The sequence below is a fragment of the Gilliamella apicola genome, from assembly GCF_003202655.1.
In the GTDB taxonomy this organism is placed as follows: Bacteria; Pseudomonadota; Gammaproteobacteria; order Enterobacterales; family Orbaceae; genus Gilliamella; species Gilliamella apicola_R.
Window position 1 is genome coordinate 1 of the sequence record NZ_QGLR01000015.1, and the last position, 115,343, is coordinate 115,343.

108 protein-coding genes and 1 riboswitch (1 of these 109 running past the window's edge) are annotated in these 115,343 nt (G+C 36.4%); of the genes, 45 read left to right on the top strand and 63 right to left on the bottom strand.

From position 1 onward, the window contains the following. Nucleotides 1-308: 308 nt before the first annotated feature. Nucleotides 309-1,136 carry a glutamate racemase gene (gene murI / locus DKK70_RS13710; protein WP_110434521.1) on the bottom strand — a complete coding sequence of 276 codons (828 nt, stop codon included), beginning with the start codon at nt 1,134-1,136 and terminating at the stop codon, nt 309-311. A gap of 209 nt (nt 1,137-1,345) precedes the next feature. Between murI and metK the strand changes: the two genes are divergently transcribed. The 4 genes from metK (at nt 1,346) to DKK70_RS13730 (ending at nt 4,452) form a co-directional block, all read left to right on the top strand. Beyond that, a complete protein-coding gene (gene metK, locus DKK70_RS13715; protein WP_110434522.1) occupies nt 1,346-2,497 on the top strand; it encodes a methionine adenosyltransferase in 1,152 nt (383 codons plus the stop codon). Beyond that, nucleotides 2,481-2,984 (top strand): SprT family zinc-dependent metalloprotease, encoded by a 504-nt coding sequence (locus DKK70_RS13720; protein ID WP_110434523.1) that lies wholly within the window; start codon nt 2,481-2,483, stop codon nt 2,982-2,984. The genes metK and DKK70_RS13720 overlap by 17 nt, the downstream gene beginning before the upstream one ends. A gap of 257 nt (nt 2,985-3,241) precedes the next feature. Next, nucleotides 3,242-3,616 carry a hypothetical protein gene (locus DKK70_RS13725; protein WP_110434524.1) on the top strand — a complete coding sequence of 125 codons (375 nt, stop codon included), beginning with the start codon at nt 3,242-3,244 and terminating at the stop codon, nt 3,614-3,616. Then, entirely contained in the window at nt 3,610-4,452 is an 843-nt protein-coding gene (locus DKK70_RS13730; protein WP_110434525.1) for a 23S rRNA (adenine(2030)-N(6))-methyltransferase RlmJ, read from the top strand. The genes DKK70_RS13725 and DKK70_RS13730 overlap by 7 nt, the downstream gene beginning before the upstream one ends. A gap of 80 nt (nt 4,453-4,532) precedes the next feature. Here the strand turns inward: DKK70_RS13730 and DKK70_RS13735 are convergent, their stop codons facing one another. The 32 genes from DKK70_RS13735 to pgk all read right to left on the bottom strand — a co-directional run bounded on the left by DKK70_RS13735 (nt 4,533) and on the right by pgk (nt 41,136). Further along, nucleotides 4,533-4,901: a diacylglycerol kinase gene (locus DKK70_RS13735; protein ID WP_110434526.1), complete on the bottom strand. Its 369-nt coding sequence runs from the start codon at nt 4,899-4,901 to the stop codon at nt 4,533-4,535. A gap of 14 nt (nt 4,902-4,915) precedes the next feature. Continuing rightward, nucleotides 4,916-5,875 (bottom strand): acetyl-CoA carboxylase carboxyl transferase subunit alpha, encoded by a 960-nt coding sequence (accA, locus tag DKK70_RS13740; RefSeq protein ID WP_219999818.1) that lies wholly within the window; start codon nt 5,873-5,875, stop codon nt 4,916-4,918. Between the two features lie 214 nt (nt 5,876-6,089). Next, nucleotides 6,090-9,569 carry a DNA polymerase III subunit alpha gene (gene dnaE, locus DKK70_RS13745; protein ID WP_110434528.1) on the bottom strand — a complete coding sequence of 1,160 codons (3,480 nt, stop codon included), beginning with the start codon at nt 9,567-9,569 and terminating at the stop codon, nt 6,090-6,092. Between the two features lie 167 nt (nt 9,570-9,736). Next, a complete protein-coding gene (locus DKK70_RS13750) occupies nt 9,737-10,828 on the bottom strand; it encodes a glycerol dehydrogenase (RefSeq protein ID WP_110434529.1) in 1,092 nt (363 codons plus the stop codon). Nucleotides 10,829-11,060: 232 nt separating this feature from the next. Beyond that, nucleotides 11,061-12,305 carry a beta-ketoacyl-ACP synthase II gene (gene fabF / locus DKK70_RS13755; RefSeq protein ID WP_110424286.1) on the bottom strand — a complete coding sequence of 415 codons (1,245 nt, stop codon included), beginning with the start codon at nt 12,303-12,305 and terminating at the stop codon, nt 11,061-11,063. A 158-nt stretch (nt 12,306-12,463) separates the two neighbouring features. Next, on the bottom strand, nt 12,464-12,697 hold the full coding sequence (gene acpP, locus DKK70_RS13760) for an acyl carrier protein (RefSeq protein WP_025316503.1): 234 nt from the start codon (nt 12,695-12,697) through the stop codon (nt 12,464-12,466). A 149-nt stretch (nt 12,698-12,846) separates the two neighbouring features. Further along, nucleotides 12,847-13,581 carry a 3-oxoacyl-ACP reductase FabG gene (fabG, locus tag DKK70_RS13765; RefSeq protein WP_110424287.1) on the bottom strand — a complete coding sequence of 245 codons (735 nt, stop codon included), beginning with the start codon at nt 13,579-13,581 and terminating at the stop codon, nt 12,847-12,849. An 18-nt stretch (nt 13,582-13,599) separates the two neighbouring features. Next, on the bottom strand, nt 13,600-14,535 hold the full coding sequence (gene fabD / locus DKK70_RS13770; protein WP_110434530.1) for an ACP S-malonyltransferase: 936 nt from the start codon (nt 14,533-14,535) through the stop codon (nt 13,600-13,602). 36 nt (nt 14,536-14,571) lie between these two features. After that, entirely contained in the window at nt 14,572-15,525 is a 954-nt protein-coding gene (locus tag DKK70_RS13775) for a beta-ketoacyl-ACP synthase III (protein ID WP_086358850.1), read from the bottom strand. Between the two features lie 4 nt (nt 15,526-15,529). Then, the gene (gene plsX, locus DKK70_RS13780; RefSeq protein WP_110434531.1) at nt 15,530-16,576 is read right to left on the bottom strand and encodes a phosphate acyltransferase PlsX; all 1,047 of its coding nucleotides are present in this window, start codon (nt 16,574-16,576) and stop codon (nt 15,530-15,532) included. Nucleotides 16,577-16,609: 33 nt separating this feature from the next. Further along, nucleotides 16,610-16,777, bottom strand: coding sequence for a 50S ribosomal protein L32 (gene rpmF, locus DKK70_RS13785; RefSeq protein WP_025316508.1), 168 nt, complete (start codon nt 16,775-16,777; stop codon nt 16,610-16,612). A gap of 4 nt (nt 16,778-16,781) precedes the next feature. Next, entirely contained in the window at nt 16,782-17,291 is a 510-nt protein-coding gene (gene yceD, locus DKK70_RS13790; RefSeq protein ID WP_110424291.1) for a 23S rRNA accumulation protein YceD, read from the bottom strand. 297 nt (nt 17,292-17,588) lie between these two features. Then, the gene (locus DKK70_RS13795) at nt 17,589-19,508 is read right to left on the bottom strand and encodes a BglG family transcription antiterminator (protein WP_110434532.1); all 1,920 of its coding nucleotides are present in this window, start codon (nt 19,506-19,508) and stop codon (nt 17,589-17,591) included. 3 nt (nt 19,509-19,511) lie between these two features. Continuing rightward, nucleotides 19,512-20,252 (bottom strand): 2-dehydro-3-deoxy-phosphogluconate aldolase, encoded by a 741-nt coding sequence (dagF, locus tag DKK70_RS13800; RefSeq protein WP_110434533.1) that lies wholly within the window; start codon nt 20,250-20,252, stop codon nt 19,512-19,514. Continuing rightward, the gene (locus DKK70_RS13805; protein ID WP_110434534.1) at nt 20,252-21,391 is read right to left on the bottom strand and encodes a DgaE family pyridoxal phosphate-dependent ammonia lyase; all 1,140 of its coding nucleotides are present in this window, start codon (nt 21,389-21,391) and stop codon (nt 20,252-20,254) included. Before DKK70_RS13805 ends, dagF begins: the two co-directional genes overlap by 1 nt. Next, complete coding sequence (locus tag DKK70_RS13810) at nt 21,369-22,523, bottom strand: amidohydrolase/deacetylase family metallohydrolase (protein ID WP_110434535.1); 1,155 nt, start codon at nt 22,521-22,523, stop codon at nt 21,369-21,371. The genes DKK70_RS13805 and DKK70_RS13810 overlap by 23 nt, the downstream gene beginning before the upstream one ends. A gap of 48 nt (nt 22,524-22,571) precedes the next feature. Beyond that, entirely contained in the window at nt 22,572-23,225 is a 654-nt protein-coding gene (locus tag DKK70_RS13815; protein WP_065578353.1) for a DUF4310 family protein, read from the bottom strand. Nucleotides 23,226-23,243: 18 nt separating this feature from the next. Next, nucleotides 23,244-23,996, bottom strand: a complete 753-nt coding sequence (locus tag DKK70_RS13820; protein WP_110434536.1) for a DUF4311 domain-containing protein — start codon at nt 23,994-23,996, stop codon at nt 23,244-23,246. 15 nt (nt 23,997-24,011) lie between these two features. After that, nucleotides 24,012-24,308 carry a DUF4312 family protein gene (locus DKK70_RS13825; protein ID WP_110424298.1) on the bottom strand — a complete coding sequence of 99 codons (297 nt, stop codon included), beginning with the start codon at nt 24,306-24,308 and terminating at the stop codon, nt 24,012-24,014. A gap of 13 nt (nt 24,309-24,321) precedes the next feature. Then, nucleotides 24,322-24,690, bottom strand: coding sequence for an SFCGS family glycine-rich protein (locus tag DKK70_RS13830; RefSeq protein WP_034884881.1), 369 nt, complete (start codon nt 24,688-24,690; stop codon nt 24,322-24,324). Between the two features lie 45 nt (nt 24,691-24,735). Next, on the bottom strand, nt 24,736-25,065 hold the full coding sequence (locus DKK70_RS13835) for a hypothetical protein (protein WP_219999819.1): 330 nt from the start codon (nt 25,063-25,065) through the stop codon (nt 24,736-24,738). A 419-nt stretch (nt 25,066-25,484) separates the two neighbouring features. Beyond that, nucleotides 25,485-26,405 carry a TPM domain-containing protein gene (locus tag DKK70_RS13840; protein ID WP_110434538.1) on the bottom strand — a complete coding sequence of 307 codons (921 nt, stop codon included), beginning with the start codon at nt 26,403-26,405 and terminating at the stop codon, nt 25,485-25,487. A 5-nt stretch (nt 26,406-26,410) separates the two neighbouring features. After that, nucleotides 26,411-27,010: a LemA family protein gene (locus tag DKK70_RS13845; RefSeq protein ID WP_110434539.1), complete on the bottom strand. Its 600-nt coding sequence runs from the start codon at nt 27,008-27,010 to the stop codon at nt 26,411-26,413. A gap of 358 nt (nt 27,011-27,368) precedes the next feature. Continuing rightward, nucleotides 27,369-27,680, bottom strand: coding sequence for an antibiotic biosynthesis monooxygenase family protein (locus DKK70_RS13850; RefSeq protein ID WP_110434540.1), 312 nt, complete (start codon nt 27,678-27,680; stop codon nt 27,369-27,371). Nucleotides 27,681-27,763: 83 nt separating this feature from the next. Further along, nucleotides 27,764-31,984 carry a DNA-directed RNA polymerase subunit beta' gene (rpoC, locus tag DKK70_RS13855; RefSeq protein ID WP_110434541.1) on the bottom strand — a complete coding sequence of 1,407 codons (4,221 nt, stop codon included), beginning with the start codon at nt 31,982-31,984 and terminating at the stop codon, nt 27,764-27,766. A 90-nt stretch (nt 31,985-32,074) separates the two neighbouring features. Continuing rightward, nucleotides 32,075-36,103: a DNA-directed RNA polymerase subunit beta gene (gene rpoB, locus DKK70_RS13860; protein WP_110434542.1), complete on the bottom strand. Its 4,029-nt coding sequence runs from the start codon at nt 36,101-36,103 to the stop codon at nt 32,075-32,077. 245 nt (nt 36,104-36,348) lie between these two features. After that, nucleotides 36,349-36,717, bottom strand: coding sequence for a 50S ribosomal protein L7/L12 (gene rplL / locus DKK70_RS13865; RefSeq protein WP_110434543.1), 369 nt, complete (start codon nt 36,715-36,717; stop codon nt 36,349-36,351). A 58-nt stretch (nt 36,718-36,775) separates the two neighbouring features. Beyond that, nucleotides 36,776-37,273, bottom strand: coding sequence for a 50S ribosomal protein L10 (gene rplJ, locus DKK70_RS13870; RefSeq protein WP_034884318.1), 498 nt, complete (start codon nt 37,271-37,273; stop codon nt 36,776-36,778). A gap of 222 nt (nt 37,274-37,495) precedes the next feature. Beyond that, complete coding sequence (gene rplA / locus DKK70_RS13875) at nt 37,496-38,197, bottom strand: 50S ribosomal protein L1 (RefSeq protein ID WP_110434544.1); 702 nt, start codon at nt 38,195-38,197, stop codon at nt 37,496-37,498. A gap of 3 nt (nt 38,198-38,200) precedes the next feature. Then, nucleotides 38,201-38,629: a 50S ribosomal protein L11 gene (rplK, locus tag DKK70_RS13880; protein WP_034884321.1), complete on the bottom strand. Its 429-nt coding sequence runs from the start codon at nt 38,627-38,629 to the stop codon at nt 38,201-38,203. Nucleotides 38,630-38,819: 190 nt separating this feature from the next. Then, the gene (fbaA, locus tag DKK70_RS13885) at nt 38,820-39,899 is read right to left on the bottom strand and encodes a class II fructose-bisphosphate aldolase (protein WP_110424304.1); all 1,080 of its coding nucleotides are present in this window, start codon (nt 39,897-39,899) and stop codon (nt 38,820-38,822) included. 73 nt (nt 39,900-39,972) lie between these two features. After that, nucleotides 39,973-41,136, bottom strand: a complete 1,164-nt coding sequence (pgk, locus tag DKK70_RS13890) for a phosphoglycerate kinase (RefSeq protein WP_086358833.1) — start codon at nt 41,134-41,136, stop codon at nt 39,973-39,975. A 228-nt stretch (nt 41,137-41,364) separates the two neighbouring features. Between pgk and rpsT the strand changes: the two genes are divergently transcribed. The 4 genes from rpsT (at nt 41,365) to dtd (ending at nt 43,631) form a co-directional block, all read left to right on the top strand. Further along, a complete protein-coding gene (gene rpsT, locus DKK70_RS13895; RefSeq protein WP_086358832.1) occupies nt 41,365-41,628 on the top strand; it encodes a 30S ribosomal protein S20 in 264 nt (87 codons plus the stop codon). Between the two features lie 111 nt (nt 41,629-41,739). Further along, a complete protein-coding gene (locus DKK70_RS13900; RefSeq protein ID WP_110434545.1) occupies nt 41,740-42,333 on the top strand; it encodes an SPOR domain-containing protein in 594 nt (197 codons plus the stop codon). 12 nt (nt 42,334-42,345) lie between these two features. Continuing rightward, a complete protein-coding gene (locus tag DKK70_RS13905; RefSeq protein ID WP_034884780.1) occupies nt 42,346-43,188 on the top strand; it encodes a virulence factor BrkB family protein in 843 nt (280 codons plus the stop codon). 8 nt (nt 43,189-43,196) lie between these two features. Then, nucleotides 43,197-43,631, top strand: coding sequence for a D-aminoacyl-tRNA deacylase (gene dtd / locus DKK70_RS13910; protein ID WP_110434546.1), 435 nt, complete (start codon nt 43,197-43,199; stop codon nt 43,629-43,631). Between the two features lie 4 nt (nt 43,632-43,635). On the opposite strand, the gene DKK70_RS13915 is transcribed toward dtd, so the two are convergent. Further along, the gene (locus DKK70_RS13915; protein WP_110434547.1) at nt 43,636-45,003 is read right to left on the bottom strand and encodes a histidine-type phosphatase; all 1,368 of its coding nucleotides are present in this window, start codon (nt 45,001-45,003) and stop codon (nt 43,636-43,638) included. A gap of 187 nt (nt 45,004-45,190) precedes the next feature. On the opposite strand from DKK70_RS13915, the gene dauA reads away from it, so the two are divergent. After that, complete coding sequence (gene dauA / locus DKK70_RS13920; protein ID WP_110424308.1) at nt 45,191-46,864, top strand: C4-dicarboxylic acid transporter DauA; 1,674 nt, start codon at nt 45,191-45,193, stop codon at nt 46,862-46,864. Nucleotides 46,865-47,051: 187 nt separating this feature from the next. Then, a complete protein-coding gene (locus tag DKK70_RS13925; protein ID WP_110424309.1) occupies nt 47,052-47,603 on the top strand; it encodes an HdeD family acid-resistance protein in 552 nt (183 codons plus the stop codon). Between the two features lie 84 nt (nt 47,604-47,687). Here DKK70_RS13925 and rsgA read toward each other — a convergent pair whose 3' ends face one another. Further along, nucleotides 47,688-48,713: a small ribosomal subunit biogenesis GTPase RsgA gene (gene rsgA / locus DKK70_RS13930; protein WP_110434603.1), complete on the bottom strand. Its 1,026-nt coding sequence runs from the start codon at nt 48,711-48,713 to the stop codon at nt 47,688-47,690. Between the two features lie 80 nt (nt 48,714-48,793). On the opposite strand from rsgA, the gene orn reads away from it, so the two are divergent. The 5 genes from orn to DKK70_RS13955 all read left to right on the top strand — a co-directional run bounded on the left by orn (nt 48,794) and on the right by DKK70_RS13955 (nt 54,673). Continuing rightward, on the top strand, nt 48,794-49,360 hold the full coding sequence (gene orn / locus DKK70_RS13935; protein WP_065578370.1) for an oligoribonuclease: 567 nt from the start codon (nt 48,794-48,796) through the stop codon (nt 49,358-49,360). Nucleotides 49,361-49,362: 2 nt separating this feature from the next. Further along, nucleotides 49,363-50,634, top strand: coding sequence for a lipid IV(A) 3-deoxy-D-manno-octulosonic acid transferase (gene waaA / locus DKK70_RS13940; protein WP_110434548.1), 1,272 nt, complete (start codon nt 49,363-49,365; stop codon nt 50,632-50,634). Between the two features lie 9 nt (nt 50,635-50,643). Beyond that, nucleotides 50,644-51,621 (top strand): ferrochelatase, encoded by a 978-nt coding sequence (hemH, locus tag DKK70_RS13945; RefSeq protein WP_110434549.1) that lies wholly within the window; start codon nt 50,644-50,646, stop codon nt 51,619-51,621. Between the two features lie 164 nt (nt 51,622-51,785). Further along, entirely contained in the window at nt 51,786-53,117 is a 1,332-nt protein-coding gene (locus DKK70_RS13950) for a CoA-disulfide reductase (RefSeq protein WP_110434550.1), read from the top strand. 134 nt (nt 53,118-53,251) lie between these two features. Then, the gene (locus DKK70_RS13955) at nt 53,252-54,673 is read left to right on the top strand and encodes a cation:dicarboxylate symporter family transporter (RefSeq protein ID WP_110434551.1); all 1,422 of its coding nucleotides are present in this window, start codon (nt 53,252-53,254) and stop codon (nt 54,671-54,673) included. Nucleotides 54,674-54,756: 83 nt separating this feature from the next. On the opposite strand, the gene galU is transcribed toward DKK70_RS13955, so the two are convergent. The 6 genes from galU to DKK70_RS13985 all read right to left on the bottom strand — a co-directional run bounded on the left by galU (nt 54,757) and on the right by DKK70_RS13985 (nt 58,780). Continuing rightward, the gene (galU, locus tag DKK70_RS13960; RefSeq protein WP_110434552.1) at nt 54,757-55,671 is read right to left on the bottom strand and encodes a UTP--glucose-1-phosphate uridylyltransferase GalU; all 915 of its coding nucleotides are present in this window, start codon (nt 55,669-55,671) and stop codon (nt 54,757-54,759) included. Nucleotides 55,672-55,719: 48 nt separating this feature from the next. After that, a complete protein-coding gene (locus DKK70_RS17725; RefSeq protein WP_110434553.1) occupies nt 55,720-56,190 on the bottom strand; it encodes a DUF2569 domain-containing protein in 471 nt (156 codons plus the stop codon). Nucleotides 56,191-56,199: 9 nt separating this feature from the next. Then, nucleotides 56,200-56,649: a hypothetical protein gene (locus DKK70_RS13970; protein ID WP_146210884.1), complete on the bottom strand. Its 450-nt coding sequence runs from the start codon at nt 56,647-56,649 to the stop codon at nt 56,200-56,202. A 97-nt stretch (nt 56,650-56,746) separates the two neighbouring features. After that, a complete protein-coding gene (locus DKK70_RS13975; protein ID WP_375334998.1) occupies nt 56,747-56,878 on the bottom strand; it encodes an entericidin A/B family lipoprotein in 132 nt (43 codons plus the stop codon). A gap of 47 nt (nt 56,879-56,925) precedes the next feature. Beyond that, nucleotides 56,926-58,119, bottom strand: a complete 1,194-nt coding sequence (locus DKK70_RS13980; protein ID WP_110434556.1) for an amino acid aminotransferase — start codon at nt 58,117-58,119, stop codon at nt 56,926-56,928. Nucleotides 58,120-58,396: 277 nt separating this feature from the next. Next, complete coding sequence (locus DKK70_RS13985) at nt 58,397-58,780, bottom strand: RidA family protein (RefSeq protein WP_110424315.1); 384 nt, start codon at nt 58,778-58,780, stop codon at nt 58,397-58,399. Nucleotides 58,781-58,928: 148 nt separating this feature from the next. Here DKK70_RS13985 and ffh point away from each other — a divergent pair, with 148 nt between their 5' ends. Further along, a complete protein-coding gene (gene ffh, locus DKK70_RS13990) occupies nt 58,929-60,296 on the top strand; it encodes a signal recognition particle protein (RefSeq protein ID WP_110434557.1) in 1,368 nt (455 codons plus the stop codon). A gap of 121 nt (nt 60,297-60,417) precedes the next feature. Here ffh and DKK70_RS13995 read toward each other — a convergent pair whose 3' ends face one another. The 3 genes from DKK70_RS13995 to ispB form a co-directional block, all read right to left on the bottom strand. Next, the gene (locus DKK70_RS13995) at nt 60,418-60,768 is read right to left on the bottom strand and encodes an EamA family transporter (RefSeq protein WP_110434558.1); all 351 of its coding nucleotides are present in this window, start codon (nt 60,766-60,768) and stop codon (nt 60,418-60,420) included. A 46-nt stretch (nt 60,769-60,814) separates the two neighbouring features. Further along, entirely contained in the window at nt 60,815-61,687 is an 873-nt protein-coding gene (locus DKK70_RS14000; RefSeq protein WP_110434559.1) for an EamA family transporter, read from the bottom strand. Between the two features lie 155 nt (nt 61,688-61,842). Continuing rightward, nucleotides 61,843-62,826, bottom strand: a complete 984-nt coding sequence (gene ispB / locus DKK70_RS14005) for an octaprenyl diphosphate synthase (RefSeq protein WP_110434604.1) — start codon at nt 62,824-62,826, stop codon at nt 61,843-61,845. 154 nt (nt 62,827-62,980) lie between these two features. On the opposite strand from ispB, the gene DKK70_RS14010 reads away from it, so the two are divergent. After that, nucleotides 62,981-63,775, top strand: coding sequence for a TonB family protein (locus tag DKK70_RS14010; protein ID WP_110434560.1), 795 nt, complete (start codon nt 62,981-62,983; stop codon nt 63,773-63,775). 82 nt (nt 63,776-63,857) lie between these two features. Here DKK70_RS14010 and pepP read toward each other — a convergent pair whose 3' ends face one another. Continuing rightward, nucleotides 63,858-65,171, bottom strand: coding sequence for a Xaa-Pro aminopeptidase (gene pepP / locus DKK70_RS14015; RefSeq protein WP_110434561.1), 1,314 nt, complete (start codon nt 65,169-65,171; stop codon nt 63,858-63,860). A 33-nt stretch (nt 65,172-65,204) separates the two neighbouring features. Next, the gene (locus DKK70_RS14020; protein ID WP_110434562.1) at nt 65,205-65,747 is read right to left on the bottom strand and encodes a UPF0149 family protein; all 543 of its coding nucleotides are present in this window, start codon (nt 65,745-65,747) and stop codon (nt 65,205-65,207) included. 125 nt (nt 65,748-65,872) lie between these two features. On the opposite strand from DKK70_RS14020, the gene DKK70_RS14025 reads away from it, so the two are divergent. From DKK70_RS14025 to crr, 4 genes are all read left to right on the top strand, one after another. After that, nucleotides 65,873-66,205, top strand: coding sequence for a hypothetical protein (locus DKK70_RS14025; protein ID WP_110434563.1), 333 nt, complete (start codon nt 65,873-65,875; stop codon nt 66,203-66,205). A gap of 140 nt (nt 66,206-66,345) precedes the next feature. Beyond that, complete coding sequence (gene ptsH / locus DKK70_RS14030) at nt 66,346-66,603, top strand: phosphocarrier protein Hpr (RefSeq protein ID WP_034883950.1); 258 nt, start codon at nt 66,346-66,348, stop codon at nt 66,601-66,603. A gap of 52 nt (nt 66,604-66,655) precedes the next feature. Continuing rightward, the gene (gene ptsI, locus DKK70_RS14035; RefSeq protein ID WP_110434564.1) at nt 66,656-68,383 is read left to right on the top strand and encodes a phosphoenolpyruvate-protein phosphotransferase PtsI; all 1,728 of its coding nucleotides are present in this window, start codon (nt 66,656-66,658) and stop codon (nt 68,381-68,383) included. 9 nt (nt 68,384-68,392) lie between these two features. Continuing rightward, entirely contained in the window at nt 68,393-68,896 is a 504-nt protein-coding gene (gene crr / locus DKK70_RS14040) for a PTS glucose transporter subunit IIA (protein ID WP_110434565.1), read from the top strand. Between the two features lie 88 nt (nt 68,897-68,984). Here the strand turns inward: crr and pgi are convergent, their stop codons facing one another. Further along, nucleotides 68,985-70,634, bottom strand: a complete 1,650-nt coding sequence (gene pgi / locus DKK70_RS14045; protein WP_110424324.1) for a glucose-6-phosphate isomerase — start codon at nt 70,632-70,634, stop codon at nt 68,985-68,987. Between the two features lie 257 nt (nt 70,635-70,891). Here pgi and DKK70_RS14050 point away from each other — a divergent pair, with 257 nt between their 5' ends. Further along, nucleotides 70,892-71,644, top strand: a complete 753-nt coding sequence (locus tag DKK70_RS14050; RefSeq protein ID WP_034883954.1) for an IclR family transcriptional regulator — start codon at nt 70,892-70,894, stop codon at nt 71,642-71,644. Between the two features lie 52 nt (nt 71,645-71,696). On the opposite strand, the gene DKK70_RS14055 is transcribed toward DKK70_RS14050, so the two are convergent. Beyond that, entirely contained in the window at nt 71,697-72,839 is a 1,143-nt protein-coding gene (locus DKK70_RS14055; protein ID WP_110434566.1) for an iron-containing alcohol dehydrogenase, read from the bottom strand. Nucleotides 72,840-73,063: 224 nt separating this feature from the next. Between DKK70_RS14055 and DKK70_RS14060 the strand changes: the two genes are divergently transcribed. The 9 genes from DKK70_RS14060 (at nt 73,064) to fucO (ending at nt 84,040) form a co-directional block, all read left to right on the top strand. Then, a complete protein-coding gene (locus DKK70_RS14060; protein WP_110434567.1) occupies nt 73,064-73,981 on the top strand; it encodes a dihydrodipicolinate synthase family protein in 918 nt (305 codons plus the stop codon). Between the two features lie 14 nt (nt 73,982-73,995). Next, on the top strand, nt 73,996-75,264 hold the full coding sequence (locus DKK70_RS14065; RefSeq protein ID WP_110434568.1) for an MFS transporter: 1,269 nt from the start codon (nt 73,996-73,998) through the stop codon (nt 75,262-75,264). A 27-nt stretch (nt 75,265-75,291) separates the two neighbouring features. Then, on the top strand, nt 75,292-77,004 hold the full coding sequence (gene ilvD, locus DKK70_RS14070; protein WP_086365903.1) for a dihydroxy-acid dehydratase: 1,713 nt from the start codon (nt 75,292-75,294) through the stop codon (nt 77,002-77,004). 207 nt (nt 77,005-77,211) lie between these two features. After that, a complete protein-coding gene (locus DKK70_RS14075) occupies nt 77,212-77,988 on the top strand; it encodes a class I SAM-dependent methyltransferase (RefSeq protein WP_110434569.1) in 777 nt (258 codons plus the stop codon). A gap of 618 nt (nt 77,989-78,606) precedes the next feature. Continuing rightward, on the top strand, nt 78,607-79,365 hold the full coding sequence (locus DKK70_RS14080) for an IclR family transcriptional regulator (protein ID WP_110424329.1): 759 nt from the start codon (nt 78,607-78,609) through the stop codon (nt 79,363-79,365). A gap of 28 nt (nt 79,366-79,393) precedes the next feature. Further along, nucleotides 79,394-80,599: an L-rhamnonate dehydratase gene (rhmD, locus tag DKK70_RS14085; RefSeq protein ID WP_110434570.1), complete on the top strand. Its 1,206-nt coding sequence runs from the start codon at nt 79,394-79,396 to the stop codon at nt 80,597-80,599. A 143-nt stretch (nt 80,600-80,742) separates the two neighbouring features. Next, entirely contained in the window at nt 80,743-82,008 is a 1,266-nt protein-coding gene (locus DKK70_RS14090) for an MFS transporter (RefSeq protein WP_110434571.1), read from the top strand. A gap of 55 nt (nt 82,009-82,063) precedes the next feature. After that, a complete protein-coding gene (gene yfaU, locus DKK70_RS14095; protein ID WP_034883751.1) occupies nt 82,064-82,870 on the top strand; it encodes a 2-keto-3-deoxy-L-rhamnonate aldolase in 807 nt (268 codons plus the stop codon). Between the two features lie 18 nt (nt 82,871-82,888). Continuing rightward, entirely contained in the window at nt 82,889-84,040 is a 1,152-nt protein-coding gene (fucO, locus tag DKK70_RS14100) for a lactaldehyde reductase (protein WP_110434572.1), read from the top strand. A gap of 166 nt (nt 84,041-84,206) precedes the next feature. Here the strand turns inward: fucO and metA are convergent, their stop codons facing one another. From metA to rne, 6 genes are all read right to left on the bottom strand, one after another. Continuing rightward, nucleotides 84,207-85,139, bottom strand: a complete 933-nt coding sequence (gene metA / locus DKK70_RS14105) for a homoserine O-acetyltransferase MetA (protein ID WP_034883754.1) — start codon at nt 85,137-85,139, stop codon at nt 84,207-84,209. Nucleotides 85,140-85,380: 241 nt separating this feature from the next. After that, nucleotides 85,381-86,193, bottom strand: a complete 813-nt coding sequence (locus DKK70_RS14110; protein ID WP_034883755.1) for a peptide ABC transporter ATP-binding protein — start codon at nt 86,191-86,193, stop codon at nt 85,381-85,383. A 21-nt stretch (nt 86,194-86,214) separates the two neighbouring features. Further along, the gene (sapD, locus tag DKK70_RS14115; RefSeq protein ID WP_034883756.1) at nt 86,215-87,204 is read right to left on the bottom strand and encodes a putrescine export ABC transporter ATP-binding protein SapD; all 990 of its coding nucleotides are present in this window, start codon (nt 87,202-87,204) and stop codon (nt 86,215-86,217) included. Between the two features lie 2 nt (nt 87,205-87,206). Then, on the bottom strand, nt 87,207-88,067 hold the full coding sequence (locus DKK70_RS14120; protein WP_110424335.1) for an ABC transporter permease subunit: 861 nt from the start codon (nt 88,065-88,067) through the stop codon (nt 87,207-87,209). Beyond that, entirely contained in the window at nt 88,060-88,989 is a 930-nt protein-coding gene (locus DKK70_RS14125) for an ABC transporter permease subunit (RefSeq protein WP_110434573.1), read from the bottom strand. The genes DKK70_RS14120 and DKK70_RS14125 overlap by 8 nt, the downstream gene beginning before the upstream one ends. A gap of 63 nt (nt 88,990-89,052) precedes the next feature. Continuing rightward, complete coding sequence (gene rne / locus DKK70_RS14130) at nt 89,053-91,731, bottom strand: ribonuclease E (RefSeq protein WP_110434574.1); 2,679 nt, start codon at nt 91,729-91,731, stop codon at nt 89,053-89,055. A 732-nt stretch (nt 91,732-92,463) separates the two neighbouring features. Here rne and syd point away from each other — a divergent pair. The 7 genes from syd to DKK70_RS14165 all read left to right on the top strand — a co-directional run bounded on the left by syd (nt 92,464) and on the right by DKK70_RS14165 (nt 98,786). Next, nucleotides 92,464-92,997, top strand: coding sequence for a SecY-interacting protein (syd, locus tag DKK70_RS14135; RefSeq protein WP_110434575.1), 534 nt, complete (start codon nt 92,464-92,466; stop codon nt 92,995-92,997). 129 nt (nt 92,998-93,126) lie between these two features. After that, nucleotides 93,127-94,302: an amino acid aminotransferase gene (locus tag DKK70_RS14140; protein WP_110434576.1), complete on the top strand. Its 1,176-nt coding sequence runs from the start codon at nt 93,127-93,129 to the stop codon at nt 94,300-94,302. A gap of 391 nt (nt 94,303-94,693) precedes the next feature. Beyond that, nucleotides 94,694-96,052: an adenylosuccinate lyase gene (gene purB / locus DKK70_RS14145; RefSeq protein ID WP_110434577.1), complete on the top strand. Its 1,359-nt coding sequence runs from the start codon at nt 94,694-94,696 to the stop codon at nt 96,050-96,052. Continuing rightward, complete coding sequence (locus DKK70_RS14150; protein ID WP_219999821.1) at nt 96,049-96,573, top strand: GNAT family N-acetyltransferase; 525 nt, start codon at nt 96,049-96,051, stop codon at nt 96,571-96,573. The genes purB and DKK70_RS14150 overlap by 4 nt, the downstream gene beginning before the upstream one ends. Beyond that, entirely contained in the window at nt 96,573-97,355 is a 783-nt protein-coding gene (locus DKK70_RS14155) for an amino acid ABC transporter substrate-binding protein (protein WP_110434579.1), read from the top strand. The genes DKK70_RS14150 and DKK70_RS14155 overlap by 1 nt, the downstream gene beginning before the upstream one ends. Then, entirely contained in the window at nt 97,352-98,023 is a 672-nt protein-coding gene (locus DKK70_RS14160; RefSeq protein ID WP_110434580.1) for an amino acid ABC transporter permease, read from the top strand. The genes DKK70_RS14155 and DKK70_RS14160 overlap by 4 nt, the downstream gene beginning before the upstream one ends. Before the next feature lie 10 nt (nt 98,024-98,033). Further along, nucleotides 98,034-98,786 (top strand): amino acid ABC transporter ATP-binding protein, encoded by a 753-nt coding sequence (locus DKK70_RS14165; RefSeq protein ID WP_110434581.1) that lies wholly within the window; start codon nt 98,034-98,036, stop codon nt 98,784-98,786. A 54-nt stretch (nt 98,787-98,840) separates the two neighbouring features. Here DKK70_RS14165 and DKK70_RS14170 read toward each other — a convergent pair whose 3' ends face one another. Further along, entirely contained in the window at nt 98,841-100,199 is a 1,359-nt protein-coding gene (locus DKK70_RS14170; RefSeq protein ID WP_110434582.1) for an MmgE/PrpD family protein, read from the bottom strand. 187 nt (nt 100,200-100,386) lie between these two features. Between DKK70_RS14170 and folK the strand changes: the two genes are divergently transcribed. The 3 genes from folK to gluQRS all read left to right on the top strand — a co-directional run bounded on the left by folK (nt 100,387) and on the right by gluQRS (nt 102,389). Beyond that, entirely contained in the window at nt 100,387-100,872 is a 486-nt protein-coding gene (gene folK, locus DKK70_RS14175; RefSeq protein WP_110434583.1) for a 2-amino-4-hydroxy-6-hydroxymethyldihydropteridine diphosphokinase, read from the top strand. A 135-nt stretch (nt 100,873-101,007) separates the two neighbouring features. Beyond that, nucleotides 101,008-101,463: an RNA polymerase-binding protein DksA gene (gene dksA, locus DKK70_RS14180; protein WP_110434584.1), complete on the top strand. Its 456-nt coding sequence runs from the start codon at nt 101,008-101,010 to the stop codon at nt 101,461-101,463. Nucleotides 101,464-101,498: 35 nt separating this feature from the next. Further along, on the top strand, nt 101,499-102,389 hold the full coding sequence (gene gluQRS / locus DKK70_RS14185; RefSeq protein ID WP_110434585.1) for a tRNA glutamyl-Q(34) synthetase GluQRS: 891 nt from the start codon (nt 101,499-101,501) through the stop codon (nt 102,387-102,389). Here gluQRS and moaA read toward each other — a convergent pair. The 3 genes from moaA to DKK70_RS16870 form a co-directional block, all read right to left on the bottom strand. Further along, complete coding sequence (gene moaA / locus DKK70_RS14190) at nt 102,369-103,343, bottom strand: GTP 3',8-cyclase MoaA (protein WP_110434586.1); 975 nt, start codon at nt 103,341-103,343, stop codon at nt 102,369-102,371. The two genes, gluQRS and moaA, sit on opposite strands and share 21 nt — an antisense overlap. Then, a riboswitch (molybdenum cofactor riboswitch) is annotated at nt 103,340-103,465 on the bottom strand. Its footprint overlaps the gene before it by 4 nt. A 74-nt stretch (nt 103,466-103,539) precedes the next feature. Further along, entirely contained in the window at nt 103,540-104,529 is a 990-nt protein-coding gene (locus DKK70_RS14195) for a hypothetical protein (RefSeq protein WP_110434587.1), read from the bottom strand. A 269-nt stretch (nt 104,530-104,798) separates the two neighbouring features. Beyond that, nucleotides 104,799-105,104 (bottom strand): hypothetical protein, encoded by a 306-nt coding sequence (locus tag DKK70_RS16870; RefSeq protein ID WP_110434588.1) that lies wholly within the window; start codon nt 105,102-105,104, stop codon nt 104,799-104,801. 432 nt (nt 105,105-105,536) lie between these two features. Between DKK70_RS16870 and DKK70_RS14205 the strand changes: the two genes are divergently transcribed. From DKK70_RS14205 to ppnN, 3 genes are all read left to right on the top strand, one after another. After that, nucleotides 105,537-108,095 (top strand): tetratricopeptide repeat protein, encoded by a 2,559-nt coding sequence (locus tag DKK70_RS14205; protein WP_110434589.1) that lies wholly within the window; start codon nt 105,537-105,539, stop codon nt 108,093-108,095. A gap of 237 nt (nt 108,096-108,332) precedes the next feature. Then, the gene (locus DKK70_RS17290) at nt 108,333-108,467 is read left to right on the top strand and encodes a hypothetical protein (RefSeq protein WP_258363955.1); all 135 of its coding nucleotides are present in this window, start codon (nt 108,333-108,335) and stop codon (nt 108,465-108,467) included. A 165-nt stretch (nt 108,468-108,632) separates the two neighbouring features. Next, nucleotides 108,633-110,009, top strand: a complete 1,377-nt coding sequence (ppnN, locus tag DKK70_RS14215) for a nucleotide 5'-monophosphate nucleosidase PpnN (RefSeq protein WP_034883773.1) — start codon at nt 108,633-108,635, stop codon at nt 110,007-110,009. Between the two features lie 73 nt (nt 110,010-110,082). Here ppnN and radA read toward each other — a convergent pair whose 3' ends face one another. From radA to DKK70_RS14230, 3 genes are all read right to left on the bottom strand, one after another. Beyond that, the gene (gene radA / locus DKK70_RS14220) at nt 110,083-111,459 is read right to left on the bottom strand and encodes a DNA repair protein RadA (RefSeq protein ID WP_034883774.1); all 1,377 of its coding nucleotides are present in this window, start codon (nt 111,457-111,459) and stop codon (nt 110,083-110,085) included. Between the two features lie 9 nt (nt 111,460-111,468). After that, nucleotides 111,469-112,443: a phosphoserine phosphatase gene (gene serB / locus DKK70_RS14225; protein ID WP_110434591.1), complete on the bottom strand. Its 975-nt coding sequence runs from the start codon at nt 112,441-112,443 to the stop codon at nt 111,469-111,471. A gap of 191 nt (nt 112,444-112,634) precedes the next feature. Next, nucleotides 112,635-112,976, bottom strand: a complete 342-nt coding sequence (locus tag DKK70_RS14230) for a winged helix-turn-helix transcriptional regulator (protein WP_110434592.1) — start codon at nt 112,974-112,976, stop codon at nt 112,635-112,637. A gap of 111 nt (nt 112,977-113,087) precedes the next feature. On the opposite strand from DKK70_RS14230, the gene DKK70_RS14235 reads away from it, so the two are divergent. Continuing rightward, on the top strand, nt 113,088-113,624 hold the full coding sequence (locus DKK70_RS14235) for an NAD(P)H-dependent oxidoreductase (RefSeq protein WP_110434593.1): 537 nt from the start codon (nt 113,088-113,090) through the stop codon (nt 113,622-113,624). Nucleotides 113,625-113,676: 52 nt separating this feature from the next. Here DKK70_RS14235 and rsmB read toward each other — a convergent pair whose 3' ends face one another. Together rsmB and DKK70_RS14245 are read right to left on the bottom strand one after the other, a co-directional pair. Continuing rightward, the gene (rsmB, locus tag DKK70_RS14240; RefSeq protein WP_110434594.1) at nt 113,677-114,966 is read right to left on the bottom strand and encodes a 16S rRNA (cytosine(967)-C(5))-methyltransferase RsmB; all 1,290 of its coding nucleotides are present in this window, start codon (nt 114,964-114,966) and stop codon (nt 113,677-113,679) included. Between the two features lie 31 nt (nt 114,967-114,997). Then, nucleotides 114,998-115,343, bottom strand: the final stretch of a protein-coding gene (locus DKK70_RS14245) for a Na+/H+ antiporter family protein (protein ID WP_110434595.1). Its footprint extends 998 nt past the window's final position; only the last 346 of its 1,344 coding nucleotides appear in the window; its start codon lies beyond the right edge, outside the window; its stop codon occupies nt 114,998-115,000.

Consider the following 115,343-nt stretch of genomic DNA (forward strand, 5'->3'; position numbering starts at 1 on the left):
GAGTCCGTAGACTTTTAATTTTTCGTCTCGCAAGTGCCCACACAGATTGTCTGTTTCTTCTTTTTAAAGAGCTGACAGCTTATTAATTAACTTCACAATTTCTTGTTTTAGTTTGCTGTCTCAAGGGCTGCGTATACTACGCTACACTTTTTCATTCGTCAAGATCTTTTTTTAAAATTTTTGACCTTGCTCACTAACACTTGTTTTGTCTGCTTATCGCTGACGCCGTGTCAGTGGATGCGCATTATAGGCGCTTCATTTTTTTTGGCAAGTGAAAAACTACAATTAATTAATCGTTCGAGTAAGCTTTAACCAGCAAAAACGCTAATACATTGATATTTACCAAGATTATATTCAGATAATTTTTTCATCAGTTTTTCGACATGTTGGTTGCATTGTGTACTTAAGACAATATTATCTTTTGAAGATGACTGTTCTAAATTATTCAGATCAAATCGTTCATTAAGTAATGAAGTGACTCGAGCAGCTATTGCGTTTCCTGAATCTATAAAAGTTGTATGAGGAAAAAGCATTTTAAGCTCCTCCTCAATAAATGGATAATGAGTACAACCAAGTACAATTGTATCTGGAATGACAGATAACTTAAGCCATGGCTGCAATAGTGTCTCAAGTTGCTGCATATCAACAGCAATACCTTGTAATTTATTTTCTGCTATATGAGCTAATTCAGATAAACCAAGCAATTTAACATCACAATCTGGAGCAAACTCCTGAATTAAATTACTGGTATATGCTCTTTGTATTGTTGCTTTGGTTGCTAATAACCCTATACATTTATTTTTTGTAATTTTACTAGCAGGTTTAATTGCAGGCACTACTCCAACAATAGGAAAAGAAAACTTTGAACGTAAACTGGGTAAACAAATAGTACTTGCGGTATTACATGCAATCACGACTAAATCAATTGAATAGGTTTTGATGATTGTATCTATTATCTGGCTTACTCTTTTAATTAGAAATTCAGATGATTTATCGCCATAAGGAAACATTTCATTATCAAAAGCATAGATATAATGTAAATGAGGTATTTTATTGTGGATCTCATTATAAATAGATAATCCACCGATACCAGAATCAAAAACTAATACTGTTGGAGATTTTTTTACAATATTCATATGTAGTTAACGAGGGTTAAAAAATTAAACGAGCCATATCCTAAATTGATTAAAATTTTATGCAAGCAATTTTGTTTGAGGTATTACTGGCTTTTCATGGAATAAATCATTAAAATAGACGTCTAGATGGTAAAACTGCTAAACTTAAGTATTATACATAATTATATTTAGAGAATAACACTAACTATATAAGTTAAAGAAGGTAAAACATGTCAGAATTTTTATTTACTTCAGAATCTGTATCAGAGGGACATCCTGATAAAATAGCCGATCAAATATCTGATGCAGTTTTAGATGCTATCTTAGAACAAGATCCTAAAGCCCGCGTAGCTTGTGAAACTTACGTAAAAACAGGTATGGCATTAGTTGGTGGAGAAATTACGACTTCTGCGTGGGTAGATATTGAAGAATTAACCAGAAAAACCATTAATGATATTGGTTATACCAGCTCTGAAATGGGATTTGATGCCAATTCTTGCGCGGTTCTCAATGCTATTGGTAAACAATCACCTGATATTAATCAAGGTGTTGATCGACAAAATCCTTTAGAACAAGGGGCGGGTGACCAAGGTATCATGTTTGGTTATGCAACCAATGAAATGCCTAATTTAATGCCAGCGGCAATTAGTTATGCTCATGATCTTATGCGTCGTCAAGCTGAAGTGAGAAAAAATGGCACACTTCCTTGGTTAAGACCTGATGCGAAGAGCCAAGTCACTTTGATTTACCAAAATGGAAAAATACAAGGTGTTGATACTGTGGTTTTATCCACGCAACATTCAGAAGGCATTGAACAAAAAGCTTTACATGAAGCTGTCATGGAAGAGATCATTAAACCAACTTTACCAAAAGAGTGGTTAACGTCAAGAACCAAGTACTTTATCAACCCTACTGGACGTTTTGTAATTGGTGGGCCTATGGGAGATTGTGGTTTAACTGGGCGAAAAATTATTGTTGATACCTATGGTGGTGCAGCTCGTCATGGTGGTGGTGCATTTTCTGGCAAAGATCCTTCAAAAGTAGACCGTTCAGCGGCTTACGCAGCAAGATATGTTGCTAAAAATATTGTTGCAGCCGGATTAGCTGATAAATGTGAATTACAAATTTCCTATGCGATTGGTGTTGCTGATCCTACATCAATCTATGTTAATACTTTTGGCACTGAAAAAATTGCCCAGGATAAAATCATCTCTCTAATCAAAGAATTTTTTGATTTAAGACCTTACGGATTAATTCAAATGCTTGATCTTATTCAACCAATTTATCAAAAAACGGCTACCTACGGTCATTTTGGCCGAGATATATTCCCATGGGAAAAAACGGATAAAGCAGCAATTCTTAGAGATGCAGCAGGATTATAAACGAATACCGATTTATCTCCATAATCAGGTGTTGGCTTGCTTAAGAACTCACTTAACCCAAGCCAACAATATATTAAATTCTCATTATAAAGAACCTAAAGTTAGTTATAAACCTAAAGGTAGTGTTGCAGGCTGCGCATTTTTGACTCGTTGGGAAATTCAACTTAATAGCATAATGCTTTGTGAAAATGGCGAAAAATTTATTGCTGAAGTAGTACCCCACGAATTGGCCCATCTCATTACTTATCAAAACTTTGGCAAAGTTAAACCACACGGTAAAGAATGGCAATATGTCATGTCTGAAATAATGAAGAAAGAACCGAAGGTTACTCATAATTTTCAGATTAAACGTAACGAATATGTTTATATTTGCAATTGCCAAGAACATTATTTATCACCAATACGACATAACAAAATTAGAAAGAATAAAACTAGTTATCAATGTCGTAAATGCGGTACTATACTCAAACTTAAAAATTGTATTTAATTTTGAAATAAATCATGCCTAATTTCGATACTCATTTTTACAAAAGCTCGATTTTCATTGTAATTTTAAGCCTTTGTCTCTATATCTTTGGTAACTTTTACATTCCATTATATGGAAAATTAACAGTTAGCTTAGTTGAACACTTTCAATCACTGTTCTTATTATTTATGTGTTGTTACACATACTATTATGCGAAGAATGTCAAAAATCATGCAAATCTCTATAAATTTTGGATTTGGACAATTTTTTGGTGGTTTATGCTTTTTGGTCGAGGAATCAGTTGGGGGCGAGATTTTTTCCCTGACGTGCCACGTTTTTATTACAAAATCATTGCTAGCATTATCATGGCAATACCCATATTAACTATATTTTTACCAACCATTCGCCGAGAAATAGCTCGTCGATATAAATATGAAACTATTCCTGTCTGGCATCTGTTTTTTGCCTTTCTTTTTTTAGGTATTGCCGATATTGCTGAACACCGTCGTTTAGGTTACCAATGGTTAGTTTTAGATCCTCATCGCAAAGATCTTATTGAAGAGTTGATGGAGATACCTTGTCTTTTAAGCCTTGCATTAACAACATTTTATATGCAAAAAAATGAACAAAAGAGGTTAAATAAAACATGTTAAGCTATCGCCATAGCTACCACGCGGGAAATCACGCAGATGTATTAAAACATATAGTATTAACCTTATGTATTAATGCATTGAAAGAAAAAGAAAAACCTTTTTTATATTTAGATACCCATTCTGGCGCTGGACGTTATTTACTACAAAGTGAGCATGCTGAAAAAACGGGAGAGTTTTTATCTGGAATCAATCTAATATGGCAACAGTCTGATACGCCAGAATTACTTAATACTTATTTATCGGTTTTGAAGCGTTATAATCCTTATGATAACTTGAAATATTATCTTGGCTCACCTTTAATTGCTAAACAACTATTAAGAGAACAGGACAAACTTAATCTTACCGAGCTTCATCCAACAGACTATCCTTTATTAAGACAGGAATTTAGTAAAGATAAGCGAGCTAAAGTATTAAGAGAAGATGGGTTTGCTCAATTAAAATCAAAATTACCGCCAGAGTCTCGACGTGGTATTATTTTGATAGATCCATCATATGAGATAAAAGATGATTACCACAAAATTCCGAAAGCGTTAGTTGAAGCATATAAACGTTTCGCTACCGGAGTTTATTTAATTTGGTATCCAGTTGTTTCGCGAACACAAACTCAAAAGATGATAGATCAAATTGTAAATTCAGGTATTAAAAGAATTTCACAATTTGAATTTTCGGTTAAACCGGATAATAACCAGAAAGGTATGACAGCTTCAGGGATGATTGTGATCAATCCGCCTTGGAAGCTACAAGAACAGATGCAAACTATTATGCCTTGGTTAAAAAACATTCTTGATACTGAAAAAACCGGAAATTATCTTATCAAAGAGTTAGTGCCTGAATGATTTAAACTGTTTTTAAAATAAAAAAATGCGAGAAATTCTCGCATTTTTTATTGATAATTTAGCAAAAACTAGATTCTCGATTAAGGAAAGAAGTGACAAGCAAAGAGATATATCCATAACGTCGCAGTTAAAAGCAATGAAAGACAAACGGCTGCCGATCCATAATCTTTTGCTCGACCTGATAATTCATGCCTTTCGCTACCAATGCGATCTACCACACATTCAATAGCACTATTGAGCAGCTCAACAATCATTACCACACCGATTGAACCTAACAATAAAATCCGTTCATAGATTGAAAAATCGATCAGCATAACTATAACATAAGCAATTACTAACATAATCAATTCCTGACGGAATGCTGTTTCATATTTTATTGCTGATTTAAATCCCTTTAATGAATATTTAAATGCATTAATTATGCGTTTTAATCCCTTAGGCTTATCCATTTTTACATTCCATATTAGCGTACATAACCATAATTCATAAGGCGCTGGAAGCGTCTTTCAAGCAGTACCGATAATTCCAAACTTTCTAATTCGTCAAGATCAGATAATAATTGCTTTTTAAGTGAAGCGGCAACCGCCGTATAATCACGATGTGCACCACCTAGAGGTTCCGGTATAATCGCATCAATGAGTTTTAGTTTTATCAATTTATCTGCTGTCATATTCATTGCTTCAGCGGCTACCGGTGCTTTATCTGCACTCTTCCAAAGAATAGATGCACAACCTTCAGGAGATATAACAGAATAAGTACTATACTGCAGCATATTAACTTTATCCGCCACTCCTATTGCCAGAGCACCACCGGAACCACCTTCACCAATAACTGTGCAAATTGTTGGAACATTTAAGCGTGACATTTCGCGTAAATTACGAGCAATCGCTTCAGCTTGGCCTCTTTCCTCTGCACCAATACCAGGATAAGCACCCGGAGTATCAATAAATGTAATAATTGGCAATTTAAAACGCTCAGCCATTTGCATTAATCTTAGAGCTTTACGATAACCTTCAGGTGCTGGCATCCCGAAATTTCGATAAATTTTTTGTTTAGTCTCGCGACCTTTTTGATGACCAATAACCATAACAGGGCGTTCATCAATGCGCGCTATGCCACCAACAATTGCTTTATCATCTGCGTAAGCGCGATCACCTGCCAACTCGTCAAAATCGGTAAAAATTTCATTAATATAGTCTAATGTATAAGGTCGATTTGGGTGTCTAGCTAATTGAGCAACATCCCAAGGTGATAAATTTGAAAATATTTTTTTAGTCAATTCACGACTTTTTTGATTCAATTGTTTAATTTCTTTATCTAAATTGATATCTAATTCAACTTGTTGCGAATCAATATTCTTTAAGGAATTAATTTTTGCTTCTAATTCCGCTATCGGCTTTTCAAATTCCAAAAAATTATTCATAACGCTTATGATTGCCTCTTGTATTATTTGTATTTTACTAAAATACATTACTAAATTTAGTATACTGACTATTTATTAAAATAGTATTAAGTCAATTTTACTATGTAATCGTTATTGAAGTCACCAATATTTATTATTAATGAACAACAACATTCCCAATAGTACAGTTAGTTTAAGACATATTAACTGTAACCATAAAAAAAATCCGTTTTAATTAATCAAACTCAAAATCAACACGATCATTGCCTAATAAGGTTTTCAACTCAATTATTAGTGCATCTTCCGGTACAATTCGCCAAGTTGTGCCAAATTGCAGGCGTACCACAGAATCTTCTCGATGATAATAGAGATTAATCGGTACACTACCATGTCGATAGGGTTCTATAATTTGTTGTAATCGTTGTAAATTAGCTCGATTAACTTCAACATCCGTTAAGGTAATAGCTAATCCCTTAACATATTTAGCTCTAGCATCTTTTAAGTCGACGATATCACGAACGGACAACTTAAATCCACCATTAAAATCGTCATGGCTTACTTGACCTGAAACAATTAAAATTTTATCTTTTACCAATAAATGACCAAACTTCTCTAACGCATCAGAAAAAAGCAAACCATCGATACGTCCAGATCTATCATCTAAAGTAAGTAAACCTATTTTATTACCCTTTTTAGTAATTCGAACTCTTGTATCAACCACAATACCAGCAAAAGTTGCTGTTTTTCCCCATCCTGTCGGGGCTGCTTCACTTATTCGTACACCACCAGAATATCGATTAAGTTCTTTTAAATATTGGGTAACTGGATGACCAGTTAAATATAAACCTAAGGCTTCACGTTCACCATCTAGTAAAACTTGTTCCGGTAATTCAGGAACAGCAGCATACGCATTTTCAACTTGTTCGGGCTCTTCGGCTAATACACCAAACATATCTTCTTGCCCAATGTTTTGCGCTCTAGCATATTGATCTGCTGCCTGCATCGCATCATTAATACTATGTAAAATAGCTGCTCTATGTGGGCCTAATTTATCAAAAGCCCCTGCCATAGTTAATTTCTCTAAGACACGTCGGTTAATTTTTTTCATATCAGTTCGAGCACAAAGCTCAAAGATATTTTTAAAATATCCGCCGCTATTACGCGCCTCTACAATTGCTTCTATCGGCCCCTCACCAACACCTTTTATAGCACCAATACCATAAACAATTTCCCCTTTATCATTCACATGGAAATGGTAAAGGCCACTGTTAATGTCAGGCGGATTTACTTGCAATCCCATTCTTAAACATTCGTCAACAAGCCCGACAATTTTATCGGTATTATCCATATCGGCAGTCATCACTGCCGCCATGAATTCAGCTGGATAATGGGTTTTTAACCATAATGTTTGATATGAAACCAGTGCATAAGCTGCCGAGTGAGATTTATTAAAACCATAGCCAGCAAACTTTTCAACCAGATCGAAGATGTGCATGGATAGTTCACCATCAACACCTTGTTTTTCCGCTCCTTCTTTGAAGACCGAGCGCTGTTTAGCCATCTCTTCGGGTTTTTTCTTACCCATCGCTCGGCGAAGCAAATCCGCACCACCAAGGGTATAGCCAGATAACGTCTGGGCAATTTGCATAACCTGTTCTTGATATAAAATTATGCCATAGGTTGGTTCTAAAATCGGTTTAAGGGATTCATGTTGATGATTAATATCTGGATATGATACTTCCTCCCGTCCATGTTTACGGTCAATAAAGTTATCTACCATACCTGATTGTAACGGGCCCGGTCTAAATAACGCCACTAATGCGATCATATCTTCAAAACAGTCAGGTTTTAAGCGTCTGATCAAGTCTTTCATGCCACGCGATTCCAATTGGAAGACCGCGGTTGTTTCAGCTTTTAATAATAGTTGGAATGATTCTTCATCATCAAGAGGAATACGAGTAATATCTACTGGTGACTTACCATCTTTCAACCGGCGCTCATTAATCATTTTAATCGCCCAATCAATAATGGTTAAGGTACGTAACCCTAAGAAGTCAAATTTAACCAGTCCTGCATATTCAACATCATTCTTATCAAATTGCGTTACCGGATGATGCCCCTCAGCATCGCAATAAATAGGTGAAAAATCAGTGATCTTCGTCGGAGATATGACTACGCCACCAGCATGTTTACCGGCATTTCGAGTTACCCCTTCCAACTGTCTGGCGATATCAATAAGCGATTTAATTTCTTCGTTGTTATCATAAAGTTCTTGAAGTTGCGGTTCAATCTCAAATGCCTTAGCTAATGTCATACCCGGATCAGGTGGAATTAATTTTGAGATACGATCGACAAATCCATAAGGATGACCTAAAACTCGCCCTACATCTCGAATAACCGCTTTAGCCGCCATTGTACCAAAAGTAATAATTTGCGATACCGCATCACGACCATACATATCAGCAACGTGATCAATAACCATATCACGCTTTTCCATACAAAAGTCGACATCAAAATCCGGCATTGAAACCCGTTCAGGATTCAAAAAACGTTCGAAAAGTAGATCAAATGCTAATGGGTCTAAATCAGTGATCTTTAAAGCATAAGCAACTAAAGAACCCGCTCCTGATCCGCGTCCTGGTCCAACAGGAATATCATTATCTTTTGACCATTGAATAAACTCCATGACGATCAGAAAGTAACCAGGGAACCCCATTTGATTAATTACGTTTAATTCTGTTTCCAATCGTTCATCATATTCAGGACGTCGCTGCTTTCGCACTTCTGGATCAGGAAAAAGAAAAGCTAATCGTTCTTCTAGACCTTGACGCGATTTGTGTACCAAAAAATCTTCGGTCGACATATCACCGGTAGGAAATTGCGGTAAAAAATATTCACCGAGACGAATAGTTACATTACATCGTTTAGCTATTTCAACACTATTTTCCAATGCTTCAGGAATGTCGGAAAACAATTTACACATCTCTTGTTCTGAACGCAAATATTGCTCAGATGAGTAATTTTTCGGTCTATTTGGATCGTCAAGTGTATTACCATCATGAATCGCGACGCGAATTTCATGCGCTTCAAAATCAGAAGGAGTCAAGAAACGAACATCATTAGTTGCCACAACGGGTAAGGAATATTGTTCAGCTAATTTAATAGCACTATGAATAAATAACTCTTCATTAGCGCGATTGGTACGAACTAATTCAAAATAGAAATGTTGGCCAAAATGATCTAAATAATAATTGACCGCCTCATCAATAATCGCTTGATTATCACGAATAACACCAATACCAATATCACTTTCCCGACCAGCTAATATGATTAATCCTTCTCGATGATGAGTTAACCATTCTTGATCAACAACTGGCATATCACCGATATAACCTCGCTGATAAGCTTTTGAAATTAGCATTGTAAGATTTTGATAGCCAGTATTATTAGCTGCTAATATCGTTAATCGATAAATATCATCATTTAATTGTGGACTTTTAACTGCTAAGTCAGCACCAATAATGGGTTTTATGCCTTTTCCCATGGCAGAACCATAGAACTTAACGAGTCCGCAAAGATTGGTAAAATCAGTAATCGCAAAAGCAGGCATTTGCAATTTGCTTATTTCATTGACTAAGGCACCGACTTTAGCGATGCCGTCAACCATTGAAAAATCGCTATGCAAATGAAGATGAATAAACTTAGGTTCGGTCATATTTACCAAAATGATTACACAAAAAATTAGCTACAATTATAGCATAAACTAGATGAATATTCTTATTGTCTTTATTTATCGCAAAATCAGCCAATTAAGCAATTAGTAAAACTTCCGTTAAAAAAATAACGGAAGTTAAGCAAATTTATCTTTATAAATGCTAAAAATTATTTGCGGCGTAAACCTTCAGCATTAGCTGCTTTTATTGCTGCGAATACTGTTTCTGGAGAAATTTCAGCTGGAGAATTATGAATTGATTCACCTTGCGCACAAGCTAAAGTTGCCACTTGCATTAAATCATCATCGCTAACATTAGCTAAGCCAATTTCTGCTAGCGTAGTAGGCAACCCTACGGACTGACAAAAATGATAAACAGTCTCTATCATCTGTGGCTCACTATCAATTAACATTAACATAGCTAGGGTACCAAACGCCACTTTTTCACCATGCCAATACTGATGTGTCGCTTCTAAAGCGGTAAATCCATTATGAATGGCATGAGCAGCTGAAAGCCCGCCACTTTCAAATCCTAATCCAGAAAGTAGTGTATTGGCTTCAATCACATGTTCCAGTGCAGGAGTTACTACTTTTTGGTCACAAGCATTTTTAGCCTGAACACCATATTTTAACAATATCTCAAAACAAAATTTTGCTAGGGCAAAGGCGGTGATTGGGCCTGGTCGTCCGGTCATGTTTCCGGCTTTTGATTGTCGACAATCTTCGGCTTCAAACCAAGTTGCTAAAGCATCCCCCATTCCTGCAACTAAAAATCTTGCAGGCGCATTAGCAATAACTTTTGAATCAACTAAAACGACATCAGGATTTCTTGGTAATACAAAATAGCGTTTAAATTCACCTGTTGCGGTATAAATTACTGATAAAGCACTACAAGGCGCATCGGTTGAGGCTAGTGTTGGCACAACAACACAAGGATAATGAATAGTCGCGGCAACCGCTTTCGCGGTATCAATAACCTTACCTCCACCTATACCAACAATCACATCAATATTTTGAGCTTTGGCTAACTCAATAATTCTTGTAATCTCTTCGTCACTACACTCTCGGTTAAAAATATCAACAACACTTTCAATCTTACCGGATAGTGATTTTTCGATAGTTTTAGATAAATTTTTGTTGGCTGATGGACTTTCCAATAATAACGCTTTTTTACCTAACCTTGCTAATTCTTCACCTAAACTATTTTCAATGGCATTAAAACCTTGAATATAACGATTAGGGAAAAGTGCAGTAGTAATCATAATAACAACTCCTAAAAATTAAAAAAATCTTGCATAGATAAATCTTATTACCATTATTCAGAAAAATATTTTTTATCCATGTGGTTACGTTCAAACATACGCTTTTATTATGAATAAGCTACTAAATATTTTTAAAAATTAGGTATATGCCACATTTTTTATTATGAAAAGTATTGTCAAAAGATTAAAACAGATGATTCCCATCACTTAATCATGATGGGAAGAAAGGAGATTAGATCTTCTTGAATAAAACTGAACCGTTGGTACCACCAAAACCAAATGAATTACAAAGTGCATATTCTAAGTTTTTCACTTGACGAGCTGTATGTGGAACATAATCAAGATCACATCCTTCATCAGGATTATCTAGATTAATCGTTGGTGGCACAGCCTGATCACGCAGGGCAAGCACCGTAAAGATAGATTCAACAGCGCCAGCAGCACCTAGTAAATGGCCAATCATGGATTTAGTTGAACTTACCATTACTTTATTAGCGTTTTCTTGGAAAATACTTTTAACTGCTTGAGTTTCAGCTTTGTCACCAGCAGGAGTTGATGTACCATGAGCATTAATATAACCAATTTGTTCAGGTGTTATACCTGCATCACGAATTGCACATTTCATGGCTAATGCAGCTCCGCTACCGTCAGCTGGAGGTGAAGTCATATGATAAGCATCACCACTCATACCAAAACCAACTACTTCAGCATAAATTTTAGCACCACGCTTTTTAGCATGTTCATATTCTTCTAAGAACATGATACCAGCCCCATCACCCAGTACAAAACCATCACGGTCTTTATCCCATGGGCGACTTGCTGCTTTTGGATTATCATTATTCGTTGATAATGCTCTAGCGGCACCAAAACCGCCTATACCAAGTGGAGTACTCGCTTTTTCACCGCCTCCAGCTAACATCGCATCAGCATCACCATAGGCAATCATACGAGCTGCATGGCCAATATTATGTACTCCAGAAGAGCAAGCAGTAGCAATAGTAATACTTGGACCTTTTAATCCATAAATAATGGATAAATGACCTGCAATCATATTAACTATAGTTGAAGGTACAAAAAATGGACTAATTTTACGCGGTCCACCATTAACTAATGCACTATGATTTTCTTCAATCAATCCTAGTCCACCAATACCTGAACCGATAGCACAACCGATGCGCTCAGCATTTTCTTCTGTAATTTCAATGCCCGCGTCTTGCATTGCCTGCATACCTGCAGCAATACCATATTGGATAAAATAATCCATTTTACGTGCATCTTTACGTGAAATATTATAATCTTCGCCATTAAAGTCTTTAACCATCGCTGCGAAGCGCGTTGCAAAAGGGGCTGTATCAAAGTGTTCTATAAGTTCTACTCCACTTTGACCTGCTAATAAAGCTTGCCAAGTAGAATCAACTGTATTACCTACTGGAGATATCATGCCCATTCCAGTAACAACAACTCTGCGTTTAGACACATTGTCCTCCAGAAAAGGATTGAAATGAAATTTGAATCATTGAAATTTTTATTATCAGTTTTCAGAATTAACTTATGCCAAATTCTTTTTTGAAAAATAGTGGCATAAATACAAACTAGGCGATCATTTGACCGCCTATTATGAAAACTCTGCCAACCTTATTGATTTGCAGTAATGTAATCAATTGCTGATTGTACAGTTGTAATTTTTTCAGCTTCTTCATCAGGAATTTCAGTATCAAATTCTTCTTCTAAAGCCATAACTAATTCAACTGTATCAAGAGAGTCAGCGCCAAGATCTTCAACGAAAGAAGATTCATTTTTAACTTCGTCCTCTTTCACACCAAGTTGCTCAACAATAATTTTCTTAACTCGCTCTTCAATAGTGCTCATACTCTTTTTTTTCCTATAAATATCGCCGAAAGTGGCGGTGAATGTAAGTTTATAAAATGTTGAAAAAGATGCCAATCATTTTTCAACCCAATTGCTTAATTTTTGTTCAAAAAGTAAATTATTGGTTCATTTTACACTATTCTGATGAATTACACCATATACATGCCACCATTGACATGCAAAGTTTCACCAGTGATGTAAGATGCCTCATCAGAAGCCAAGAACGCAACTGCATTAGCAATTTCAGCTGGTTCACCTAAACGCCCTGCTGGTACTTGCGCTAATGTTAACGCTTTTTGTTCATCAGTTAATGCTTCTGTCATATCAGTTGCAATGAATCCTGGGGCGACTACATTTACCGTAATACCTCGAGATGCAACTTCACGTGCTAGTGATTTACTAAATCCAATCAATCCAGCTTTTGCCGCCGCATAGTTAGCTTGGCCAGCATTGCCCATAGTCCCTACAACAGAGCCTATAGTAATGATTCTACCATAACGTTTTTTCATCATAGTACGCATTAATGCTTTTGATAAACGAAATACCGATGTTAAATTAGTATCTAAAATATCTTGCCATTCATCTTCTTTCATTCGCATTAATAAATTATCACGGGTAATACCGGCATTATTAACTAGAATATCGATATCGCCAAATTCCGTTTTAATGGCATTAATGGTTGATTCAATCGATGCTTCGTCGGTCACATTTAGCGCTAAACCTTTACCGTTAGAGCCTAAATAATCACTTATGGCTTGTGCACCTTTTTCTGTTGTTGCAGTTCCAATTACGGTAGCACCACAAGCAACTAATTTTTCTGCAATTGCTTTACCAATTCCACGGCTGGCACCTGTGACTAAAGCAATTTTTCCTGATAGGTTCATAACTACCCCTTTTATCATTTATTTAGTATTTTCGATCGCAACATCTAATGACGCTTTATCATTAACAGCACAAGCTGATAATGAATCAACAATTCGTTTAGTTAAACCAGTTAATACTTTACCTGGTCCCATTTCCACTAACAGTGTTACTCCTTGTTTTGCCATTTCTTCAACGCTTTCAGTCCAACGAACAGGACTATATAGCTGAGCTATTAATGCGGCTTTAATTTTTTCTGCTGATGTTTCAACTTTAACATCGACATTATTAATTACCGCAAATTTAGGAGTATTAAATGTAATATCATTTAAAGTTATCGCTAATTTATCAGCAGCAGGTTTCATTAAGGCACAATGAGAAGGTACACTAACTGCAAGCGGTAATGCACGTTTAGCACCAGCCTCTTTACAAAGCGCCCCTGCGCGTTCAACCGCTTCTTTATTACCGGCAATAACAACTTGGCCAGGTGAATTGAAATTAACTGGTGCAACAACTTGACCTTGAGCCGCTTGTTCACATGCTTTTTGAATTGAATCGTTATCTAAACCAATAATAGCAAACATCGCGCCAGTACCACTTGGCACCACTTCTTGCATTAGTTTGCCACGTAATTCAACTAATTTAATGGCATCTTTAAAATCAATTACGCCGGCACATACCAATGCTGAGTATTCTCCTAAACTGTGACCAGCCATAAATTCGGGTTGAGCACCATTAATACTTTGCCAAACACGGTAAATAGCTACCGATGAAGCAAGTAATGCAGGTTGAGTTTGCCAAGTTTTATTGAGTTCTTCAGCTGGCCCCTCTTGCACTAAAGCCCATAAATCATAACCTAACACTTGTGACGCTTCATCAAAAGTTGACTTAACAACTGGATAGTTTTCCGCAAGATCTTTTAACATACCTACAGCTTGTGAGCCTTGTCCTGGAAATACCATTGCAAATTTGGTCATTTTTGAAATCCTTGATTACCTAAAATAAGTTATAAATTAAAATTTAACGAGTGCCGAGCCCCAAACAAAACCACCACCGAAAGCTTCTAATAAAATTAATTGCCCTCGCTTAATACGGCCATCTCGTACCCCAGTATCTAAAGCACAAGGCACGGACGCGGCAGAAGTATTGCCTTGTTTATCAAGCGTCACAATAACCTTACTCATATCCATATCAAGGCGTTTAGCCGTTGCTGAAATAATACGTAAATTAGCTTGATGAGGAACTAACCAATCTAAATCTGATTTTTTAAAGGCATTTTCGTTCAAAAGTTCATCGACTAAATTTGAAAGTTCTTTGACCGCAATTTTGAATACTTCATTACCATGCATTGTCATATAGACAGGATCATTTAGTGAACGACGATCGACATAGGGATATTTTAACAATTCACCATAACGACCATTTGCATGAAGATGAGAAGCAATAATCCCAGGTTCTTGAGAAGCACCGACCACAACCGCGCCCGCACCATCTCCAAAAATAATAATTGTACCGCGATCATTTGGATCAACACCGCGAGTTAACATATCTGAACCAACAACTAAGGCATATTTAATTGCCCCGCTTTTTACATATTTATCCGCAATATCCAGCGCATAGATAAATCCTGAACAAGCTGCCGATACATCAAATGCAATTACATCACCTAGTTCCAATTTAGCTTGTAATTCAGTAGCTGAACTAGGAAAAGCATTAACCGAGGTGGCTGTTGCAACAATAATTAAACCAATTTCTTGTTTATCAATATCAGCCATTTCAATCGCGTTAATCGCGGCTTCATAAGCCATACTCGTAACGGTTTCATCGGGTGCGGCAATACGTCTCTCTTTAATACCAGTACGAGTTGTTATCCACTCGTCACTAGTATCCACCATCTTTTCAAGATCGGCATTGGTTCTTATTTGTTTTGGAAGGTAACTTCCTGTTCCTAATATCTTTGTATACATCTAATTATTCGCTCTTAGGTAGTGCGGAAGAAAGACTGTTGGCAATCTTCTCAGGTATATTGGTTTCGATAGCTAAAATAGCTTGTTCAATGGCTGCAAAAAAAGATTTTTGATTGGCACTACCGTGACTTTTAATCACAATACTTTGAAGTCCAAGTAAACAGGCTCCATTATATCGTCCAGGGTCTAAATAACCAAAATTTTTTACTATTTTTCGTTGCAGCCATTTACTCAACAATTTCATAATTAATGAATTATGCCCTAACAGCATTTTGAATGATGACATAAAAATTTTGATTAATCCTTCTACGGTTTTTAACGTCACATTACCCACAAAACCATCACAAACAAGCACATCGGTTTTACCAGTTAACAACTCGTTACCTTCTAAATAACCGATATAATTGATTTGATCATTGGCTTTCAAAATAGACGCCGCAGCACGAATTTTATCTAATCCCTTAATATCTTCTTCACCAATATTAAGTAAGGCAACCCGCGGATTTTCAATATGCAACACTGACTTTGCTAAAATTTCGCCCATTATGGCAAATTGCACTAACATATCACTATCGCATTCTGCATTAGCCCCTAAATCGAGCACAACTGTATTTTGATTATTCAAAGCAGGAATAGTTGCGACTAACGCCGGTCGATCGATGCCAGTTAATGAATGCAATAATAACTTTGATAGCCCCATCAGTGCACCGGTATTACCAGCACTGACACAAGCCTGAGCTCTATTGCTTTTTACTAACTCTAATGCAATTCTCATTGAGGAGCCTTGACTATGTCTAATTGCATATGATGGCTTCATATCATTGGTAATAATCGAAGTAGATTCAGTTATCATCAAACGACCACTTTCTTGATATTGACTAACCAGCTTTGCATTTTCTTTAGACAAAAAGGCGTTGACTTCCTTTAAATCACCGATAAGGAAGATAGAGAGGTTTGGATAATGGTATAATGCTTGAATTGCAGCAGGAACAACAATACGAGGACCGAAGTCCCCGCTCATAGCATCTAACGCAATGGTTAGATTATCCAAAATGTCACCTGAAGATTTCTAATTACTAAGTAATTATTTAGAAATCACTTTACGACCACGATAATAACCATCAGCGGTTACGTGATGACGTAAATGTGTTTTTCCTGATTCATCAACTGAGATATTAGCAACAGTTAATGCATCATGAGAACGACGCATACCACGTTTTGCACGAGTTTTACGATTCTGTTGAACAGCCATGGATTTACCCCTTATTCTTTAAACTAACTAAAATTGCAAATGGATTTGGTTTTTCATTCTCCGCTGGAATTTCACCAAATACCATATCTGCCTCTGACACTTCGCAGTGTTTACTATCATGCACCGGCACAATTGGTAAAGAGAGAATAATTTCGTCCTCAATTAACGCTAATATATCTACTTCACCAAACTCGTTAACTAAAACGGGCTCATAATGTTCCGGTAATGTCTCTGCTTGAGCATCGCTCTTAACAGGACTAAATTTATTCATCACATGAACTTCAGTGATAAAAGGTTTAAAACAACGCTGACAAATTTGTTCTAGCGTCATTTTTGCATCAATGGTGATAACGCAAAGTCTTTGCTCATCAAAATCAAAAGACAAATGACATTCGATATCACTTTTTGGACTTTCAATCCTCGTTGCACTTTGAGCTGGATAATATCCAATATAATCAAGTCGTTTTTGTGCTGCTTTGATTGGGTCAATTGTTAATGGTAATTTATTTTGCATAAGATATGCACCCCAACCTTAAAAATTATTAAGTGTAGCTAAAAACCACACAAAGCCATAAGGCGCGCATCTTACCCTTAAATCACTGTTTCGTCAATGGGCAAGCACAAGATAATTTGTTTTAATTTTTGATTATTTTCTTAATATTTATAAGTTTTATTTTACTTCATAATTAGCAAAAAAAATATTAAAGGAAGTTTTTTTTGCGTCAAAAATCGTTATTTATTTCACCATTACCTAACAATTTTTATTCACTTGATAAAATTCCATTTTCAATTTTAAATTAAAACGAATTAATTATGATAATCGCCCAAAACTATCTTTCACTATAGCTTGAAAATCATCAAAGTTACGACTATTTAATAACCGCTTAGTTGATCTCTCTTTAACAAAATTGACGACTAAGTTATAAATTCGCATCGCGTCTTCATATTCATCTTTGCTAATTGCTAATAAGAAAATAACATGCGCAATTTCATTTTTATTCCATTCAATGCCTTCAGGAGCCAAAATAGTGGTAACTACTGTCTTTTTGGCCAACAACCCAACTGAATGTGGAATGGCAATATTTTCTCCGATTAAGGTTGATACAATACTTTCTCGCTCTACTACAGATGGATAAAAGTCCTGTCCCACATATCCGGACTCCTCAAGCCGCTGACAAACCATCTGGAACAATTCACTTTGTGTCATCGGTTTATCAATAATAAGGAAAAACTTTTCATTAAAAAAACGCTCAATAATATATGGCATAGTGCGATCAACCATAGATAAACGCCCTAATTGTTCAAGTTGATAAGGCGTTGGAAACGGTGCAATTTTCACTATTTGTTTATCTTTTTCGGTTAAGCGAACGGTTGATACCACAAAGTCTTCCTCAATATTGGTTAACTGTTCATACTCTCGATAAGATAGTGTACGGTTGATTAAAATATGCGGAAAATCGCGGTTAATTTTTGATTCAATCATACGCAAAGTTGCGTTACCTAATTCACTAACCAGTAAAATTTGCACTAATCTTTCATATCCTGCACTATAATTACGCTCCAATGCCACACCAATATGAATTGCTAAATAACTAATTTCATCCTCAGTCATTTCAACATCTGTAAATTTATGAATATTCGCTAATGCCGATAAAGTAATATCATAAGCAAAAGGATAATATTGTTTAATTTCATGTAATATTGGGTTGAGAGTACGAATTTGGTATTTTATCCGAGATAGCATCGATGAAATATGAATTAACATATCTTGGCGTAACTTCATATCCTGTTTTAAATTATAGTGATAAGAATCATTAATATAAGACAAGATATGTTCAAATAACTCTAAACTTTTGGCTTGGTTAGGCGATTCCATAATAGTGCGCGACATAATCTGCACACATAAATAGTTAAATTCGGGTTCTGAGAGGGTACTACCTAAAAAATAGGAGAAACCTTCAGAAACCTCACGCGCAGCACCAATAACTGTCGAATCAATATGATCGACTTGATATTCTACTAATTCATGTCCTTGTGTAATTCTGGTGATTGAAACGGCACAACAATAGAGCAAATACCCTTGCCCTTCCGAGGTTAATTTTAATTCAAAACGTTCAAACTGATTTTGTAGTACACTTTCCAGATAATCTAAATCAATATCAGATAATATCGCTTGAATTAGCCGAGTGAAATTAATAGTGTCTCCTGTTATATGATGTTGCCATAAAATATCAGTTAAACACGCTCGAATAGCCGATTCCTCACCAACTAATCGCATACCAGAATAAGGCCGATTATCTAGCGATAAATGGTATTTATCTAGATATTGCTTAACTTCAATAACATCATTTTGTAATGTATTGCGGCTTAAAAACCATTCACCAGCAATATCATCCAACTTTACCGATTTTGATTGGGTTAAAAATGCAATTAATAAGGCGGAAACGCGTTCTTTATTAGTCCGAGGAACCCGTTCTATTTGCTGAACAATCGGTATGGTTGCATACAAATTAGGATCGGATATGACAAGATGATAACCAACGTTCTTAACGTAATCAACTTGAGCACCATAAGTGTTTAATACATCGTTAAGAGCAACAATATCAGAACGAATAGTTCTTATTGATACTGAAAAACGATTTGCTAACTCTTTTTGAGGTAGCAATTCGTTTTTTATCGTATCAAAAATATACGCTAATCGTTGATAGGGAAATAGCAATTTAGATGCCATTACTCATCCTGCTAACTTTTGTGTAATCGCTAATAGTTGTTTAACATCTTCCGTTCTTGTCGCACCTGTTACTTTATCGATAATTGAGGTATAAATATGTGGAATAACTTTTTTCACACCGGCATTTAAAGCAATTTTTAAAATGGCCTCATAATTATCTAAATCTATACCACCAGTAGGTTCTAGATAGAAATCATGTTCAGCACAACATTTAGCCACATACTCATATTCATCAATATGTTTTAACCCACCCATAGGGAAATATTTTATAGAGCTCCCCCCCATATCTTTTAATAAAGCAATTGCGGTTTCAACCGGCACGATTGCAGCGGGTGATTTTGAACTTAGTGGTCCTGTGGCAATATTAACTAAACCTACTTTACCTGTTGGTGATACAAGACCATTGATTACCGTTTCTTTTTGTCCTAATAAAGCTCGACTTGTTGCCACCCCTGTAAAAACTTGATTGACATGTTGAGGCTGGAGAACTGCAGATATTTCTGACACCATAGTAGATTGGTTAGGATCACCAGCTCCAAGACCAACAGAAATAGCATTATCAATGGCTAACGCATATTTTTTCATATCTGCTATTGCTTGCTGATTATCGGGATAATTTTTAGACAGCACCCCGACAACAACATAAGTTTGTGCCGCTTCATAAATAGCGCTAGCGTTATCAATTGAATTGGCTAATACGTTTAAACAAACACGATCGTTAAAATAATTTGGTGTCAATTGCATTATTTTACTCCTTGGATAATTTTTATAATTTTGTTATAGACAATATCAAGCTGTTCAGCCGTTACACTACGAACATCTGCGTCGACTTTACCTTCATTGGCTTTATATTCCCGAAAATAGACTGCAATCTCGCCTTGCTTCATTAGATCTATCATTTCAACAGCCGTTTTACCAATTACCTTCGCATCAAAGGATATTTCTGTACGAGCAATATCTCGGCCAGCACCATCCCAGACAACTTTAGCCGATATACCATTAATAGAATTTAACTTTTCGATAAATGGTGTCATTTTGGCAACCATTTCTTGTCCAGTTTCTTGTTTAGGATCGTTAATATATAACTCAATTGCCTTAGTTAAACCTAAAATACCCTCTTTACCAACCTTCATTGGTCGGCCAATACCTTGAGATTGAAGTTTAAGCCATTCAATGGCTTGATGACGGCCAATAACTAAGCCACTAGTTGGCCCTTCAATTGCTTTTGCACCACTATAAATAACTAAATCAGCACCTTGTTGATAATAGGTTTGTAAATCCTCTTCTGCTGCGGCATCAACAATTAATGGAATATTATATTTTTTGGCCACCGTTACAGCTTGTGCAACTGATAGCATACTTTTTTGCACACAGTGATGTGATTTAACATATAAAATAGCCGCGGTATCCGTATTGATTAGCGATTCAATATGCTCTGGTTTACACTCATTTGCATAACCCGCTTCAACCACAATGCCACCTCCTAAAGAGACCATCGTACCAATAGGAGCGCCAAAATTTACGTTATGTCCTTTTGGTACAATAATTTCCCTAGCTACCCATTTATCAGAGCTATGTAAATTAAATAATAAATCGCGATCATCTTTAACGATTAAGCCTGCGACAGCTTGCGCAATGCCAGCAGAGGCACAAGATACAACTACAGCATTTTCGACATTGAGTAATTTAGCAATATATTGTCCAGTTTTATCGACTAAATCTTTTATTTCAAAATATTCATTTAATCCATGGGATACAGTATCAACCACTTCAGCTCTGGGTGTTGAAACACCTAAAATAGTCATTCGCCCCGAAGCATTAATCACTTTTTTCAAGTGGTATTTACTGTATATTTCTTTTTCAGTTTGAGATTCTGAGCTCATTTTTACTACCTTCTTGTTTTATTTCAATGATTGTAACATTTTTAGTTGTATTTTTTACGATAGCAGCTAAAGGAACAAACTGTTCATGACATTCCCTTTTTTCACCTTCTGAATCAGTTAAAGAGACGGTTTGCTGTTTTAGATCAAAAATAGTCAAATCGGCATCATAGCCAATGGCTATTTCCCCTTTATTATTTAAATGCAAAATTTGGGCTGCGTTTTTAGTAACACTATCAATAATCCTCGTTTTACTATAGCCTAGAGAGATAAACTTATTCATTACATTAGCTAAGCTAAACACAGGGCCTTGTAAGCGATTTTTAGAATAGATATCAGAACTGATTGTGTTTGGATAAACATCTAAACATTTTGCTCGCTCAGCTACGGCAAAACTGAAACTTTCACCACCATGACCAATATCTAAAATCACCCCACGTTCAATAGCACGTTTAATTGAATCACGCAGATTATTTTGTTTATCAAATATTTGGTTTGGCTTACCATTAAAACAATGAGTAATAATATCGCCTTTAGTTAATAAATCTGCAATTTCATCAAGTTCAGGAGGATTGTTTCCTACATGAATCATGAGTGGCAAACCCGTCTTTTTTTGCATCTCTTTCGCTTTGATTAACGGTAAAATACCATTTTCACCAACAACGCTACGACTCATCCTAACTTTTATACCAATAATAAAATTGGGATATTTAGCTAAAGTTTGATCAAATAACGGCACATCCACATCTTGCATATCAGCAAGCTCACTTTGCCTTACTAAGCCTATTTTTGAGATATTTAAGAAGGAATAAACATGAGTTTTAGCCTGCATTGCTAAATCATAAAACTCGTCAATATCAAGTGCACCAACACTACCAGCATCAACCACTGCCGTCACGCCAGACTCAACACCAATGAGATCGGGTTCATCATAGTAAATTGGTGAATGCGCAAAGCAATGGGTATGAGAATCTATCCATCCGGCACTTATATAGTGTTGATTTTGTAGATCTAACACTCGATTTGACGTTGCGATTATATTTTTGTCAATTTCAACAATTTTGCCATGTTTAATGGCAATATCAGTTACTGAATTGTCAATAAGTTTGGCATTTTTTATAATTAAATCATACATAATTTAACCCAACCCCTCGACCACAATTATGATAGAGGGGACATAACATTATATAATTGGGAAGATACCACCAAAAATCATGGCACCTAAGATTGCACCGCCAGTGATAGGCTTTTTCCATACATAAAATAATAGTGCACCAAGCAATGAACCGATACCGATAGGAATAGAGGCAACCATAGCGGATAAGATAATCATTGGACCAAGAAAACGACCAGATGCATTTCCCGCGCCCATCATGACATCAGCACCAAAAGTTGATCCACCACCACTATTAACCGTAAATTTACGGATAAGGATGATAAGTAAACCTATCGCCATACCGAGTAGTAAGCCGGTTAATAACGCCACAAAAAAGTTTTCAATTGGCAATGTATAGCCACCAGCCAATAACAACGCTGGCACTCCTAAACCAATACCTGTTTGTAACGCGCCACCAATATCGAGAATTCCTACTAGTGATCCTTCAATGACACGGGCAAATAAAAAACTGGCACCAAACGCTGCTACAGCACCATAATCGCCTGTCGTCATACCTGATTTAAGCATTGCAACAAAGGCTATTTCATTAAAAGCGCCAATTCCATATACATAAAAAGTATGCGTTCCAGCAAAAATACCTGCAGAGAGTAATCCACAAAGAATAGGGAATGACCAATCGGCATACCAAAAACTTTTATTAATGGTTGTTTGAGTATTCATAATCTATTGTTCCCTATATTATTTAAACCAATAAGACAGACCATCTCGGAATGAATTAATCATTTTCATATCAAATCCACGGAAATAACCGCTCATGACAAATAAAACAATTACCGCAGTTAACATGATTACCATCACTCGGTTCCAACCACTGTCATCCACTCCTTTACCAATCAAAATACCTAACACTAAACCAGGTACCGCATTGCCCATAATTAATTGCGCAAGCCCACCAAACAATGTGCCCCAAAAGCCACTTCTTCTACCGGCATCTAAAGCTGCCAACCAGAAAATAACCGGCATCACGGTTGCTACTAGTAAATTTGCAGCGGGAACTAAAACTTTGGTCGCGGTGATTTTTAAAGAATCAGGAATTACAGAGGTAGTTGTATTTAAAAATAACACAACAATCACACCGATTAATGCACATGCAAACGCCATTTTTTTTGGAGAATGTAATGTCTGCTCCAAATTTCGGTTTTTTATCATCAATAGTGCTGCGCCCCAGTTAGGGATAATACGGTGATCAACATCTTGGGTAAATGAACCGGCAGCAACAGATGAAGCCCAAGCATTAAAAAAGAATCCTAAGCCAAATGAGAAATGTGCAGCAGGATCGCCCTCACAAGAATTAAGTTCACCTAGGGTACGAAATGCCCCCATACCTTGATAAGTTGGAGCATGAAACATTCGAGCAGCGCCAGCGCCGACTCCAAATCCACATAGCCCACCAATTACAATGGACTTCAATGCTATAATTAGAATTTCCATTACTTTCCTTTTGCGTTATTTAGAGATAAAGTTAATATCGTTGAGATCGATAAATGTAACATTTACTGAGACATCAAGAGTGATGTCATAAAATGTCTTTTTTCTTGGTAAAAAAATAAATAAAAAACGTTCTGTAGTTATCTTTTCAATAGCAGAAACAACACTAATATCAAGCGGTTCAATTCGTAGCATTATATTATTCGTATTTTTAAGCACTTGCTTTTGCACCTGATTTAGCGCTATAGCAAATGCACGCTGCTTTGAATCTCCTTGCCCAGTTACTCTAACTTGTATCTGCTCAGTTTTTTTCATATTTCTAACCTATTTAACTACGTGGATATTTTTTCAAAAATGCTTGAGCGATACGTTGACCAAGTTCCACTGTATCCATAAAACCAAAGCCAAGCACTTTACAACCGTCATTAATGGCGGTTTCACCTTCTTCAATTGAACGCATACCATGTCGTTGAGAATAACCATATTTATTTTGCGCTGTTATGGCACCTGCACCACCACTGCCACAAAACGAAAGCCCTAAATCGGCATTCTCATTATTCATCACATCGCCTAATTTCATATCAGCAGCCATACCTGGGATAACAATTGCACGACATCCTTCAATAGAATTGATTCCTTCTGCAATTTTTTGCCCTTTTCCCATTCTATCGCCGATTACGATGATTACTTCAGCCATAATAATTCTCCTATTAATTATTGTTTTTTAGATCTAGTAATTTGGTTAATTTGCTATAGCCACTTCATAATGAACAGCCAATAAATAAGCCTCTTCTTTTGCTAGGCTATTGAATAATTGTACAGTTTTATGTGCAAGCATTAAGGATTGTTCTGAGAGTTCATCAAATAAAGAAGGATCGACTTCAGGTAGTTTTTCTAGCGTTTTTGCTCTTTCAACCATTGCTTTAACATGTGATAACAACATCGCTTTTTGCACATCGTTTTGGGTTATTTGATGATCAGTTAACCAACGATTAATAATTTCTATCGTTTGCTCAGTCACAACTTCGGGATCTAAATCATCTTCGATCATACGGAATTGTATTTGTGGCATAGTCATTCTAATTCTCTTGTTTTTTTAAGATGGCTTAGCCTAAATGAAATAACTATAAATGTGGAGAGAGACTTTTTCCTATTGCAAAAGGAAATTTCTTGTAATTATGGATTAATGCTGTTACTAACAAGTATTTTAGTGGGAAATATCTTTGTGAATTGAGTTAATTTATTTCAAATTTAATCAATAAGCGCATTAAAATGCGATTGAAGAGCAAATTTAATATGAGAAAACTCCTTTTCCTCATATATTTATCTGGTTTTTCTTATAAAAGTAAAAATATGTTAAATAATAATATTTTAACCATACAATAGAGATAACAGGAGCTATCCATATGTAGGACATAGAAAACGATATTTGTCGAATAGAGTTAACATATATAAATTACGCAATCCGGTCAGTATTTAGTTTATTAAAGTTCACCAACTACCAGAAGCACCACCACCGCCACTGCGTCCACCGCCGCCGCCGCCAAAGCCACCAAATGAACCTCCACCAAATCCACCACCATTACCGCCACCAAAACCGCCTCCTCGACCGCGTCCACTACCGCCACCACCACGCATAGTTAAAATGCCACTTAAAATTGCACTGGCAACAAAAGCTAAAAATATTAGTGGTAAAACAATATGTAATGAATAACCATTGAATAAAGTAAACCCTCCAACTGACATCCCATTTAGCAAACCAGTACCTAAACTTCGGCTTGCGCTACGTTTAGTGGAACTAATCGAAAATAAGCTAGCAATAGTGAAACAGATAAAAAAGGATGCTAACCCATAGTTAAATAAGTTGGCACCAAAATCACCAGCAAGTACCGTTTTGAGATCAGGATCACTGTTGGTCGCAGGTACCTGTTGCGGATCATTCAAATGATTGATTAATACTGAAAGTGCATCATGTATCCCTTGATAATAGTTATTTTGTCTAAATTGTGGTGCTAATTGTTCGCGGATGATATGGCTAGCAATCAAGTCGGTAATGGTGCCTTCAAAACCATAACCGACTTCAATTCGCATCAATTTATCATCTTTAATAATTAATAATAAAATGCCATTATCTCGCTCTTTGTTACCTATTTTCCACTGAATAAATACCCGATCGGCATACTGTTCAACCGTCTCATTATCAAGTTTGGCGATCATTAATACCGCAATCTGTGCACCATCAGTTCTCGTCTTTTCAAAAGCAATCAAATTTGATTCCAAATCATCTATTTGTGAAGGTGCTAAAGTATTTGAGGTATCAATAACCCGCCGGTCAAAAGAGGGAATTTCAGTTAATGCATAACTTACACAACTGAAAAACAGTAAACAAAGAAGTAGATAATATTTTTTCATTATATTTATTGTCCAAAATTGACAGCTGGTGGATTAGAAATTTGTTGTTCATTTTCAACCGTAAATTGTTGTTTTGGTTGTACCCCTATAACATTTGCAATCCATTTAGTTGGCAATTGTCGAATATAAGTGTTAAAGGATTGTACAGTCTCAATATATCGACCTCTAGCAACCGTTATACGGTTTTCGGTTCCTTCAAGTTGACTCATTAAATCTTGATAGAGTGTATTTGCTTTAAGTTCTGGGTAATTTTCACTAACGGCAATTAAGCGACTTAAGGCAGAACTTAATTCAGATTGAGCTTGTTGGAATTTTGAGAATAAAGCGGGATCACTAAGTTGATCGGCATTGATTTGAATCGAACCCACTTTAGCTCTGGCATCAGTTACTTGAGTAAAAACATCTTTTTCATGACTAGCATAACCTTTTACTGTATTAACTAAGTTAGGTACTAAATCAGCGCGTCGTTTGTACTGATTAACAACTTCTGACCAAGAAGCCGCCACTTTTTCGTCTTGAGTTTGAATGCTGTTATAGTCTTTAAAAAATAGAAACGCACCGATAATAATTAATATAACGATAAGCAAGAACAATTTGGATTTCATAGTTAGCCCCTATAAATAGTTAAACTTTCAAATAGCTTAAAAAGCATGATAATTAGCAAACACTAACCAGTAACCTGAAAATATTTTGCTGCTAAACAAACTAGTAATGCTTAATTGAGGAATATATTTATAACTATTTATGAAAATAGTTACGGACTACAGACTACCAAGAAGAGACTTTTAGATAATAAATTAATTTATATGAACTGACATATTTCTTTAATCGATGTTATGCCAGATAATTTTTAATAATTATAGCTTTTTTTTATGCAATTTGCGAAGAATAATCATCGGTAATTTTTATTGGTATTGCTCACAATACTTATTTTTAAATTAGATTTTTTAGATTAAAAAAAACTTAGATAATAACTTCAAAACATTCTAGTTGAGCCGGTTCAAAATAGATATCAGGGTTATTTGGACGGCTATCGGTATTACGGTGCGTATGTTTGAAATGATCTGAATTAACCCAGTTTTCAAAATCTTGTTTTGATTCCCATTCGGCATACGATGAAAACAGCGTGTAATCTGCATACGTTTTACCTTTAAGAAAATAAAAACGATTAAACCCTTTCGTCTCTTTTAAATGACTATCACGATTACGCCAGATTTCAATAAAAGTATCCTCACTACCCAACTTAATTTTAAAACGATTCATTACAATATACATCTAATTCTCCTTTCATGTACCCTACTGTTGACAAAAAAATAGCACGTGATTACACGTGCTATTTTAGTCAGTTTATCTAAAATTTATTGATTTTCTTCTGCTGAATTCAATAGTTCCGCTAAGTTAGCTGTAGCTTCTTCTGCTGAAACTGTTGTTGGTTGAATTTCATCATTAGTTGGCATTACACGTTTACGTAAACGCTCTTTATGATAAGCATAACCAGTACCAGCTGGGATCAAGCGACCAACAATAACGTTCTCTTTCAAGCCACGAAGTTCATCATTTTTACCTGCAACTGCTGCTTCAGTTAATACGCGAGTCGTTTCTTGGAACGATGCCGCAGAAATAAATGATTCAGTAGTAAGTGATGCTTTAGTAATACCAAGTAAATCATGCAAATAGACAATTGGTTCTTTACCTTGAGCTTCAAGTTCTCGGTTAATAATCTTCAAGCGTGAAACTTCAAGTTGTTCACCATCAAGTAAACGTGAACTTCCCGGATGAATAACCGTTGCTTTTCGTAACATTTGACGAACAATGACTTCAATGTGTTTATCGTTAATTTTTACACCTTGTAAGCGATAAACTTCTTGAACTTCATTCACAATGTAACGAGTCACAGCATTAACACCACGTAGACGTAAAATGTCATGTGCTGATTCAGGACCATCAGAAATTACATCACCACGACCAACTTGTTCACCTTCGAATACGTTAAGTTGACGCCATTTTGGAATCATCTCTTCGTATGGTTCGCTACCATCTAGTGGCGTAATGATTAAGCGACGCTTGCCTTTCGTTTCTTTACCGAATGAGATAATACCATCAATTTCAGCAAGAATTGCTGGCTCTTTAGGTTTACGAGCTTCAAATAAATCGGCAACGCGTGGTAAACCACCGGTGATATCTTTAGTACCCACAGATGCTTGTGGAATACGAGCAAGTGTGTCACCAACATTGATTTCCGCACCATCTTCTAATTGTACTAATGCTTTACCAGGTAAGAAGTACTGCGCAAGCATTTCTGTACCTGCCACAAAAATATCATTACCTTTAGCATCAACAATCTTAATTGCTGGACGTAAATCTTTACCAACACCAGTACGTTCTGCTACATCTAAGATCACAATAGAGGATAAACCAGTTAACTCATCGGTTTGACGAGTAATAGTTTGACCATCGATCATATCAACAAAGCGAACAAAACCTTTGGCTTCTGAGATAACCGGCATGGTATGCGGATCCCAATTAGCTAGAGTTTCACCTGCATCAACCGCTGCACCATTACCTTTAGTTAAAATCGAACCATAAGGAACTTTATAAGTTTCTTTCATTCGACCTAATTCATCGATAATCGTCAATTCAGCATTACGCGAAGTAATAACCAGTTTCTGATCTGGGTTAGTTACAAATTTAGCATTAGTTAATTTAATACTACCTTTGTTTTTAACTTGAACACTTGATTCTGCTGCCGCTCGTGATGCCGCACCACCGATATGGAACGTACGCATGGTTAACTGAGTACCTGGCTCACCGATTGACTGAGCGGCGATAACACCAATTGCTTCACCTTTATTTACTAGGTGACCACGAGCTAAGTCACGACCATAACATTTCGCACAAACACCAAAGTCAGTATCACACGAAACAACTGAACGAACTTTAACGCTATCTACAGATTCTTGTTCAAGTAGATCACAATAACTTTCATCAAGTAATGTATTACGAGGGATTAAGATATCCGCACTACCTGGTTTTAATACATCTTCAGCTGTTACCCGACCTAAAACACGTTCACGTAGTGGCTCTTTAACATCACCACCTTCAATTACTGGCGTCATTACCACGCCTTCTAACGTGCCACAGTCATCTTCAATAACAACTAAATCTTGAGCCACGTCAACTAAACGACGAGTCAAGTAACCTGAGTTTGCTGTCTTCAATGCGGTATCCGCAAGACCTTTACGTGCACCATGGGTGGAAATAAAGTACTGAAGAACGTTTAACCCTTCACGGAAGTTTGCGGTGATTGGCGTTTCGATGATCGAACCATCTGGTTTTGCCATCAAACCACGCATACCAGCTAACTGACGAATCTGAGCTGCAGAACCACGAGCACCAGAGTCGGCCATCATATAGATGCTGTTAAATGAAGATTGAACTTCTTCTTTACCTTCACGGTTAATAACTTTTTCAGTTGATAAGTTATCCATCATCGCTTTAGCAACACGTTCATTGGCTGCTGCCCAAATATCGATAACTTTGTTATAACGTTCACCTGCGGTTACTAAACCTGATTGGAACTGTTCTTGAATTTCCGCAACTTCAATTTCAGCTTCATTGATGATTTGTAATTTCTTAGCTGGAATTTCCATATCATCAATACCAACTGATACCCCAGAACGCGCTGCATAAGCAAATCCGGTGTACATAACTTGGTCAGCTAAGATAACCGTTTCTTTCATGCCTAATTGGCGATAACAAATGTTTAAAATTCGTGAAATCGCCTTTTTACCAAGTGGTTGATTGATAACAGAGAAGCTCATACCTTTAGGCATAATTAACCATAAGATAGCACGACCAACTGTAGTATCGACAACTGAAGTTGTATCTTCCCATTCACCAATACTATTACGATGACTTTCTGTAATACGAACTTTAACTTTAGCATGTAATTCAACAAGACCTAAACGATACAGTTTTTCTGCTTCTTTAGGGCCAGTTAATATCATGCCTTCACCTTTCGCATTGACTTTATCGCGAGTCATGTAGTAAAGCCCTAAAACCACGTCCTGAGATGGAACGATGATAGGCTCACCACTTGCAGGTGAAAGAATATTGTTGGTTGACATCATTAACGCACGTGCTTCTAATTGCGCTTCTAACGTTAATGGAACGTGCACCGCCATTTGGTCACCATCGAAGTCAGCATTGAATGCCGCACAAACTAATGGGTGTAACTGAATAGCTTTACCTTCAATAAGAATCGGTTCAAATGCTTGAATACCTAATCGGTGAAGTGTTGGCGCACGGTTTAATAATACTGGATGCTCACGAATAACTTCATCTAAGATATCCCAAACAACTGCATCTTCACGCTCAACCATTTTCTTCGCCGCTTTAATGGTTGTTGCATAACCACGACGTTCTAATTTACCGTAGATAAATGGTTTAAATAGTTCAAGCGCCATTTTTTTCGGTAAACCACATTGATGTAAACGTAAGTATGGACCTACAGTGATTACTGAACGGCCTGAATAGTCAACACGTTTACCTAATAGGTTTTGACGGAAACGACCTTGCTTACCTTTAATCATATCGGCAAGTGATTTTAATGGACGTTTGTTTGAACCAGTGATTGCACGACCACGACGACCATTATCAAGTAAGGCGTCAACAGACTCTTGTAACATACGTTTTTCGTTGCGTACAATAATATCTGGTGCAGCTAAATCTAATAAGCGTTTTAAACGGTTATTACGGTTAATAACGCGACGATATAAATCGTTCAAATCTGATGTTGCAAAACGGCCACCATCTAATGGTACTAATGGACGTAAATCTGGCGGTAATACAGGCAACACATTTAAAATCATCCATTCTGGTTTATTTTCTGATTGAATGAATGCTTCAATGATTTTAATACGTTTTGTTAATTTTTTACGTTTAGTTTCTGAGTTAGTCGTTGAAAGTTCATCACGCAATGCTTCACATTCAGCTTGAACATCAATGTTGCGTAGTAACTCTTGAATAGCTTCTGCACCCATACGTGCATCAAACTCATCACCAAACTCTTCTAACGCATCTAAATACTGTTCTTCAGTTAAAATTTGTCCGCGTTCAAGGTTTGTCATACCACCATCAAGAACCATAAATGATTCAAAATAAAGTACCCGTTCAATATCACGAAGTGGCATATCGAGTAATAAACCGATACGTGATGGTAATGATTTTAAAAACCAGATATGTGCAGTAGGTGATGCAAGCTCAATGTGCCCCATACGTTCACGACGTACTTTAGCTTGAGTAACTTCTACCCCACATTTTTCACAAATAACACCACGGTGTTTTAAACGTTTATATTTTCCACACAAACATTCATAATCTTTAACTGGTCCGAAAATACGCGCACAAAACAAACCATCACGTTCAGGTTTGAACGTACGATAGTTGATTGTTTCAGGTTTTTTAACTTCACCAAAAGACCATGAGCGAATCATATCAGGAGAAGCAAGGCCAATCTTGATAGCATCAAAATCTTCAGTTTTTGTTTGCGCTTTTAGAAACTTTAGTAAGTCTTTCACAATTGACTCCTATGGAGTTAAACCAATTAGATAACTTATCATTACTGATAAGTTATCCCTATAAATAGAAATCATTTCAGTTAGTTAAGATTACTCTTCATCTAACTCGATATTAATACCTAACGAACGAATCTCTTTTAGTAATACATTAAATGATTCTGGAATCGCAGGTTCCATACGATGATCACCATCTACAATATTTTTATACATCTTAGTACGACCGTTCACATCATCTGATTTAACAGTTAACATTTCTTGTAGAGTATAAGCGGCACCATATGCTTCAAGTGCCCACACTTCCATCTCACCGAAACGTTGACCACCAAATTGAGCTTTACCACCCAACGGTTGTTGCGTAACCAGACTATATGAACCTGTAGAACGAGCATGCATCTTATCATCAACTAAGTGATTCAATTTAAGCATGTACATGTAACCTACTGTTACTGGACGTTCAAATTGCTCACCAGTACGGCCATCAAACAAGGTAATTTGACCTGAAGTTGGTATATCACCAAGTTCAAGTAATGCTTTAATTTCTTGCTCTTTTGCACCATCAAAGACTGGTGTTGCTAGTGGCATACCATTACGTAAATTTTGTGCCAATGTCATCACTTCTTGATCGGTAAATTCAGCAACATTGACTTTTTGCGCTGCTCCTAAACCAAGGTCATAAGCTTTTTGGATAAAATCACGTAGTTTAGCTAGCTCTTGCTGTTCTTTTAGCATAGCATCGATCTTCTGACCAATACCTTTCGCCGCCATACCTAAGTGAGTTTCTAAAATCTGACCGATATTCATACGTGAAGGAACACCTAGCGGATTCAATACGATATCAACTGGACGTCCTTTATCATCATATGGCATATCTTCAATTGGGTTGATTTTAGAGATAACCCCTTTGTTACCATGACGACCCGCCATCTTATCACCAGGCTGAATTTGACGTTTAACCGCTAAGTAAACTTTAACAATTTTCAGCACACCAGGTTGTAAATCATCACCTTGAGTGATCTTCATGCGTTTAGCTTCAAGTTTTTTGTTAAACTCAGCTTTAATTTCATCATGCTGTTCAGCAAGTTGCTCTAATTGCGCTTGTTTGCTCTCATTAGCAATACCAATGGTTAACCATTTTTCACGTGGTAAGGCATCTAATTTGTCGGCTTTAATACCGCCAGAAATTAATACATCACGGATACGAGCAAATAACGCTGCTTCAAGGATTTTAAGCTCTTCTGTTAAGTCTTTGCGAACTTGTTTAAGTTGCATCTCTTCAATTTCAAGTGCACGTTTATCTTTTTGTACACCATCACGAGTAAAGACTTGAACATCAATAACTGTACCTGAAACGCCATTTGGTACACGAAGTGAAGTATCTTTAACATCTGACGCTTTTTCACCAAAAATAGCGCGTAATAATTTTTCTTCTGGCGTTAATTGTGTTTCACCTTTTGGTGTTACTTTACCAACCAGAATATCGCCACCTTTAACTTCAGCACCAATATAAACAATACCTGATTCATCTAGTTTAGAAAGAGCCGCTTCACCTACATTTGGAATATCGGCGGTAATTTCTTCTGCACCAAGTTTGGTATCACGAGATACACAAGATAACTCTTGGATATGAATCGAAGTGAAACGGTCATCTTGTACCACTTTTTCAGAGACTAAAATAGAATCCTCAAAGTTATAACCATTCCATGGCATGAATGCCACACGCATATTTTGACCTAAAGCCAACTCACCTAAGTCAGTTGATGGACCATCGGCAAGGACATCACCACGCTCAACTTTTTCACCTAATTCCACACATGGAATTTGGTTAATACAGGTATTTTGGTTTGAACGGGTATATTTAGTTAAGTTATAAATATCAATCCCTGTTTCGCCAGCATACATTTCATCATCGTTAACATTAATTACAATGCGTGATGCATCAACATATTGTACTGTACCGCCACGACGAGCAACTGCAGTTACACCTGAGTCAACCGCTACTGCACGTTCCATACCTGTACCAACAAATGGTTTTTCTGCTTTTAATGTTGGTACCGCTTGACGTTGCATGTTTGCACCCATCAATGCGCGGTTCGCATCATCATGTTCTAAGAACGGAATTAATGAAGCACCAACCGATACGATTTGTTGCGTTGATACGTCCATATAATGGACTTGTTCAGGACTATATAAACCTGACTCACCATTTAAACGACAAGTCACTAAATCTTCTTTAAAACGTCCGTCTTCATCAAGATTCGAGTTAGCCTGAGCAATAACAAATTCGCTTTCATCAATCGCTGATAGATAATTAATTTCATCAGTTACCACACCATCAATTACCCGACGATATGGCGTCTCAAGGAATCCATATTCATTAGTACGAGAATAAACCGCTAATGAGTTAATCAAACCGATGTTTGGACCTTCCGGTGTTTCAATCGGACATACACGACCATAATGGGTAGGATGTACGTCACGTACTTCGAATCCGGCACGTTCACGGGTTAAACCACCAGGACCTAATGCTGAAATACGACGTTTGTGAGTAATTTCAGATAATGGATTGTTTTGATCCATAAACTGAGATAACTGGCTAGAGCCAAAGAATTCACGAATTGCCGCAGAAATTGGTTTAGCATTAATCATATCTTGTGGCATTAATGATTCAAGATCGCCTAATGATAAGCGTTCTTTTACCGCACGTTCTACACGCACTAAACCAATACGGAATTGGTTTTCAGCCATTTCACCCACACTACGGATACGACGGTTTCCTAAGTGATCGATATCATCAACTTCACCATGACCATTACGGATGCTGATTAATTTCTTCATTACATCAACGATATCAGTTTTAGTTAAGACACTTTCGCCTTCAATATCGTCTCGTCCTAAAGAACGGTTGAATTTCATACGACCGACTGCTGATAAGTCATAACGCTCGTCAGAGAAGAATAGATTATCAAATAATGCTTCAGCAGCTTCTTTTGTTGGTGGCTCGCCTGGGCGCATCATTCGGTAAATTTCAACTAAAGCTCCTAATCGATCTCGTGTTGAGTCAACATTTAGGGTTTCAGAAATAAATGGACCATGATCTAAATCATTAGTGAATAAAGTTTCGATTTTCTTATAACCAGCATTGGTTAATTGAAGTAATAGTTCTAACGAAATTGGAGTATTGGCAAATGCAACGACTTCACCCGTTTCTTCGTCAATATAATTTTTAGCTAGTACTTTATTTACAATATACTCAACTGGAACGTCAATTTTAGTTACTTTATCTTTTTCAAGCTCACGAATATGACGAGCTGTAATACGACGACCTTTCTCTGCGTAAACTTTGCCTTTAGATTCGATATCAAATAGTGCCGTTTCACCACGTAAACGCTCTGGTACAAGATCCATCTTTAATTTTGATTTGCCTACTTCGAAAATTGTTTTTTCGAAGAACATATCTAAAATCTCTTCAGTTTCATAACCTAACGCACGCAAAATGATTGTTGCAGGAAGTTTACGACGACGGTCGATACGAGCAAAAAGATTATCTTTTGGATCAAATTCGAAATCAAGCCAAGAGCCACGATAAGGAATAATCCGAGCATTATATAAAACTTTACCAGAAGAGTGTGTTTTACCTTTATCACTATCAAAGAACACACCTGGACTACGATGTAATTGTGAAACGATAACACGTTCAGTACCGTTAATTACAAACGTACCATTGTCCGTCATTAAAGGAATTTCGCCCATATAGACGTCTTGCTCTTTAATATCTTTAACTGTTCCTTCTGGCGCATCTTTATCATAAATAACTAAACGTAATTTAACGCGCAATGGTGCTGAGTAAGTGATCCCTCTAATTTGACATTCTTTAACATCAAATACAGGTTCGCCCATTTTAAAGCTCACGTATTGTAACTCAGCGCTACCACTATAACTTTTTATCGGAAATATTGAACGAAAAGCGGCTTCTAATCCATATTGACCTTCTGGATCCTGCTCAATAAACTTCTGGAACGAATCAAGTTGAATAGAAAGAAGATACGGTATATCCAAGACTTGTGGACGCTTACCAAAATTCTTACGAATTCGTTTTTTCTCGGTATAAGAGTAAACCATTAGTTCCTCAACTTGCTTATCTGCTATTTTAGCATGATTAAATATTCATCAGGGTACTACGAAATAATAACGCCTGACACCTCATCGAAAATATCTATAAATATCAATTGATTAGGCTTAATATATATATTATTTCTTTATTACTTTTTATTGATAATCTTCAAATAAAATTGTATGACTTATTACAGCGCAAAAAGGCTGGAGGTATAAAAACCCCCAGCCGTTTAGCTTGGCTATCGATAAACTTACTTAAGTTCGACAACAGCACCAGATTCTTCAAGTGCTTTTTTAAGTTCATCTGCGTCAGCTTTACTAACACCTTCTTTAACAGTTGCTGGAGCTGATTCAACAAGATCTTTAGCTTCTTTTAAGCCTAAACCAGTTGCACCACGAACTGCTTTGATAACCGCTACTTTGTTAGCGCCAATATCTTTTAAGATTACATCAAATTCAGTTTTTTCTTCTGCTGCTTCAGCTGGACCAACTGCTGCAACTGCTACAGCTGCCGCTGCAGAAACGCCAAATTTTTCTTCCATCATAGATACAAGTTCAACAACATCCATTACAGACATTTCTGCAACTGCATCTAAAATTTGTTCTTTAGTGATAGACATAATATAGTTTCCCAAATTTACATTTTTTTAATTAATAAAATTCACAATCAAACCGCAATTAAGCAGCTTCTTTTTGATCGCGAACCGCTGCAAGAGTACGAACCAATTTGCCAGCTGCGGCTTCTTTCATGGTTGACATCAAGCGAGCTAATGCTTCTTCATAAGTAGGTAATGTTGCTAAGCGATCAATGTTCGCTGCAGTAATCAACTCACCTTCAAAGGCTGCGGCTTTAATCTCAAAATTACTATTTTCTTTTGCAAACGCTTTAAAAATACGCGCTGCAGCACCTGGGTGCTCGTTTGAAAATGCAATTAGAGTTGGACCAACAAACGTATCTTTTAAACACTCGTATTGAGTTCCCTCAACAACGCGGCGTAATAAGGTGTTACGAACAACACGCATATAAACACCAGCTTCACGAGCAGATTTACGTAATGCGGTCATATTTTCTACAGTTACGCCACGAGAGTCAGCCACAACTGCAGATAGCGCACCTTTGGCGATTTCATTAACTTCAGCAACAATTTCTTGTTTATTTTGAAGATTTAGTGCCATTGGTATTGCTCCTGGATTAAACTAGGCAAAGCCTAGAATTGCTTTAACTAACTACAAATGTAGCTAGCACAATCACGATGAGCAGAATCCCTCTATTATATCTTATCAGGTTCTGTCACCGTCTACGTAGGAAGATTAAGTAATTAAATATCAATTACACCTACGGTCTTGGACGGGGTCTGGTTAAGGCCAGACACCAACCGATTCTTTGTTTAATATTAATTAAACAGCTGCATTTAATGTTGCTTGATCAATAGCAACACCAGCGCCCATTGTGGTAGAAAGGCTAACTTTCTTCACAAATACACCTTTTGAAGAGGCTGGTTTTGCACGTTTCAATGCAACAAGTAATGCTTCTAAATTTTCTTTAAGTTTATCTGCATCAAAATCAGCTTTACCGATAGTGGTATGGATAATACCATTTTTATCATTACGGTAGCGGATTTGACCTGCTTTAGCATTTTTTACTGCTTCAGCAACGTTAGGCGTTACTGTACCAACTTTAGGGTTTGGCATTAAACCACGAGGCCCTAAGATTTGACCTAGTTGACCAACCACGCGCATTGCGTCTGGAGATGCGATAACAACATCAAAGTCCATTTCGCCTTTTTTGATTTGATCTGCTAGATCATCCATACCAACTAATTCAGCACCAGCTTCTTTAGCGGCATCAGCGTTTGCACCTTGAGTAAATACAGCAACACGTACACTACGTCCAGTACCGTGTGGAAGAACGATAGCACCACGTACATTTTGATCTGATTTACGTGGATCGATACCTAAATTAACGGCAACGTCAACGCTTTCAGTAAATTTAGCTGTTGCGAACTCTTTTAATAAAGCAATAGCTTCATTAATTTCATATTGTTTAGTTGCGTTTACTTTTTCGCGGATAAGTTTAGCTTTCTTAGATAATTTAGCCATGAATTAACCCTCCACTTCCAAGCCCATTGAACGTGCTGTTCCTTCGATAGAACGCATCATCGTTTCAATGGTTGCACCATTCATATCAGCAGCTTTTAATTCAGCGATTTCGCGAATTTGAGCGCTAGTTACTTTACCTACTTTTTTCTTGTTAGGCTCACCTGAACCAGACTTGATTTTAGCAGCTTTCTTTAATAATACAGCGGCTGGAGGAGTCTTAGTTACAAAAGTGAATGAACGGTCAGAATATACAGTAATAACAACAGGAATAGGTAAACCTTTTTCCATGCTTTCTGTTTTAGCGTTAAATGCTTTACAGAATTCCATAATATTCACACCATGTTGACCAAGTGCTGGACCAACTGGCGGACTAGGATTTGCTGCACCAGCTGCAACTTGCAACTTGATGTAAGCTTGTACTTTTTTTGCCATTTTAGTTTCCTTTTCTCGGGTGCAAACGCCTCTATTAATAACAACTATTAATAAATAGACAGCTCCCCTAAGTTAAATGAGGGCGAGATTATCCTACAATTATTACAAAAATGCAAGATTTTTATTAGCAGATAAAATAAAAGCAGGGACAGCCCTGCTTTATAGAATAAAAATAGAAAGTATTAAAGTATTAAAGTACGTCGACAGCATTAAGTTCTTTAAATGCAAGTTCTAAACGTGCAACTAAAGACTCTTGACCTTTACGTAACCATACACGTGGGTCATAGTATTTCTTATTCGGTGCGTCAACGCCTTCAGGGTTACCTAATTGACCTTGAAGATAAGCTTCATTTGCTTTGTAATAACCTAAAATACCAGCCCAGTTTGCCCATTGAGTATCAGTATCAATGTTCATTTTAACAACACCATAGCTTACTGCTTCTGCAATTTCTTCTGGTGTAGAACCTGAACCGCCATGGAACACAAAGTTCAATGATTTAGCTGGTAAATTGAATTTTTCAGATACAAATTTTTGTGAGTTATCTAAAATTTTTGGCGTTAATTTCACATTACCTGGTTTGTAAACACCATGAACGTTACCAAATGATGCAGCGATAGTGAAACGAGGGCTAATTGCACTTAAACGTTCATAAGCATAAGCAACATCTTCTGGTTGAGTATAAAGTGCTGAACTATCCATATGGCTATTATCTACGCCATCTTCTTCACCACCAGTACAACCAAGTTCTAACTCTAATGTCATTTTCATTGCTGACATACGAGCAAGATATTGACAACAGATATCAATGTTATCTTTCAAAGATTCTTCTGAAAGGTCGATCATGTGAGAAGAGAATAAAGGTTTACCAGTTTTAGCAAAGTTAGCTTCACCGGCGTCAAGTAATCCATCAACCCATGGAAGAAGTTTTTTAGCACAGTGGTCGGTATGAACAATAACAGGTACACCGTATTTTTCAGCCATAAGGTGAACATGTTTTGCACCAGAAATTGCACCTAAAACAGCAGCTTCTTGCCCATCTAATTTTAATCCTTTACCAGCGATAAATTGAGCACCGCCATTAGAGAATTGAACGATAACAGCAGAACCAACTTTAGCAGCAGTTTCAATTACTGCGTTAATTGTATTAGTGTCAACACAGTTAACAGCTGGTAATGCAAAATTGTTTTCACGAGCAACTTGAAACACTTTTTGAACATCATCACCGGTTACAACACCAGGTTTCACGACATCAGAAATCTTTGTAGCCATTTTAATACCTATAGATTATTTATATAAAAAGTAAAGGATGAGTAATCGGCTCATCCTTCATATCGAAAAAATATTACGCTTTTGCTCTCTCTTCTAACATGGCAACCGCAGGAAGTTTTTTACCTTCAACAAACTCAAGGAACGCACCACCACCAGTTGAAATATAAGAGATTTTATCTTCAATACCAAATAAGTCAATTGCCGCTAATGTATCACCGCCACCAGCGATTGAGAAACCTTGGCTATCAGCAATTGCTTTAGCAACAATTTCAGTACCACGACGGAAATTAGGGAACTCAAACACACCGACAGGACCATTCCATAAAATGGTTTTTGCTTTTTTGATAATATCAGCTAACGCTTCTGCTGACTCATCACCTAAATCAAGGATCTGTTCATTTTCTTTCACATCTTTAACTGATTTTTCAGTTGCTGTTGCTGTTTCGCTAAATTCTGTTGCTACACGAACATCAGTTGGAACTGGAATATGACAATTAGCCATTAATTTTTTCGCTTCAGGAATTAAATCAGCTTCATAAAGTGATTTACCTACATTATAGCCTTCAGCTGCGATGAAGGTATTAGCGATACCACCACCAACAATAATTTGATCAGCGATTTTTGATAAAGAATCAAGAACGGTTAATTTAGTTGATACTTTAGAACCAGCAACAATCGCAACCATTGGACGAGCTGGATTATCAAGCGCTTTACCTAATGCATCAAGTTCTGCGGCTAATAATGGTCCTGCACAAGCAACTGGCGCAAATTTACCGGCACCATGAGTTGAAGCTTGCGCTCGGTGAGCGGTACCAAATGCATCCATTACATAGATATCACAAAGTGCTGCATATTTTTTAGATAAAGCTTCGTCATCTTTACCTTCACCAACATTAAAACGTACATTTTCAAGAACAACAAGTTCACCTTCTTTAACGTCGACACCGTTAAGATAATCTTTAACTAGACGAACAGGGAAAGAAACATGTTCTTTTAAATAATCAACCACTGGTTGTAAAGAGAATTCAGGGTTATATTCACCTTCCGTTGGACGGCCAATATGAGAAGTAACCATTACTTTAGCGCCTTTTTTAATGGCTTCTTCAATAGTAGGTAATGATGCTTTAATTCGCGCATCAGAAGTAACCTTACCATTTTTGACTGGCACATTAAGATCTGAGCGAATAAATAAACGTTTCCCTTTTAGATCAAGATCTTGCATTCTAATGATAGACATGAGACTTCCTCTTATAAATATATAAACAATAAAATTTTTGTTATTCTAACATAAAATTTGTTTTTAGGTTACAATCATTATCGGTTATATAGTAAACATTTACTTGAAAAAGGTCATTTATACTTTTATAGCAAATTTTTTTATGTAACAGCATTGACAATAGAAAGAAAATCAGGCATATTTCCCCGCCTTATTAATATGTATTTTATCTAAACTTGGGAGTTGACTTTGGCTAATATCAAATCAGCTAAAAAGCGTGCGGTTCAGTCCGAAAAACGCCGTAAACACAATGCTAGTAACCGTTCAATGATGCGTACTTATATTAAAAAAGTTTACGCAGCTGTAGCAGCTGGTGATAAACAAACAGCTGAAGTAGCATTCAAAGACATGCAAGCAGTTGTTGACCGTCAAGCGGCTCGTGGTTTAATCCACAGAAATAAAGCTGCACGTCATAAAGCGAATTTAATTAAACAGATTAAAGCATTAGCTTAATACTTTTCTCTGTTGATAAATAAAGTTAAACAAAATTGAAAAAAAGTGGTGTAGGCCACTTTTTTTATTTATATACTATTCTAATTATATGAATAAAAAAGAGAGCATATTGTGGTTCAGCGTGATTATGTAAGAAAAAAGAGCCAATCAAAAAAGAAAAAGAAAAAAAATAAATCACGATTATTGCCAACTATAATGATAATCTTTGCGATCATCATCATTATTTTGTTTTCGACTATTTTGTACTTTATTTCAAGCAATTCCCCTAAAAAGCCAGTTGAGCAGCCAAAAGTAAAAACTGAGACGCCAGCTATTACCTTACCAGAAAAACCTCAAGAACGTTGGACCTATCTTAAAGAGCTAGAAACCTCTAACGCCAGTGGTAATTCAAATACCACCACGAGCGAAAGACAACAAGCACTAAATAGTTTTATTAATAATAAACCTATCACCTCGACTTCGCCAACTACATCAACAAATGCCAATAATAGTAAATGGTTACTACAATGTGGCGCATTTAAAGATAAAACCAATGCCGATGCAGTAAAAGCCTCTTTGGCGATGGCTGGTATTAGTAGCAATATCGCTTTAAACCAGCAATTTTATCGAGTCACTGCCGGTCCCTATACCAGTAAAGGTGATGCGCAAAAGGTGTTAAGCACATTAGAAACTAATGGGATTAATAACTGTATTATATCTAATTAAATAAGGTATATTATGAATATACTTAAGCATATACGAGCCTTTTTGATAATGTTATGGTTTCGAGTAAATCATGACCGTTTAACCACCTCATCAGCAGAGCTTGCTTATACAACCATACTGGCATTAGTCCCTCTGATAACTGTTATTTTTTCTTTACTCTCTGCCTTTCCGATGTTTGACGAAATTAGTCAATCATTAAAACGGCTCATTTATAGCAACCTAGTACCTACTGCAAGTGACACCATTCAAAATTATCTCGAACAATTTATTGCCAATACCAAAAAAATGACTTTTGTCGGAATTATCGGTTTAATGGTGACATCATTACTACTGATTAATTCAATTAATAATGCGTTAAACCGTATTTGGCGAACCAAACGTAAACGCTCATTCATGTATAACTTAACCATGTATTGGACAATTTTAACATTAGGTCCTATTTTAGCTGGATCGAGTGTTGCGGTTAGTTCTTATATATTCTCGCTAAAATGGTTATCAACTGCCGCTAGTGGTGATTTACTACTGAGCACTTTACCATTTATCATATCGATTGTTGGATTCTGGTTGCTTTACAGCATTATTCCTACTGAATCAATACCGTTTAAAGAAGCGGCTATTGGTGCTTTAGTTGCCGCAATATTATTCGAAATTGGTAAACGTGCTTTTGCGCTCTATGTTACTTCTTTCCCAACTTATCAACTAATTTATGGCGTAGTTTCTTCAATTCCTATTATGTTGGTATGGATCTATTGCTCGTGGTGTATAGTGCTATTTGGCGCTGAATTTGCAGCAACCTTAACTGATTTTAATAAACAAAGAAAAGTACTGTTAAAGTACTCACCTAAACCGGAGTAGTATCTATTATGATTGCCCTAATTCAACGCGTAAAACAAGCATCAGTTTCTGTTGATAATCAGATTATTGGTCAAATAGATCAGGGATTACTTGTTTTACTTGGTATTGAGCAAGGTGATAACGAGCAAAAAGCGATACGTTTGCAGGAAAAAGTACTTGGTTATCGTATCTTCAGTGATGATGATGGCAAGATGAACCTCAATGTTCAGCAAATAAATGGCAAATTATTGGTTGTTTCACAATTTACGCTAGCAGCGGATACACAAAAAGGTATGCGCCCAAGTTTCACAAAAGGCGCATCGCCCGCTATGGCCAATGAGCTTTACCAATTTTTTGTCAAACAGTGCCAACAGCATATTGAAACTCAAACGGGACAATTCGCCGCTGACATGCAGGTAGCGCTGATTAATGATGGCCCAGTGACCTTTTGGCTACAAGTTTAATAACTTATTTTACCTTATTTAACCATTCCAATGAGGCGCTATCATCAGTCAAACCTAACTGATGCAGTTTATTTTTATAGTACTGTTTAACTTCATCCCATCGATAGTATGGAAAATTATTGGTTGGCAAAGGGAGATGGACTTCTCGTTCATTTAACATCACTTTGATTAATATAGGTTGATTAGATTGGTTACTTTGGTAAAAAATCCATTGAATATTGGCTCCCATAGGAATAATTCTTTCTGCTTGCCAAACGGAAGGGTAGTCCTCCACTGAATTAACCGCTGTAAATGCACCCTCAAGTTCCAGCAATGTTGCTAATGGCGAAACGGTCTCGGCATGCGCAAAGCGTAAGTTAGCATCGACATTCTTATCGGTTATAGCCTTATCAGCAGTTTTTAGCATATCCAACAATAGTGGGGCAGCAATTTTAACTTGAATCCCCTTTGCATCAAAAGCAGGACCTATTTGTAAAAAATTTTTAGCTGTAACTACCGTATTAAACCACACTAGCTGATCTTGAGTAAAATAATCACTAAAATCAAGGTGGTTACCAGCTAGCGTTTCTGGCGAAAACGATAGTAATTCTTGATAAAGTTGATAAATGGCAATAACAAAATCTGCTGTTTTAATTGAAGATTTTTCAGATAAAGCAACACCATTATTTAACTGATGAATAAAATCAGCAGTGAATATCAAACGAGCAACATCTTGGCTCATATCCGCGGTTTTAGTTGCACGTTCTAACGATTTTAATGCGGTTTTGATACTTTTACTCTTCTTATAAGCTTCATAGGCTGGAGAATACTCAAAAAAGCGTAATAATGTTTGTTTATTTTCTGGTGGTTGAAAAATGTGAATATCAGGATAATTCGCTTTAAATGGTTTAACAAAAATTTCCGCGGTTTCTTTCGCTCGTGGCGAGGTTGATGATATTACTTCGATTTTTTGTCCTTTAAAAACTGTCGGATAGTTACTTAACATCCTTTGACTAATCAAACTAATATCTTTTCGACCAAGATCTGTAAGCTCTCCATAATGATTTCTATTCAGTGCGTTAATACCAATAATTTGCTTTAATAATGATTTCCCCATATCGGTTAATTGATTATTTTTTTCAGCTAAGGTTAATACCTTATAAGCAATATCTTCATATTTCGGTTTACTAAGATAGCGTGAACCATGGCGACCAATATGATCAATATAAAATGCTTGATAACCAGCTAGTACAGCAGTTGGTTGTTTAACATAGTGATACGCGGTCTTTGAGCCTGATGTCATCATTGTTGCCAAACTGAGGGGGGAAAATATCAGCAATAAAATTGCGACGATAAAAAACTGGATAAAAAAAGAGTGTTTTATAAAAGACATAATGACTCCTACCTATAATCAACAATATAAGTGGAAAATATGAGTGCTTTTTTGATCATTGTATACTATTAATGACATAATTTAACTGAAAATCATGTAATTATTTTAATAACACTCTTTCAATTTTTAAAAAAAAGATTATCTTATTAGCTACTTTTTATAACTCATTTAATTGATTTAAAACATAATGAAATTATATGGCCTTTCTGGTACTAAAATTAGCTGTGCGTTTATATCAGCCTGCATAACTACTCCATACAATACAACGCGTTTTCTTAAAGATCTCATTGCCGGAATAACCGTTGGTATTATTGCTATTCCGCTAGCTATGGCTCTAGCTATTGCGAGTGGTGTTGCACCTCAGCATGGCCTCTATACGGCAATTATCGCCGGGTTTGTGATAGCCCTTACCGGTGGCTCACGTTTTAGCGTTTCGGGACCAACTGCGGCATTTGTGGTAATTCTATATCCTGTTTCTACACAATTTGGTTTATCCGGACTGTTAATTGCCACCCTACTTTCCGGTGTTTTTTTGATATTAATGGGCGTGATTCGTTTAGGGCGATTAATTGAATACATTCCACTACCGGTGGTATTAGGTTTTACGTCCGGTATTGCGATAACCATTGCCACCATGCAAATAAAAGATTTCTTTGGCTTAACGCTAGAACATATGCCAGAAAGCTATATCAATAAAGTTATTGAACTGGTTAAAACTTTTCCAACTATTAATATCGCCGATACTTTGGTTGGTTTTGTTACACTGATTGTTCTAATTGTTTGGCCTAAATTTCGGGTAAAAATATCTGGCCATTTACCAGCATTAATTGCCGGTATTTTAACCATGTTGTTATTCAATCAATTTGGCTATCACATCGAAACAATAGGTTCACGATTCACTTATACATTGGCCGATAACACTGTTGGTCATGGTATTCCGCCGGTTTTACCAGAATTTATCTTACCATGGGAACACGCCACTTTTACTTGGGATTGGTCGACATTAACCGCTTTAATGCCGATCTCGTTAACTATGGCAATGTTATGTGCAATTGAATCATTGCTATGTGCAGTCGTGTTAGATGAAATGACACATACCAAACATCACTCCAATAGCGAACTCATTGGTCAGGGTTTAGGTAATCTTATTGCACCATTTTTTGGCGGAATTTCAGCAACTGCCGCCATAGCTCGTTCAGCAGCCAATGTTAAAGCAGGTGCCACCTCGCCGATTGCTGCTGTATTGCATTCAATAATCGTATTATTGGCCCTTATCTGTTTTGCCCCGCTTTTATCATTTATCCCATTATCAGCAATGGCAGCATTATTGTTAATTGTTGCATGGAATATGAGTGCCGTTCAACGCGTAATCTATATTATTAAATGTGCGCCTAAAGACGACATTATTATCATGCTTATTTGCATGTCACTTACCGTATTATTCGATATGGTTATTGCTATTACACTGGGGATTGTATTAGCCTCTATCTTATTTATGCGACGTATTGCCCGTATGACTCGCTTGGTCGAATTGAATCAAAGCAATGAAAAAACCTTAGTTCTACGTATTAATGGTCCATTGTTCTTCGCCGCTGCTGAAAAGACATTCTTAGAGTTATATCAAAAAATTAATGGATACCAACATATTGTTTTACAATGGGATGCCGTACCTATTCTTGATGCTGGTGGCTTAAATGCACTGATCCATTTTATTGATGAATTACCACCGCAAGTCGATCTATCTATTTGCGAACTACAATTTCAACCATTAAAAACCTTAGCGCGAGCAAGAGTTGTACCAATCGCAGACAAATTAATGTTTTATTCAACTTTAGATGAAGCACTGAAAGATAAAATTTAATAGCTAAATTGGTTTTATTATATTGATTAAATATTATACTTAGTGAAAATAAATCGTCCTGATTTTCACTAAGTATTTTGTTCCACCTATGCACACTTCCCTATTTCAAACTAATATGCATCAAAGTTAGCTCAGCAAGATTGTGTTATTTAATAAGTTACATTAACAACAAAAATAGGAAATTAATATGATAGCTAATGAAAATATTATTCAACATGTTAAGCAAAAAGCGAATTGGTTTATTGTAATTGGTGTGATCTTAATTATTCTTGGTTGTTTGGCATTGGGTTACCAATTCATCGCCACTGTGTTTTCTGTTTATTTTATCGGCTCTCTACTTTTTATCGCCGGTGTTATCCAAGTTATCCACGCATTTAACCTTAAAGGTTTCGGTCAGACGGCTTTATGGGCCATCATGGGGATTTTATATATTTTTATTGGGGTGATGTCGTTTTTACAACCACTTGCCGTCTCCTCAGCATTAACGTTACTCATTTCACTATTATTGACTATTAGTGGATTTAGCCAAATTTTTGTTGCCATGAGTAACCGCAATTTACCACGTTGGGGATGGGTGGTTTTTTCTGGAATTATTAACATTATATTAGGATTTATGCTAATAACCGGTTGGCCATATGATAGTATTTGGGTGCTAGGAATGTTTTTAGGTATCGATCTTATTTTCCAAGGTTTTGCTTATATTACCATTGGTTTAGCGTTAAAAAAGCCTAACGCTTAATATGTTATTGCTCACAATATAATTTGTGAGCAATTCTCTTTTGCTGTTCAAAAAAGACCATTTTAACGACTCAATCAAAGATTGCTATTTATAACTTTTATTGGTTTTCCCTTTAACTTCGCGCATTGACTGCAATATTCGATGATAATTAGCTAATCTTGATGGCGCTATCGCGCCATCGCTAACCGCTTTTTGCAATAAACAACCTGGGGTATCTAAATGATTACAGTCCCGAAATTGGCAGCCCCCTAAATAATCATCAAATTCGACAAAACCGGCAATAACTTCCTCAGGTTCTAAATGCCATAAACCAAACTCCCGAATTCCCGGCGAATCAATAATATCACCGCCATTAGGTAAATGGTAAAGCCGAGTTGAAGTTGTGGTATGTTGGCCAAGCCCAGATATTTCAGACACTTCGCCAGTTAGCGTAGCTTGGTCATGAGGTAATAGCAAATTGATAATACTCGATTTACCGACACCTGATTGCCCAACTAAAATAGATATTTTGCCATCTAATACCTGCTGCAAAGGGGCAATACCCTGTTGTGATTGGCAAGAGACATATAAAACTTGATAACCAATTTTGCTGTAAATAAGAAACTGTTGTTCAATCTCTTGTTTTTTTTGTTCATCAAGCAAATCAATTTTATTTAATACGATAATTGGGGTAATTTTAGTCGCTTCACATGCAACTAAATAACGATCGATGATATTAAATGATAATTCAGGTAATACCGCAGAAATAATAACAATTTGATCGACATTGGCGGCAACAGGTTTAACGCCATCATAAAAATCAGGTCGTACTAACTCGGAATGACGAGGATGCACGGCTTCTATAATACCATTAGTATTCGATTCTAAACTTTCACGCCACAATACTTTATCGCCGGTCACTAATGATGGTAAAGTACGACGAATACTACATCGGTAGATGTTGCCAGCATTATCTTCAACATCCGCTGATTTGCCAAAGCGACTCACTACCACGCCATCACGAGGCGTAGAAAAATTAGCCAGATTGTCATCTAACTTAGTTTCTAAACGCTGTTGATGCTTAGCGGCCATACGCCTTTTTTGATTTTTTGAGAGTTGATTTTTCGCCACAGTAACTAATTTTTTGCTCAAACAGTTTGGTACTTATGCTACACTACTCGGTATTAAAAAGAAAATTTATCTCGAAAATTATGACGACACAAGTAAATATAAACAGTAGTAATCTTATCTGGATTGACCTAGAAATGACAGGTCTTGATCCAAATAGCGATCGGATTATCGAAATCGCTACCATCGTAACTGATTCTAATTTAAATATCCTCGCTGAAGGCCCAGTCATTGCTATCCATCAATCAGATGAACAACTTGCGCTTATGGATGATTGGAATCAAAGAACGCATGGCAAATCCGGATTAATTGATCGTGTGCGTCAAAGTACCATTTGCGAACAACAAGCCGAACAACAAACCATTGAATTTTTAAAACAATGGGTGCCGGAAAACTGTTCACCAATCTGTGGTAATACCATTGGTCAAGATCGCCGTTTTCTATTTAACTATATGCCAAATTTAGAAAAATATTTTCATTATCGATATTTAGATGTCAGTACGATTAAGGAATTAGCCAGACGCTGGAAACCAGAAATATTAAAAGGTATCAGTAAACAGAGTTCTCACCAAGCTTTAGATGATATTCGCGACTCTATCGCCGAATTAGTTTATTACCGACAACACTTTTTTAATCTTACTAATGAATGATCATGAGTATTGTATATACGATCTTACTTTATCTAATTCAACCACTAGTCTGGCTGAGATTACTTTGGCGTAGCCGTAAAGCGCCAGACTACCGTAAACGTTGGTTGGAACGTTATGGATTTTGTAAAAACAAAGTTAAATCAGGTGGAATTTTAGTACATGCGGTTTCTGTCGGCGAAACGTTAGCCGCAATTCCATTGATTAAAGCACTTCAAAGCCAATATCCACAGTTACCGATTACGGTGACGACCATGACCCCTACTGGCTCTAAACAAGTTAAATCAATACTCAAAGAGAGTGTTAGTCATGTCTACTTGCCTTATGATCTGCCTTGTGCAATACATCGCTTTCTAAAAACAGTTCAGCCCAAATTAGTCATAATTATGGAAACAGAGCTTTGGCCAAACTTAATTAGCCAATGTGATAGCAAAAAAATTCCATTGATCATTGCTAATGCCCGCTTATCAGAACGTTCAGCCAAAAGATACCATAAACTAGGACAAGCGATTAGTAAACTATTAGCTAAAATCAGCACTGTTGCCGCCCAAAATAGACAAGACGGTGATAGATTTATCTCATTGGGTCTACCGGCAGATCATTTAGCGGTAACGGGTAGTATTAAGTTTGATATTGAACTCACAGCCAAGCAACAACAGAATCTTGCGCAGTTAAAACAGCAATGGCAATTACATCGACCAGTACTAATCGCTGCCAGCACGCATTCAGGCGAAGATGAAATCATTTTATCAGCATTTCAACAGCTTCTTAAAAATCATAGCAACTTATTACTTATTTTAGTCCCTCGTCACCCTGAACGTTTTAAAACCGTTGAAAAGTTAATTGCCGATAATGGCTTGAATTATATTACACGCAGTAGCAAACAACACCCTACAGATCAGACACAAGTGATTTTGGGGGATACCATGGGAGAATTACTGGAACTTTATGGTTTGGCTAATATTGCTTTTGTTGGCGGTAGTTTAATTGAGCATGGCGGACATAACCCCTTGGAACCGGCTCTACACCATATTCCCATTATAAGCGGTACACATTTTTTTAACTTTAAAGTTATTGGTGAACAGTTAATTGAGGCTAATGGCATGCTGGTATGTGATAGTTCTGCTGATTCGCTCTATTCCACCATTAATAGCTTATTAAATGATGAAAGTCGTTGTCAGCAAATTGGCGAAAATGCCTATCAAGTTTTAAAAAATAACCAAGGTGCACTAAATCGCCTTCTTGAGGTTATCCATCACTATCTCGAAAAATCATAAGGATGGCTTGTGAATAAAAAACAGGGGTTATTGCTAGTTAATTTAGGCACACCAAGTGCCGTAACACCAATGGCGATTCGTTGTTACTTGACCGAGTTTTTACTCGATCGCCATGTTGTCGACCTGCCTGCTTTTATTTGGCATCCAATTTTAAAATACCTAGTACTGCCTAAACGTGTCCCCTATATCATCAACCATTATCAAAAGATATGGATAGAGGGTGAATCACCATTACTCCATTACAGTAAACGCCTGATCAATCAATTACAACCCGCATTACCTGACATGCAATGCGAATTAGCCATGACCTATGGGGAACCGAACTTACTGTCGGCGCTAAATAATTTAACATCATGTGAAAAAATCACTTTATTACCGTTATTTCCGCAATATTCGACCACCACAACTCAAGCAGTATTAGCTAAAGTAAAGCAACTTATTGCTGACAATAATATCAAAATTAATCTTAGCTATATTCGTGATTATGCCGACCACCCAAGTTATATTGATGCACTTTATTGGCAAGTTCAGCAAGCGTTTTCAACCCAAGGGCAGCCGGATGTATTGCTCCTTTCTTACCATGGTATTCCTCAACGCTACATTGATAAACGCCAAGACGACTATGTGCAAAGATGCCAGTTAACCACTAAATTATTGGCAAACAAGTGCCATGCAAATGGCATCGACTTACCAATAATAATGGCTTATCAATCAAAGTTTGGTAAAGGGAAATGGGTTGAACCCAACACCAGCGATATATTAGCAAAATTGGCTAAAACCGGTACTGAACATGTGCAGGTTATCTGTCCAGGTTTTACGGCAGATTGTATTGAAACTATTTATGAAATTGACGAACAAAATCGAGAAATATTCTTAAATGCTGGCGGTAAACAGTTTTATTATATCCCAGCCCTAAACGATACACCATTACAGGTTAAATTAATCAAAAATATAGTTGAAAAACCTCCTTTCCTCAAAAAGTTTTAACCAACTAAGATCTATTTTTAATAATAATCAAATATATTAAATCTTATCTGCTCAACTTAAAATTGATTAATATTAACGCTAAATAACCAACTAATTTAACTAGTATGATTAACCTGTGTTAGGATGATAGTTAAAAATTATTAGCGCTCAAAGGAGAATAATCGATGAAAATAATCATCATTGGCGCTCAAGCAGCTGGCGCAAGTGCTGCTGCAAAAGCCAAAAGAAGGGATCCCAATGCGACGATTCGCATCTATGAAAAATCAGATATTGTTTCATTTGGAGCGTGTGGCTTACCTTACTTTATTGGCAACCACTTTGGTGATGAAAATGAAATGATATCCAGAACACCAGAACAATTTGCTAAAGATGGCATTGAAATCAAAACATTGCATGAAGTTATCGCTATTGACCCAAGATTAAAAAAAATTACCGTTAGGGATATCAAAAGCAATAATTGTTTTGATGATGATTATGACAAATTACTCATTGCCGTTGGTGCCGCACCAATAATCCCACCGTTAGAAAATCACCAACTGGAAAATATTTTCACTTTACGGGATATGTATGATGGTTTAGCCATAAAAAATGCCTTAACCAATCGGCAAAACAGCAATATTGTGGTCATAGGTGGCGGCTATATCGGGCTGGAAATAACCGAATCTTTAGTCGCATTAAACAAAAATGTAAAGCTAATTCAATTAGATGAAAGAGTATTGGTCGACGCCTTTGATCCAGAACTTACCGAGATAATTGAAGAAAAGCTAAAACAACATTGTGATTTACACCTACAAGAACGAGTACAAGGTTTCGAAGGTGAACAGAAAGTTACTCATGTTATTACCAATAAAGCTAAATATCCTGCTGATATAGTCATTATTGCCACCGGGGTAAAACCTAATAGCGAGCTATATAAAGATTTAGATCTTGAAACACTTAGCAATGGGGCTATTATCATTGATAGTTATGGCAAAACTAATATTGCTGATATTTATGCCGCGGGCGACTGTGTCGCTCTTTATCATCGTGTTAGCCAATCAATGACCTATATTCCATTAGCGACTGGCGCCAACAAACTCGGTAAGGTGGTTGGTGACAATTTAGCCGGCGGTAATAATCAATTCCCAGGAACCCTTGGCACATCAGCATTAAGAGTGTTTGATACTGAAGCTGGCCGAACAGGACTCACCGAACAGCAAGCTATCAAAGCAGCTATCCCTTACAAAACAGTGATAGTTAAAGATAAAAATCATAGTAACTATGTTGCAGGGCAAACTAGCGTTATTGCTAAACTGATTTATCACGCTGAAACTCGTGTTTTATTAGGTGGACAACTGGCTGGCGGCAGTGGCGCTGCATTAAGAACCAATAGTTTAGCTACGGCTATTTGGGCAAATATGAAAATTGATGAATTAGCGATGATGGACTTTTTATATGCGCCACCTTTTTCAAGACCGTGGGATATTTTAAATATCGCCGGAGGTATCGCTAAATAGAGTTTAAGCATAATAAATATTTGCTTAGTTATTAAGATTCAGAATGGGCAGTTGGGTTAATTTAAATGGTTAATCCAACCCAAAAACAGATTATTCAAAATTAATTTAATTTTATCCAAACGCTGGGGGTAAACATGTCAGATGCCATATTTCAGGGCACTTTTTTCGAAAAGTTCTTATCTATCACTCATTATCAAACCTTAATCGGCATTGGGTTATTACTGCTTTGCTTTTTCGCTATCATGCGGCCACTACAAACAAAAAAAGTTAATTTTTCCATTCGAATGTTAGTCGGATTGATACTTGGTGCCGTTCTTGGTTTAGGTATCCAAGCGGCAGCCGGTTTTCCTACTGACTCAACAGTTTGGATGCAAGAAACAGCAACATGGTATGGTTTATTTGGTCGCGCCTTTATCGCCTTTATACGCATGCTGGTGATCCCGTTAATTTTTGTCTCAATCGTAAAAGTGATTATTGATTTTTCTGGTAAAGAGAATTTACCACAAATCGCATTCAGAGGGATTTTTTGGTTGCTATTTACTACCGCAATTGCATGTATAGTCGGTATCCTCTTAGCCAATGTCTTATCTTTAGGTGAAATCAGCTCAGCCTCAGCCAAAACTGCTACCGCGAAACAATATACAAATATCATCGATACATTTGTCAATCTTATTCCAAGTAATATTATTGCTTCTATGGTAAAAGAGAATATCGTAGGTTTAGTTATCTTTTCGGCTTTAATGGGGCTTGCCGCTAACCGCATGGAAAAAAAGAATCCGCAACCTATCGCTCTTTTTAAAACTTTTATTGAGGCGCTTTATAAAATCATCATGTCAATTGCCATGACAGTCATCAAATATATGCCTTATGCAGTAATTGCCTTACTTGCTCGCACCATTATTTCAAACGGTATCCCAGCAATTATTGAAGTATCAAGCTTCGTATTAGCGATTTACCTTGCCACTATAATAATGCTTGTTGTGCATATTGTGATTGTGATGGTGCATGGTATTTCCCCTATCCTCTTTATTAAAAAGGCACTTGGCACATGGTTACTGGCCTTCACCAGCCGCTCATCGGTTGGTACATTACCAATGACGATATCAACATTGACCGTCAGAATGGGAGTAAATACCGGTACCGCAAACCTAGTCGGATCGCTTGGTAGTACAATGGGTATGAATGGTTGCGCTGGCTTTTTCCCTGCTTTACTGGCGGTTATGGTTGCTCATATGGTAGGCATTAATACTGATATTCAATTTTACATTATGCTAGTAATTGTGGTGGTTATCGGTTCGATTGGCATCGCCGGTATTCCAGGTACGGCAACTGTTGCTGCTACTGTGGTGCTTTCTGGTATGGGAATGGCTGAGTACTTCCCATTAATCGGTATGGTATTAGCCGTCGATCCAATTATTGATATGGCGAGAACTTTAGCTAACGTATCTGGAGCAATGACCGCAGCAATAGCAACGGATCACGAGGTTGGATTAATGGATATGGATATCTATAACGATCCAAATGTAACTTTAGATAACGAACAGTCAGAAGTTTAACCAAGAAATAATTTGCATTGAATGTATTGTAAATTGCAAAAGACGCCAATTGGCGTCTTTTTTATCTTAACGGTAAAGCAAACTTATAGAGTTTTTAACCACGCTTTAACATCATCACCTAAGCTATTGTGACGCATTGCGTATTGTACGAAAGTTTGTACATAACCTAATTTATTTCCACAGTCATGGCTTCGACCTTTTATACAATAGGCATCGACAGGCTCATCTTCTAGTAACATCGCAATCGCGTCAGTTAATTGAATCTCACCACCTGCTCCTAATGGCGTTTTGGCTAATAAAGGCCAAATTTTTTCAGACAGTACATAACGTCCAACGACTGATTGATTAGACGGCGCTTCGTCAATTGACGGTTTTTCAACTACACTATACATTTGGACGACATTACCAGCGGATAACTCTTCACCTCGGCAGTCGACAATACCATAAGAGGATACTAGCTCTTTCGGTACAGGTTCAACCATAATTTGACTATGTTTAGTGTTATGATAATTATTAATCATCGCCGCTAAATTATCTTGAGAAAGATCGCTATCATACTCATCAATAATTACATCCGGTAACACAACGGCAAAAGGTTCATCACCAACTAAAGGATAAGCACAAAGCACCGCATGACCAAGTCCTTTAGCTAAACCTTGACGAACACTTGTGATAGTGACATTTTTTGGTAGTATACCTTGTACTTCCTGCAAGAGCTGGCGTTTAACACGCGCCTCAAGCATAGCTTCAAGCTCAAAACTGGTATCAAAATGGTTTTCAATAGAATTTTTCGAAGAGTGTGTCACGAAGATAATTTCGGTTATTCCCGCAGCAATACACTCTTTGACTACATATTGAATAAGTGGTTTATCAACCACTGGTAGCATCTCTTTAGGAATCGCTTTGGTTGCAGGTAACATTCTTGTGCCAAGACCAGCAACAGGGATCACCGCTTTTTTAACTTTTCCCTTAACAGAGGGTTCAAAATTTAATGGCATTTTAATTCCTTAAAAAAAAAATTAACTAATAATATTATAACTTTCCTCTCAACGATATCCATTTACAAACGTATTCTTCACGCGCACTGAATTTAGCATATACAAGACCCAAATAGTGCTCCAAATAATGCTATTTGTTGTAATAAAAATATCACGAATTTCAAGTTTAAATATAGTAAATTGATCATTAATAAACAGGTCTAAAACCTTAAATATAACGATTACAAATTCAAAACAGATCATTAAAGATGGAAATTTATAATTTTTAGTAAAAAACAGATAGAGCAGATAGCTACTAAAAAAAATAATAATCAGATTAATACCAATTTCAAATAGATAAACCCACTTAAGATTTTCAATATAAAGATTGGAATCTGGATTAGTAATTTGAGACCATTCTATAAAGATAATGCTACTATAAAGAATCAAAATTAAACTACTGATACAACTAAAAATTAATCTTATTGCAACAATAATAAGCCAGCCACCTAACCCCTTAAGGGGTGAGTTGTCAGTCATATAAATTCCTTATTTGATAATAGATAAATCGTTAGATTCAATTAGTGACGGATTATCCCTATCTTTAGCTAAAGAATCAATGGAAATATAGACAATCTGACAGTTCTCTAATACCGCCTCTTTAACTACAAATTTTGCTTTACGATCGCGTGCTTCTTTCTGTTTGGCGCTAATGTAGAGATCATCATAGCCATCATCATACATTGATGCTCGTTCAAATATATTCGTACTACGCCAAAATGTCTCTTTTGGATAATCGCGCTCAAAAGTTTGACCGGTTAATTTGCCTTTTAAACCAGCATAACTTATTGGTAAATGATTACCCGCTCGACTTTGTGAGAGATAAATATGGGGATATTCTGTAAGATTGGGGTCAAGCTGGTTTAGCTTAAATTCAATACCAGAACGATTTTGATACTGGCAATTTTCCATTGTTAAAGGCGCAGTTCGAAAATTCAACGAACTGCACCCTACAAGTAAAAATACTAAAATAAAGATTCGATACATATTTTCCTGTTTGCTTATAAAAATATTTATAAGCAATTGCACTCATTGTTTACATTTTATCACTAACATTTTCGGCGGTATTGGTAATTGCTTTACCGCCTGATTGCACATCTTTACCTACACCTTTAAACGTATTACAACCTACAACCAATGTTGCCATAACAAGAGCTACTACTAACATTAACATTTTGTGGAACATTTTAAATACTCCTCTGATTAATGAATTAGCTATTTGATTGTAGCAAAAGCCTCTGCTACACGATGTATATTAAGGTGATTTAAACCCGCCACACACATTCTTCCACTGCCCACCAAATAAACAGCAAAATCATCTTTTAATTGTGCGACTTGCTCTTTAGAAAAACCGGTATAACTAAACATACCTCTTTGTTTGAGTAAATAATCAAAATTCTGCTTAGGTGCGGCTGTTTTTAATAGATCGACTAATGTTGAGCGCATACTAACAATACGGTTACGCATTGATTCAACTTCTTTAAACCATAAAGCTTTAAGTTCAGCATTATTCAGTACGTATGACACTAACTGCGCACCATAAGCGGCTGGACTTGAATAATTTCGACGAACGGTTGCTTGTAACTGGCCAAATACTCGATTAGCCGCTTGGTTATCATCACATAAAACCGATAAACCACCTACTCGCTCACCATAAAGTGAGAATGTTTTAGAAAACGAATTACTGATAAAACCACACAAGCCTTGCTCCGCCACTTTTTTTATTGCATAACTATCACTTTCGATAGTTTCGCCAAAACCTTGGTAAGCAATATCCATAAATGGAATAAGATCACGATTTTGTAAAACCTCAATCACTTTATCCCACTGTTGATGGGTTAAATCTGCCCCCGTTGGGTTATGACAGCAAGGATGCAACAACACGATACTTTTAGCCGGTAAGCTATTTAGCGTCGCAAGCATAGCATCAAATTTTACGCCACAAGTCTCTGGATCAAAATAGGGATATTTATTTACCTTAAAGCCTGCTCCATTGAAAATAGCGATATGATTTTCCCAAGTTGGATCACTAACCCACACTTGTGAATCGGGAAAATAGCGATATAAAAAGTCAGCACCGACTTTCAGCGCTCCAGATCCGCCTAATGTCTGAACAGTGGCAATTCGCTGTGCTTGAAAAGCAGGATTATCTTCACCAAAAAGTAGCGATTGGATCGCTTGACAATAACTCGGTAAACCACTCATTGGCAAATAAAGTTGCGCACCTTGTTGATGATGATAAATATAGTCACGAGCCGTTTTTACGCAGGATAATTGCGGAACCACACTGTTTTCATCATAATAATAACCAATACTTAAATTGATCTTATCGGCACGCTTATCATTATTAAATTCAGCGACCAATGATAAAATGGGATCACCCGCATACGACTCTACTTTTTCAAACATTTTTCCAACCTAATTAACCAATAAATAGCAATGTATAATTGTAGATTATTGCACCAACTTAATTGGCAATCAATCATTAAATAATAGTTTAAATATAAATAATTTTAGGCTGATAAAAGCGATGGTTTAAAAAATTGATTCTGATAGAAAAATCCCAAAGTAGACGATAAAAATTAGGAAAATTAAGTAAAAAAACTCAAAAACCCCGTTCCTCAACTTTTCGGTACTTTAATTGGTCGTTAATTAGCACCTTTCGGTGCTAACCATTTTTGTGAGCTTATTTGACAGCAATCACTTCTATTTCAACTTTTGCATCTTTAGGAATGCGTGCAACTTGCACACAAGAGCGAGCAGGGAATGTGGCTTGATTCTCAGTAAAAAATGCCTCATAGACACTATTCACTTCGGCAAAATCATTCATATCAGCTAAAAAAATCGTTGTTTTAACAATATTTTTAACTTGATAACCAGCTTCAGTAATAATCGCTTTAACATTCGCTAAACTTTGTTTTGCTTGCTCTTTGACACAATTTGGCATCTCACCTGTTGCGGGGTTAATCGGAATTTGACCTGAGGCAAATAACATATTGCCTAAATCAACACCTTGAACATAAGGGCCAATAGCCGCAGGGGCTTTATCGGTATTAACAACTTTTACCATGTATGCTTTCTCCTTTCATCTTGTTATGGCTCCCATTTCAACAGGAAGCCAATTTGGTGTCAAGTCACAGTAAATTTATGATCATGGGACTTCTGTCAATTTTCTGATATGATAGGTGAAAATTTTTTCATTTTTTTTGAGAGTTAGTATGTTTGAGAATTTAACTGATCGTTTATCACAGACATTTCGCAATATTAGTGGTCGTGGGCGTCTGTCTGAAGATAATATTAAAGATGCGTTGCGCGATGTGCGTATGGCATTACTTGAGGCCGATGTTGCCTTACCTGTAGTACGAGAATTTATTAACCAAGTTAAACAAAAAGCTGTCGGTTTAGATGTTAATAAAAGTCTAACACCCGGCCAAGAATTTATAAAAATAGTTCAAGCCGAACTTACCAGCGCAATGGGCGAAGTTAACAGTACACTTAACTTAGCTACCCAGCCTCCAGCGGTTATACTAATGGCTGGCTTGCAAGGTGCCGGTAAAACAACTAGCGTGGCTAAACTGGCAAAATTCTTAAAAGAAAAACAGAAAAAGAAAGTCTTAGTTGTCTCTGCTGACGTTTATCGTCCCGCAGCTATAAAACAATTAGAAACACTGGCGAAAGCGATTAATGTTGAGTTCTTCCCATCAGATATAAAACAAAAACCAGTTGATATTGTTAACAAAGCCATTTCGCATGCGAAATTACAATTTTTTGATGTGCTGATTGTCGACACTGCGGGTCGATTGCATGTTGATAGCGAAATGATGGATGAAATCAAAGCATTACATGATGCAATCAATCCAATTGAAACCTTATTTGTGGTCGATGCCATGACCGGGCAAGATGCTGCTAATACCGCCAAAGCATTTAATGATGCCTTACCACTAACTGGGGTTATTTTAACTAAAGTGGATGGTGATGCGCGTGGTGGTGCGGCATTATCAATTCGTCATATTACCGGTAAACCAATCAAATTCTTAGGGATGGGTGAAAAGACGGATGCTCTTGAACCTTTTTATCCTGACCGTATCGCGTCACGCATTTTAGGCATGGGTGATGTTCTCTCTTTAATTGAAGAATTACAGAGTAAAGTTGATCGTGAAAAAGCGGAAAAAATCGCCAAAAAACTTAAAAAAGGCGATAAGTTTGATTTTAACGACTTTCAAGATCAACTACGACAAATGCGTAGTATGGGCGGAATGGGCGCAATGCTAGCCAAACTGCCGGGCGTCGGTCAACTTCCTGAGCATATCAAAGCGCAGATGGATGATAAAATCACCATCAAGATGGAAGCAATTATTGGTTCCATGACATTAAAAGAGCGGGCAAACCCAGAAATTATAAAAGGTTCTCGCAAACGTCGAATTGCTAATGGTTCCGGTACCCAAGTGCAAGATGTCAACAAACTGCTTAAACAGTTTGAAGATATGCAAAAGATGATGAAAAAAATGAAAGGTGGTGGCATGATGAAGATGATGCGCCAAATGAAAGGATTAATGGGCGGCGGTATGGGTTTCCCTCCGAGATAACGTTTTACTTTTCTCTTTCTTGCAATTCATTACTATCGCGCAGCTCGGCGCGATAGTATTTCAATAATCTTAATTCTCTCGATTTACTGCTTTAATCTTACTTGGCCGATGCGGTGCATGGTTAATGATACATAGTTAATACGGTTCCAATCGATGAAACGATGATGAACATAATAGCCAACCATTGATAATGTGTTAACTGTTCGTGCAACACAATTAATCCGGAAAACGCCGCAAATACTGGTGACAAACTCATTAAGGTACTAAAAGTTTGCGCTGATAAGCGTGGTAGTGCGATCATATCAAGACTATATGGAATAGCTGATGCTAACAGGGAAACCACAAAAACCAGTGGCAGCAGTTCGATTGAAAACATGGTGCTTCCACTTTGCCATACGCCAATTGGAAACAGTAATAGCGAGACGACAATTGAACCTACCGCAACACTTGATGCGTCATAAGTTGTCCCCACTTTACGCCACTATCGCGCAGCTCGGCGCGATAGTATTTCAATAAACTTAATTCTCGCGATTTACTGCTTTAATCTTACTTGGCCGATGCATAGTTAATACGGTTCCAATCGATGAAACGATGATGAACATAATAGCCAACCATTGATAATGTGTTAACTGTTCGTGCAACACAATTAATCCGGAAAACGCCGCAAATACTGGTGACAAACTCATTAAGGTACTAAAAGTTTGCGCCGGTAAGCGTGGCAGTGCGATCATATCAAGACCATATGGAATAGCTGATGCTAACAGGGAAACCACAAAAACCAGTGGCAGCAGTTCGATTGAAAACATGTTGCTTCCACTTTGCCATACGCCAATTGGAAACAGTAATAGCGAGGCGACAATTGAACCTACCGCAACACTTGACGCGCCATAAATTTCCCCCGCTTTTCGGCCAAAAAGAATATAACCCGCCCAACAGCTACCTGCACATAAAGCCAGTAAAATACCAATAGGATCTAAATCATTGGAAGCTTGATGAATAGGCAACAACATCACTAATCCAACTATCGCAATAGCTAACCAAATAAAATCGGTTAATCGTCGTCCGGAAAACATCGCCACCATAATGGGGCCAGTTAACTCAATGGCTACCGCGATACCTATCGGAATTCGTGATATAGCATTATAAAAAGCCAAATTCATACATCCCATCGCTACACCATATAAAATAATATATTTAATGGCCGGTTTAGTGATGGTTTTACGCCAAGGTTTAAAGATTATTACCAATAAAATTGCCGAGAAAAATAACCGCCAAGCAGTCATCGCCTCTGGCCCGAGTACCGGGAACAAGTATTTAGCGAATGAAGCACTTGCTTGTACCGATATCATCGAAACAAAAATTAATAGCACAGGCCAAGATCTTTTGAACATAATAACTACCTTGATTGAAGTAACTGCATTTAAAGGGTCGCAATCTGTTTGCATAACAACGTAAAATCAATTTAAGATTATTACGATATGTAGCTAAAACACGTTGTTATTAAATAAATTGCATCAATAACGTTTTTAAAAATATCACATCACGTTTAGTTTTCCCTTTTTACTGATAGCAATGCCAGATCTTGAAGCGCTTTTTTATAAGGGGAATCCGGTAGGATTGAAATAACATTAAATGCTTTATTGGCTTCTTGTTGAGCGGTTTTAAAAGTAAATTCAAGTGATCCACAAGACTGCATCACCGCTAAAATATGATCTAATAAATGACGACCATTTCCTTGCTCAATGGCTTGGCGGATTAAAGTCGCATCTTCTGAATTAGCATGATGCATCGCATGTAATAAAGGTAAAGTTGGTTTACCTTCATTAAGGTCATCACCTAAATTTTTACCTAATTTTTGATTACTATCAGCGCTATAGTCTAATAGGTCATCAATAATTTGAAAGGCTGTTCCCAAATATTTTCCATATTCTTGCAGGGCAAATTCCTGCTCAGGGGTTGCGCCGGCTAATACCGCAGCTGAATGTGAAGTGGCTTCAAACAGTCTTGCTGTTTTACGATAAATAACTTGTAAATACTGCTCTTTAGTAATATCAGGATCATTACAATTCATAAGTTGTTGAACTTCACCTTCGGCAATGACATTGGTCGCTTCTGACATTATTTTCAACACTTTGAATGATTCGGTACGTACCATCATTTGGAAAGATCGGGTATAAATATAATCACCAACTAAGACACTAGCCGCATTACCAAATAATGCATTAGCGGTTGATTTGCCACGCCGTAAATCAGATTCATCAACAACATCATCATGCAATAAAGTCGCCGTGTGGATAAATTCAATAAAAGCTGCGGTAATAATATGTTTATCACCCTGATAATTGAGCGCTTTAGCGATGAGTAATGCAATAATAGGACGAATACGCTTGCCACCACTGCTGATGATATAATTTCCTAATTGATTGATTAATACCACATCAGAACAGAGTTCTGCTTGTATTGCTTCATTAACCTTAATTAAATCATCTTGCACTAAATCGAGTATTTGTTTTATTGATGGATTATTCATCAGTCTAACCGCTACAAATGGGAAATATTTGCTTACTATTATCTGATAAATATTTTTATGCAACAAGTAGTGATAAATCATATTTAAAAAAATGCTACAAATGATAAGCATTTTCATTTAGAATACTCGCCTTAAGCGAAAATTATTTACCGTTATGAAGATTAATTTTGATATAGATATCAACAACGAACAAGAACCACAATCACCTGCTTCTAATAAGCCAAAGGATGTTTATTTATATACATCTATCTCTGTGATATCGCATCTATTTTTATTCGGATTATTATTCAGTTCAGCACTGTTTGCAAATAATATCACGATTGATGAAGGTGATAATTCAATTAAAGCTGTGATGGTCGACCTTACTCAGCTAGCCGCGCCTGAACAATCCTTAGTTGAAGATGCACCTGACATTAAAGGTGTTGAAAACAGTGAAATCATCGACAATAAACCAATTGAAGAACCGCAAGTTGACCCGGTAAAAGAGCCTGAGATCGTCAAAGAAGAAAAACCAGTGGTTGAAACCGATAAACCGGTAATTATTAAAACCGAACCAAAGCCGAAAAATAAAAAACCACCTACCCAAAAATCATCTCGTCAACAAGTTAAACAAGACGTGATCAGTGATAAAGTGGCAAATACTTCAGTAGCACCTAAAGTATCTGAAAATCGACAATATTCAGGCAATCCAACACCAATTAGTCGTAATCGACCTGAATATCCTCGAAGAGCACTTGATATGCGCTTAGAGGGTTATGTTGTTGCCATGTTCGATGTTACAAGTGAGGGGCGTGTTGAAAATATTAGAATCATTGAAACCCAACCTAATAATATTTTTAATCGCTCGGTTATCTCGGCAATGAAAACGTGGAAGTACAAACCAATTGCTGGTAAAGATATCAAAATAAAGATTATTTTTAACCGCGATAATTCAATTAGCTTAGGTTAATCATACAGTTACCAATCAATAATTGTCTTTTAAACAATAAAAAGCGCTAATCTCAACATTTTGATTAGCGCCTTATTTAAATTCATCGGTTATTTCGCATTAAAAATTCAATCTGCTGTGGATCTTTTGGTACCGTTGCGGTTAAAACTTGGTTGCCAGAGTCGGTAATTAAAATATTGTCTTCAATCCGAATACCAATACCCTTATAGCGTTCAGCAACATCAGCATCTTTATTAATATAGAGACCAGGTTCTACCGTTAAAACCATACCCGGTTCCAGTAGACGATCGCGATCACTGCCAACATCATGCACATCAATACCTAACCAATGGCCTAAACCATGCATATAAAACGCTTGATAAGCTTTATTAGCAATCAATGTTTCAACATCGCCTTGCATAATTCCCAACTGAACTAACCCTTCAACCATCATCCGAATAATTTCTTGATTCACTAAGGATATTGAAGTACCTGGTTTTAATAATTTAATAGCGGTATATTGTGCCGTTAATACTATGTCATATATTTCGCGTTGAGCTAGATTGAAGTGACCATTAACCGGAAATGTTCGGGTAATATCTCCGGCATAATATTGGTATTCACAACCTGCATCAATTAAGACTAAATCACCATCTTGCAACTTGTCGCTATTATTTTCATAATGCAATATACAACCATTATTACCACCACCAACGATGGTGTTATATGACGGCCAACGAGCACCACGCCGAGCAAACTCATGTAAGATTTCGGCTTCTAATTGATATTCAAACCAATTGGGCTGACATTTTTGCATTGCTCGAATATGTGCTTGCGCACTGATTTCACAAGCTTGACGTAAAATGGCGATTTCATATTCAGACTTAAACATCCGCATTTCGTGAACGATTGGTCGCCAATCAATAACTATGCTTGGCGCTGAAAGTTTTAATCGACTGCCTTGCAGTAAAGTATTAAGCGTTTTTTTAATTATCTCGTCAGCATAATGATATAGCTGGTCAGCATGATAAATAGCTTTTTTACCATTGATTAAATTAGGCAAAACCTCATCAATCTCATCAAAAAGATAGGCTTCATCTACTAAAACTTTTTCAAGTGCAGCTTGTTGACCTAACCGATATCCGGTCCATGTTTCAGCTAGAGGATCTTTTTTACGATTAAATAAAATATAACGTGGTTGATTATCTGACTGTTTAATAACCACAAAAAGTGCTTCTGGTTCAGCAAAAGAAGTAAAATACCAAAAATCACTATCTTGTCGATAAGGATAATGGGTATCATTACTTCGCTTAACTTCTGGCGAAGCAAAAAATAAGGCAATGCTATTTAACTCCATCTGTGCCAATAATTTATTTCGTCGAGCTAACAGTTCTGCCTTGGTATCAATATCTATCATAGCGTTTACCTTAATGATCAATAATACAGCATTTTAGTGAAGAGTTGGGGTGATATCAGATTCATTAAATTCATCAAAACATAACATCGCCGTAATTCGAACGTACTCTTTGATCTCTTCAAATGCAAAACCTAGCTCTTGCTGATCTTCATCTTCATCATAACCGAGTTTAACTATTTGTCTTAGGTCGTATATTGCTTCACCTACATCGCCTTTAAGCCGATTAAGTTTTGGTTGAACTAAACCAATACCTAATAAAAAATGATTTACCCAGCCAACTAAATCATCAATTTGGCGAAACAAATCTTGTTCACTAAGTAAAAGCTGGAACTCAAAATCTTCATCAATAAGTTGTTGTTTTGTTGAATGATATAATTTTTCTATTTGTTTATTTAACGGTTCAGCAATTTTTTGCCCATCATTTAACATGTCTTGCACTAACACTCTCCAGCTCTCGTCATGATTTCCGCCTGCCAAGATGCCAGTTAAAAATCCATGTAATTCAGCTGCGGTTATACCAATTTTATTCTGAATAAGTTGACGATTAAGCTCATCATAAATTTTGCTATCTGTCATGAATTCCACCCTTGTTTTGTGATAACGGTAAAAATACACCCCTGCACTTTCACACATTATTAGTATATAATTTGCGCCTAACTGTAAATAATAAACAGGTTATTGCGCTTTATAAAGGAATTATTTTGAACATTTTAAGATTAATTTTAACATCGCTATACATAGTTATATCATTAACTGCGTGTAGTTCATGGCTACCAAACAAAGGTATAATCGTTCTTGATGTGCAGAATAATACAAATACCGTTGTAACTAGCCAAGATTTACCTAAAAATTATCAGTTAGGCAATAGTGAACAAGAACTTGATAAGTTTGAATCTTTCTGCCGAGAAGAGATCCGTGCCTCACAACTAGATGGTAGTGAAGAGTTAGTATATGAAAATATCAAACGAGGAATTCACGGGCAGGTAGAATTTAAAAAATGTAGTGATAAGATCACTCGGATTTACCAATATTAATAAATATATCAGCTAACTTTGATGATTATGGCTAATAAGATTAACTAAATGTTACATATCTGTGAAATCTTACTAGCCTTTCAAGCTGTTTTTATTTATATTGTCGCATGAATAAATATATTTTTGGGAGTTAAATAATTATGTATAAGCAAGATGTAACCATTACTGCATCGAACGGTCTTCATACCCGCCCTGCTGCACAATTCGTAAAGGAAGCTAAAAATTTCAATTCTGAAATTACTGTCACATCAAATGGAAAAAGTGCTAGTGCTAAAAGCTTATTTAAATTACAAACACTAGGATTAACTCAAGGAACTACTATTACTATTTCAGCTGAAGGTGAAGATGAAAAAGAAGCAGTAGCTCATTTAGTAAAATTAATTCCTGAATTGGAATAATACTCCCATATCAGCTTTAAACGGTTTTAATATTAGATAAGGATTAAATGTTATGGTATCAGGTATACTTGTTTCCCCCGGTATCGCTTTTGCAAAAGCGCTATTATTAAAAGAAGAACCTATTATTATTAATAATAGGCAAATTCTAGATAACAAAATTGATGCTGAAATTGATCGCTTTAAAGAAGCGCGTGAAAAATCAAGCGAACAATTACATGCCATCATGGAGCGAGCAAAAACCACTTTAGGTGAAGATAAAGCTGCCATTTTTGAAGGTCATATTATGCTTCTTGAAGATGAAGATCTTGAACAAGAAGTTATTTCACGTATCAAAAGTAAACACTCAAGTGCTGATGCCGCAGTCCAATCTGTATTTGAAACCCAAGCAAAAGAGTTAGAGAACTTAGATGATGAATATCTAAAAGAACGTGCGGCCGATATCCGAGATATTGGTAAACGATTGCTAAAAAATATTTTAGGTATTGAAATTGTTGATTTAAGTGCTATTAGCCAACCTTGTATTTTAGTTGCGACTGATTTAACACCATCGGAAACTGCGCAATTAAATTTAGATATGGTATTAGGTTTCATCACTGATGCCGGCGGTCGTACGTCACATACATCGATTATGGCTCGTTCATTAGAAATTCCAGCTATCGTTGGTACCTCTAATGCAACCCAAGCAATCAAACAAGGCGATTTTGTTATTTTAGATGCCATCAACAATGCTATCTACATTAATCCAGATCACGCAACTCAAGAAAAATTAAAACAAGTTCAAACCAAATATATTGCTGATAAAGAAGAGTTAGCAAAATTAAAAGATTTACCAGCTGTGACCCTTGATGGTCATCAAGTTGAAATTTGTGCCAATATCGGTACAGTTCGTGATATTGCTGGTGCAGATCGTAATGGTTATGAAGGTGTTGGTCTTTATCGTACTGAATTCTTATTTATGGATCGTGATGCGTATCCTAATGAAGACGAACAATTCAAAGCATATAAAGAAGTTGCTGAATCAACTAATGGTTTATCGGTTATTGTTCGTACCATGGATATTGGTGGTGACAAAGATGTACCTTATATGCATTTACCAAAAGAAGAAAATCCATTCTTAGGTTGGCGAGCAATTCGTATCTGTTTAGATCGTAAAGAAATCTTACATGCTCAGTTACGTGCAGTTTTACGTGCTTCGGCATTTGGTAAATTACGTATTATGTTCCCAATGATTATTTCGGTTGAAGAGATTCGTATCTTAAAATCTGAAATTAACATCCTTAAAGAACAATTAACCTCTGAAGGTAAAGCATTCGATAAAAACATTGAAATCGGTGTTATGATCGAAACGCCAGCCGCAGCAGTCATTGCTCGTCACTTAGCGAAAGAAGTTGACTTCTTTAGTATTGGTACTAACGATTTAACCCAATATACCCTTGCTGTTGACCGTGGTAATGAATTGATTTCACATCTTTATAATCCACTTTCACCATCAGTATTAACTTTAATTAAAAATGTAATCGATGCGTCTCACCAAGAAGGTAAATGGACTGGAATGTGTGGTGAACTTGCTGGTGACGAAAGAGCAACAATTTTATTACTTGGTATGGGTCTTGATGAGTTTAGTATGAGTGCGGTATCAATTCCTAAAATTAAGAAACTAATTCGTAATACTAATTATGAAGAAGCGAAGAAATTTGCTGACACGGTTCTTGAAAAAGCAACAGCTAAAGAAGTAACCGATTTAATTGAAAAATATACTGCTGAAAAGCAAATTTGTTAGGAGGCCATGATGGGGCTATTTGATAAAATTAAACAATTTGTATCTGATGATAACAAACATAACATCGAAATTATTTCACCGCTTAGTGGTGAAATCGTTAAAATCGAAGATGTACCCGATGTTGTTTTTGCAGAAAAAATCGTTGGTGATGGCGTAGCCATCAAACCATCTGGAAACAAAATTGTTGCACCATTAAATGGTAAAATTGGTAAAATTTTCGAAACCAATCATGCCTTTGCGATTGAATCAGATGAAGGTATCGAGCTTTTTGTTCACTTTGGTATAGATACTGTTGAATTAAAAGGTGAAGGTTTTACCCGCGTTGCCGAAGAAGGACAACAAGTTAAAATTGGTGATACTATCATTGAAATCGATCTACCTTTACTTGAAAGTAGAGCTAAATCAGTATTAACCCCAGTGGTTATTTCAAATATGGAAACCGTGGTTGAATTAACTAAACTAACAGGTTCAGTTGAAGCGGGCAAAACACCAATAATGCGTGTTAAAAAATAATCAGTTATAAAAAAACCTTCAGTTTAGAAGCTGAAGGTTTTTTTTATTTATTCAATTCATAATACTTATTCAATTCACAAAATAGTGGTTAACGCCATTTCTTATATTGATTAATTAGATTATTAGTAGAATCATCGTGCGAACTCACCGGTTTATCATCAGCTAATTCCGGTAAAATTCGGCCAGCTAATTGCTTACCAAGCTCAACTCCCCATTGATCAAAACTAAAGATATTAAGAATAATACCTTGGGTAAAGATCTTATGTTCGTACATCGCTACCAGTGCCCCTAATGTATAAGGCGTGATTTTCTTGACTAAAATAGAGTTGGTTGGTTTGTTACCTTCAAAGACTTTAAATGGAACAATAGATTTAACTTCATCAAGTGTTTTACCCGCAGCAACAAACTCTTGTTCTACTTGTTGAGCTGTCTTACCAAAAGCTAAAGCTTCTGTTTGGGCAAAAAAGTTAGAAAGTAACTTCGGATGATGATCACCAACCGGATTGTGACTAATGGCTGGCGCAATAAAATCACAAGGAATCAGTTTAGTACCTTGATGAATTAATTGATAAAAAGCATGCTGACCATTTGTGCCCGGCTCTCCCCAAATAATTGGGCCGGTTGTATAACCTGTTTTGTTACCATTACGATCCACACTTTTACCATTTGATTCCATATTACCTTGCTGGAAGTAGGCGGCAAAACGATGCATATATTGATCATAAGGTAGAATCGCTTCGGTTTCGGCACCATAAAAGTTATTGTACCAAATACCAATTAAAGCAAGTAAAGTCGGAATATTTTTTTCAATTGGTGCGCTTTGGAAATGTTTATCCATTGCATGGCCACCAGCTAAAAACTGTTTAAAGTTTTCAAAGCCAATTGAAAGGACAATCGATAAACCGATAGCTGACCAAGAAGAGTAACGACCACCTACCCAATCCCAAAATTCAAACATATTAGCTGTATCAATACCAAATTTTTCAACTTCTTTGGCATTAGTTGATAACGCCACAAAGTGAAGCGCAACGGCTTTCTCATCTTTTGCCGCATCAAGTAACCATTGACGAGCCGTTTGCGCATTGGTCATCGTTTCTTGAGTTGTAAACGTTTTTGAGGCAACTAAAAATAACGTAGTTTCTGGATTTAAACCCTTTAAAGCTTCAACAATATGCGTACCATCAACATTTGAAACAAAGTGCATAGTTAAATGATTTTTATAAGGTCTTAGCGCTTCGGTTATCATATGTGGCCCTAAATCTGAACCACCAATACCGATATTAACTACATCGGTAATTGCTTTACCAGTATAACCTTTCCACTCACCACTAATAATTTTTTTACTAAAGGATTCCATTTTAGCAAGCACTGCATTGACATCATCCATAACATTTTTACCATCAACATAAATTGGTGAATTTGAAACATTACGAAGCGCAACATGCAAAACGGCGCGATTTTCTGTGCGATTAATTTTTTCACCGCTGTACATAGCCTTAATGGCACCATTTAAATCACATTCATCGGCAAGTTTATAAAGAATTTCTAATGTCTCTTGCGTTACACGATTTTTTGCAAGATCAACCAAGAACTCATCTTCAAAAGGAATACTTAACTTTTCAACTCGCTTAGGTTCATCTTTTAGAATTTGGGCAATGGTTTTAGCGTGATGCTTTTGATAACTAGCTTGAAGGGACTTCCAGGCGGAAGTAGTTGTTGGATCAATTGACTTTAACATGACTTATTCCTTAATTAATATAGCACTATTAACCATAATATAACTATGCCTAACATGATGCAAGATAAGGATTTATTCTTTCAAATTAAGTTAAAATAAAAAATAATAAAAGTTATTTTCTTTTCCTAATCAAATAACTTGAATATAATGTTACAGATAAGCTATTTGATACATATAACCGTTCAAAAAATAATTTTCTAACTAATTAGTACCAATAAAATAACTAAATTTTTGACATTATTATATTAGGATATTTCATGCCAAATATTCAAACTCTAGTACCTGCATTAGATAAAATAGTACGCATTTGTGATTATTTAGATAATCACAAAGGTGCAACTTTTAGTCAAATATTTCAGGATCTTAATTTACCCAAAAGTAGTACTTCAACCCTACTTAATGCATTAGTTATGCATGGTATCTTGCGCCAAGATCAGAACCAGTATTATCTTGGATTAAAATTGCATGAATGGGGTGATAAATCTCTGGAACAGTTTGATATCACCAAAATAGCGGAACCGTTGATGTCAAAATTAAGAGATCAAACCAATTTAACTTGCCATCTAGGTGTGTTAGATGGTCTATATTCAGTCTATATTGCAAAAATTGAAAATGACCAAGCTATCGGTATTCGTACTTGGATAGGCAAAAAATTACCTCTGCATAGTTCCGGTATTGGTAAAGCATTGATAGCTTGGTTGCCAGATGAGAAAATCGATCAACTTATACCAGAAGATAAATTGGTTAAATATACCGACACCACAATTACCAGCAAAAAACAGTTAAAAAAAGAACTGGCAAAAATTCGCTCGCAAGGTTGGGCCTATGACAATCAAGAAGATGTAAAAGGTGTCCATTGTATCGCTGCTCCTATTTTTAATAAAAATCATGAACCAATTGCGGCGATTAGTATTTCTGGGGTGCTTTTTCAACTACCGGTAGAGAAGATCGAAAAATATTCAGAGCTAGTGCGTAAAGCATGTCAACAACTGACTAGCAAGTTTCAATAATATTGAATCATAATGATTCAATATTATTTTAACTATTTTAATCCATAACTTATTAAGCTATCTTCTTAAATAGCTCAATAAGTTTTTGTTTATCAAAAAAGACGGGGTTAGCACCGGCACAAGCATCCTTCATTGAATTTTCTGCCAACAACTCAAAATCAGGATTATCGACGCCTAACTCCTTCAATGATTTAGGAATACCGACTTCTTGTGCCAAATCTTCAATTCTTTTTATCACATAATCAACACATTCTTGGTCGGTTTTATCTTTAGTATCTAATCCAATTGTTTCGGCAATCGCTCTAAATTTTTCTGGAGCATGTTTCGCATTTTCCTTTTCAACTACCGATAATAGCATGGCATTACAGACCCCATGAGGTAAATCATAAAGACCACCGAGTTGATGTGCCATCGCATGCACATTACCTAAACCCGCATTACTAAAAGCAATACCGTTTAAAAAGCAGGCATAACTCATCTGCTCTCTGGCTTCAATATCATTACCATTTTTAACCGCGCGCGCCAAATATTTAAAGGTTTGACCAATTGCATACAGTGCGGTCGAATCGGTGACATCCATCGCGCCTTTAGCAACCACCGCTTCTATTGCATGAGTTAACGCATCCATACCGGTTGCTGCGGTTAAATTTGCTGGTTTAGAAATCATTAAATCGGGATCACTAACCGTTATTGATGCCAGTGTATTTGGATCGACCATAATCATTTTTACGTGTCTGCTTTCATCAGTAATCACGTAATTGATGGTAACTTCGGCAGAAGTACCTGCAGTGGTTGCTATTGCCACGATGGGTAAACATTTATGTTTACTTTTATGCATCCCTTCATAATCGGTAATTTTGCCACCATTAGTTGCTAACACCGCAACCGCTTTACCACAATCCTGAGGTGATCCACCACCAATGGAAACCACAAAATCACATTTAGATTCTTGACATAATTTTAGTGCATTTTCAACATTAGCAACGGTAGGATTGGGTTTAACATCATAAAAAATAACCGATTCAATCCCCTCTTTGGCTAAAATATCGACTACTCTATCTACCGTACCATTACCGACTAAAAACTTGTCACTAACCACAAATGCCTTTTGGCAATTTAGTTTTTTAACCGGTACCCCTAACTCAGATAGACATCCTTTTCCTAATAAATTAACGGGTGGAATGTAATAAATCATATTTACCTCTTTAATTAATCATATTTCAAAAAAAATCCCACAAAAAGAACTTAATTTCATTATACGGAAAAAATAAACTTGCCGAAAAAATATTTTTTACAATGAGAGGAGGATCACAAAATTAATTTTCTTTTGAATTAATGCATTGCAATTCAAAATTTTTTCCTCAATAATCCGTTCACAAGAAAGAAATAAAGTTCCATATTATGAACAAAGGAGAAGAAATGAGTTTAGCAAAATTTAAAGGGATATTTCCACCCGTGCCGACAATTGTAGATAAACATGGGGAACTGGATAAAAAAGGAATGGCTAATCTATTAGATCATCTGATCGATAGTGAAGCTGATGGCGTTTTGATTTTAGGGAGTGGTGGTGAATTTTGTCATATGCCACCGAAACTACGACTTGAAGTTGCTGAATTTGCGGTAAAACATATCAATAAACGCATTCCAGTGATGATTGGAATATCCAGTCCAAGTACCAAAGAAACTATTCAATATGGTCAGCATGCAGCGCAAATAGGCGCAGATGCCGTTTTAGTGGTTAATCCATATTATGCTTTATTGAATAGTGATGCCATTTATCACCATTATAAAACTGTCGCTGAAAATCTTGATATACCAGTGCTACTTTACAATTTCCCGGCATTAACCGGCCAAGATATTGGTATTGATGTTATTACTCGATTAGCCAAGGAGCAGCCAAATATTATTGGTTTGAAAGACACCATTGATAACATAAGCCATACCCGAGAAGTCATCAACAGAGTTCACGCCTTCCGTCCAGATTTTATCATCTTCAGTGGATTTGATGAATATATGTTAGACACGCTTATTCTTGGTGGTCATGGTGGCATTCCAGCAACATTTAATTTTGCCCCGAAAATCACCAAGGGAATTTATAAGGCATTCATTAAAAAAGATTACGAAACCGCATTTAAATTACAGCGTCAATTAGCAAAATTAATGCCGGTTTATGCGATTGAATCGCCTTTCTTTGGGGTTATTAAACAAGCTATTAAACTAACTGGAGTAGATATTTCAACTGAGGTTTTGGCGCCGGTAACAAAACTACCAAAAAACAAAAAAGACCTATTAATTCAAGTATTAGAGTCTGCTCAAATTCCTATTATAAATAAATAATTGGAGGCATCCATATGAATAATACAGAAGATAAAACAATTCCTAAAGGGCGTTGGAAACATATAATTCCGGCTACCATTCTGGTGTATATCGTGGCATATATGGACAGAACAAATATTGCCATTGGTATTGCCGGAGGAATGAATAAAGACTTAGGTATGACCGCGTCTTTCGCAGGTCTTGTCGCAGGGATCTTTTTTATTGGCTATATATTTTTACAAATTCCCGGTGGTCAAATCGCTGAACGCTATAGCGCCAAAAAATTTATCGCATGGACTATTGTTGTTTGGGGCGGTTTTGCTGCAATAACAGGATTTGTTCGAGATCCCATTCAATTACTTATCATACGTTTTATATTGGGGGTAGCTGAAGGGGGAGTATACCCTGCTATATTGGCATTGATTGGGCATTGGTTTCCAAATCATGAAAGAGCTAGAGCAATTGCATTTTTCCAAATGAATTTAGCGGCAGCATCTATCATTACCGGTCCATTATCTGGTTGGTTAATTGAAGCTTGGGGTTGGAGAGAAATGTTTATCATTGAAGGTATTATATCTTTAGCATTACTCTTTGTTTGGATGCCTCTTATTTCTGATTATCCTCATCAAGCTAAATGGCTAGATCCTAAAGAATTAAATTGGTTAAACCAACAATTTGCCGAAGATAAAGCGCTTATAAAATTAGATGACAAAGCAAGTGTTAAAACAGTATTAAGTAGTATCAACTTATGGAAACTGGTTGCTATCTATTTCTTCTTCCAAATTGGTTTTTACGGTTTTGCCCTTTGGATGCCAATGTTAATTAAACAATTAACCGGTAGTGGTATGTCTATTGTTGGACTATTAACCGCAGCACCATACATTCTTTGTATATTTGGACAATACTATATTGCTAAATTATGTGACCAAACCATGAATCGTAGGCTCTATACTGCAATTCCTATGATTGGGTTTGCTGTATGTTTAACGTTATCTATATTATTAGAAAACAGTACATGGCTTGCTTATGGAATGATGGTTTTATGTGGCTTTTTCCTACAAGCATACGCCGGCCCATTTTGGACATTACCACCACTATTATTCCCATCAAATGTTTTAGGTGGAGTACGAGGAACAATCAATGCCCTTGGTAATCTAGGAGGATTTATCGGGCCATATCTAGTTGGTTTATTAACCGTTACCGTAAGTAAAAATGCAGGACTATATACCTTAGTTGGGGCTTTAATCATTGCAATTATTCTATTATTCACGCTACCTGCTGTAACCGCAAAACCAACAAAATAAAAAATTAAAAAAGCATTGGAGGAAATTATGCAACAAAAATGTAAATTTGCCAGGGATCTATGGTCACAATTAGATGCATTACGAATGGGCATGAATTATACCGTTGAAGATACTGAAAAACCACAAGTTCTTATTGATGACTGTTATGGAGAAAGTCATCCGGGTAGTTATCACCTCGATAGTTTAGGTTATGAAGTTGTTCTTGGCGTGCATGAACGAGGCGGTCGTTCAGTACGTAGCCATGTTACAGATATTTGTGATGGCTGGGGACAAGGTCATGATGGCATGAATTATATATTAGCCTCAAGGGAAGCGATTGCTAATATGGTCGAAATTCATGGTTCTGTCATACCCTATGATGCAGCAGTACTTATTTCTAGTTGTGATAAATCAGTACCTGCTCACCTTATTGCAGCTGCACGACTTGACATACCGTTAGTTCATGTTCCTGGTGGTTCAATGCGCCCTGCTCCTAATATGACGACATCAGACTTAGGCGGTGCCACTGCACAATATAAAAAAGGTGAAATTGATATCAAACAAATTCAAACCTTACAAAGATGTGGTTGTCCTACCGCTGGTGCATGTCAATTCATGGGTACCGCAAGTACAATGCAATGCATGTCAGAAGCACTCGGGTTAGCACTACCAGGAAGCGCATTAGCACCTTCGACCATGTCTGAAATTCGCAGGATGGCTAGATCTGCAGGCCACCATGCCATGTATCTAGCTAAAGAAGGAATAACCTCTCGTAAAATACTTACACCTGCTGCATTTGAAAATGCCATTAAAGTACACGCTGCTATCAGTGGTAGTACAAATGCGCTTATTCATTTACCGGCTATCGCACATGCATCAGGATTTGAATTAACCGCAGATGTATTTGATCGAATTAATAACACCGTACCATACCTTACAAATGTGCAACCAAGCGGACAATATGTAACTGAATTATTATGGTTTGCTGGTGGTATTCCTATGGTTCAATGGATGATTAAGGATTTACTCGATCTTGATGTAATGACAGTTACAGGACAGTCTTTAGGTGATAATTTGGAAATGATGCAGCAAACCGGTTTCTTTGACCGTAATTTAGGATATTTGCATAATTACAAATTAGAACGAAATGATTTAATTCGCCAACCTAACAAAGAAAAAATGGGATCCATCGCTGTTTTAAAAGGCAATATAGCGCCAGATGGTGCAGTTATAAAATATACTGCCTGTAGTCCTGATATGCATAAACATACTGGACCAGCCAAAGTTTATAATTCGGAAGAAGCAGCTCAAGAGGCTATTATTAATAATAAGGTTAATCCTGGTGATGTTATTTTCATTTGTTATGAAGGGCCAAAAGGTTCAGGTGCGCCAGAAATGCTAATGACCACAGATGCAATTGTCTTTGATAAGCGTCTTAATGGTAGTGTCGCATTGGTCACCGATGGACGTTTTTCGGGAGCAACACATGGTCCATGCATTGGTCACGTATCTCCTGAAGCTGCGGATGGCGGTCCAATTGCACTTGTTGAAGATAATGATATTGTCGAAATCGATGTGCATGCTAGAAAACTTAATATTATTGGTATTAATGGTGAAATTAAATCTGCAGAAGAAATTGCTGAAATATTTACTAAACGTAAGCAAAAATGGACACCTCCCGATTATTCAAAACGAAAAGGGGTATTTAAACAATATACAGAAAGAGCTAAATCATTAATGGCCGGTGCCTATATAGAATAAAATTGATACAAAGTGCCACCTATCACATTGGTGGCATTTCAAATCATTCACGCTAAAATTTACCTTTAACTATCTCAAATAATAACCTATTTTCTAATACTAAAAACTTATCTATAAAGTTATAGTAGTAGATATTATCTTATTGAGTAATAATGATTATACTACCTGTCTCACAATTAAAAATTATTTAAAAAAGCGAGAAACTAAGTGCTAGTAGCGAATAATAATGATGATAATCTTTTGCAAGATCTTATTATCTATTGGACAAACCGAGCGAAAGGATACAGCCAAACAAACCAAGACGAACTGGCAACGGATAAAAGAAAAATCTGGCAAAAGTTAATCTTAAACCATGCTCCTAACAAAAATAAATTGCGGATATTAGACATTGGAACCGGTCCTGGTTTTTTGGCGATTACCTTAGCTTTAGCTGGCCATGAAGTAACCGCAGTTGATGTTACTCAAGCGATGATAGATCAAGCAAAAGACAATGCCTCTCAATATCGGGTAAAAGTGAATTTTGTTTTATCAGATGTTCATTGTTTACCGTTTGACGATAATCATTTTGATTTAATTGTGTTACGTAATGTAACTTGGAACCTAAGTAATCCCACAGTAGCTTATCAAGAATGGTTTCGGGTACTAAATTCTCAAGGAAAATTACTTAATTTTGATGCAAACTGGTACTTATTTCTTTTTAATAAAGATCTTTATTCACAATATATGCAGGATAGACAAAATACCATGAATTATGGCATTGAAGATCATTATCGACAAACCAATACGCAAGAAATGGAACGAATCGCTAAATTACTACCATTGAGTAAGGAAATTAGACCTGAATGGGATATGAATATTCTACAATCAATCGGCTATAAAAATATTCATATACACAACGATATATCCAAGATAGTTTGGGATGAAATTGAACAAATTAATTATCATTCAACACCAATGTTCTTAATAGCAGCAGAAAAACAATAAAAACATATTTCTCATAGAAATATAATTACTTTGGTTCGAGTTACTGAAATTGATTTGTAAAAATAATTGAGAAGTCTATACCATGTTGTTAAGTTTTAAGTATGAGTAAACTACTCATACTTAAAACGTGCAGAAATGAGTAAAGATGTAATAACATTAACCTTTAACCAGTGTTATTGCCAATAGTGTGGTATGTCTTAATCTTTATCAATCAATATTCTTATTGGTTAATTATTTTTTTCAGATAATTATTCTCTCTGCTTTGATTGATGAAGATTATTTGTAAAAATAATTGAGGAGTCTATACCACCTAACTAATATTTGCATGTTATCTTATTTATACTACTAAATCGTTTTTAATTAAAAACCACACTATTTCATCATTTCAATTTAAATCACAACACTCAAATTTAAAACATCTTATAAATTAGACTATTTTAAATTCCTCTATACTGGAATAAAACGAAAAATTCCAATATAGAGGAATAACCATTTGTTAATTATAAATTTTTTATGATCAACTTCACAATTATGCGATTAAATAGTTGTGCCCAGATTTGATAAACGTAAAATCGACCCATCCAATATACAGGATTAAAGTACAATATATAGGAATGTATGTCTAAAGTACCGGCTTTACAAAGAACAATAAAAATACTTAACTTTATCTCTTCTAAAGGAAGGTGTAGTGCTGCCGAAATAATCAGCAGTCTACAAATACCGAAAAGTTCCGCTTATCTTTTATTAGAAGAACTAAAGTCCTATCAATTTATTAAACAAGATCAGAATGGTGACTATTTTTTATGGATCAAATTGGTCGAGTTAGGTGAACTTGCTTCAAATTGTTTTGATATTAGAGAAATAGCCAAAAAACATCTTGCCAGATTAACCAATAACACCGGGCTTTTAACTCATTTAGGCATTTTAGACAATAAAACCGCTTACTATATTTTGAAATGTGAATCACACAGCACAATCAGTGTTCGTTCTTATGTAGGTAAACAAGTTTCCCTTTACCGTTCTGGGGTAGGTAAGTGCTTATTAGCCTTCCAACCAAGCGAAAAAATAACTGAAATCGTAAACCAGATTACCTTCGAACAAAAAACCGCAAATACAATTATGACATCGAGTTCACTACATACTGAACTGGCCAAGATTCGCCAACAAGGTTGTAGTTTTGATAATGAAGAAGATTATATCAATATCAGATGTATAGCAGCACCTATATTTAATGCACAAAACAATATCGCAGCAGCTATATCAGCGGTAGGAACAACATTTCAAATAACCGACCATGTATTACCGCAAATTACGATTAAAATCAAGGAATGTGCAAAAGATATCTCAAAAGAATTGGGTTGTCTTATGTACGAATAATTTTTGTAACTTTTAAAGGAGAAAGTAAATGAAGCTACCAAAAATAAAAGAAGTACGAGCTTATTTTATGGGAGGAGCAACCGCCGAGAAAGGTAGTGGCGGGGCAGACTATCACGATCAGGGCGGCCACCACTGGATCGACGACCATATCGCCACGCCAATGAGTAAGTATAAAGAGTATGAGCAATCACGTCAATCTTTTGGTATTAACGTTCTTGGAACACTTATTGTCGAAGTTGAAGCTGATAATGGACAAATTGGATTTGCCGTATCAACTGGTGGAGAAATGGGATGTTTTATTGTTGAAAAACATCTAAATAGATTTATTGAAGGAAAATGTGTTTCTGATATCAAACTAATTCACGACCAAATGATGAATGCCACCATGTATTATTCTGGTTCAGGTGGTTTAGTGATGAACACGATATCATGCGTTGATTTAGCCCTTTGGGATCTATTTGGTAAAGTGACTGATCTACCTGTCTATAAATTATTAGGTGGTGCAGTTCGTGATGAAATTCAATTTTATGCAACTGGTGCTCGCCCCGATTTGGCAAAAGAGATGGGCTTTATTGGTGGCAAGATGCCTACCCATTGGGGACCTCATGACGGTGATCAAGGTATCAAAAAAGATGCGCAAATGGTTGCCGACATGCGCGAAAAGTGCGGACCTGATTTTTGGCTCATGCTTGATTGCTGGATGAGTCAAGACGTAAATTACGCCACAAAACTTGCTTATGCTTGTGCGCCTTATAACTTAAAATGGATTGAAGAATGTTTACCTCCGCAACAATATGAAGGATACCGAGAGTTAAAACGCAATGCACCGCCAGGAATGATGGTGACCTCTGGTGAACATCATGGAACAATTCAATCATTTAGAACATTATCTGAAACTGGAATTGATATCATGCAACCCGATGTTGGTTGGTGTGGTGGCTTAACCACCTTACTTGAAATTGCTGCAATTGCGAAATCAAAAGGGCAGCTTGTCGTACCTCATGGTTCATCCGTTTATTCTCACCATGCAGTAATTACCTTTACAAATACCCCATTTAGTGAGTTTTTAATGACAAGTCCGGATTGTTCAACACTCCGTCCACAATTTGATCCAATATTGATTGATGAACCGGTTCCTGTAAATGGAAAAATTCATAAATCGGTACTGGATAAACCTGGATTTGGTGTTGAATTAAATCGTGAATGTAAATTAATTCGTCCTTATTCTCATTAATTATATAAGGAAGAATAAGTTTATTTATTGATTATTGCAGTTTTAAAAGGAGTTTAAAACTGCGATTTTAGATTAAATAAAATTATTTTCCTCATCTGCACATTATTTATATCTCTGTCATTTTTATGGAGAGGGGGTTTTTTATGTCTAATATTCTCGAAAAAGCGGTAAGCAAAACCCGTTTAAGACTGGTGCCATTCATGTTAATACTTTACGTATTAGCATTTTTAGACCGTGCAAATATTGGTTTTGCCAAATCGGCATATCAATTAGATACCGGACTCAGTAATGAAGCATTTGCACTTGGAGCCGGTATTTTCTTCGTGGCTTATGCCTTTTTAGGCGCACCAGCCAATTTATTAATGCGTAAATTTGGTGCTCGTTACTGGATTGGCGGTACAACTTTAGTATGGGGATTATTATCCGCGGCCATGGCTTATGCTGATTCTGAATGGAAATTTTTAACGGTTCGTGTACTACTTGGTATGGCTGAAGCTGGTTTCTTCCCTGGTATGATCTATTTAACTTCGCAATGGTTCCCACAAAAACATCGTGCCGGAATAATGGGGTTATTTTATATGGGGGCACCTTTGGCGCTAACATTTGGCTCACCGCTATCAGGGGCTTTGTTAGAGATGCATGGCTTTTTAGATCATCCTGGTTGGTACTGGATGTTTATTATCGAAGGTATTCTTGCTGTTATAGCAGGTGTTGTCACTTTTATTTACCTTGATGACAAGATCAGTAATGCTAGATTTTTAAATGAAGATGAAAAACAAGCATTACAAGAAAAATTATCATCAGAAGAGAGTGTCAAAACCACCTCTAAAATAATCGATGCTATCAGTAATGTCACCGTTTGGCATCTAGCCATTATTTACATGATAATTCAAATAAGTGTTTACGGGCTTATTTTCTTTTTACCAACCCAAGTTGCTCAATTAATGGGAACAACGGTTGGTTTTAAAGCCTCACTGGTCGCAGCAATTCCTTGGATTGCTGCATTATTCGGTACTTATTTTATTCCTCGATATTCAGACAAAGTTGGAGAAAGAAGAAATATCGCTGCGATAACATTATTGGTAGCGGGTTTAGGTATTGGAATTTCCGCACTGGCTAGCCCTATCATTGCAATTATTGCTCTTTGTTTTGCAGCAATTGGTTTTATTGCGGTACAACCTGTTTTTTGGACTATACCAACCAACCTGTTATCTGGAGCAGCCCTAGCTGCAGGCATAGGATTTATTAATATGTTTGGGGCATTTGGTGGTTTTTTCGCGCCAATTATTCGGGTAAAAGCAGAAACGCTTTTTGATAACAATATAGCAGGTTTACTAACTTTAGCAGTGATAACAATAGTCGGCACTATCACTATATTCATGCTAAAACAAACTAACAAAAATAGTTAACCAACTGAGCTTATTGATTTTATCAATAAGCTCCTAATACATTAGGAATAACATAATGAAAAAACTATTGGAAAACAAATTCAAACAAGAAATTACTCAAGGAAATTTACAAATTGGTCTTTGGTTATCTTCAGCGACATCTTATATGGCTGAAATTGCTGCAACCTCAGAATATGATTGGTTACTACTTGATGGTGAACATGCACCAAATACAGCACAAACCTTACTCACCCAGCTACAAGCAATCGCTCCATATGCCAGTCATCCTGTCGTGCGCCCTTTAGAAGGCAGTCAGGCTAACATTAAACAGATTCTAGATATTGGTTCTCAGACTTTATTAATACCGATGGTTGAAACAGGTGAACAAGCCAAAGCTGTCGTTTCAGCGACACGTTATCCACCCGAAGGCACTCGAGGTGTAGGCGCCAGTGTGGCCAGAGCTGCCCGCTGGGGAAAAATTGAAAAGTACATGCAACAAGTCAACGATTCACTCTGTTTGTTAGTACAAGTTGAAAGTAAAAAAGCCCTCGAAAATCTTGATGAAATCGTTATGACAGACGGGGTAGATGGCGTATTTATTGGCCCGGCAGATTTATCGGCATCCTTAGGTTATCCTGATAATGCTGGACATCCAGATGTACAAAAAATTATTGAAAAAACAATTAAAAGGATTAGGCAATTAGGTAAAGCGGCTGGATTTTTAGCGGTTGATATCGAAATGGCGCAAAAATGTATCTCATGGGGAGCAAATTTCGTTGCTGTTGGCGTGGATACCATGTTGTATATGCAGGCGATTGATGAACGATTAAAACACTTTAAACAGTTAAAAAACCCCAATAAATCATCTTCAGTTGCATATTAATAAAGAAAGAGGTTAAAAATGAGTCATAGAATGATTTTGAATCAAACCGCATATTTTGGGGTGAATTCAATCAATAATATTATCGATGAAGTAAAAAAACGTGGCTATCAAAAAGCTTTAGTGGTTACTGATAAAGAACTGATTAAATTTAACGTGGCAACTAAAGTTACTGAGTTACTTGATTCGGCAAAATTAGATTATCAAATATTTGATGAAGTTATGCCGAATCCAACAATAAGTATAGTAAAACAAGGAATAGAGATATTTAAGCAATCAAATGCAGACTATCTAATAGCGATTGGTGGTGGGTCACCGCAAGATACCGCTAAAGCGATTGGAATTGTGATAAATAATCCTGAATTTTCCGATATTCGTAGTTTAGAAGGTTTAGCGCAAACCAAAAAACCATCGATTCCAATCATTGCTATTCCAACAACATCAGGAACAGCAGCAGAAGTGACTATCAATTATGTGATTACCGATGAAGAGAATAAAAGAAAATTTGTCTGTGTGGATCCTCACGATATACCGGTTCTCACTTTAGTTGATCCTAATATGATGATGAGTATGCCAGCTAGTTTAAAAGCAGCAACCGGTATTGACGCACTGACTCATGCAATAGAAGGTTATATCACGAAAGGTGCATGGGAGATGAGTGATATGTTTCATTTGAAAGCCATTGAAATTATCTCTCGTTCACTACGCGATTCAGTAAATGGCGATCTTAATGCCGTTGAGCAAATGGCTTTAGGTCAATATATTGCCGGAATGGGATTCTCCAATGTTGGTCTCGGCTTAGTTCATGGTATGGCGCATCCATTGGGTGCTTTTTATAATGTTCCTCATGGTGTTGCTAATGCAATATTACTTCCACATATCATGCAATATAATGCACCATACACCGGTGAAAAATATCGGCATATAGCCAAAGCAATGGGGATAAAAAATAGTGAAGAGATGTCGATTGAAGATGCTCGAAATGCAGCCGTGAATGCCGTTTTTCAGTTAAATCATGACGTCAAAATACCCACAAATTTACATATGGTTGGCGTAAAGAAAGAAGATATAACAGCACTAGCCGAAGCAGCCTATGCTGATGTGTGTACTCAAGGAAATCCAAGAGAAACAAACCTATCAGATATTGAAAAATTATATCATTCTGTTTTTTAATTTTAGTTATTTACGTTGTATGAATAGCAATAGTTAATGATTATCAAATAGATGGAGTTATTCATTTAATAAATCCATCTATCATCTATCATCTATCATCTATCGTTAACGTTAATGTTAATCGTTAATCGTTAATCGTTAATCGTTAATCGTTAATCGTTAATCGTTAATCATCAATTGTCAAATTACGAGTCGTTAAATCAAATGGTGTTAATTGATAAACGTAATAGTTGAGCCAATTACTAAATAGTAAATAGGCATGACTTCGCCATGTCGCTTTTGGCGTTAAATCGGGATTATTTTCTGGGAAGTAGTTATAAGGGATCTCAGGGTTAATACCGGCTTTTAAGTCACGAGAATATTCATTAGCCAAAGTAAATGAGTCATATTCAGGATGACCGGTTACAAACGCCATTCGTTTATCGGCGGTTGCCATTAAGTATGGACCTGTGATTTCTGACTCAGCTAAGATATTTAAATCGGTATAGTTTTTAATTTTATCAATTGGAAAATCAGCATTACGCGAATGTGGTGCTAGAAACGTATCGTCAAAACCTCGGGTTAAAATCGCATTTGGTTGCAAGATTTGGTGTTGATAAACGCCAGATAACTTTTGTGAACGGGTGAATTTCGGCAAATCATAGAGTACATTTAAAGCCGCTTGCACCGCCCAGCAAACAAACATGGTTGAGGTTACATGATCTTTCGCCCAAGTAATTATTTCAGCTAACTTAGGCCAATAGACCACATCGGAAAAAGCAACTTTACCTAATGGTGCGCCAGTGATAATTAGACCATCGAAATTCTGTTCACGAATATCTTCAAAATCACAATAAAAACTATTTAAATGCTCTACAGGGGTATTTTTTGACTCACGTTGATCAATACGTAGTAGTTGAATATTGACTTGTAAAGATGAATTAGAGAGTAGCCGTAAAAACTGATTTTCAGTTTCGATCTTTTTAGGCATTAAATTTAAAAAAAGAAGCTTTAATGGACGAATTTCTTGAGTATTAGCACGCGTTGAGGTCATCACAAATACATTTTCATTACGTAATACATCTACTGCCGGTAATGAATCAGGAATACAGATAGGCATATCAAAAGCTCCTATTAATTACTTTTTATATTAATTATTTTTTATATTAATTACTTTTTATAATTTTTCAAATAGACGTCTAGAAATCTATATAGCTAAATATAGTGGGTTTTAGAAAATTTGTCGAGCGTTTTTATTAGAAATAATAGCCAGGATATTGCCAACAAAATCAGAATAATAGCAAACTAATTGGATTTAACTGTTAACCGTTATCGATAATCTATATAGCAAAGAGGTGAATTTAAATGGCTCGGGTATCGGTCCGCCAAGTATCTGCGGTTAACGCCTCACCAAAATAGCTATTGATAAGTTTTTGTGTGATTTCACTTAGTGGCGAAGCCAAAACTTCAGCAGTATTACCATATTCAACCAATTCACCATTATGCATAACGATAATTTGGTCACTAATATGTTTCATCATGCCAATATCTTGTGTGACATAGACATAAGATATATTTTGTTCTTGTTGTAGCGACAGCATCAAATTAACAATTTGTGAACGCATTGAGATATCTAAAGCCGCTAAAGCTTCATCAAGAATAATCACTTTGGGTTTTAAAATTAAAGCTCTAGCTAACGCAACGCGTTGTTTTTGCCCGGCAGCCATCACAGATGGATAATAAGAGGCGTGTTCCGGCAATAAACCTACTTGTTTTAAAACATCATTAATCAATTTTTCTCGTTCGTGAGCGGTATAATTGGCATTGCGTTTAAGTGGAATTTCCAGTAATTGACCAATGCGAAGTCTTGGATCAAAAGAACTTTCCACATGTTGGAATATCATGCGAATCAGTTGCGAACGATGCCCATAATCGCCATATTCAACTTTATTACCATCGATCCAAATATCGCCACTGTCTGGCTTTATCATACCCACCAACATTTTAGCTAATGTCGATTTTCCGGAACCATTTTGCCCAATAATGGCTAAGGTTTTACCTTCGTTAAGCGAAAACGACAAAGGTTTGACGGCATCAATTTGTAAATGACCAAAGAGTCCTTTAGGGATTTTAAATCGTTTTGATAAATTGCGGACTTTTAATATTGGGTTCATTAACTATTCCTATATCTCAAATTACTCATCAGTATTTAATGGAAAATGGCAGGCTACCGAATGATCTTTTATTGGGATAAGTTCTGGTGCTTGTATACATTTTTTTTGCGCATAAGGGCAACGAGGCCCTAAGCGGCAACCAATAGGTAAATGTTCTAATGATGGAATAACCCCAGGTAAGGTATTTAAAGGGCTTTTATGAGGCATCGCTTTACCAAAATCAGGAATCGCATAAATCAATGCCTGCGTATATGGATGATAAGGTGATTTAATCAAATCTTCACTATCAGCTACCTCAACGGTTTGTCCGCAATATAGGACATTGATACGATCAGTCCAACGAGTAACCATCTGTAGATCATGGCTAATGAGTAAAATCGTCGTCCCCATATTCTGATTCATACTGGCCAGCAATCTGAAAATTTGCGCTTCGGTGGTCGCTTCCATGGCGTTAGTTGGTTCATCGGCAATCAGTAATTTAGGTTGATTGGCTAATGCTATAGCAATCATCACTTTTTGACATTCACCTTCGGTTAATTCAAATGGATAGGATTTGAGGATCTCTTTATGATCTTTAATCCCAACGCGATGCAATAATTCAACTGCGCGATTCTTACGCCAAAATAGGCGTTGCCACCAATGGCCTTTAAAGGTTCTGCGAGGAATGGCTTCAATTAACTGTTGGCCGATTTTCATCGAAGGATCCAAGCAAGATTGCGGCTCTTGGAACACCATCGAAATATTATCACTTATCACTTTTCGCCGTTGTTTGGCGGTCAATTTAAGCAAATCGACATCATTAAAATGGAAACGATCAGCGGAAATCTTCCAATTATGGTTATTCACACCTAATATCGCTTTGGCGATCAGACTTTTACCGGAACCCGACTCACCAACCAGACCTCGGATTTCGCCTTCTGATAATTTCAAATTAACCCGATCAATTGCCCGCAACAGGCCATCAGGAGTAATAAACTCAATGGTTAAATTGCGAATGTCTAATAATGCCATAATTAATGCCCTACTCGCTGGCCGTATAATCCAAAATTGAATAAATAAACCAACGTAATTGTAGCAGAAACAGCAATACCCGGCGCTAAAAAAGCCAGCAAATTAACATCAATAATGTCTTTCATTTTAAACATCATCATGCCTAAGTCCGGCCGAGAAAAGTCATTAGCAAAGCCTAAAAAGGTAATGGTGGTAATAGCTAAAATAACCGAACCAAATAATGAAACCACTTCAGCTAAGTAAACCGGTAAAATATTGGGGATAATATAATGATTTAAAATCGAAAATGAAGATAAGCCATCTAAACGATATGCCGTAATATAGGTTTTATTCGACTCTTTTATAACCCGTTGATGGATATTATAAATAAAGCGCGGTGCATAGGATAAACCAATCACAATTAATATATTGGTAATATCATCTTCCAATAACAAACTGATAACAATTACCCCAAGCAATGGCGGTACTACCATAAAAAATCTAAAGATAAATAGAATAAAAGGCCGGATAAATGTGACAAAAAACATTAAATAGTTAATTACGCCACCGATTATAATGACATAAAAAACTGCTTTTAGCGTCATTACAATCGTTGACCGATAACCTATTAATAAATAGTCAAAAATATCCTGTCCTTGCTCAGTAGTTCCTAAAATATGATTAATATCACCATTAGGCCACCAAGCTGGCGGTAAGGAGCTTACATAGATGGGATTTAAATGCGCATGAAAGAACCATTTGGTTGATAATGCAATAAAAGCAATTGCTAAAATCCCATAAAAACTGACAATCAGATATAAATTGCTATGAAGTCGATGGAAACACGAATTTATTCGCTTACCTAACTGAATTATCCTAGACATAATGTTCCTTATGACGTAATGGATAAATAGCAATAGCCGTTATCTCACCTAATAAAGTTAATAAACTAATTACCGTTCCACACGCAAGAATGGCTATCGAAATAATAAAATAATTATGATTACGATACGCCATCATCACCCATTGACCTAAACCAACTCGATTAAATAAGATTTCAATCACCATAGTAAAAAACAGTAAAGTCGTAGTGTTATAGGTCAATTGTGGAATGGTAGCCGGAATTGAATTGGGTAATAGATGCCGACGTAATACTTTAAACGGCGAACGTTCCCGAATAATTGCCATTTTAATATAGTTTTGCCTTGAGGTATTTTTGACGTTTTCACTCACCAGCTGAATGGTCATAATACTTGGCTGTATAGCTAAAATAATGGTTGGCAAAAGTAAATAGTGAAGCTGATCTAACAATGCTTTTAATTTTTCTGGCCTTGATGAGATTAAAATATCAAGCAAAGAGCTACCTGTTACTGATGGTGGTATATCAAAGTTCATAGAAATCGACCATTTCGCCGAAAGATAATACATCACAATTGTTGCCAACATCACAATCGGGCAAGAATAAAATATCAAACTCGCTAAGCGAATAGTGGCATTCAACCAATTTATATTACTTAATCCAAGAAAAATACCTAACGGTAAGCCGACAAGTAACGCCACCAGTAACGCTAAAATACATAGCTCAAACGTTGTTAATAGGGTATCTAAAAATGGTAAAGTTTCACCAGATGCTAAACGAAATTGACCTTGTAGTAACTGTTTAAAAAAAGCACTATAGGCATCAATAAAAGTTAAATCACTAAAAATAGATTGAGGAACAAAGTAAACCAGACAGAAGCTAATCTGGGCAAGCACGCAGATAATGAATAAAAACGTCACTATTTTTTTTAAAATATAGATAATCATTGTTTATCTTTATCATGAGTTAAAAACAACGGTGATATCCATCACCGCTGTTTTAGTTGTCGGCTAATCAGGTATCACCGGTTTACTTGCTGCGGCATAAGCATGATCTTGGGCGCTTAATCCACCAGCATTACCTTTACCGTCATAGTGATAATCCAATTCTTCTCGAGTCTTTATTTTACTATCAGATTGCACATAATCTGGAGCTGGAGCCTTAGTCATTATTGATGATGAATAACCTGAAGCAGTATCAGCTGTAGATTGGCTGATTTCTTGTTCTATAGGTTGTTTCTCAATATTAGGTTGAGTAGCAGATGTTGTGATATTTGATTGCGATATGCTTGCAACATCTTGTTTAGCGTTAGCTGTAGAGACCTCATCTTTGATTATAATTGGTAATAACAGTGAAGGGATCACGGTAACAGTGTTACTTGGCTCATCTCGACTCACTTGACTATAATCAACCGCTACACGACCTAATGCCAGCTCTAATGAGGCGGCAGCAAATTCTAATGGCATTGCTGACTGTTTTAATTCGGTATTTTTGCCACGTCGTTTAGTCCGAGGGGCATTCATACGCAAATGTCGAGAAGTTCGTCGTTGACGTTTCGGTTGGGCATCAGCGGTTACGTTATTATCGTCTGATTCAGGAACAATAACTGGCACTAATAATGTCGGAATAACGATACGCTCTTTTTCATCTGGTACCGCCGCATCACTATTTTTAACCCGAACGCTCTTAGTTAATGTACGCTGTTGTCGCCTTGGTTTCGCTTCCTTTTGTTTTGGTTGTACCGGTTCACTCGCTACTTTATCGGCTTTAATGTTATTCGCTGTATTAGCGGCATTTGCGGTATTCGCGGTATTACCATTTTGTTTACTTCGACGATTAGGGCGCGTAGTCTCTTTAACCTCTTCAGTTGCTGTATTATTTGCTACTGAACCATTATTACTATTACGGTTATTACGTTGACGTCGATTATTTGTACGTTGGTTATCTCGTCGTTTATTTGACTGAGGTTTAACTTCTGGCTTAGGTTCATCCTCTTGAGAAGCAAACAGCTGCTGAAGCTTCTTAAAGAAACCAACAAATAAACCGCTAGATTTTTCAACTTGTTTCGGTTCGGTTTTCGCCTTAGCTGACTTGCTCGCTTCGACTTTAGGGCCCGATAATACTGCTTGCTCTACCACCAACTCAGCAACTTGATCTTCTTCCTCTTCTTCAAGTTCACGAATCAGCTTAGGTAAATTGTAACTTAGTACATCGGTCTCTTCACCACTGCGTTTACGAATCACTTTATAAAGCGGTGTTTCCATCTCTTCATCGCCAGCAATAACGATTTTCACATCTGGGTGCATTCTTTCAATATTAGTAATTGCTCGGCGCTTTTCGTTGAGCAAGTAGCTGGCAATTGGCACTGGTACTATTACGTCAATTTGCACGGTATTATCTTTCATCGCTTCTTCTTGAATTAAACGAAGAATTGACAGTGATAATGAATTATTATCACGAACGGTACCAGTTCCTTGACAACGCGGACAAATATGATGGGTTGCTTCTCGCAAAGATGGGCTTAAACGTTGGCGAGACATTTCAAGCAAACCAAAACGGGAAATACGCGTGGTTTGAATTCTTGCTCGGTCAGTTTTCATGGCTTCTTTTAGACGATTTTCGACTTCTCGTTGATTACGAATTGGTGTCATATCAATAAAGTCAATAACAATCAAACCACCTAAATCACGTAAACGTAATTGGCGAGCTATCTCTTCTGCCGCTTCAAGATTAGTATTAAATGCTGTCTCTTCAATATCGCTACCACGAATAGATTTAGCAGAGTTAATATCAATCGCAGTTAATGCTTCGGTCGCATCGATTACAATCGAACCACCAGATGGTAAGCGAACTTCACGTTGGAATGCGGATTCAATCTGACCTTCGATTTGGAAATGGTTAAACAGTGGTACATCACCATCATAAAGTTTAAGGCGACTAACGTACTCAACTCGACCTAAGTCAACTAAGCGTTTTTTTGCAATCTCAAGTACTTTTGGATTATCGATAAGAATATCACCGACATCATCACGTAAATAATCACGAAATGCGCGCGTAATAATATCACTTTCTTTATGAATTAAACTTGGTGCGGGATGATTCTTAGACTCATTTTGAATTGCGGTCCAATAATTAACTAAGGCATTTAAATCCTGTTGTAACTCTTCTTGGCTTTTACCCACGCCAGCGGTTCTTGCAATGACGCCCATGCCTTTAGGTTTTTCTAACGCATCGATAACGCGTTTTAGATCAGCACGCTCTTCACCCTCAATACGACGCGAAACCCCACCAGCTCTTGGGTCATTTGGCATTAATACTAAGTAGCTACCGGCTAAACTAATATAAGTTGTTAACGCTGCCCCTTTTTTGCCACGAATCTCTTTTTCAATTTGAATAAGGACTTCTTGACCTTCTTGTAAATGTTTAATACTGCGACGGCCAGAAATATTTGAAGGGAAATAGCTTTCAGCGATCTCTTTTAATGGTAAAAAACCATCTCGCTCGCCACCATACGAAACAAAAGCGGCTTCTAAACTAGGATTGATTTTAGTAATTTTGCCTTTATAAATATTGGCTTTTTTTTGTTCGTGACCAAGGCTCTCGATATCTAAATCATACAAGCGTTGGCCATCAACAAGGGCAACGCGCAGCTCTTCTTGCTGTGTTGCGTTGATTAGCATTCTTTTCATTATTCTACACTCTTGATTAATCTAAATTAACTGTAGGTAGAATTTTATTATTAATAAACGCTTATTTTAACAATAATAAACAATAGTACTTAACTAAATATTTCGGTATACCGTATTCATTATTTTATTTGTGTTATTTTTGTTATTATTTTATGTGAAATCAGTATAAATTATACAACATCAATATACTGTTTAACGGTAATATTACATTCAAAACACTTATGTACTGTTTTCAATACCACTAAACTGACAACAATTGATATTATTTCAACGATGAGTTTGCAAATTTCTACAATTTAACAAACCGCAAAATCTTTATATGATTGTTTAAAATAAACATATTAATTAATTATAATAATTCTACTTACGCTATTTTATTTTGACAAACTGTAATGTCTAACGCCATTGCTGCATTACAAGGATAAATTATCCCTGCCTATTATTCACGTTTCAGCAGAGGATAGCAAGTAAATTAAACTGATTATTTTATAAACAATTACCTGTTAATTTTAGCTGAGTGCCAAAATCGGTAAGTAGCTTAATCGCAAACGATCTTTTTTGGTTGTTTGCTAAAGGTGATATAGATGAATTTTTTTGCTTATCATCATTAATTTTATACACCATTTTATTAATGTATTAAACCTAACAATAACACTGGTGCATATCCTTATTTTAACCGTATAATACCCAGTAGATTTGCTTGTGAAATGAACAATAAAATAGTGTGTATTTATGGAATTACCGGAAAAAGTTGCTCTACTTAATTTTACCCAGCGCTGGATTGCTCAATTTGATGACGCTCCCAAAAGTGAAGAATTACACTCGTTACCCTCGCCTTGCATTATAAAAACTGAAAATCTTGCTGTTTATTGGCAACCTTTTTTGCTTATTCCGCCAAGAGATTTAACCATCGTTGAACAAGTGGTTAATATCAAGATACATCCAAGTGCTCATATTTATTACGGCACACAATATGCAGCCAATATGACCGCCAAATTTGCTGATATTGAGCTAATTTTACTGCAACCATGGAGTGATGATGACTTCGCCAATTTAGAACAAAATTTAATTGCGCATCTATCTCAATTAAGAAAATTAAAACGTCAGCCAACCATTTTTATTGGTTCAACCGATAAAGATACGGAAATCATCGCATTAAATAACTTAACAGGAGAAGTGGTTAAAGAAGATTTAATAACTGGGCAGTTAAGTACGTTAACATCTGATTTAAAATCATTTCTTGAAAAATTGGAAATTAAAAATTGATAACTTGGGAGGGATAACCACTGATAATGGTAAAAATATTGCGCCAAAACAAGATTGCTAACCAAATTGTAACTTGCCAAACAATGTGTATATAATGCATTGAGGGTCAGAAAAAGAAATAGGTACATTATGTTTGAATATTTATTAGCAGCACCTGCAGATCCCATCTTAGGTTTAGCGGATCTCTATAACAAGGACGAACGCACCAACAAAATCAATTTAAGTGTTGGTGTTTATAAAGATGAGACCACCAAAACGCCTATTTTAGAAAGTGTAAAAAAAGCTGAGCATCTAATATTAAATGATGAAACCACCAAAAGCTATTTACCTATCGATGGTCTTAATCCATTTAATATTGCCACCCAAATTCTACTATTCGGTAATGAAAATCCACGAGCTAGAACCGCGCAAGCTCCAGGAGGCACTGGGGCATTACGTATTATGGCGGATTTTTTGTCGCGTCGTACCAAAGTAAAACGTGTCTGGGTAAGTAATCCATCTTGGCCTAATCATCGTAGCGTATTCCAAACCGCGGGCTTAGAAGTTCGCGAATATCGTTATTACAATGCGCAAACACGAAGCTTAGATTTTGAGGGATTAATCAGTGATTTAAGCCTAGTTGCCGAGGGTGAAGCGGTGTTATTTCATGGCTGTTGCCATAATCCAACCGGCATTGATCCAACACCAGAACAATGGCAAGCTATCTCAGAATTAGCGTTAAAAAACGGTTGGTTACCACTATTCGATCTCGCTTATCAAGGATTTGGTCAAGGGATAGAAGAGGATGTATATGGGCTTAGATTATTTGCCAATAGTCAGCCGGAACTCTTAATTGCTAGCTCTTACTCTAAAAATTTCGGTCTTTATAATGAGCGTGTGGGGGCATTTACGTTAATTGCAGCTGATAGCGAGATTGCTGATCGCGCCTTTAGTCAGGTAAAAACCATTATCAGAGCTAATTACTCCAATCCACCCGCGCATGGCGCTAAAATTGTCTCTTATATTTTAAATAATGAAGAACTAAAAGAAGAGTGGATTGATGAATTAACCAGCATGCGCCAACGGATACATCGTATGCGGCAGCTATTTGTTAAAACGCTACAAGACAAAGGGGCTAACCAAGACTTTAGTTTTATTACTAAACAAAATGGCATGTTCTCATTTAGTGGTTTAAATGAAGAACAAGTGCTTAAATTACGTGATGATTATGGTATTTACATTGTTAACTCCGGCCGAATTAATGTCGCTGGAATGACTATTGATAATATGTCGAGACTTTGTGAATCGATTGTCGACGTTTTATAGTTGGCGATTTTAATAAACTATTGTTTAATCTAGTCGAATACATTGGTAGTTAATCTACATTTTAGCCACCAATGTATTTAATTTCTTGAATATAAAAATCTTCTTAAAACCGCAATCAATATTAGGTGTTTGGCCCTGAATGGCTAGCAACCATCATTACATTCACATTTAATAATAAATTGATTTTTATTGACCTTTTTGCTCTTTCCGCCCTGCTCGACAAAATTTTTGCCAGTTCTCCATCTTTTTAAACAATAAATGAAGAATAGGGTTGCATTATTAATTCTATTATTCTTTTTAGTTATATCGATAGACAAACTAACTATTAGACGTTAATTCAATAATTAATAATAATTGCTAACGACATGGTATTTTGATTAAGGATGGTTTTGTGGCATCGCATATTTTAGATTTTTTAATTTTAGGCAACAATTTTGGTACTAGCGAAATGCGTCAGATATGGTCTGAGCAAAATCGTTTGGAGAAGCAAGTAAAAGTCGAAGTGGCTTTGGCAAAAGCACAAGGTGAATTAGGGGTGATTCCTGCTGAGATTGCTGATACCATTATTGCCAAAGCGGATGCATCAAAATTATCCCTTGAACAACTTGCCGAAGAGGCAGCCAAAGCCAAACATTCACTAATGTCAACCATCAGTGCCTTGCAGAAGCAAGTTGGCGACGCTGGTGAATACATTCATTATGGCGCAACCACTCAAGATATTGTTGATACAGCAACTGTCCTACAGATACAACAATCATTCGCTATCATTGAACGGGATACCAAATTAATTGCTAGTCAATTAAAACTGTTAGCTAAACAATATCAATATTTACCGATGGTCGGTCGTACCCACGGTATGCAAGCCTTACCGACCACATTTGGCTTTAAATTAGCGGTGTGGTTAGATGAGTTTGTTCGCCATTTACAACGTTTATCTGAAATTAAACAACGGGTTTTAGTAGGTAATATAAGTGGCGCTATTTGTACTTACGCATCAATGGGAGAACTCGGCCCACAAGTTGAGCAACGAGCGCTAACGTTACTTGGACTCAATACACCCAATATAGGTTGGCAAGCAGCCCGCGACCGATTTTCTGAATATGCATCAGTGATTGCCCTTATTAGTGGCACACTTGGCAAAATTGGTAACGAATTTTACAACCTGATGCGAACCGAAATAAATGAGGTTGAAGAGCCGTTTTCCGATGGTAAAATTGGCTCAACCACCATGCCGCATAAACGTAACCCTGCCGCCTTAGAGGGATTGGCTAGTCTTACCGCCCCTTTATTGAAAAGTGTGGCGCTTATTCATGAATCAATGAAGGTTGAACATGAGCGGGATGCCATGAGTTGGCGTGCGGAGTGGATCGCGCTCCCGGAAATCAATCTTTATATTTCCGCGCAACTGCAAACGGCTTTAGCCGTGTTAAAAGGTTTAAAGGTGAATGCCGATCAAATGTTAGCTAATTTAGCAAAACAAAATGGCTTACTGTTATCCGAAAAAATAATGTTTGAAATTGGCAAACGTCTAGGCAAACAAACTGCTCACCATTTAATTTATGAAAATGCTATGCAAGCATTTGAACAAAATCGACCATTTAAATCACTATTATTAGAGGATCCTCGAATCAATAATCACTTTACGGAAGCTGAACTCGATAATTGGCTAAATCCAATTAATTATCTCGGCAGTGCAGCCGAAAAGGTTGAACAGGTCATTAAATATGCCGAGCAAAGCGGAGTATTATGATGAATTTTCGCTTAATCAGCTATTCCGATATTCCCGCATATCAGCAATTATTGCACCGTGCCTATCAAGCCACATCACAATTAGGCATTCATTTTGCTGCTGCCACTGTCGAACCAGAAGAAATCGCTCAGCATATTGATTCGAATGCCGTATATCTACTGGAAAAAGAGCAACAATTAATATCAACGCTCAGTATTCGTTTTCCATGGGGAAATAACCCAGGCCCTTATGGCTTACCGCATTTAGGCTGGTTTGCCACCGATCCAATTTATAAAGGGCAAGGCTACGGTAATGCATTATGGGATTGGGTTGAAAACGAAATTCTAATTAATCAACTTAAGCTACCTGCTGTCACTTTAGGTACAGCAGCTAATCATCCATGGTTAGCCAAATTATATCGCCAAAAAGGCTATCAACCAATTGGCCAAGCAGATTTAACTAGTGATCACACTACCCTTTATTTTGAAAAAATACTCAATCATCAAAACTATACCAATTGGAAGAAGAGGAGTCATCGATAATGAAAAAAATCATAACGTGGTTTGCTGCTATTTTATTAACCAGCCTAAGCTTAATTGGTTGTGATGATCAATCTAACCATCAGGCAACTGAACAAAATATTATTAAAGTAGGCTCTACAGGCCAAAGCTATCCAAATGGTTATAAACAAGATGGTAAGTTAGTTGGATTTGATGTTGAGGTGACCGAAGCGATTGCCAATGAGTTAGGTTATAAAGTTGAATGGGTAATTGCTGAGTTTGGTGGATTAATGGGACAATTTGACTCAGGCCGTTTAGATACCGTGGCTAATGCGGTGGCGGTAACTCCCGCGCGTCAGGCTAAATATGATTTCTCCGAAACTTATAGTTTTTATGGCAGTCAAATTGTTACTCATAAAGATAATAACAATATTAATCAGTTAACTGATTTCAATGGCAAAACTATCGCCGGCGTACTTGGTTCAAATCATATCAATAACCTAAAAAAAGCCTTTCCAAATAACGAAATTACCATCAAAACTTATGAAACCCGAGATGGTGCAATGCATGACGCTGAATTTCAACGCGTCGATGGTTATGTCAATTCCAAACCCATTTTATTGGCCGAGATCAAACGAAAAAATCTACCATTTAAGCTAGTTGGCGATCCTATTACGATTGAACAAGTTGCCTTCCCTTTTAATAAAGATGAAAAAGGCCAAGCTTTACGCGAAAAATTTAACCAAGTGATCGAAAAATTACGTGCTAATGGCACACTGAAAAATCTGTCGATTAAATATTTTGGTGAAGATATTACCTCATGAATTTTAATATAAACTATTTTTTTAGTGTATTTCCGCAGATATTACCTTATCTGCCGGTTACACTTTTTATTGCCATCGTTTCAATTCTGTTTGCCATTATATTGGGACTTGCCATCGCGCTCATTCGAAACAATCGGATTATTATTATTGATTCTTGTTTGGCACTGTTTATCTCGTTATTTCGTGGTATTCCATCCGTTGTTTTACTGTTTATTATTTACTATGGTTTACCACAAATATTTCCAATAATGAAACATATGGGGGCAACTACCGCGGCAATCATCTGTTTTAGTTTAAAATATTCGGCTTATTTAGCCGAGATCTTTCGTGCAGGCTTAGCGTCGGTTGATCATGGACAAAAAGAGGCAGGATTAACCTCAGGGTTAAGTACCATTCAGGTTTATCGTGGCATTATATTACCGCAAGCGATGATCAACGCCCTACCGAATACCGGTAATATGTTTATTTCACTACTTAAAGATTCATCTGTAGCTTTTTTTGTCGGCGTACAAGAGCTATTAGCGGCAGGAAAAATGTTAACCGCAAATTCTTTCCTCTACTTTGAAACTTATCTAGCCGTCGGTATTGTTTATTGGCTAACGGTTGTCGCCTATTCATGGTTACAAAAACAGCTAGAACAAAAACTGACTAAACCATATCATCGTTAAGGAGTGCATGATGATTAATGTATCTCATTTATCTAAACGATTTGGCAATCATGAAGTATTAAAAGAAATAAATCTGACGATCAAACAAGGTGAAGTGGTTGCCATTATTGGGCCATCAGGCTCTGGCAAATCAACCTTATTGCGTTGTCTTAATTTACTTGAAAAGCCCAATAGCGGAACTATTGCTATTGATCAAGTCATACTGAATAGTCAACATTACAACCATAAACAAGAAACCAATTTACGTAAACAGTCGGCAATGGTTTTTCAACACTATAATTTATTTAAAAATAAAACCGCATTAGAGAATATTACTTATCCCTTAATAGTCGGTCAAAAAATGGCTAAAGATGAAGCCAAACAGTATGGGTTATCATTATTAGAGCGTGTTGGCATGTTAGCTTATGCTAATCAATACCCAATCACTTTATCAGGAGGGCAACAACAACGAGTTGCCATTGCCAGAGCTTTAGCGGTAAGACCCAAAGTGTTATTATTTGATGAACCAACTTCAGCATTAGATCCCGAGCGAGTACATGAAGTTCTGCAAGTGATGTTAAAACTGGCTAAAGAAAATATTACCATGTTGATAGTGACCCACGAGATGGAGTTTGCCAAATATGTCGCCGATCGTATCATTTTTATGAGCAATGGTATTATTGTTGAGGAAGGGCAAGCAAAATCATTAATTGATAATCCACAACATGAGTTAACCCAACGCTTTTTACGGCAACTCACTGATGAGGTGGATTTTGAGATTTAACCTTACCTTTATAAAATGGTTAAGTTGTTTATCCTCACTATCCAATCTCAAGCATCAAAGCGTTTGCCAATGTGATAACAGTAATTGTTTAATATCCATACCATTGGCTAACGCATGAATATCGGTCAGTAACTGTTGTGCTTTAACGTCATTTTGCAATGCCGTAAATAACTTGGCAGCCAGCTCTTGTTGACTATAGGGATTTTTCGGTGAGCCTTTCGGGACATCTATTCGTTGGCTAATTTTTTGGTTATTATCAAAGACAATTTCAATAACCACATAACGCTTATTATATGCATCCGGATGCGGAGGTAATTGGATATCATAACTACGCTGCATTTTTTGCATTAATTTTTGGATATTTTCAGCTATTGGTGTTGCGCCAAATTGTTGAAAATCGATCGGTATACCCAGTAAAATCAACGCCAAAATATATTCTGCCGAAAAACGCCCCTGCTCAGCTAATAATGGCGTTTTATAGATCAGCGCGGCATCACTATTAACTGGAGCAAAGAAAAGGGTAATATGCTTAATATTATCCACATTAAATTTAGGATGCTTATACAGTAACTTACCAGCATCAGCAATATATGAAGCCGCAGAACAATATGAATAAGTTTTAAACCATAATCCTGGCTGAACAATCTTCCAAGGTTTTGCCCAACTAGTTAAATCTAAATTATCATTACCTTGGCCATAGATAGCTAAAAAACCTAAATTATCATCAAGAAAATCTTTATCTGCCGAAATGCCTGCTCTTAGCCAGTCAATGGCTTGTATAGCATGTTGTGCCGCCAATCCTGCATGCAAAAATTTTATCGGGGTTCCCATCAATAAGCGCATACCTGATGCTTGTGTAGCGGCTAACGTTAATGCTTGAGCAAGAAATGGTTCATCATATAAATAACCAATCGCAGCTGTTGCCGCAATTCCACCTAAAGTGACTGTCGTATGCCAGCCTTTTTCATAATGCTCAGGGTTGACACATTGCCCCAATAAGGCCATAACTTCAATACCAATTACATAGGCAGTTAAAAAGCGTCGACCATCTAACTGACTTAATGAATCATCTAAGCGAATACTCGCAAATAACGCCGATAAAATAACCGCTGATGGATGACCGCGTATATCTGAATGCACATCATCATAATCCAAACAGTGTGCCTGAAAGCCATTAAATAATGCTGCTTGGCGACGGGTAGCTAATTTCTTTTGGCCGATTAACCAAGCACGGCTATGGCCGCCTTCGTCATTAATCCAAGTCAACAATTTCTTAACATTCGCTTCATTAGACGCCTGTAAACTACTAGCAAAATAGTCAATAAGCCCATTAATTGCGCAATCAAGGAGTGACTGTTGCGCAATAATTGGCGTATTTTTTATTAACAAACTCAATTGCTGGCCTAGATGCATGACAAACTCTCATAAAAATCGCAATAATATGTTGAGCGAATAGTGGATAACAAATATACATCTTAAAGATTATATCGCTATATAACAATAACCCGAAATAATCATTATTGACCAAGCTTAGTTAATAAGCTTTTTTATGTGCTAAAATGAGCCTACATTTTAACATCACCTAAAAATAGATCTGATTATGTCAATATGTTATATTGCCTTAGGCAGTAATCTTAACGATCCACTAGCACAAGCCCATCAGGCTATAGCTGCGTTAAAACAATTACCGAATACCGAAGTTTCTGACGTTTCACCGTTTTATCGTAGTAAACCTCTTGGACCGCAAGATCAAAACGATTATCTTAATGCTGTGATCAAATTAACCACCTCTCTGACACCTATAGCGTTATTAGATGAGCTACAAGCGATAGAAAAATCACAGGGTCGAGTACGCAAAGATAATCGCTGGGGAGCAAGAACATTAGATTTAGATATTTTGTTATATGATAATTTAATGATAGATAATGAAAGATTAACCATTCCTCATTATCATATGAAAAACCGAGAATTTGTACTTTATCCGCTATTTGATATCTCACCGGATCTTATATTACCTGATAACGATAAGCTTTTTAATTTATTAAAAAAATGTCCGATGAATGGAATGAAAAAATGGCATGACTAATTAACCTTATTAATAACATATAGTTGTAATTTTTTGAGGTTTAACGGCGAAAAAAATAATAAAAAAAATTTGCCAACGGCTAAATTATTGCTATAGTTTACCGCTCGCAAATAATCTGTACTTAAGGGGATTGCTGTGAAACAGGAACAAAAATTAAATACATCTTCTCTTAGCCTGCTTGCAATTGCAGGGCTTGAGCCTTATCAAGAGGCAAAAGGTGAGGAGTATATGAATTCTAAGCAATTAAAACATTTCAAACTTATCTTAGAAGCATGGCTGTCACAATTACAAGGTGAAATGGGTAAAACAGTTTCTCACATGCAAGATGAGGCTGCAAATTTCCCAGATCCGGCTGACCGCGCTACTCAAGAAGAAGAGTTTAGCTTAGAATTAAGAGCGCGTGACAGAGAACGCAAATTGATCAAAAAAATTGAAAAGACATTAAAGAAAATTGAAACCGATGATTTCGGTTTTTGTGAATCATGTGGTGTTGAAATTGGTATTCGTCGTTTAGAAGCAAGACCGACAGCTGATTTATGTATTGATTGTAAAACATTAGCTGAACTTCGTGAAAAACAAATGGGTATATAATTTCCATTTAAACCGTCGTTTTATTCAATACGCCCATGCAATATATTGGTCGTTTTGCCCCCTCACCATCTGGACCATTACATTTTGGTTCTTTGGTGACGGCTCTCGGTAGTTACTTACAAGCCAAAGCCAATTTTGGTAAGTGGCTTGTTCGCATTGAAGATATTGATCCACCACGGCAAGTCAAAGGCGCCGCATCGTTAATATTAAAAACCTTAGAGGCTTTCGAGCTGTATTGGGATGACCAAGTTTTATATCAATCAGACTGTAGTGCGCGGTATCGATCGGTTTTAGCATCATTACTTTGTCAGCAAAAAGCTTACTATTGTGATTGTACTAGACAAAGGATCCATAACCTTACCAATGGGATATATGATGGCTTTTGTCGTGAGCGACATTTAGCATCCACTTGCCAACAGCAATGTGCGATTCGACTAAAACAAAATCAGCCAGTTTTTTGCTTCGATGATAAAATTCGAGGGCAACAAACCATTGATTCCACTAATGCTTTAGAAGATTTTATTATTCATCGTAAAGATGGTCTATTTGCTTATAATTTAGTTGTGGTGTTAGATGATAATTATCAAGGGATCACCGAAATTGTTCGCGGTGCTGATCTATTGCCGGTAACCGCTAAACAGATCTCACTTTATCGATTATTTAATTTCACCATACCCAATTACTGCCATTTACCATTGGCTTTAGATAGTCATGGTAATAAGCTGTCAAAACAGAACCATGCTAGCCCGATTGATAGTAAAAAAGCGAATTTATTAACCGCACAAGCATTACAATTTTTAGGTCAACAATTGCCAGACAATTGGCAAGATGCCTCACAAACACAGTTATTAGCTTGGGCTATCACTCATTGGCAAATTAACCAAGTACCGAAACAAAACAGAGTGTTAACCTCCGATATAAGATAAATTAGGTGTAATACCTAGATTATGCTCATGTAATAAATGTTTTTCCGGTTTTATTAATAGCGAAGCTAACACTCGTGCCTTAAGTTGTGCTTTCTGTTCTGGACTGCTTAGCAAATCTCGTAAATCAACTGCGGCATCACCAAACAGGCAATAATGAAGTTTACCAAGCGATGAAACGCGCAATCGATTACAACTTTTACAAAAATCCTGCGAATAAGGCATAATCAGACCAATTTTACCTTGATAATCACTATGGGCATAAACTTTAGCCGGACCAGATAACGCCTCTTTTGACTGTAATTGCCAACCTTGTTCAATAAGTTGTGTTTCCATCCTCTGACCGGCTAAATGATAACGATTAAATAACTCACGGCTCTCCGTTGTCTCCATCAGTTCAATAAAACGTAATTCAACCGGACGATGTTTGATCCAAGTTAAATAATCAGCCAGATGATCATTCATATTTCTCATCAAAACAGTATTAATTTTAACTTTACTGATGCCAACTTCTAATGATTTGTCAACGCCTTGAATCAACTCACTAAGTCTATCTTGACCGGTTATCTGTTTAAAAACATAAGGAGAAAAACTATCAATGCTAATATTAATAGCATTAAGTCCTGCTTGTTGCCAGCTATCTACATTTTTTAATAACCGTGAGCCATTAGTGGTAATTGCCAATTGTTTAATACTTGGATAAGCCGAAATAATTGACAAAATATCAATAAAATCTCGACGCAACGTCGGTTCACCGCCAGTTAAGCGAATTTTATGTACGCCAAGTTCAGTAAATGTTGACACAACATTGTTGATTTCATTTAACGATAGAAATTGATGATCTTTATTAGGTCGATAACCATTAGGCAGACAATACTGACACTGAAAATTACACAGTTCAGTAAGCGATAAGCGTAAGTATTGAAATCGACGTTGATAATTATCGACTAATTGCATATATGTAATGAACACCTTATCCAAATCGGGAAGCATAGCCATTTCTGCGCTATACCGCGGCTAAATCACCATATGAATAACATTATCACTTAGGCAAAGTAGCTTCAGAGTTTAGTTTAGTCTAGCATAACGTTTATTTTTTGACTATGGACAATTATTTAATATCAATCTAATAAAAAACAATTTGTTTTTTTACCTAAGATTCGACTTTATCATTACTACTCTCGGTATGGATAACCGTTATGTAACTAGGAATAACCGTTGCCGTTCGATAAATATAAACCCACCGTGCACCTGGGGGCTCGTCACTTAAAAAGTGTTTTAGTAAAATATCATCCTCAGTTTCATCATCCGATTGTTGATTTCTATAATAATCGATAAATTCTTCATACAGTTCTTCTAAATTTGTTAATGAACCACTATAGTTAGCTTCATATTGTTTAAATAAAAAATTTAATTTATCAATAAAAAAATCACATTCTCTGTCGATTGTAAAATTTTTAGGATTAACATAACCTAAAGTTGCAAAAATTTTATCAGCCACAGGCGATCCTGATTCCAATGTTTTAAATGTAGAATAATAAAAACGTACTGGTAAAAAAAATAACAATGCCAAAACTGCAATAATAAGATGACCAATACTCTTGAGAGAATATGCTAACATTAACATATATACGAAAATAAACGCACCAGCTATGCCGAAACTAGAAAAGATAATAAGTGGTATTAATGATAGGTATTCTTTCTTTTTTCTTTTGGCCAAGTCAGTCCCCATCGTTGCGTAAGGATGTAGCCATAAATAATGATCAACTGGTCGACGTAATGCATAGGCAAAATAGTTTTCGCCTTCAATTTGATCAACAACAACTTCTACATAGTCACCTATATTGAAAAATGCGCGACAAAAAACGCCCTCAATCACTTTATCACCCAATTTAAAACAAAAATATTGTTCAATGTTTTGAATAAGAGAACCGTCTTCTCTCCTCACTTTGATAGATTTCATATAATTATTTTCATTAAAAACCTTATCTAAATGACCAATTGAAGACACATTAAAATCTGGACGATTAGCTAAAGTGCGAGCTTGGATAAAATTTTGATAGTTATCATATAGTTCAAGATCAGTGATATAACCGGTAATGACTTGATAGTATCTACTATTTGATGTTAAGTTAGATTGCATTATATACATTCCTTATATTTTTCTATCATTTAATCAATAACATTCAGCCAAACAGGTAAAATTGGTGTATGGCAATAATAATAAAACCTATTTATAAATAATTTCAATTTTTTAAAATCTGGTGCTTTTAGCTCACTAATTTTTTAGGTGCATTAATATGATGTAATGTCTTAAATCGTCTGGCTTCTTTTTCGATATTATATTGCCAAGGTTTACAATAACCTAAACAGTTAAAAACCCGATTACCAAAAAGGAATATCCACCGCCTATTACTCAAAATATAAAAATAGGATAACGCTGGCAACAATTAATATTGTAGTCATAATAGAATTGAGTTTAAGGGTTACTCTCGGCGATATTTCAATAGAAAGGATAAATATTAAAGCATATTGTTTCATAATATGAACCACATAACACGCATAAATATCGTTGTGTAATGAAGGTTTTACTAACATCTCAATATAATCACTTTCATTGAAAATAATTTGTGTAAGTCGTCCGCCTACTGAATGGTTATCGACATAACAATAAAAGGATTTTTCTTTTAAAGAAGCGTTGCTACCCAAAAATAACATAAAAAAGCGGGCATTGAGAACAATAATAAAAATCCTTTTTTAGCTGACTGACCGTTCCGCTGAGTAAACAAAAATCTATTTCATTGATAACACAATTACTTCATGACTAAAATTAAGATAATTTTATACTAGATTTATATTTAAGTCATTGTTAAATATCATGTTGAAAAAATTGGATAAAAGAAGAACAATTGTATTTTTTCATTTGGGATCAATTAAATTATTTATAAATTAGGTTGGGATAGTTATAAAAATTAGCTTACAAGAAAGTGATATTGACTACGGATAACACAAAATACCCATAAAAATAAAATTAATAATTGATTGATTATTATATATTATTTAATATATCTCGCTATTGGATTAATTTTTAAACTAACTTATCATTTGTCTAAAAAATGGATTGTTTGTTATTTATATGGAAATAACATAATGAATAAAATTATAATTTTATCTGGCTTAATACTTTTTTCTATTCCATCACATAACGCTTTTGCCGAAACGATATCGCAAACAGTGTGGTCATTAGCAATGAATAACAATGATGGTGATGCCCAATATAAAATTGCTCAAGCTTATAACCCATCCATTAGCAATTATGATTGGGATTGTCGCCCTCATCAATTTTATCTTGAAGTACAAAATAAAAAATTAAGAGGATGTCAAAATAAATCTGACGACAAATATATTGAATTCTTAACCAAAGCAGCCAAAAACTCACATCCAAATGCACAAACAAATTTAGGTATTGCCTATATTGAAGGTAAATCAGTTACTAAAAATATCCAAAAAGGATTGTATTGGTTGGAAAAAGCCGCTAAAGCGGGATCTTATGTAGGCAAAGCACAATATTTTCTCGGTAACCTCTATGAAGAGGGTTTAGAGGTTAAACAAGATTATACTAAAGCAATTAAATATTATGAACTAGCAAGCAGTAGCAGAGATTTGGGACATAATGGTAGTGCACAATATGAACTCTATTGGTTGTATAAATATAAATTAAATGATCCCGTAAAATCTTTATACTGGCTTGAGCAATCTTTAAAAAAAATGGATGATAAAAGAGCATTAAAGCTAACATATGAATTAATTGATTATTTCTTAGATGGTGGTCAAGCAGACGGTACAAAATTAGAACAACCCAATTATTTATGGGCTGCTAAATATCTAATGTTTTTTGTTAATTGTAGTGGCATAGAAAAAAGTATCAGACAAAAAATAGCTTTTCAATTAGCTTGGTTTTACTTAAATGGTTTAGGTGTGGAAAAAGATCCTGAAAAAGCTGCCATATACTATCATTTAGGTCTTGAACTTGGTAAAACATTTGAATCAATTGATGATAAATTTATGGGAAAAGAATTTTTACTGAATGTGATTAAACCCATTTATAAAAACAAGGATTTATACATAAGAGAATTTGACGAATTTGTACATACAGATCTTTATAATAAGAAAATGAAAACTCTCACTTTGGAGAATCAAGCCTATGCTACCAATGCAAGTAAATATGTTGCATTGGTATTTGGTGAAAATTCAGAAGATGAGGAAAGGTTTTATACAAAACTAATTGATCAAATACGATCTAAATATCCTATTGATTCAGATCAAGCTTGGATTATTTCTCCGATATTAGCCCTAGCCAAAGAAAGGAAAATGGCTTATGGTTATTATCAAGATGCTCAAAGGATTAATGGAAAAACAATAGATCAATTAATTGAGCTTTACCAATCAGCTTTAAAACTTGAACCTAAAAACCCCAAAATTTTATATGGTTTAGGTACAGTATATGATTTTTTAAACCAGAAACCAAAGACCGCAATACCCTATTACCAACAAGCAGCAAATTCAGGATATATGCCTGCTCAATATCGTTTAGGTGTCATCTATTATAAAGGTAGAGGTGTTAAACAGAACTACCGAGAAGCTTGGCGGTACCTTAATTTAGCGGCTGAACAAAATTACGCTGCCGCCCAAAACTTTTTGATAACAATTGATAAATCTCATCCTGATTTTGACTGGTTGACTACGCAGTATATAGAGCATGAGCAGAATTACCGATCACCAACGGTTTTAGTTGATGGTGAAGATTGGTTAAAAGTTGAAAAAGAAAATAATCCAACCGCTAAAATTAATTATCGTTTGTTGAAGCATAACACACGTAGGTTTCAAAGTATGAGTTGCGATATAGTCGTCAATGCTGCTCTCGCAGGTGATATCTCTCTTCAACAATACTTTGTCGTCGAAGCATTAAATACTAAAGCACTTGTCTGTAAACTACCACAAGATCAATTTTTTACTTGGATAGACAACAGCAATCTTGAAGATGATAGAAAACAATTTTTAAAAGCACATTATTACATAGCTACCGACCAGTATGATGTAGAGCTAAAATCTTTAATCGATAAGCAAAATCAATATGCGATTATTGAATCAATAGATCGAGCTCGAGCTAATTGGCATTATGATAATAGAGATGAGGAATTGCTTTTAAGTTTAAAAGAACTATTAAAAACTGGTAATCAATACGCAGCTAGATTACTATTTAATTATTACTCATCCCAAAGTGAATATGTTGATAACGCCTATCAACGGCAAAAAATTACTCTATTAGTAAACGATTTAGATGATGTTACTAAATTTGGAAACTACCGCTCTTTTAATGTCTTTGCTTTATTTAATAGCTCACCTTTAACTCAACTTAAATATTATGAGCCTGTAAGCAGCAAAGAACTTTCATCTTCTGAGGTTTATAAAATCTGGTTTGAATTGGCCAATATGCATGAGGAAGGCATTGAAGTTCCTAAGAATAATAGTTTAGCTTATGTTTGGTATAGTCTATTATCAGAACATCAACAACCTCGAGCTGCAGAAAAAGCTGAAGAATTAAAACAGCAATTAACAGCAGAACAATTGACTCAAGCTAATAATCGGCTAGAACAATACAGTAAGCTATATCGTTTTATTCCAGTAACGCATTTGGATATACATTAAAAATTAAAATTTGATCACCAATAATATAGCAGCTTAATATCAGCAACTTAATACGGAATATAAAAGATGAATAAAACGATAGTTACAACAACTAACTCCCAAAAACGACGAAAAAAAATTGGGTTTCTTATTTTGATATTTATATTAACAATATGCAGTGTAATTTACTTATGTTATGGATCACTATCTTCCTCACAACCACAGATAGGTAAATATTTTAAGACAGAGAACAGGAACATGGATTTGGAATATAGTGAAAATTTTGAATGCATTATAAATATTAGATATGAAGGTCAAAAAGAAAGTGATACCTCTTTTTCTGTAAGATATGATGATGCTCAAGACAAACGCGAAAATTGCATACCTTTATAAATCATAATTATAGCAAATATAGGTAAATCATCTTACCTATATTTTTATTACAAATTCTAATAATATTGTGATTGTGTTAAGTAAAGTTTTTATCCACTTTACTTATTTAACTGGTTCAAGTATATATAGTCCTCTTGTCAATAAAACCGTCAAATGGAGGTTGTGATGATCACCCATATTAGCCCATTAGGATCAATGGATTTACTTGCGCAGGCTGAAGTTGATATTTTAAAGAAATCAGCAAATAGCGAACTTTATCAATTATATAGAAATTGTTCATTAGCTACTCTTAATGCGGGCAGTAAAACCGATAATACCCAAGAATTATTGGATAGATTTAAATCTTTCGAAATTAACGTTATTAGCAAAGAGCGTGGTGTTAAATTAGAACTGATTAATGCGCCCGAAAGTGCATTTGTTGATAAACGAATCATTCGCTCAATTCAAGCCAATCTGTTTGCTGTTTTACGTGATATTCTTTTTTTAAATGGCCAAATTACCGCAATTAAACATTTGGTACCCAATGAGAAGCTTGAAAAAGATCGCTCCTATTATATCACCAATCTAGTTTTTTCTATTCTACGTAATGCCAATGCGCTACATGTTGGTGAAGAACCTAACTTAATTGTTTGTTGGGGAGGTCATTCTATCAACGAAAACGAATATTATTATGCTCGTCAAGTTGGTATGCAACTAGGGCTACGTGAACTAAATATCTGTACTGGCTGTGGTCCGGGAATTATGGAAGCCCCGATGAAAGGTGCTGCTGTTGGTCATGCACAACAACGTATCAAAGATAGTCGTTTTATTGGTATGACCGAACCATCCATTATTGCCGCCGAACCACCAAACGCATTAGTTAATGAGCTGATTATTATGCCTGACATTGAAAAACGACTTGAAGCGTTTGTACGTATGGCGCATGGTATTGTTATCTTTCCTGGTGGCCCTGGTACCGCGGAAGAATTACTTTATATATTGGGGATTATGCTCAATCCTGCCAATAAAAATCAGACTTTACCAATTATTTTGACTGGTCCCAAAGAGTGTGAAGATTATTTTGCGGCGATTGACCAATTTATCCGTAACACCTTAGGTGAAGAAGCGACTAAGCTGTATGAAATTATCATTGATTCGCCGGAACAAGTCGCTCGCATCATGAAACATGGCGTAAAACAGGTGAAATCATCACGGTTAGCGACTGGCGATGCTTACGGATTTAACTGGTTACTGAAAATAGATGAAGCACTACAGCACCCATTTGAACCAACCCATGAAAACATGGCATCCCTCAATCTACATAAAGATCAACCTGTTGAATTATTAGCTGCTGATTTACGTCGAGCTTTTTCTGGTATTGTGGCCGGTAATGTTAAAGAGTTCGGGATGAAACAAATTGCTGAGCATGGCCGTTATAAATTGCAAGGTGATCCAGAAATCATGAAGCAGTTAGATAATTTACTGCTTAGCTATGTGAAACAAGACCGTATGAAGCTACCTGGAGGCAGTGCTTATCAACCTTGTTATGAAATTTGTTATTAATTAATCTTAATATCAAGCAATTACTCTCCGCCGATATCGAAATCGGCGGCATATTTAGCAGTTATAGCGCAAATTAAAAATTACTTAAAATATCTAACGCTTCGGCGACTTTCTTAACGGCAAAAATCTGCATATTTTCTGGTTTTTTCTTTGGCATATTGGCAATAGGTACAATTGCTTTTTTAAAGCCATGTTTAGCTGCCTCTGAAATACGCTCTTGGCCACTTGGTACTGGTCGAATTTCACCACCTAGTCCTATTTCACCAAAAATTACCACATCTTGTGGCAAAGGCCGATTGCGAAAACTCGATACCAATGCGGCAATTAATGCTAAATCGGCACTGGTTTCGGTTACTTTTACCCCGCCAACAACATTAACAAAAATATCTTGGTCGGCCATTTGTAACCCCCCATGACGATGTAGAACGGCGAGTAAAAGCGCTAACCGATTTTGATCAAGTCCGACGGTTACTCGTCTTGGATTGCCATAAACCGAATGATCGACTAATGCTTGGATTTCAACCAGTAATGGGCGAGTCCCTTCCCATAATACCATTACCGAACTCCCTGATAAGATCTCTTCACCACGACTTAAAAAGATTGCAGATGGATTACTAACCTCTTTCAATCCTTGTTCTGTCATGGCAAACACACCTAGTTCATTTACCGCTCCGAAGCGATTTTTATGGCTGCGTAAAGTACGGAATCGAGAATCAGCATCGCCATCGAGTAAAATCGAGCAGTCAATACAGTGTTCAAGGACTTTAGGCCCAGCCAGTGATCCATCTTTAGTCACATGGCCAACCATGATAATGGCAATTCCTTTGGTTTTGGCAAACCGGGTTAAATAAGCTGCTGTTTCACGAACTTGTGCCACACTACCCGGTGAAGATTGAATATCAGCAAGATGCATCACTTGAATTGAGTCGATAACCATTAATTTGGGTTGAGATTGTTCGGCCAGTAAACAGATCTGCTCAATACTTGTCTCAGACAACATATTAATATTATCAGTTGGTAAACCCAAACGGTGGGCACGCATCGCCACTTGTTGTAGTGATTCCTCACCAGTAACGTAAAGCGTATTCATTTGTGCCGAAAGTTTACTCATGGTTTGCAATAGCAAAGTACTTTTACCGGCACCGGGATTACCACCAATTAAGATAGCACTACCCGGCACCACACCACCACCTAGTACTCGGTCAAATTCAGAAAAACCGGTTGAAAATCTTGGCAAAGCCTCAAGACTAATTTCAGACAGTTTTTGGATTCTAGTTTGCCCAGCGCCACCTGCATAACCGGTTAATCGATCATTACGTGACGAAGTACTCGCTAACCTTACTTCAGTAATCGTATTCCAAGCATGACAAGCACTACATTGACCTTGCCAACGAGGATAGTCCGCGCCACAATCATTACATACATAAGCGCGCTTTACGGTTTTGGCCAAATTTTTCTCCTAACCTTCACTTAGTAAACTGGTTGATAAGATGCACCATAAACCAGTTAAATCGGCATAATTGATACTAATTCTTGCTTTTTCAACGACTTTAGGTTTACCGTGATAAGCAACACCAAGTCCAGCAATTCTAATCATCATTAAATCATTGGCGCCATCACCTATCGCAACCGTCTGATCAATAGGAATATCTAAAGAGGTAGCTAATTGTTGCAAGGTTCGAGCTTTATATTTAGCATCAACAATTTGGCCGATCACTTTACCAGTCAGCTTACCATTTTTAATTTCTAACTCATTAGCATGAGCATCTATTAGTTTTAGCTTCTGTTTTAAATGGTCGGCAAAATAGGTGAATCCACCGGAAACAATGGCAACATGCCAATTTTTTTTATGTAGCTCTTTAACTAAATAAGTTAATCCTGGGGTTAATGGTAGGCCCTCTTTTACCTGTTCTAAAATAGTTTGCTCTGCACCTTTTAAAGTTGCCACGCGTTTGCGTAAGCTAGTGGCAAAATCGAGTTCACCGCGCATAGCAAGCTCGGTGACCGCAGCAACTTGTTCACCGACGCCTTGAAGTTTTGCCAACTCATCGATACATTCAATACCAATAGCTGTTGAATCCATATCCATAACCAATAAGCCAGGAGAATGTAAGGTTGGTAAATTATCAATTGGCGCAACATCAATTCCTAAGGTTAACGAAATCGATTTGGCTTTTTTCGGCATTACGCCAGCAATACGCACAATTTGATAGGTTTTAATTTTCCACGATGAAACCACTACCATCGGCATTGCAAGTTGTCTTTGAAATTTCGACAGTAATGTTTTGTTTAACTTTTTTCCATAAATAATCCAACCAGTTTTTCCGGCATTGTAATCTAATGGAACTACTTCACAACCATTTAAAGACAAAGGTAAACCTTGCCAATGTTGTATATTCTCTGGGAGATCACTATAGGTTAATGTGTAAGCCATATTTCGAAAGTCTTAAAAGTGCAAATCAGATTCGGAATTTACCATATCTGCCAAAGATTGTCCAAGTAAGGATTATAAGAGGTTATTTAATCAATTTTGTAATTTAAAAAACCTCGTTCCTCAACTTTTTTTGACTAAATATTTAATTGATTATTTGTTAATAAGTCCGAATTAGAAAGCGCAAACAAACGTTAAACCGCTAACCCCCACAAACATAGTTGTTCAAGTGCTGGGCCAATTTTTTCACCCAGTGGCGTTAATTTATATAACACTTTAAGTGGTGGTTTTTTGCCATAGACGCTACGAATAATAAGCCCATCTTCTTCCAGTTTTTTTAGTTGGATAGTTAGCGTCATATCAGTGATTTCGGGAATCAAGATCTTTAACTCACTAAATCGTTTTTCACCAGATAGCAGATAATAGAGAATAACCCCTTTCCATTTTCCACCGATTAAATCCATTGCTAAACTTATTGGGCAATAATAAGTTTTATTGTTATAGCGTTTTGACGGCCGTTCTTCAGCACTTTGCATACATATTCCTAACTATACTATCAAGTTTGATAGATATTGCTTAAAAAGTATTGATCACTAAACTAAATAGAGTAACTCAATTTTTTATAGTATAAAAACAAAGGAAATGTTATGCCATTAATTATTTTAGCTCATCCCCATTTTGAACAATCAACAGCCAATAAAACTATTGTTGAAACTTTACAAAATAAAGTTAAAGATCTTGAAGTTCGTAACATTCATCAGCTTTATCCAAACTACCAAATCAATGTAGCGGAAGAACAAGCCGCATTACTAAGACATGAGCTAATCATTTTACAATACCCAATGTATTGGTTTAACATGCCAGCGATACTGAAATTATGGTTTGATGAAGTGTTTACCTATCAATTTGCCTATGGTTCAAAAGGCGATAAATTGAAAGATAAAAAATTGCTTACCAGTTTAACTATCGGCCAAGTTGAGCAAAATTATAGTAATTATGACGTTGATGTTATCAATCATCTGCATGAACCAGTAAAACTATCAACACTTTATAGCCAAATGCAATACCTAACACCGATTGTTTTATATGGGGTATCACCTGTAACCACTGAGCAAAATGATATACAAGCTAAAGCAAAACAACATAGTGAAAAATTAGTAGCGCTGATTGAAAAATATCGTTAATAGTTTAATTGTGATGATCTATGCCTAAAGCATAAATCATCACGCATAATAACTACACTTTGTTTAATACCGCATAAAAGAAACCATCACCGCCCAATTCAGTCGGTAAAAACTGTCTTAGTTCCCCCTGCTGTTTGGCATTAGGATTTTCTTTTAAAAAACGGCAAATCTGTAATTTATTTTCTTCTGGTAATACGGAGCAAGTGGCATAAACTAAAGTGCCGCCTGTTTTTAAATAAGGCCATATACGAGTTAAAATAGCATATTGCAACTCAGTAAGTTGAGCAATATCGCTATCACGACGCAACCATTTTATATCAGGGTGACGACGAATAACGCCGGTCGCCGAACAAGGTGCATCGAGTAAAATACGATCAAACAGGCGCCCATCACACCACTTTTCAGGGGTTAAACCATCACCGACTTTGACTTGCGCATGCTGTTTGAGCCGAGTTAAATTTTCATCTATTCGTTTAACTCGGTTGGCATCAACATCTACAGCTAATACATTAGCTGTTGGCGCTAGTTCTAAAATATGGGTGGTTTTACCGCCAGGTGCAGCACACATATCTAAAATCTGCTCACCATTTTTAGGGGCTAATAGATAAGCCGCATATTGTGCCGATAAATCTTGTACGGTTACCGCGCCTTCAGCAAAAAACGGTAATTTAGTCACATTTACCGCCGTAGTTAAGCGAATAGCACAAGGGATATCAGCAAAAGACTCGGAAGCAATTTGTTGTTTTTCAAGTAATTGTTGGTATTCACTAACCGAATAATGGTTAAGATTAACTCGTAACCACATAGGTGGTTTCTGATTATTCGCATTAACAATTGCTTGCCACTGCTCTGGATAAGCTGATTTTAAACGATTTAATAACCAACTAGGATGTAAGGTCTGACTAATTTGTTGTTTACTATCTTGCTGAAATTTTTGTTTTAATGATGCCTGTTGGCGTAAAAATTCACGTAAAACACCATTAATCACACCTTTTAATTGCGGTTTTTTTAAATCATTAACCGCACCAACTGTTTCACCTACAGCGGCATGCTCAGGAATTCGGGTATAAAGAATCTGGTAAAGTCCGACCAATAATAGATAATGTAAAACTCTATTTTTACCCGTCAGCACTTTTTTCATTAAATGATGAATATAGAAATTAAGCTCTGGCAATACGCGCATCACACCAAAGCTGATCTCTTGAATTAGTGCTTTATCTTTATCGGCAACTTGGTGATTTAAAGATGCTAACGCGGTACTGAGTGATTGCCCGTCTTCAAGCACCGCAAAAATAGCTTTTGCACAAAGCGCACGAATGTTTTGGTATGACTTTTTATTCATAACTAATAATAGCCTTAATTCTTTATATTGATTAAAGAATCAATGATCCCACCCAACCAGCAATAAATAATGGAATATTAAAATGGGTAAAGGTTGGGATAACACTATCTCTTATATGATCATGCTGACCATCACTGTTTAAACCAGCTGAAGTGGCTAAAATAGTATCTGAAGGCGGTGAACCTGCGTCACCAATCGCTCCTGAGGCACCAATTAAACAGACTGTGGCTATTGGTGAAAAACCTAGCTGAACACATAGTGGAACATAAATAGCCGCAATAATAGGTACTGTTGAGAAAGATGAACCAATACCTAGGGTAATCACCAAGCCAACTAACATCATCATAAAAGATGCCACCACTTTATTACCGGCAAAT

Coding starts and splice junctions, on each gene's coding strand:
- DKK70_RS13835 (WP_219999819.1), bottom strand. CDS start 25,065: ATGCCACAAATACAATTCCGTATGATCGAAGATGATTTAGATCCCGAA.
- fabD (WP_110434530.1), bottom strand. CDS start 14,535: ATGACCAAATTTGCAATGGTATTTCCAGGACAAGGCTCACAAGCTGTA.
- crr (WP_110434565.1), top strand. CDS start 68,393: ATGGGGCTATTTGATAAAATTAAACAATTTGTATCTGATGATAACAAA.
- DKK70_RS16870 (WP_110434588.1), bottom strand. CDS start 105,104: ATGTTATTTTTGGGTAGCAACGCTTCTTTAAAAGAAAAATCCTTTTAT.
- moaA (WP_110434586.1), bottom strand. CDS start 103,343: ATGCAATTAGTCGATAATTATCAACGTCGATTTCAATACTTACGCTTA.
- DKK70_RS13795 (WP_110434532.1), bottom strand. CDS start 19,508: ATGGCATCTAAATTGCTATTTCCCTATCAACGATTAGCGTATATTTTT.
- rplA (WP_110434544.1), bottom strand. CDS start 38,197: ATGGCTAAATTATCTAAGAAAGCTAAACTTATCCGCGAAAAAGTAAAC.
- gluQRS (WP_110434585.1), top strand. CDS start 101,499: ATGCAATATATTGGTCGTTTTGCCCCCTCACCATCTGGACCATTACAT.
- ilvD (WP_086365903.1), top strand. CDS start 75,292: ATGCAACAAAAATGTAAATTTGCCAGGGATCTATGGTCACAATTAGAT.
- syd (WP_110434575.1), top strand. CDS start 92,464: ATGGAATTACCGGAAAAAGTTGCTCTACTTAATTTTACCCAGCGCTGG.
- DKK70_RS14125 (WP_110434573.1), bottom strand. CDS start 88,989: ATGATTATCTATATTTTAAAAAAAATAGTGACGTTTTTATTCATTATC.
- DKK70_RS14050 (WP_034883954.1), top strand. CDS start 70,892: ATGCCAAATATTCAAACTCTAGTACCTGCATTAGATAAAATAGTACGC.
- DKK70_RS13985 (WP_110424315.1), bottom strand. CDS start 58,780: ATGGTAAAAGTTGTTAATACCGATAAAGCCCCTGCGGCTATTGGCCCT.
- galU (WP_110434552.1), bottom strand. CDS start 55,671: ATGCCATTAAATTTTGAACCCTCTGTTAAGGGAAAAGTTAAAAAAGCG.
- pgi (WP_110424324.1), bottom strand. CDS start 70,634: ATGTTAAAGTCAATTGATCCAACAACTACTTCCGCCTGGAAGTCCCTT.
- serB (WP_110434591.1), bottom strand. CDS start 112,443: ATGGCTTACACATTAACCTATAGTGATCTCCCAGAGAATATACAACAT.
- rplK (WP_034884321.1), bottom strand. CDS start 38,629: ATGGCAAAAAAAGTACAAGCTTACATCAAGTTGCAAGTTGCAGCTGGT.
- DKK70_RS14140 (WP_110434576.1), top strand. CDS start 93,127: ATGTTTGAATATTTATTAGCAGCACCTGCAGATCCCATCTTAGGTTTA.
- DKK70_RS13975 (WP_375334998.1), bottom strand. CDS start 56,878: ATGTTAGTAGTAGCTCTTGTTATGGCAACATTGGTTGTAGGTTGTAAT.
- DKK70_RS13980 (WP_110434556.1), bottom strand. CDS start 58,119: ATGTTTGAAAAAGTAGAGTCGTATGCGGGTGATCCCATTTTATCATTG.
- rsmB (WP_110434594.1), bottom strand. CDS start 114,966: ATGAATAAAAAGTCATACCAAAACATTCGTGCGCTTTGTGCAAAAGCT.
- DKK70_RS14120 (WP_110424335.1), bottom strand. CDS start 88,067: ATGTCTAGGATAATTCAGTTAGGTAAGCGAATAAATTCGTGTTTCCAT.
- DKK70_RS13750 (WP_110434529.1), bottom strand. CDS start 10,828: ATGATTACTACTGCACTTTTCCCTAATCGTTATATTCAAGGTTTTAAT.
- DKK70_RS13840 (WP_110434538.1), bottom strand. CDS start 26,405: ATGAAAAAATATTATCTACTTCTTTGTTTACTGTTTTTCAGTTGTGTA.
- DKK70_RS14160 (WP_110434580.1), top strand. CDS start 97,352: ATGAATTTTAATATAAACTATTTTTTTAGTGTATTTCCGCAGATATTA.
- DKK70_RS13725 (WP_110434524.1), top strand. CDS start 3,242: ATGCTTTTTGGTCGAGGAATCAGTTGGGGGCGAGATTTTTTCCCTGAC.
- DKK70_RS14110 (WP_034883755.1), bottom strand. CDS start 86,193: ATGAACCCAATATTAAAAGTCCGCAATTTATCAAAACGATTTAAAATC.
- DKK70_RS14065 (WP_110434568.1), top strand. CDS start 73,996: ATGAATAATACAGAAGATAAAACAATTCCTAAAGGGCGTTGGAAACAT.
- DKK70_RS13825 (WP_110424298.1), bottom strand. CDS start 24,308: ATGAAAAAAACTGAGCAGATACAAGTTAGAGTAACTGGGCAAGGAGAT.
- DKK70_RS14090 (WP_110434571.1), top strand. CDS start 80,743: ATGTCTAATATTCTCGAAAAAGCGGTAAGCAAAACCCGTTTAAGACTG.
- rhmD (WP_110434570.1), top strand. CDS start 79,394: ATGAAGCTACCAAAAATAAAAGAAGTACGAGCTTATTTTATGGGAGGA.
- fabG (WP_110424287.1), bottom strand. CDS start 13,581: ATGAACCTATCAGGAAAAATTGCTTTAGTCACAGGTGCCAGCCGTGGA.
- fbaA (WP_110424304.1), bottom strand. CDS start 39,899: ATGGCTACAAAGATTTCTGATGTCGTGAAACCTGGTGTTGTAACCGGT.
- dtd (WP_110434546.1), top strand. CDS start 43,197: ATGATTGCCCTAATTCAACGCGTAAAACAAGCATCAGTTTCTGTTGAT.
- DKK70_RS14230 (WP_110434592.1), bottom strand. CDS start 112,976: ATGCAAAGTGCTGAAGAACGGCCGTCAAAACGCTATAACAATAAAACT.
- DKK70_RS14170 (WP_110434582.1), bottom strand. CDS start 100,199: ATGCATCTAGGCCAGCAATTGAGTTTGTTAATAAAAAATACGCCAATT.
- DKK70_RS13950 (WP_110434550.1), top strand. CDS start 51,786: ATGAAAATAATCATCATTGGCGCTCAAGCAGCTGGCGCAAGTGCTGCT.
- ppnN (WP_034883773.1), top strand. CDS start 108,633: ATGATCACCCATATTAGCCCATTAGGATCAATGGATTTACTTGCGCAG.
- DKK70_RS13810 (WP_110434535.1), bottom strand. CDS start 22,523: ATGTATGATTTAATTATAAAAAATGCCAAACTTATTGACAATTCAGTA.
- DKK70_RS13925 (WP_110424309.1), top strand. CDS start 47,052: ATGATAGCTAATGAAAATATTATTCAACATGTTAAGCAAAAAGCGAAT.
- DKK70_RS14155 (WP_110434579.1), top strand. CDS start 96,573: ATGAAAAAAATCATAACGTGGTTTGCTGCTATTTTATTAACCAGCCTA.
- pgk (WP_086358833.1), bottom strand. CDS start 41,136: ATGTCTATCATTAGAATGCAAGATCTTGATCTAAAAGGGAAACGTTTA.
- DKK70_RS14020 (WP_110434562.1), bottom strand. CDS start 65,747: ATGACAGATAGCAAAATTTATGATGAGCTTAATCGTCAACTTATTCAG.
- DKK70_RS14000 (WP_110434559.1), bottom strand. CDS start 61,687: ATGTTCAAAAGATCTTGGCCTGTGCTATTAATTTTTGTTTCGATGATA.
- ispB (WP_110434604.1), bottom strand. CDS start 62,826: ATGAATAATCCATCAATAAAACAAATACTCGATTTAGTGCAAGATGAT.
- DKK70_RS13830 (WP_034884881.1), bottom strand. CDS start 24,690: ATGGCTGAAGTAATCATCGTAATCGGCGATAGAATGGGAAAAGGGCAA.
- metA (WP_034883754.1), bottom strand. CDS start 85,139: ATGCCTATCTGTATTCCTGATTCATTACCGGCAGTAGATGTATTACGT.
- DKK70_RS13815 (WP_065578353.1), bottom strand. CDS start 23,225: ATGAATACTCAAACAACCATTAATAAAAGTTTTTGGTATGCCGATTGG.
- DKK70_RS13915 (WP_110434547.1), bottom strand. CDS start 45,003: ATGTCTTTTATAAAACACTCTTTTTTTATCCAGTTTTTTATCGTCGCA.
- yfaU (WP_034883751.1), top strand. CDS start 82,064: ATGAAAAAACTATTGGAAAACAAATTCAAACAAGAAATTACTCAAGGA.
- DKK70_RS17725 (WP_110434553.1), bottom strand. CDS start 56,190: ATGACTGACAACTCACCCCTTAAGGGGTTAGGTGGCTGGCTTATTATT.
- DKK70_RS14060 (WP_110434567.1), top strand. CDS start 73,064: ATGAGTTTAGCAAAATTTAAAGGGATATTTCCACCCGTGCCGACAATT.
- DKK70_RS13775 (WP_086358850.1), bottom strand. CDS start 15,525: ATGTATACAAAGATATTAGGAACAGGAAGTTACCTTCCAAAACAAATA.
- dagF (WP_110434533.1), bottom strand. CDS start 20,252: ATGCAATTGACACCAAATTATTTTAACGATCGTGTTTGTTTAAACGTA.
- acpP (WP_025316503.1), bottom strand. CDS start 12,697: ATGAGCACTATTGAAGAGCGAGTTAAGAAAATTATTGTTGAGCAACTT.
- DKK70_RS13735 (WP_110434526.1), bottom strand. CDS start 4,901: ATGGATAAGCCTAAGGGATTAAAACGCATAATTAATGCATTTAAATAT.
- DKK70_RS14055 (WP_110434566.1), bottom strand. CDS start 72,839: ATGATTTATTACATTCCACCCGTTAATTTATTAGGAAAAGGATGTCTA.
- fucO (WP_110434572.1), top strand. CDS start 82,889: ATGAGTCATAGAATGATTTTGAATCAAACCGCATATTTTGGGGTGAAT.
- rplJ (WP_034884318.1), bottom strand. CDS start 37,273: ATGGCACTAAATCTTCAAAATAAACAAGAAATTGTTGCTGAAGTTAAT.
- accA (WP_219999818.1), bottom strand. CDS start 5,875: ATGAATAATTTTTTGGAATTTGAAAAGCCGATAGCGGAATTAGAAGCA.
- DKK70_RS14205 (WP_110434589.1), top strand. CDS start 105,537: ATGAATAAAATTATAATTTTATCTGGCTTAATACTTTTTTCTATTCCA.
- folK (WP_110434583.1), top strand. CDS start 100,387: ATGTCAATATGTTATATTGCCTTAGGCAGTAATCTTAACGATCCACTA.
- metK (WP_110434522.1), top strand. CDS start 1,346: ATGTCAGAATTTTTATTTACTTCAGAATCTGTATCAGAGGGACATCCT.
- murI (WP_110434521.1), bottom strand. CDS start 1,136: ATGAATATTGTAAAAAAATCTCCAACAGTATTAGTTTTTGATTCTGGT.
- DKK70_RS13845 (WP_110434539.1), bottom strand. CDS start 27,010: ATGAAATCCAAATTGTTCTTGCTTATCGTTATATTAATTATTATCGGT.
- DKK70_RS13905 (WP_034884780.1), top strand. CDS start 42,346: ATGAATATACTTAAGCATATACGAGCCTTTTTGATAATGTTATGGTTT.
- dauA (WP_110424308.1), top strand. CDS start 45,191: ATGAAATTATATGGCCTTTCTGGTACTAAAATTAGCTGTGCGTTTATA.
- rne (WP_110434574.1), bottom strand. CDS start 91,731: ATGAAAAGAATGCTAATCAACGCAACACAGCAAGAAGAGCTGCGCGTT.
- orn (WP_065578370.1), top strand. CDS start 48,794: ATGACGACACAAGTAAATATAAACAGTAGTAATCTTATCTGGATTGAC.
- ptsH (WP_034883950.1), top strand. CDS start 66,346: ATGTATAAGCAAGATGTAACCATTACTGCATCGAACGGTCTTCATACC.
- DKK70_RS13805 (WP_110434534.1), bottom strand. CDS start 21,391: ATGAGCTCAGAATCTCAAACTGAAAAAGAAATATACAGTAAATACCAC.
- rpmF (WP_025316508.1), bottom strand. CDS start 16,777: ATGGCTGTTCAACAGAATCGTAAAACTCGTGCAAAACGTGGTATGCGT.
- DKK70_RS13720 (WP_110434523.1), top strand. CDS start 2,481: ATGCAGCAGGATTATAAACGAATACCGATTTATCTCCATAATCAGGTG.
- ptsI (WP_110434564.1), top strand. CDS start 66,656: ATGGTATCAGGTATACTTGTTTCCCCCGGTATCGCTTTTGCAAAAGCG.
- dnaE (WP_110434528.1), bottom strand. CDS start 9,569: ATGACCGAACCTAAGTTTATTCATCTTCATTTGCATAGCGATTTTTCA.
- DKK70_RS14150 (WP_219999821.1), top strand. CDS start 96,049: ATGATGAATTTTCGCTTAATCAGCTATTCCGATATTCCCGCATATCAG.
- pepP (WP_110434561.1), bottom strand. CDS start 65,171: ATGATAGATATTGATACCAAGGCAGAACTGTTAGCTCGACGAAATAAA.
- DKK70_RS13955 (WP_110434551.1), top strand. CDS start 53,252: ATGTCAGATGCCATATTTCAGGGCACTTTTTTCGAAAAGTTCTTATCT.
- DKK70_RS14080 (WP_110424329.1), top strand. CDS start 78,607: ATGTCTAAAGTACCGGCTTTACAAAGAACAATAAAAATACTTAACTTT.
- ffh (WP_110434557.1), top strand. CDS start 58,929: ATGTTTGAGAATTTAACTGATCGTTTATCACAGACATTTCGCAATATT.
- waaA (WP_110434548.1), top strand. CDS start 49,363: ATGAGTATTGTATATACGATCTTACTTTATCTAATTCAACCACTAGTC.
- DKK70_RS13820 (WP_110434536.1), bottom strand. CDS start 23,996: ATGGAAATTCTAATTATAGCATTGAAGTCCATTGTAATTGGTGGGCTA.
- yceD (WP_110424291.1), bottom strand. CDS start 17,291: ATGCAAAATAAATTACCATTAACAATTGACCCAATCAAAGCAGCACAA.
- rpoB (WP_110434542.1), bottom strand. CDS start 36,103: ATGGTTTACTCTTATACCGAGAAAAAACGAATTCGTAAGAATTTTGGT.
- rplL (WP_110434543.1), bottom strand. CDS start 36,717: ATGTCTATCACTAAAGAACAAATTTTAGATGCAGTTGCAGAAATGTCT.
- DKK70_RS14010 (WP_110434560.1), top strand. CDS start 62,981: ATGAAGATTAATTTTGATATAGATATCAACAACGAACAAGAACCACAA.
- DKK70_RS14195 (WP_110434587.1), bottom strand. CDS start 104,529: ATGCAATCTAACTTAACATCAAATAGTAGATACTATCAAGTCATTACC.
- DKK70_RS13730 (WP_110434525.1), top strand. CDS start 3,610: ATGTTAAGCTATCGCCATAGCTACCACGCGGGAAATCACGCAGATGTA.
- DKK70_RS14235 (WP_110434593.1), top strand. CDS start 113,088: ATGCCATTAATTATTTTAGCTCATCCCCATTTTGAACAATCAACAGCC.
- DKK70_RS17290 (WP_258363955.1), top strand. CDS start 108,333: ATGGATTTGGAATATAGTGAAAATTTTGAATGCATTATAAATATTAGA.
- DKK70_RS13850 (WP_110434540.1), bottom strand. CDS start 27,680: ATGTATATTGTAATGAATCGTTTTAAAATTAAGTTGGGTAGTGAGGAT.
- DKK70_RS14165 (WP_110434581.1), top strand. CDS start 98,034: ATGATTAATGTATCTCATTTATCTAAACGATTTGGCAATCATGAAGTA.
- sapD (WP_034883756.1), bottom strand. CDS start 87,204: ATGGCATTATTAGACATTCGCAATTTAACCATTGAGTTTATTACTCCT.